The sequence below is a fragment of the Chromobacterium phragmitis genome (genome assembly GCF_003325475.1).
In the GTDB taxonomy this organism is placed as follows: domain Bacteria; phylum Pseudomonadota; class Gammaproteobacteria; order Burkholderiales; family Chromobacteriaceae; genus Chromobacterium; species Chromobacterium phragmitis.
The window spans coordinates 2,418,914-2,530,945 of sequence record NZ_CP029495.1; the positions used below are offsets into that span (position 1 = coordinate 2,418,914).

The 112,032-nt window shown below is 65.2% G+C and carries 112 protein-coding genes and 1 tRNA gene (1 of these 113 running past the window's edge); 78 read left to right on the plus strand and 35 right to left on the minus strand.

Annotation, left to right across the window (positions count from 1 at the left end; all coding sequences use genetic code 11):
* The 3 genes in view from rfbA to rfbB are tightly spaced (each overlapping or abutting the next) and all read right to left on the minus strand, a layout consistent with a single transcriptional unit that may run on beyond the window.
* On the minus strand, positions 1-622 hold the 5' portion of the coding sequence (rfbA, locus tag DK842_RS11545; RefSeq protein WP_114061572.1) for a glucose-1-phosphate thymidylyltransferase RfbA. 248 nt of this gene lie to the left of the window's left edge; only the first 622 of its 870 coding nucleotides appear in the window; the start codon lies at positions 620-622; its stop codon lies off the left edge, out of view.
* On the minus strand, positions 619-1,563 hold the full coding sequence (gene rfbD, locus DK842_RS11550) for a dTDP-4-dehydrorhamnose reductase (RefSeq protein WP_114061573.1): 945 nt from the start codon (positions 1,561-1,563) through the stop codon (positions 619-621). The genes rfbA and rfbD overlap by 4 nt, the downstream gene beginning before the upstream one ends.
* Positions 1,556-2,614, minus strand: coding sequence for a dTDP-glucose 4,6-dehydratase (rfbB, locus tag DK842_RS11555; RefSeq protein ID WP_114061574.1), 1,059 nt, complete (start codon positions 2,612-2,614; stop codon positions 1,556-1,558). The genes rfbD and rfbB overlap by 8 nt, the downstream gene beginning before the upstream one ends.
* A gap of 248 nt (positions 2,615-2,862) precedes the next feature.
* On the opposite strand from rfbB, the gene DK842_RS11560 reads away from it, so the two are divergent.
* From DK842_RS11560 to DK842_RS11585, 6 genes are all read left to right on the plus strand, one after another.
* A complete protein-coding gene (locus DK842_RS11560) occupies positions 2,863-3,609 on the plus strand; it encodes a Nif3-like dinuclear metal center hexameric protein (protein WP_114061575.1) in 747 nt (248 codons plus the stop codon).
* Between the two features lie 114 nt (positions 3,610-3,723).
* On the plus strand, positions 3,724-4,308 hold the full coding sequence (gene petA / locus DK842_RS11565) for a ubiquinol-cytochrome c reductase iron-sulfur subunit (protein ID WP_114061576.1): 585 nt from the start codon (positions 3,724-3,726) through the stop codon (positions 4,306-4,308).
* Between the two features lie 14 nt (positions 4,309-4,322).
* Entirely contained in the window at positions 4,323-5,666 is a 1,344-nt protein-coding gene (locus DK842_RS11570; RefSeq protein WP_114061577.1) for a cytochrome b, read from the plus strand.
* Positions 5,667-5,679: 13 nt separating this feature from the next.
* Positions 5,680-6,444 carry a cytochrome c1 gene (locus DK842_RS11575; protein WP_114061578.1) on the plus strand — a complete coding sequence of 255 codons (765 nt, stop codon included), beginning with the start codon at positions 5,680-5,682 and terminating at the stop codon, positions 6,442-6,444.
* A 150-nt stretch (positions 6,445-6,594) separates the two neighbouring features.
* Positions 6,595-7,197: a glutathione S-transferase N-terminal domain-containing protein gene (locus tag DK842_RS11580; RefSeq protein WP_114061579.1), complete on the plus strand. Its 603-nt coding sequence runs from the start codon at positions 6,595-6,597 to the stop codon at positions 7,195-7,197.
* A 9-nt stretch (positions 7,198-7,206) separates the two neighbouring features.
* On the plus strand, positions 7,207-7,638 hold the full coding sequence (locus tag DK842_RS11585; RefSeq protein ID WP_114061580.1) for a ClpXP protease specificity-enhancing factor: 432 nt from the start codon (positions 7,207-7,209) through the stop codon (positions 7,636-7,638).
* Positions 7,639-7,754: 116 nt separating this feature from the next.
* On the opposite strand, the gene DK842_RS11590 is transcribed toward DK842_RS11585, so the two are convergent.
* Together DK842_RS11590 and glnK are read right to left on the minus strand one after the other, a co-directional pair.
* Positions 7,755-9,065, minus strand: a complete 1,311-nt coding sequence (locus DK842_RS11590) for an ammonium transporter (RefSeq protein WP_114061581.1) — start codon at positions 9,063-9,065, stop codon at positions 7,755-7,757.
* Between the two features lie 27 nt (positions 9,066-9,092).
* A complete protein-coding gene (gene glnK / locus DK842_RS11595; protein ID WP_021478498.1) occupies positions 9,093-9,431 on the minus strand; it encodes a P-II family nitrogen regulator in 339 nt (112 codons plus the stop codon).
* Positions 9,432-9,726: 295 nt separating this feature from the next.
* Between glnK and DK842_RS11600 the strand changes: the two genes are divergently transcribed.
* The 10 genes from DK842_RS11600 to cyoE all read left to right on the plus strand — a co-directional run bounded on the left by DK842_RS11600 (position 9,727) and on the right by cyoE (position 18,764).
* Positions 9,727-10,014 (plus strand): accessory factor UbiK family protein, encoded by a 288-nt coding sequence (locus tag DK842_RS11600; RefSeq protein ID WP_114061582.1) that lies wholly within the window; start codon positions 9,727-9,729, stop codon positions 10,012-10,014.
* A 5-nt stretch (positions 10,015-10,019) separates the two neighbouring features.
* Positions 10,020-11,525 (plus strand): YifB family Mg chelatase-like AAA ATPase, encoded by a 1,506-nt coding sequence (locus tag DK842_RS11605; protein ID WP_114061583.1) that lies wholly within the window; start codon positions 10,020-10,022, stop codon positions 11,523-11,525.
* A 58-nt stretch (positions 11,526-11,583) separates the two neighbouring features.
* A complete protein-coding gene (locus DK842_RS11610; protein ID WP_114061584.1) occupies positions 11,584-12,330 on the plus strand; it encodes an SPOR domain-containing protein in 747 nt (248 codons plus the stop codon).
* Between the two features lie 29 nt (positions 12,331-12,359).
* A complete protein-coding gene (locus tag DK842_RS11615; RefSeq protein WP_114061585.1) occupies positions 12,360-12,971 on the plus strand; it encodes a thiol:disulfide interchange protein DsbA/DsbL in 612 nt (203 codons plus the stop codon).
* A gap of 148 nt (positions 12,972-13,119) precedes the next feature.
* A tRNA-Met gene (locus DK842_RS11620) sits at positions 13,120-13,196 on the plus strand.
* A gap of 707 nt (positions 13,197-13,903) precedes the next feature.
* A complete protein-coding gene (gene cyoA / locus DK842_RS11625) occupies positions 13,904-14,845 on the plus strand; it encodes a ubiquinol oxidase subunit II (RefSeq protein ID WP_114061586.1) in 942 nt (313 codons plus the stop codon).
* A 6-nt stretch (positions 14,846-14,851) separates the two neighbouring features.
* Positions 14,852-16,894, plus strand: a complete 2,043-nt coding sequence (gene cyoB, locus DK842_RS11630; protein ID WP_114061587.1) for a cytochrome o ubiquinol oxidase subunit I — start codon at positions 14,852-14,854, stop codon at positions 16,892-16,894.
* Positions 16,895-16,909: 15 nt separating this feature from the next.
* The gene (cyoC, locus tag DK842_RS11635) at positions 16,910-17,521 is read left to right on the plus strand and encodes a cytochrome o ubiquinol oxidase subunit III (RefSeq protein ID WP_114061588.1); all 612 of its coding nucleotides are present in this window, start codon (positions 16,910-16,912) and stop codon (positions 17,519-17,521) included.
* Complete coding sequence (gene cyoD / locus DK842_RS11640) at positions 17,521-17,844, plus strand: cytochrome o ubiquinol oxidase subunit IV (RefSeq protein WP_114061589.1); 324 nt, start codon at positions 17,521-17,523, stop codon at positions 17,842-17,844. The genes cyoC and cyoD overlap by 1 nt, the downstream gene beginning before the upstream one ends.
* A gap of 11 nt (positions 17,845-17,855) precedes the next feature.
* Complete coding sequence (gene cyoE / locus DK842_RS11645) at positions 17,856-18,764, plus strand: heme o synthase (RefSeq protein ID WP_114061590.1); 909 nt, start codon at positions 17,856-17,858, stop codon at positions 18,762-18,764.
* A 71-nt stretch (positions 18,765-18,835) separates the two neighbouring features.
* Here cyoE and DK842_RS11650 read toward each other — a convergent pair whose 3' ends face one another.
* The 8 genes from DK842_RS11650 to tssJ all read right to left on the minus strand — a co-directional run bounded on the left by DK842_RS11650 (position 18,836) and on the right by tssJ (position 27,779).
* Positions 18,836-19,387, minus strand: a complete 552-nt coding sequence (locus DK842_RS11650) for an ankyrin repeat domain-containing protein (protein ID WP_114061591.1) — start codon at positions 19,385-19,387, stop codon at positions 18,836-18,838.
* A gap of 183 nt (positions 19,388-19,570) precedes the next feature.
* Positions 19,571-20,926: a WD40/YVTN/BNR-like repeat-containing protein gene (locus tag DK842_RS11655; RefSeq protein WP_114061592.1), complete on the minus strand. Its 1,356-nt coding sequence runs from the start codon at positions 20,924-20,926 to the stop codon at positions 19,571-19,573.
* On the minus strand, positions 20,926-21,786 hold the full coding sequence (locus DK842_RS23010) for a hypothetical protein (RefSeq protein ID WP_145964027.1): 861 nt from the start codon (positions 21,784-21,786) through the stop codon (positions 20,926-20,928). The genes DK842_RS11655 and DK842_RS23010 overlap by 1 nt, the downstream gene beginning before the upstream one ends.
* A 138-nt stretch (positions 21,787-21,924) precedes the next feature.
* Complete coding sequence (locus DK842_RS11665; RefSeq protein WP_114061594.1) at positions 21,925-24,678, minus strand: type VI secretion system Vgr family protein; 2,754 nt, start codon at positions 24,676-24,678, stop codon at positions 21,925-21,927.
* A gap of 19 nt (positions 24,679-24,697) precedes the next feature.
* A complete protein-coding gene (gene tssE, locus DK842_RS11670) occupies positions 24,698-25,177 on the minus strand; it encodes a type VI secretion system baseplate subunit TssE (protein WP_114061595.1) in 480 nt (159 codons plus the stop codon).
* A complete protein-coding gene (gene icmH, locus DK842_RS11675; protein WP_114061596.1) occupies positions 25,174-25,875 on the minus strand; it encodes a type IVB secretion system protein IcmH/DotU in 702 nt (233 codons plus the stop codon). Before icmH ends, tssE begins: the two co-directional genes overlap by 4 nt.
* Before the next feature lie 7 nt (positions 25,876-25,882).
* The gene (gene tssK, locus DK842_RS11680; RefSeq protein ID WP_114061597.1) at positions 25,883-27,229 is read right to left on the minus strand and encodes a type VI secretion system baseplate subunit TssK; all 1,347 of its coding nucleotides are present in this window, start codon (positions 27,227-27,229) and stop codon (positions 25,883-25,885) included.
* 49 nt (positions 27,230-27,278) lie between these two features.
* Positions 27,279-27,779: a type VI secretion system lipoprotein TssJ gene (gene tssJ, locus DK842_RS11685; RefSeq protein ID WP_168191885.1), complete on the minus strand. Its 501-nt coding sequence runs from the start codon at positions 27,777-27,779 to the stop codon at positions 27,279-27,281.
* Positions 27,780-28,293: 514 nt separating this feature from the next.
* Here tssJ and DK842_RS11690 point away from each other — a divergent pair.
* From DK842_RS11690 to DK842_RS11905, 43 genes are all read left to right on the plus strand, one after another.
* Entirely contained in the window at positions 28,294-28,830 is a 537-nt protein-coding gene (locus DK842_RS11690; RefSeq protein WP_232538464.1) for a M15 family metallopeptidase, read from the plus strand.
* Positions 28,831-28,858: 28 nt separating this feature from the next.
* Complete coding sequence (tssM, locus tag DK842_RS11695; RefSeq protein ID WP_114061600.1) at positions 28,859-32,641, plus strand: type VI secretion system membrane subunit TssM; 3,783 nt, start codon at positions 28,859-28,861, stop codon at positions 32,639-32,641.
* Between the two features lie 14 nt (positions 32,642-32,655).
* Positions 32,656-33,672 carry a type VI secretion system-associated protein TagF gene (gene tagF / locus DK842_RS11700; protein ID WP_114063714.1) on the plus strand — a complete coding sequence of 339 codons (1,017 nt, stop codon included), beginning with the start codon at positions 32,656-32,658 and terminating at the stop codon, positions 33,670-33,672.
* A 40-nt stretch (positions 33,673-33,712) separates the two neighbouring features.
* Positions 33,713-34,219, plus strand: coding sequence for a type VI secretion system contractile sheath small subunit (gene tssB, locus DK842_RS11705; RefSeq protein ID WP_114061601.1), 507 nt, complete (start codon positions 33,713-33,715; stop codon positions 34,217-34,219).
* Positions 34,216-35,694, plus strand: coding sequence for a type VI secretion system contractile sheath large subunit (gene tssC, locus DK842_RS11710; protein WP_114061602.1), 1,479 nt, complete (start codon positions 34,216-34,218; stop codon positions 35,692-35,694). Before tssB ends, tssC begins: the two co-directional genes overlap by 4 nt.
* Positions 35,695-35,762: 68 nt before the next feature.
* Positions 35,763-36,260: an Hcp family type VI secretion system effector gene (locus DK842_RS11715; RefSeq protein WP_114061603.1), complete on the plus strand. Its 498-nt coding sequence runs from the start codon at positions 35,763-35,765 to the stop codon at positions 36,258-36,260.
* A gap of 73 nt (positions 36,261-36,333) precedes the next feature.
* Entirely contained in the window at positions 36,334-36,771 is a 438-nt protein-coding gene (locus DK842_RS11720) for an OmpA family protein (RefSeq protein ID WP_114061604.1), read from the plus strand.
* A 110-nt stretch (positions 36,772-36,881) separates the two neighbouring features.
* A complete protein-coding gene (locus tag DK842_RS11725) occupies positions 36,882-39,500 on the plus strand; it encodes a type VI secretion system Vgr family protein (RefSeq protein ID WP_114061605.1) in 2,619 nt (872 codons plus the stop codon).
* Positions 39,497-40,279, plus strand: coding sequence for a DUF4123 domain-containing protein (locus tag DK842_RS11730; RefSeq protein ID WP_114061606.1), 783 nt, complete (start codon positions 39,497-39,499; stop codon positions 40,277-40,279). Before DK842_RS11725 ends, DK842_RS11730 begins: the two co-directional genes overlap by 4 nt.
* Positions 40,280-40,282: 3 nt before the next feature.
* Positions 40,283-40,738, plus strand: coding sequence for a hypothetical protein (locus tag DK842_RS11735; RefSeq protein WP_114061607.1), 456 nt, complete (start codon positions 40,283-40,285; stop codon positions 40,736-40,738).
* Entirely contained in the window at positions 40,735-41,394 is a 660-nt protein-coding gene (locus DK842_RS11740) for a DUF3304 domain-containing protein (protein ID WP_114061608.1), read from the plus strand. Before DK842_RS11735 ends, DK842_RS11740 begins: the two co-directional genes overlap by 4 nt.
* A gap of 415 nt (positions 41,395-41,809) precedes the next feature.
* Complete coding sequence (locus DK842_RS11750; protein ID WP_114061610.1) at positions 41,810-42,463, plus strand: DUF3304 domain-containing protein; 654 nt, start codon at positions 41,810-41,812, stop codon at positions 42,461-42,463.
* 227 nt (positions 42,464-42,690) lie between these two features.
* A complete protein-coding gene (locus tag DK842_RS11755; RefSeq protein WP_232538465.1) occupies positions 42,691-44,475 on the plus strand; it encodes a T6SS phospholipase effector Tle1-like catalytic domain-containing protein in 1,785 nt (594 codons plus the stop codon).
* 18 nt (positions 44,476-44,493) lie between these two features.
* Positions 44,494-46,353 carry a type VI secretion system baseplate subunit TssF gene (gene tssF / locus DK842_RS11760; protein WP_114061612.1) on the plus strand — a complete coding sequence of 620 codons (1,860 nt, stop codon included), beginning with the start codon at positions 44,494-44,496 and terminating at the stop codon, positions 46,351-46,353.
* Positions 46,354-46,462: 109 nt separating this feature from the next.
* Entirely contained in the window at positions 46,463-46,723 is a 261-nt protein-coding gene (locus tag DK842_RS11765) for a hypothetical protein (RefSeq protein WP_145964028.1), read from the plus strand.
* Positions 46,716-47,744: a type VI secretion system baseplate subunit TssG gene (tssG, locus tag DK842_RS11770; RefSeq protein ID WP_114061614.1), complete on the plus strand. Its 1,029-nt coding sequence runs from the start codon at positions 46,716-46,718 to the stop codon at positions 47,742-47,744. Before DK842_RS11765 ends, tssG begins: the two co-directional genes overlap by 8 nt.
* A 16-nt stretch (positions 47,745-47,760) precedes the next feature.
* The gene (locus DK842_RS11775; RefSeq protein WP_114061615.1) at positions 47,761-48,468 is read left to right on the plus strand and encodes a hypothetical protein; all 708 of its coding nucleotides are present in this window, start codon (positions 47,761-47,763) and stop codon (positions 48,466-48,468) included.
* 38 nt (positions 48,469-48,506) lie between these two features.
* Positions 48,507-51,143, plus strand: a complete 2,637-nt coding sequence (tssH, locus tag DK842_RS11780) for a type VI secretion system ATPase TssH (protein WP_114061616.1) — start codon at positions 48,507-48,509, stop codon at positions 51,141-51,143.
* 12 nt (positions 51,144-51,155) lie between these two features.
* Positions 51,156-52,592 carry a hypothetical protein gene (locus DK842_RS11785; protein WP_114061617.1) on the plus strand — a complete coding sequence of 479 codons (1,437 nt, stop codon included), beginning with the start codon at positions 51,156-51,158 and terminating at the stop codon, positions 52,590-52,592.
* A complete protein-coding gene (locus DK842_RS11790) occupies positions 52,589-52,852 on the plus strand; it encodes a PAAR domain-containing protein (RefSeq protein WP_114061618.1) in 264 nt (87 codons plus the stop codon). The genes DK842_RS11785 and DK842_RS11790 overlap by 4 nt, the downstream gene beginning before the upstream one ends.
* Positions 52,853-52,861: 9 nt before the next feature.
* Positions 52,862-53,947 carry a type VI secretion system protein TssA gene (tssA, locus tag DK842_RS11795; protein ID WP_114061619.1) on the plus strand — a complete coding sequence of 362 codons (1,086 nt, stop codon included), beginning with the start codon at positions 52,862-52,864 and terminating at the stop codon, positions 53,945-53,947.
* An 831-nt stretch (positions 53,948-54,778) separates the two neighbouring features.
* On the plus strand, positions 54,779-55,504 hold the full coding sequence (locus DK842_RS11800; protein ID WP_114061620.1) for a (5-formylfuran-3-yl)methyl phosphate synthase: 726 nt from the start codon (positions 54,779-54,781) through the stop codon (positions 55,502-55,504).
* Positions 55,505-55,514: 10 nt separating this feature from the next.
* Positions 55,515-56,321, plus strand: coding sequence for an isopentenyl phosphate kinase family protein (locus DK842_RS11805; RefSeq protein WP_168191886.1), 807 nt, complete (start codon positions 55,515-55,517; stop codon positions 56,319-56,321).
* 4 nt (positions 56,322-56,325) lie between these two features.
* Positions 56,326-58,314, plus strand: a complete 1,989-nt coding sequence (gene asnB / locus DK842_RS11810; protein WP_114061622.1) for an asparagine synthase (glutamine-hydrolyzing) — start codon at positions 56,326-56,328, stop codon at positions 58,312-58,314.
* 14 nt (positions 58,315-58,328) lie between these two features.
* Entirely contained in the window at positions 58,329-59,498 is a 1,170-nt protein-coding gene (locus DK842_RS11815; RefSeq protein ID WP_168194873.1) for a polyprenyl synthetase family protein, read from the plus strand.
* An 11-nt stretch (positions 59,499-59,509) separates the two neighbouring features.
* Positions 59,510-60,274: an HAD-IIA family hydrolase gene (locus tag DK842_RS11820; protein ID WP_168194874.1), complete on the plus strand. Its 765-nt coding sequence runs from the start codon at positions 59,510-59,512 to the stop codon at positions 60,272-60,274.
* A 4-nt stretch (positions 60,275-60,278) separates the two neighbouring features.
* Positions 60,279-61,163, plus strand: a complete 885-nt coding sequence (locus DK842_RS11825; protein ID WP_168194875.1) for a UbiA family prenyltransferase — start codon at positions 60,279-60,281, stop codon at positions 61,161-61,163.
* Position 61,164: 1 nt separating this feature from the next.
* Positions 61,165-62,097 (plus strand): hypothetical protein, encoded by a 933-nt coding sequence (locus DK842_RS11830; protein WP_114061626.1) that lies wholly within the window; start codon positions 61,165-61,167, stop codon positions 62,095-62,097.
* Entirely contained in the window at positions 62,094-63,209 is a 1,116-nt protein-coding gene (locus DK842_RS11835; RefSeq protein WP_232538466.1) for a polyprenyl synthetase family protein, read from the plus strand. The genes DK842_RS11830 and DK842_RS11835 overlap by 4 nt, the downstream gene beginning before the upstream one ends.
* Before the next feature lie 53 nt (positions 63,210-63,262).
* Positions 63,263-64,456, plus strand: a complete 1,194-nt coding sequence (locus DK842_RS11840) for an SDR family oxidoreductase (protein WP_114061627.1) — start codon at positions 63,263-63,265, stop codon at positions 64,454-64,456.
* A gap of 29 nt (positions 64,457-64,485) precedes the next feature.
* Positions 64,486-65,508, plus strand: a complete 1,023-nt coding sequence (locus DK842_RS11845; RefSeq protein ID WP_114061628.1) for a methyltransferase domain-containing protein — start codon at positions 64,486-64,488, stop codon at positions 65,506-65,508.
* A gap of 22 nt (positions 65,509-65,530) precedes the next feature.
* On the plus strand, positions 65,531-65,869 hold the full coding sequence (locus DK842_RS11850; RefSeq protein ID WP_168194876.1) for a phosphopantetheine-binding protein: 339 nt from the start codon (positions 65,531-65,533) through the stop codon (positions 65,867-65,869).
* Between the two features lie 2 nt (positions 65,870-65,871).
* Positions 65,872-66,315, plus strand: coding sequence for a 3-hydroxyacyl-ACP dehydratase FabZ family protein (locus tag DK842_RS11855; protein WP_114061630.1), 444 nt, complete (start codon positions 65,872-65,874; stop codon positions 66,313-66,315).
* A gap of 20 nt (positions 66,316-66,335) precedes the next feature.
* Entirely contained in the window at positions 66,336-67,565 is a 1,230-nt protein-coding gene (locus DK842_RS11860) for a beta-ketoacyl-[acyl-carrier-protein] synthase family protein (protein ID WP_114061631.1), read from the plus strand.
* The gene (locus tag DK842_RS11865) at positions 67,558-68,727 is read left to right on the plus strand and encodes a beta-ketoacyl synthase N-terminal-like domain-containing protein (protein ID WP_168191891.1); all 1,170 of its coding nucleotides are present in this window, start codon (positions 67,558-67,560) and stop codon (positions 68,725-68,727) included. The genes DK842_RS11860 and DK842_RS11865 overlap by 8 nt, the downstream gene beginning before the upstream one ends.
* Before the next feature lie 68 nt (positions 68,728-68,795).
* On the plus strand, positions 68,796-69,575 hold the full coding sequence (gene fabG / locus DK842_RS11870; RefSeq protein WP_114061633.1) for a 3-oxoacyl-ACP reductase FabG: 780 nt from the start codon (positions 68,796-68,798) through the stop codon (positions 69,573-69,575).
* Positions 69,568-71,607 carry an FAD-dependent oxidoreductase gene (locus tag DK842_RS11875; protein WP_114061634.1) on the plus strand — a complete coding sequence of 680 codons (2,040 nt, stop codon included), beginning with the start codon at positions 69,568-69,570 and terminating at the stop codon, positions 71,605-71,607. The genes fabG and DK842_RS11875 overlap by 8 nt, the downstream gene beginning before the upstream one ends.
* Positions 71,604-72,659: an alcohol dehydrogenase catalytic domain-containing protein gene (locus DK842_RS11880; RefSeq protein ID WP_114061635.1), complete on the plus strand. Its 1,056-nt coding sequence runs from the start codon at positions 71,604-71,606 to the stop codon at positions 72,657-72,659. The genes DK842_RS11875 and DK842_RS11880 overlap by 4 nt, the downstream gene beginning before the upstream one ends.
* Positions 72,656-73,546 (plus strand): NAD(P)-dependent oxidoreductase, encoded by an 891-nt coding sequence (locus DK842_RS11885; RefSeq protein ID WP_114061636.1) that lies wholly within the window; start codon positions 72,656-72,658, stop codon positions 73,544-73,546. Before DK842_RS11880 ends, DK842_RS11885 begins: the two co-directional genes overlap by 4 nt.
* A 92-nt stretch (positions 73,547-73,638) precedes the next feature.
* Positions 73,639-74,388 carry an ABC transporter ATP-binding protein gene (locus tag DK842_RS11890; RefSeq protein WP_114061637.1) on the plus strand — a complete coding sequence of 250 codons (750 nt, stop codon included), beginning with the start codon at positions 73,639-73,641 and terminating at the stop codon, positions 74,386-74,388.
* On the plus strand, positions 74,385-75,677 hold the full coding sequence (locus tag DK842_RS11895) for an ABC transporter permease (RefSeq protein ID WP_114061638.1): 1,293 nt from the start codon (positions 74,385-74,387) through the stop codon (positions 75,675-75,677). Before DK842_RS11890 ends, DK842_RS11895 begins: the two co-directional genes overlap by 4 nt.
* 13 nt (positions 75,678-75,690) lie before the next feature.
* On the plus strand, positions 75,691-76,434 hold the full coding sequence (locus tag DK842_RS11900) for an outer membrane lipoprotein-sorting protein (RefSeq protein WP_232538467.1): 744 nt from the start codon (positions 75,691-75,693) through the stop codon (positions 76,432-76,434).
* A complete protein-coding gene (locus tag DK842_RS11905) occupies positions 76,406-77,521 on the plus strand; it encodes a hypothetical protein (protein WP_114061640.1) in 1,116 nt (371 codons plus the stop codon). Before DK842_RS11900 ends, DK842_RS11905 begins: the two co-directional genes overlap by 29 nt.
* Positions 77,522-77,524: 3 nt before the next feature.
* On the opposite strand, the gene DK842_RS11910 is transcribed toward DK842_RS11905, so the two are convergent.
* The 16 genes from DK842_RS11910 to DK842_RS11980 form a co-directional block, all read right to left on the minus strand.
* A complete protein-coding gene (locus DK842_RS11910; protein WP_168191892.1) occupies positions 77,525-79,369 on the minus strand; it encodes a patatin-like phospholipase family protein in 1,845 nt (614 codons plus the stop codon).
* Complete coding sequence (locus DK842_RS23440) at positions 79,366-80,265, minus strand: hypothetical protein (protein ID WP_168194877.1); 900 nt, start codon at positions 80,263-80,265, stop codon at positions 79,366-79,368. Before DK842_RS23440 ends, DK842_RS11910 begins: the two co-directional genes overlap by 4 nt.
* 58 nt (positions 80,266-80,323) lie before the next feature.
* Entirely contained in the window at positions 80,324-80,707 is a 384-nt protein-coding gene (gene sseE / locus DK842_RS11915; RefSeq protein ID WP_114061642.1) for a type III secretion system effector protein SseE, read from the minus strand.
* A 16-nt stretch (positions 80,708-80,723) separates the two neighbouring features.
* Positions 80,724-81,305, minus strand: coding sequence for a type III secretion system translocon protein SseD (gene sseD, locus DK842_RS11920; protein WP_114061643.1), 582 nt, complete (start codon positions 81,303-81,305; stop codon positions 80,724-80,726).
* An 18-nt stretch (positions 81,306-81,323) separates the two neighbouring features.
* Complete coding sequence (gene sctE / locus DK842_RS11925; protein WP_198414528.1) at positions 81,324-82,775, minus strand: type III secretion system translocon subunit SctE; 1,452 nt, start codon at positions 82,773-82,775, stop codon at positions 81,324-81,326.
* A complete protein-coding gene (locus tag DK842_RS11930; RefSeq protein WP_114061644.1) occupies positions 82,772-83,368 on the minus strand; it encodes a hypothetical protein in 597 nt (198 codons plus the stop codon). The genes sctE and DK842_RS11930 overlap by 4 nt, the downstream gene beginning before the upstream one ends.
* Positions 83,365-83,826 carry a SycD/LcrH family type III secretion system chaperone gene (locus DK842_RS11935; RefSeq protein WP_114061645.1) on the minus strand — a complete coding sequence of 154 codons (462 nt, stop codon included), beginning with the start codon at positions 83,824-83,826 and terminating at the stop codon, positions 83,365-83,367. Before DK842_RS11935 ends, DK842_RS11930 begins: the two co-directional genes overlap by 4 nt.
* A 20-nt stretch (positions 83,827-83,846) precedes the next feature.
* The gene (locus DK842_RS11940; RefSeq protein WP_114061646.1) at positions 83,847-84,644 is read right to left on the minus strand and encodes a secretion protein EspA; all 798 of its coding nucleotides are present in this window, start codon (positions 84,642-84,644) and stop codon (positions 83,847-83,849) included.
* Between the two features lie 11 nt (positions 84,645-84,655).
* Positions 84,656-85,252 carry a type III secretion system translocon protein SseB gene (sseB, locus tag DK842_RS11945; protein WP_114061647.1) on the minus strand — a complete coding sequence of 199 codons (597 nt, stop codon included), beginning with the start codon at positions 85,250-85,252 and terminating at the stop codon, positions 84,656-84,658.
* Positions 85,253-85,273: 21 nt separating this feature from the next.
* Positions 85,274-85,618: a hypothetical protein gene (locus DK842_RS11950; protein WP_114061648.1), complete on the minus strand. Its 345-nt coding sequence runs from the start codon at positions 85,616-85,618 to the stop codon at positions 85,274-85,276.
* A gap of 120 nt (positions 85,619-85,738) precedes the next feature.
* On the minus strand, positions 85,739-86,596 hold the full coding sequence (locus tag DK842_RS11955; RefSeq protein WP_114061649.1) for a hypothetical protein: 858 nt from the start codon (positions 86,594-86,596) through the stop codon (positions 85,739-85,741).
* Entirely contained in the window at positions 86,586-87,059 is a 474-nt protein-coding gene (locus DK842_RS11960) for a hypothetical protein (protein WP_114061650.1), read from the minus strand. The genes DK842_RS11955 and DK842_RS11960 overlap by 11 nt, the downstream gene beginning before the upstream one ends.
* Positions 87,053-87,427 carry a type III secretion protein gene (locus DK842_RS11965; protein ID WP_114061651.1) on the minus strand — a complete coding sequence of 125 codons (375 nt, stop codon included), beginning with the start codon at positions 87,425-87,427 and terminating at the stop codon, positions 87,053-87,055. The genes DK842_RS11960 and DK842_RS11965 overlap by 7 nt, the downstream gene beginning before the upstream one ends.
* Positions 87,421-88,737 carry a FliI/YscN family ATPase gene (locus DK842_RS11970; RefSeq protein WP_114061652.1) on the minus strand — a complete coding sequence of 439 codons (1,317 nt, stop codon included), beginning with the start codon at positions 88,735-88,737 and terminating at the stop codon, positions 87,421-87,423. Before DK842_RS11970 ends, DK842_RS11965 begins: the two co-directional genes overlap by 7 nt.
* Complete coding sequence (locus DK842_RS11975; protein WP_114061653.1) at positions 88,724-90,781, minus strand: EscV/YscV/HrcV family type III secretion system export apparatus protein; 2,058 nt, start codon at positions 90,779-90,781, stop codon at positions 88,724-88,726. The genes DK842_RS11970 and DK842_RS11975 overlap by 14 nt, the downstream gene beginning before the upstream one ends.
* Positions 90,768-91,148: a type III secretion protein gene (locus tag DK842_RS11980; protein WP_114061654.1), complete on the minus strand. Its 381-nt coding sequence runs from the start codon at positions 91,146-91,148 to the stop codon at positions 90,768-90,770. The genes DK842_RS11975 and DK842_RS11980 overlap by 14 nt, the downstream gene beginning before the upstream one ends.
* A gap of 173 nt (positions 91,149-91,321) precedes the next feature.
* On the opposite strand from DK842_RS11980, the gene sctR reads away from it, so the two are divergent.
* Genes sctR through DK842_RS12010 form a run of 6 tightly spaced genes read left to right on the plus strand, consistent with a single transcriptional unit; the run spans position 91,322 to position 97,508 of the window.
* Positions 91,322-91,969: a type III secretion system export apparatus subunit SctR gene (sctR, locus tag DK842_RS11985; protein WP_114061655.1), complete on the plus strand. Its 648-nt coding sequence runs from the start codon at positions 91,322-91,324 to the stop codon at positions 91,967-91,969.
* Positions 91,970-91,979: 10 nt separating this feature from the next.
* Positions 91,980-92,249 (plus strand): type III secretion system export apparatus subunit SctS, encoded by a 270-nt coding sequence (gene sctS / locus DK842_RS11990; protein WP_114061656.1) that lies wholly within the window; start codon positions 91,980-91,982, stop codon positions 92,247-92,249.
* Position 92,250: 1 nt separating this feature from the next.
* Positions 92,251-93,033: a type III secretion system export apparatus subunit SctT gene (sctT, locus tag DK842_RS11995; RefSeq protein ID WP_114061657.1), complete on the plus strand. Its 783-nt coding sequence runs from the start codon at positions 92,251-92,253 to the stop codon at positions 93,031-93,033.
* Complete coding sequence (locus tag DK842_RS12000; RefSeq protein ID WP_114061658.1) at positions 93,030-94,088, plus strand: EscU/YscU/HrcU family type III secretion system export apparatus switch protein; 1,059 nt, start codon at positions 93,030-93,032, stop codon at positions 94,086-94,088. The genes sctT and DK842_RS12000 overlap by 4 nt, the downstream gene beginning before the upstream one ends.
* Positions 94,081-94,716 (plus strand): lytic transglycosylase domain-containing protein, encoded by a 636-nt coding sequence (locus DK842_RS12005; protein ID WP_198414529.1) that lies wholly within the window; start codon positions 94,081-94,083, stop codon positions 94,714-94,716. The genes DK842_RS12000 and DK842_RS12005 overlap by 8 nt, the downstream gene beginning before the upstream one ends.
* An 8-nt stretch (positions 94,717-94,724) precedes the next feature.
* On the plus strand, positions 94,725-97,508 hold the full coding sequence (locus DK842_RS12010; RefSeq protein WP_114061659.1) for a two component system sensor kinase: 2,784 nt from the start codon (positions 94,725-94,727) through the stop codon (positions 97,506-97,508).
* Between the two features lie 23 nt (positions 97,509-97,531).
* Here DK842_RS12010 and DK842_RS12015 read toward each other — a convergent pair whose 3' ends face one another.
* Positions 97,532-98,179: a two component system response regulator gene (locus tag DK842_RS12015; protein WP_114061660.1), complete on the minus strand. Its 648-nt coding sequence runs from the start codon at positions 98,177-98,179 to the stop codon at positions 97,532-97,534.
* Positions 98,180-98,283: 104 nt separating this feature from the next.
* Here DK842_RS12015 and DK842_RS12020 point away from each other — a divergent pair, with 104 nt between their 5' ends.
* The 12 genes from DK842_RS12020 to DK842_RS12075 are packed head-to-tail and all read left to right on the plus strand — an operon-like array spanning position 98,284 to position 106,071.
* Positions 98,284-98,685 (plus strand): protein EsaB, encoded by a 402-nt coding sequence (locus DK842_RS12020; RefSeq protein WP_114061661.1) that lies wholly within the window; start codon positions 98,284-98,286, stop codon positions 98,683-98,685.
* On the plus strand, positions 98,682-100,151 hold the full coding sequence (locus tag DK842_RS12025) for an EscC/YscC/HrcC family type III secretion system outer membrane ring protein (RefSeq protein ID WP_114061662.1): 1,470 nt from the start codon (positions 98,682-98,684) through the stop codon (positions 100,149-100,151). The genes DK842_RS12020 and DK842_RS12025 overlap by 4 nt, the downstream gene beginning before the upstream one ends.
* Before the next feature lie 10 nt (positions 100,152-100,161).
* Positions 100,162-101,349 (plus strand): type III secretion system inner membrane ring subunit SctD, encoded by a 1,188-nt coding sequence (gene sctD, locus DK842_RS12030; protein ID WP_114061663.1) that lies wholly within the window; start codon positions 100,162-100,164, stop codon positions 101,347-101,349.
* Between the two features lie 9 nt (positions 101,350-101,358).
* Positions 101,359-101,637: an EscE/YscE/SsaE family type III secretion system needle protein co-chaperone gene (locus DK842_RS12035; RefSeq protein WP_114061664.1), complete on the plus strand. Its 279-nt coding sequence runs from the start codon at positions 101,359-101,361 to the stop codon at positions 101,635-101,637.
* 32 nt (positions 101,638-101,669) lie between these two features.
* Entirely contained in the window at positions 101,670-102,380 is a 711-nt protein-coding gene (locus DK842_RS12040) for a helix-turn-helix domain-containing protein (RefSeq protein WP_114061665.1), read from the plus strand.
* Positions 102,381-102,390: 10 nt separating this feature from the next.
* Complete coding sequence (gene sctF / locus DK842_RS12045; protein WP_114061666.1) at positions 102,391-102,606, plus strand: type III secretion system needle filament subunit SctF; 216 nt, start codon at positions 102,391-102,393, stop codon at positions 102,604-102,606.
* 3 nt (positions 102,607-102,609) lie between these two features.
* The gene (locus tag DK842_RS12050; RefSeq protein ID WP_114061667.1) at positions 102,610-102,879 is read left to right on the plus strand and encodes an EscG/YscG/SsaH family type III secretion system needle protein co-chaperone; all 270 of its coding nucleotides are present in this window, start codon (positions 102,610-102,612) and stop codon (positions 102,877-102,879) included.
* Between the two features lie 2 nt (positions 102,880-102,881).
* The gene (sctI, locus tag DK842_RS12055; protein WP_114061668.1) at positions 102,882-103,133 is read left to right on the plus strand and encodes a type III secretion system inner rod subunit SctI; all 252 of its coding nucleotides are present in this window, start codon (positions 102,882-102,884) and stop codon (positions 103,131-103,133) included.
* Positions 103,130-103,828 (plus strand): type III secretion system inner membrane ring lipoprotein SctJ, encoded by a 699-nt coding sequence (gene sctJ / locus DK842_RS12060; protein ID WP_114061669.1) that lies wholly within the window; start codon positions 103,130-103,132, stop codon positions 103,826-103,828. Before sctI ends, sctJ begins: the two co-directional genes overlap by 4 nt.
* Entirely contained in the window at positions 103,825-104,382 is a 558-nt protein-coding gene (locus DK842_RS12065; protein ID WP_145964029.1) for a type III secretion system domain-containing protein, read from the plus strand. Before sctJ ends, DK842_RS12065 begins: the two co-directional genes overlap by 4 nt.
* A gap of 8 nt (positions 104,383-104,390) precedes the next feature.
* Positions 104,391-105,044, plus strand: a complete 654-nt coding sequence (locus DK842_RS12070) for a protein EsaK (protein ID WP_145964030.1) — start codon at positions 104,391-104,393, stop codon at positions 105,042-105,044.
* A complete protein-coding gene (locus DK842_RS12075) occupies positions 105,037-106,071 on the plus strand; it encodes a TyeA family type III secretion system gatekeeper subunit (protein ID WP_168194878.1) in 1,035 nt (344 codons plus the stop codon). The genes DK842_RS12070 and DK842_RS12075 overlap by 8 nt, the downstream gene beginning before the upstream one ends.
* 60 nt (positions 106,072-106,131) lie before the next feature.
* Here DK842_RS12075 and DK842_RS12080 read toward each other — a convergent pair whose 3' ends face one another.
* From DK842_RS12080 to DK842_RS12095, 4 genes are all read right to left on the minus strand, one after another.
* Complete coding sequence (locus DK842_RS12080) at positions 106,132-106,929, minus strand: hypothetical protein (protein ID WP_114061673.1); 798 nt, start codon at positions 106,927-106,929, stop codon at positions 106,132-106,134.
* Positions 106,930-107,144: 215 nt separating this feature from the next.
* The gene (locus DK842_RS12085) at positions 107,145-107,699 is read right to left on the minus strand and encodes a hypothetical protein (protein WP_114061674.1); all 555 of its coding nucleotides are present in this window, start codon (positions 107,697-107,699) and stop codon (positions 107,145-107,147) included.
* Between the two features lie 303 nt (positions 107,700-108,002).
* Positions 108,003-108,980 carry a M14 family metallopeptidase gene (locus DK842_RS12090; protein WP_114061675.1) on the minus strand — a complete coding sequence of 326 codons (978 nt, stop codon included), beginning with the start codon at positions 108,978-108,980 and terminating at the stop codon, positions 108,003-108,005.
* The gene (locus DK842_RS12095; RefSeq protein ID WP_114061676.1) at positions 108,968-110,554 is read right to left on the minus strand and encodes an ABC transporter substrate-binding protein; all 1,587 of its coding nucleotides are present in this window, start codon (positions 110,552-110,554) and stop codon (positions 108,968-108,970) included. Before DK842_RS12095 ends, DK842_RS12090 begins: the two co-directional genes overlap by 13 nt.
* Positions 110,555-110,693: 139 nt before the next feature.
* Between DK842_RS12095 and DK842_RS12100 the strand changes: the two genes are divergently transcribed.
* The gene (locus DK842_RS12100; protein WP_114061677.1) at positions 110,694-111,305 is read left to right on the plus strand and encodes a M15 family metallopeptidase; all 612 of its coding nucleotides are present in this window, start codon (positions 110,694-110,696) and stop codon (positions 111,303-111,305) included.
* 376 nt (positions 111,306-111,681) lie between these two features.
* Here DK842_RS12100 and DK842_RS12105 read toward each other — a convergent pair whose 3' ends face one another.
* Positions 111,682-111,939, minus strand: coding sequence for a hypothetical protein (locus tag DK842_RS12105; RefSeq protein ID WP_114061678.1), 258 nt, complete (start codon positions 111,937-111,939; stop codon positions 111,682-111,684).
* Between the last annotated feature and the right edge of the window lie 93 nt (positions 111,940-112,032).

Below are 112,032 nucleotides of genomic sequence, written 5' to 3' on the forward strand. Positions count from 1 at the left end.
GCAGGTAAAGATTGTTGATGTCGGTGATTTCCAGCTCGCCGCGCGGGGAGGGGCGGATCGATTTGGCGAAGTCGATGACCTGAGCGTCATAGAAGTAAAGTCCGGTGACGGCGTAGTTGGACTTGGGCGCGGCAGGCTTCTCTTCGATAGACAGCGCGGTGCCCTGTGCATCGAATTCGACCACGCCATAGCGTTCAGGATCGCTGACGCGGTAGGCGAATACGGTCGCGCCGCTTGGTTGGCGACAGGCGTCCTGCAGCAGGTAAGAGAACTCGTGGCCATAAAAGATGTTGTCGCCCAGCACCAGGGTGGAGGGCGCGCCATTGATGAAGCGCTCGCCGATCAGAAAAGCTTGCGCCAAGCCGTCTGGATGGGCTTGCACGGCATATTGGAGATTGAGTCCCCATTGCTCGCCGCTGCCGAGCAACTGCTGGAAGCGGGGGGTATCCTGAGGAGTGGAAATGATCAGGATGTCCTGTATTCCCGCCAGCATCAACGTGCTGAGCGGGTAGTAGATCATCGGTTTGTCATAGACGGGGAGCAGCTGTTTGCTGACAGCCAGCGTGGCAGGGTAGAGGCGGGTGCCGGATCCGCCGGCCAGGATGATCCCTTTTCGTTTCATGGCTGTCCTTTTCCATCTTCAGTGTGCCGGCGCGGCATGGCGCGGGCCAGTTCCGCGAGCGCTGGGTCGACCCCGGCCTGCCAGCTCGGCAGTTCCAGATCGAAGGTCTGCTTGAGCTTGCCGCAATCCAGCCTGGAGTTGGCGGGACGCCGGGCCGGGGTCGGGTAGTCGCAGCTGGGGATGCCCTGGATGGCGTCCGGAGCGAGTTTGAGGTCGAGCCCGAGGGCTTGCGCCCGGCTTAGCAGGTAGCGCGCGTAGCCGTGCCAGCTGGTTTCGCCTTGCGCCGCCAGATGGTAGGTGCCGCAGGCGAACGCGTCCGGCGCGTCCAGATAGCGGCTAAGCAGTCGGGCGGTGCAGTCCGCGATCAGGAGGGCGGAGGTCGGCGCGCCGATCTGATCGTCCACGACGTTGAGCGAGTCGCGTTCGGCGGCCAGTCGCAGCATGGTTTTCAGGAAGTTGGCGCCGTGCGCGCCGAAGACCCAGCTGGTGCGCAATATCAGATGCCGTCCGCCGGCGGCGCGGACGTTCCGCTCGCCTTGCCATTTGCTGCGGCCGTATACGGATTGCGGGTCGGGCGCGTCGTCCTCGCGCCAGGGTTGGTTGCCTTGGCCGCTGAACACGTAATCGGTGGAGTAGTGAACCATCAACGCGTCGTGGGAGGCAGCCCATCGCGCAAGCTCGCCAGGAGCCTCGGCATTGACCTGGAACGCCAGTTCCGGCTCGCTTTCCGCCTTGTCCACTGCGGTGTAGGCGGCCGGGTTGACGATGATGTCAGGCCGGATGCGATCCAGAGCCTGGGAGAGGCGTCCTGTTTGGCTCAGGTCCAATTGCCGGCGATCTGCGGCGATCAATTGGCCGAGCGGCGCCAGCGCGGCCTGCAGGGCGTGGCCGACCTGGCCGTCTTTGCCGGTAATCAGAATGCGAGGCAGTGCTTCATCCATATTGCTTGCTCACCCAATCGCGATAACTGCCGTCCCGGACGTGGGCGGCCCACTCCGCATTGGCCAGATACCATTCGATGGTCTTGCGTATGCCGCTGTCGAATGTTTCGGCCGGCCTCCACCCAAGCTCCCGTTCCAGTTTGCCCGCGTCTATGGCATAGCGCCTGTCGTGGCCGGGCCGATCGCTTACGAAGCGGATCTGTTCGGCGTAAGAGCGGCCATCCGCTCTGGGACGCAATCCGTCCAGCAGGCTGCAGATGGTGCGGACCACTTCCAGATTGGTCTTTTCATTGCAGCCGCCGACATTGTAGGTTTCTCCCGCTCGGCCTGCTTCCAGCACCCGGCGGACCGCGCTGCAATGGTCGCTGACGAACAGCCAGTCGCGGACTTGCAGGCCGTCGCCGTAAATGGGCAGCGGCTCCCCGGCCAGCGCGTTCAGGATCACCAGCGGGATCAGCTTTTCCGGGAAATGGTAGGGACCATAGTTGTTGCTGCAGTTCGTGGTTAGCACCGGCAGGCCGTAGGTGTGATGCCAGGCGCGGACCAGATGATCCGACGAGGCTTTGGAGGCCGAGTAGGGGCTGTTGGGTTGCTGGGGGTGGCGCTCGCTGAAAGGGGCATCATCCGCAGCCAGCGAACCGTAGACTTCGTCGGTGGAAACGTGGAGAAAGCGAAAGTCCTGCTGGCGGCGCGCTTCCAGGCCTTGCCAATACCGGCGCGCGCTTTCCAGCAATTGAAAAGTGCCGATGATATTGGTCTGGATGAAGGCCATCGGGCCGTGAATGGAGCGATCCACATGGCTTTCCGCGGCGAAGTGGATTACGGCGCGTGGCTGATGTCTCGCCAAGAGTTGATCCAGCAGCGCGGAGTCTAGGATATCGCCGTGAACAAAAACATGGCCGGGATGCGCCTGCACGGATTTCAGCGTTTCCAGATTGCCGGCATAGGTGAGCGCATCGAGATTGACGAGCGTTTCATCATGCCTAGCCAGCCAGTCCAGTACGAAATTTCCGCCTATGAAGCCCGCGCCGCCGGTAACGAGAATGGTCATGGATGAATTCCTGCGCCAATAGAAGTTGAGGCCGCGCCGGCCAGGAAAATCGAGCCGCGCAGCGATTCCGCTGGTTTTTCCGCGGCGCGGAGAATACAGGCCGGAATGCGGCAGCGGCTAATCTATGATTGCATTTTATCGGCATCGCCAAGTTGGGGCAAAGTCGGGATTCTCACTGGATATGGCGAAGTATTTAACGATTTGATGGCAAAATATCTAGCATGAATGATAGTGAAGAGGTGCGCGGAATGTTGCTGAGAGATTTGCATGGCTGGCTGGATGGCTGCCTGGAGCCCTGGCGCTACAAGGACTACGCGCCCAATGGATTGCAGGTGGAAGGAAGAAGCGAAGTCCGCAAGGTGGTGACCGGCGTAACCGCGTCCCAGGCGCTGATCGACGCGGCGGCGGAGCGGGGAGCGGATGCCATCCTGGTCCATCATGGCTATTTCTGGAAAGGCGAAGACGCCAGCATCCGAGGCATGAAGAAGCGCCGCGTCGCTTCGCTGCTGCGGAACGACATCAGCCTGCTGGCTTATCATTTGCCGCTGGATGGCCATCTTGAGCTGGGCAACAACGCTCAGTTGGGCAAATTGTTGGGCTTGGCGGTGGCGGGGCAGTCCGGGGAGCAAAACCTGCTCTGGCATGGAGAGTGGAATGCGGGCGGCGATGCCGCGGCGCTCGCCGCGCATGTTTCCGACGCGCTGGGGCGAAGCGCGCAGTTGCTGGGGCGAGTCGACAAGCCGGTTAGACGCGTGGCCTGGTGCACCGGCGGCGCGCAGGGTTTTTTCTCCGACGCGATCGCGCTCGGCATTGACGTTTTCATCACCGGCGAAGCATCGGAACAGAATTACCACATGGCGATGGAAAGCGATGTCGCATTCATCGCCGCGGGTCATCATGCAACGGAACGCTTTGGCATCAAGGCACTAGGCGAGCATTTGGCGCAAGTATCCGGCATAAATGTCGAATTTATTGATGTTTTCAACCCGGTTTAAGCAAATAGCTGGCGTGTCGGCCAATTTATTTGCATAGAAGCTTCAAGTCCCTACTAGTAATCGGGTAAAATCCAGCGGTTTAGGGCTCGATTTCCACGATTGAGGATGACTGTAATGAGTGAACAGCAAGTCGATACGGGGCGCCGTCGTTTTCTGACGATCGCTTCCAGCGCTGTTGGGGGTGTTGCGGTAGTCGGCGCGGCCACGCCGTTTTTCATGAGCTTTTTCCCGTCCGAGAGGGCCAAGGCCGCCGGCGCGCCGGTAGAGGTAGACATCGGCAAGATCGAGGCCGGCCAGAAGATCAACGTCGAATGGCGCGGCAAGCCGGTATGGATTCTCAACCGCACGCCGGACCAGCTGAAGAACCTGCCCAAGAACGACCCCAGGCTGGTCGATCCCAAATCCGAAGTGGATCAGCAGCCCTCTTACTGTCAGAACGAGCATCGTTCCATCAAGCCCGAGTTCTTGGTGGCGGTCGGCATCTGCACACACTTGGGCTGTTCGCCGACCTTCCGGCCCGATCTGGCGCCCGCCGACCTGGGGCCGGACTGGCTGGGAGGCTTCTACTGCCCCTGCCATGGCTCCAAGTTCGACCTGGCCGCCCGCGTGTTCAAGGGGGTGCCGGCGCCGAAGAACCTGGAGATCCCCCCGCACAAGTATCTGTCCGCTACCCGCCTGTTGATTGGCGACGACAAATAAGCTGAGGGTGAAAAATGAGCAAAGCACAAAAGCTGCTTAACTGGGTGGACGCGCGTTTCCCGCTGACCGCCTTGTGGGAAAGCCAATGGGGCAAGTATGTCGCGCCCAAGAATTTCAACTTCTGGTACTTCTTCGGTTCGCTGGCCATGCTGGTGCTGGTGCTGCAGATCGTCACCGGCATCTTCCTGACCATGAATTACAAGCCGGACGGCACGCTTAACGCCGCAGGCATCCCGGTCGCCTTCGCCTCGGTCGAATACATCATGCGCGACGTGGCCGGCGGCTGGATCATCCGCTACATGCACTCCACCGGCGCCTCGATGTTCTTCGTCGTGGTTTACCTGCACATGTTCCGCGGCCTGATCTATGGCTCGTACAAGCAGCCGCGCGAGCTGGTCTGGGTGTTCGGCACGCTGATCTTCCTGTGCCTGATGGCCGAGGCCTTCATGGGGTATTTGCTGCCATGGGGCCAGATGTCGTTCTGGGGTGCCCAGGTGATCGTCAACCTGTTCGGCTCGATTCCCGTGATCGGCCCCGACCTGTCGCTGTGGATACGCGGCGACTTCGTAGTGTCCGACGCCACGCTGAACCGCTTCTTCGCGCTGCACGTGATCGCGGTGCCGCTGGTGCTGCTGGCGCTGGTGGCGGCCCACCTGATGGCTCTGCACGAAGTGGGCTCCAACAACCCTGACGGCGTGGAGATCAAGAAGCAGCCCAAGGACCCGAGCACCGGCCTGTACCTGGACGGCATCTACTCGCACCCGTACTACACCATCAAGGACATCCTCGGCGTCGTGGTGTTCATGGTGGTGTTCTCGGTGATCGTGTTCTTCCTGCCGGAAATGGGCGGCTACTTCCTCGAGCATCCGAACTTCGACCAGGCCGATCCGCTGAAGACCCCGCCGCACATCGCGCCGGTCTGGTACTTCACTCCGTTCTACGCGATCCTGCGCGCCGTGCCGTCTTTCGCCGGGACTCAGGTGTGGGGCGTGCTGGCAATGGGAGCCGCCGTGGTGCTGATCGCCTTCCTGCCGTGGCTGGATCGTTCGCCGATCAAGTCCATCCGCTACCGCGGTCCCAAGTTCAAGGTCGCGCTGATCCTGTTCATCGCCTCCTTCATCGGCCTGGGCATCCTGGGCGCGATGCCGCCGACCGAAGTGCGCACGCTGATCTCGCAGATCTTCTCGGTGATCTACTTCGCCTTCTTCCTGGGCATGCCGTTCTACACCAAGAACGATGTGGGCAGCGTCCCGGTTCCGGATCGGGTGACCGACACCAACGCCAAGCGTCAGATCCAGTTCGTGGCCCTGGTGGCGCTCACCGTGTTCCTGGCCGCGTTGTTCGCGATGAACGTGTAAGGGGATAAGGAAAATGAAAAACAAGATCCGTCACCTGATCGCCGCCGCGGCGCTGGCCTTGCCCTGCGCGCTGCCGGCTTTCGCCAACGAGGGCGGTCCCAAGCTCGACAAGGCGAACATCGACATCCAGGACACCGAGAGCCTGCAGCGCGGCGCGCAGATCTTCGTCAACTACTGCCTGTCCTGCCACTCGGCCAGCATGATGCGTTACAACCGGCTGGAAGACATCGGCCTGACCGAAGAGCAGATCAAGGCCAATCTGTTGCCGGAGGGCGCGAAGATCGGCGACCAGATGAACATCGCGATGAACAAGCAGGACGCCAAGGCCTGGTTCGGCGCCACGCCGCCCGATCTGTCGCTGATCGCGCGTTCCCGCGGCGCCGACTACCTGTACAGCTATCTGCGCGGTTTCTATCGTGATCCGTCTCGTCCCACCGGCTGGAACAACCTGGTGTTCGACAAGGTCGGCATGCCGCACATTTTCTGGGAATGGCAGGGCGACCAGGAGCTGAAGACGATGAAGAACGCCGAAGGCCATGAAGAGCACAAGCTGGAACTGGTGAAAGCCGGCACGCTGACCAAGCTGGAAAACGGCAAGGCCAACACCGTCGAGTTCGACCGCCGCATGCGCGACTTGACCAACTTCCTGGTCTACATCGGCGAGCCGGCGGCGGTGAAGCGCCAGCAGATCGGCTACGTGGTGGTGCTGTTCCTCGGCCTGCTGCTGTTCCCGCTGGTGTACCTGCTAAAGAAAGAGTACTGGCGCGACGTTCACTAACGCGATCGGGCAGTTGAAAAGGCGGAAGAGATTCCGCCTTTTTCTTTTTATAATCATGATGTTGTGTTGAAAGGCTGGAATATTGCCACCGGATGGTGCTAGAATGCGCGCTGCACTCATTTTTTAAGTTAGTCAAGGATTTTCTCCGCCATGATGACCCTCTACTCCGGAATCACCTGCCCGTTCAGTCAGCGCTGCCGTATCGTGCTCTTCGAGAAAGGGATGGATTTCGAAATCATCGATGTGGATATCCATAACAAGCCGGAAGACCTGGCTGTGATGAACCCGTACAACGAAGTGCCGGTTCTGGTGGAGCGCGACCTGATCCTGCATGAGTCGAACATCATCAATGAATACATCGACGAGCGTTTCCCGCACCCGCAACTGATGCCGGCCGATCCGGTGATGCGCGCTCGCGCCCGCCTGTTCCTGCATCGTTTCGAAAACGAACTGTTCATTCATGTGAAGACGCTGGAAGCCGGCGCCACAGGCAAGGAAGCGACCAAGGCCCGCGAAGCAATCCGCGACGGCCTGACCACCATCGCGCCGATCTTCTCCAAGCAAAAGTTCATGCTGGGCGACGACTTCTCGATGATAGACGTGGCCATCGCTCCGCTGATGTGGCGTCTGGAGCATTACAACATTGACCTGGGCAAGAGCGCGGCGCCGATCCTGAAGTACGCCGAGCGCATTTTCCAGCGTCAGTCCTTCATCGATTCGCTGACCCCGTCCGAAAAGGCGATGCGCAAGTAAGGAGACGCGATGAGCTCCAGCACCAAGCCGTACATGATCCGCGCGTTGCATCAGTGGTGCGGCGACAATGGCTACACCCCGTACATCGTGGTGTGGGTCAATGGCCGCACCGATGTGCCGCTCGAGTACGTGAAGAACAATGAGATCGTGCTCAATATCGCCGATACCGCAACCAAGAACCTGCGCATCGACAATGAGTGGATTTCGTTTTCCGCGCGTTTCGGCGGGGTTTCGCGCGACATCTGGGTGCCGATCGGCAACGTGATGTCCATCTTCGCCCGGGAAACCGGCGAGGGCATGGGTTTCGAGGTGGAGCCGATGAGCGAAGAGGCGGCCAGCCTGAAGCCGGTTGGCGCCGAAGAGGAAGCGCCGGAGTCCGGCGGCGACGATCCGTCGCCGAACCGCCCCAGCGGGCGGCCAAGCCTGCGTATCGTCAAGTAAACTCGTCGCATTGATCAAAACCGGCCAAAGGCCGGTTTTTTCATTCCGGAATGGCGAAAAAAAAACGGGGCCGAAGCCCCGCCAAGTCCCTTACACAACAATCTTTAGCGGGCGGTCTACTCCACACGCTCGCCGTGCAGAACCAAGTCCAGGCCCTCGCGCTCCTCGTCTTCGGCCACGCGCAGGCCCAGGGCGATATCCACCAGCTTCAGCAGGATGAAGGTGACGATGCCGCAGTAGACGATGGTGACGCCAACGCCCAACGCCTGGATGACCAGGCTGCCGTCGGCGCCGCCGATATCCTTGACCGCGAACACGCCGGTCAGCAGCGCCCCCAGGATGCCGCCGACGCCGTGCACGCCGAAAGCGTCCAGCGAGTCGTCATAGCCCATCATGTGCTTCAGGCCGGTGGCTCCCCAGAAGCAGACCACGCCGGCGGCCAAGCCTATGGCCAGCGCGCCCTTGACGTCGACGAAGCCGGCGGCCGGGGTGATGGCGACCAGGCCCGCCACCGCGCCGGAGGCGATGCCCAGCACCGACGGCTTCTTCTTGGCGATCCACTCGGCGAACATCCAGGCCAGCGCGGCCATCGCGGTGGCGACCTGGGTGGTGACCATCGCCATGCCGGCGCGGCCGTCGGCGGCGACGGCGGAGCCGGCGTTGAAGCCGAACCAGCCCACCCACAGCATCGATGCGCCCACCAGCGTCAGCACCAGGTTATGGGGAGGCATCGCCTCGCGGCCGAAGCCTACGCGCTTGCCCAGCACCAGGGCGGTCACCAAGCCGGCCACGCCGGCGTTGATGTGCACCACGGTGCCCCCGGCAAAGTCCAGCACGCCGTAATTGCCCATCCAGCCGCCCGGCGCCCACACCCAGTGGGCGACCGGCACGTAGACCAGCAACGACCACAAGGCCATGAAGACCAGCATCGCCGAGAATTTCATCCGCTCGGCGAAGGCGCCGGTGATCAGCGCCGGAGTGATGATGGCGAAGGTCATCTGGAAGGTCATGAACACCGATTCCGGAATGGTGCCGGCCAGAGGATGCACGGCCAGCTTGCCGGCATCCTTCATGTACACCATGCCGTCCAGCAGCAGGCGCGACAGATCGCCGATATAGGGGTTGCCGACGGTGAAGGCGAGACTGTAGCCGACCACCGCCCACAACACGGTCACCAGAGCGGTGATGGCGAAGCTCTGCATCAGCGTGGCCAACACGTTTTTCTTGCGGACCATGCCGCCGTAGAACAGCGCCAGGCCGGGAATGGTCATGAACAGCACCAGGGCGGTGGAGGTCAGCATCCAGGCGGTGTCGCCGGAGTTGATCACCTTGGCGGCGGCCACCGCCGGGCCGGCGGGCGCGTCGGCCAGCGCGGGCAGGGAGAGAGCGGCGAGCCCGGAAGCCATGGCAGCGAGTATCTTTTTCATTATGGTTTCCCCAGTTTCACAAAGCGGTCAGACCGCGTCGGCGCCGGTTTCGCCGGTGCGGATGCGGATCACCTGCTCCAGGTCGTAGACGAAGATCTTGCCGTCGCCGATTTTGCCGGTGCGGGCGGATTTCTCGATGGCTTCCACCACCTGGTCCAGCAGCGCGTCGTCGATGGCGATTTCCAGCTTCACCTTGGGCAGGAAGTCGACGACGTATTCGGCGCCGCGATACAACTCGGTATGGCCTTTCTGGCGGCCGAATCCCTTGACCTCGGATACGGTGACGCCCTGTACGCCGATGGCGGACAGCGCTTCGCGGACTTCATCAAGCTTGAACGGCTTGATCACTGCGGTGACGAGTTTCATGGCGGCTCCTTCTCGGACGATTGACAGATGGTTCTGCTGCGGATGGTCATGCAGGAATCGTGCCAGCCCGCGATGGGCGTTCTCTGAATTGTGATGCACTGCAAAAAATGGCGCGCTGTCCATTCAGGCACTTTCCTTGTGCATGGCGGCTGTTTATGCTGCACAACTTTGGTGCATTGCTGCGATGCGACATGTCTTTGTGCTGGCGATGGCCGCGCGGACAGGAAATGCGGGAGCGCGAAGGCGCTTTTTGCTAAACTCGGCTGGATATCCAGACACTGCGGGAGCCGCGACCATGTTGAGCCAGAAACTGTTTGAAGAGATCAGCGCCAAGATCGGCGAGACTATCGCCGCCAGCCCGGCCAAGGACATCGAAAAGAACGTGCGTGCGATGATGGCTTCCACCTTCGCCAAGATGGATCTGGTCACCCGCGAGGAATTCGACGTGCAGCAGGCGGTGCTGGCGCGCACCCGCGAGAAGCTGGCCGCGCTGGAGACGCGCCTGTCCCGCCTGGAGGCGGAGCTGTTTCCCGAGGAGACGGCCGCCAAGGTGGAAGAGCAGTCCGAACTCGGCCATTCCTGAGCGCCATGACGCTGGCGGTGGTGGCGAGCAGGGCGTTGTCCGGGCTTGACGCCCCGGAGGTGGCCGTCGAGGTCCACCTCGCCAACGGCCTGCCCGCCTTCAATATCGTCGGGCTGCCCGACACCGAGGTGAAGGAAAGCCGGGATCGAGTCCGTGCCGCCATTCTCACTTCCGGTTTCGAGTTTCCCGCCCGCAAGATCACCGTCAATCTGGCTCCGGCCGACCTGCCCAAGGATTCCGGCCGCTTCGACCTCCCCATCGCCATCGGCATCCTGCTGGCTTCCGGCCAGGTCAAGAATGACGACATCTCCCGTTACGAATTCGCCGGCGAGCTGGCGCTCAGCGGCGCAGTGCGCCCGGTGCGCGGCGCGCTGGCGATGGCCTGCCAGTGCCATGCCGCAGGGCGGGCCTTCGTGCTGCCGGTGGACAGCGCGGCGGAGGCCGCGGTCGTGGGCGGCGCCGCCGTTTACGCGGTGGCCTCTTTGCCGCAGGCCTGCGCCTTCTTGAATGGCCTGCAGCAGCTGGATCCCTTCGCGGCAAGCGCGGATTCGGCGTTGCCGAACTACCCTGATCTAGCCGATGTCAAAGGCCAGTCCCTCGCTCGTGGCGCGCTGGAAATCGCCGCCGCCGGCGGGCATAGCTTGCTGTTGATGGGGCCGCCGGGAACCGGAAAGTCCATGCTGGCTGCCAGGCTGCCGGGTTTGTTGCCCGGCTTGTCGGAGCGGGAGGCGCTGGAGAGCGCGGCGGTGCAGTCATTGGGCTCGCAGGGCTTCCAGGCGGGACGTTGGCGGGTCCGCCCCTTCAGAGCGCCGCACCATACCGCTTCCGCGGTCGCCCTGGTCGGCGGCGGCAGCGATCCCAGGCCGGGCGAGATCAGCCTGGCGCACCACGGAGTGCTGTTTCTGGACGAGCTGCCGGAGTTCGACCGCAAGGTGCTGGAAGTGCTGCGCGAACCGCTGGAAAGCGGCGTGATCCATATCTCGCGCGCCGCCAGGCAGGCGAGTTTTCCGGCGCGCTTCCAGTTGGTGGCGGCGATGAATCCCTGCCCCTGCGGTTATCACGGCCATCCTTCGGGGCGCTGCCAGTGCACGCCCGAGCAGATGGCGAGATATAGGGGTAAAATCTCCGGCCCCTTGCTGGATCGGATCGACCTGCAGGTGGAGGTGCCGGCGCTGACGGCGGAAGAGCTGCAAGGCTCGGCTCCGGGCGAGGCCAGCGAGCCGGTCCGTTCCCGGGTGTTGCGGGCGCGCGAGCGCCAGCTGTCGCGGCAAGGCATGCTGAACGCCGTTTTGCAGGGCGCCGAGCTGGATCGGCATTGCGGCGGCGATGGGCAGGCGCTGGAGGTGCTGGCCAAGGCATTGCAACAACTTGGCTTGTCGGCGCGCGCGTATCATCGGATACTGCGGGTTTCGCGCACCATAGCCGATTTGCAGGGCGTGGAAACGATAAGCCGCAACCATGTATTGCAGGCGATCCAGCTCAGGCGCGCCATGCAAGGCAGTGCCGGATAGAACTCATATAAACCCGGGCGGCGTGATCGCCGTCCGACAGACATAGCGGTAGTGGTGAATGGCTAATCGAGACCTGAAAAACTCCTCCCGGCCGTCGCGCGGGCGCGGCAACTCTTCTTCGTCGCGCGGTGGCGGCGGCATGATGGCGGGCATCATCATCGGCCTGATCGTCGGCGTGGCGGTGGCGGTGGGGTTGGCGATGTATCTGAACCGATCGCCGGTCACGTTCCAGACCAAGAACGAGCGCAAAGCAGAGACGCCGCAGCCGCCGACCGAGCTGCTGGCGCCGGGGACCCGCATTTCCGATGCCGCCTCTGCCGCCGCGCCGGCGGCGCAGCCGGCGCCGGTTCCTCCGTCCCAGCCCCAGGCCACGCTGGACTCCGGTCAGTCCGCGCCGCCGCCGGCTGACAGCCATGGAGCCAAGCCCAAGCCCGCGCCGCAGGCTCAGGCCAAGGGCGGCAAGGAAGAGCAGCGCTTCGATTTCTACAAGATACTGCCGGGCCAGGTGGACGCGGTGACGTCCGACGCCAAGTCCGGCCGGCCGGGGGAACCTTCGGCATCGGCGCCTGCCAAAAAAGTTTATCTGCAGTTGGGCGCATTCCAGAATCAGGACGAGGCCGACAATCTGAAGGCGAAGCTGGCTCTGCTGGGGGTGGAGGCCAAGATCCAGTCGGTCAATGTGCCGGACAAGGGGATGGTGCATCGCGTCCGGGTCGGTCCGCTGAGCCGTCAGGACGATGTGGACCGCCTGCGCGCGCAACTGAAACAAGACGGCATCAGCGCCAATGTGGTGAAGGCCGAATAAATCGAACCCTTATTTAACGGGAAAACAAGATGAAGAAATGGTTGCTGTTGGTAATGCTGGCGGTCAGCGGCATGGCGAATGCCGCTATCCAGTTGGGCAAGGATTACACCATGCTGAGCACGCCTCAGCCGGTCGCCGATCCCAAGAAGGTGGAAGTGATCGAGTTCTTTTCCTACCATTGCATCCATTGCTATGACGATGATCCGGCCTTCAACGCCTGGGCCAAGGCGCAGCCGGCCGACGTAAGCTTCCGCAAGGAGCAGATCGTGTGGCAGAAGTCGATGGAGGGCTTCGCGCGCATGTTCGCCACTTTCAACGCCACCGGCACTTTCGACAAGCTGCACCGCGCCGCTTTCGAAGCGCAGATCAAGCAGCGCGTGGATCTGTCCAAGCCGGACCAGTTCGCTAGCTGGATCAAGCAACAAAAGGGCGTGGACAGCGCCAAGCTGCTGCAGACCTACAACTCTTTCGGCATCAACGCCCAGGTGGCGCGCGCGAGCAAGATCACCCGCGACTACCAGATCCAGGGCACGCCGACCGTGATCGTCAACGGCAAGTACGTGGTGGTGACCGCGACGCCGGAGCGGATGATCCAGGTGATGAACGAGCTGGTGGCCAAGGCCCGCGCAGAGAAGAAGTAAAGCGGCCAGCTCATGCGAAAGGCGGCGAGAGCCGCCTTTTTTGTTGGCGAGTCGTGGATTTTGAATGGCGGAGGATGCCGCTTTGTCATTTTGATGTAAAAAGTTCTTGACGCGCTTTCGTCTTTGTCTTAATATGCAACCTCTCTGACGCGGGGTGGAGCAGTCTGGTAGCTCGTCGGGCTCATAACCCGAAGGTCGTAGGTTCGAATCCTGCCCCCGCAACCAAATACAGAAAAGCCGAATCAAAACGATTCGGCTTTTTTCGTTTCTCGGCGCGCCATCGCGTATTCGATGCAATCAGGCAGTTTTCTTTTGCACGCTGATTTTTTCAAGCAGGTTTTTATCAGGACAGAAATATTTTTTGTAACGGATTGCAATGACTTTCATGACTTGGTCATCTCAATGCCTTTGTCCTAAGTGGTTGTCTCTTCGATGGAATCCCGCGGCGATTGTCCTTGATCCCTGTCAATTGAATGGCATATTCGGTGACGGGTGGATTTTGACGAGGATCAAGACTCTTGAAATCTTGGCTGGAACTGTTTTTAATACGCCCCGCCCGCTGTCATTGCTGCGACGATTTGCCGCAGATGTCGCCGCGGCGGGCGCAGATGTTAGTGTTTGCCGAAATCCTGTCTTCCCGCGCCGCGCATGGCGTTTCACTCGGACAGTGAACTTTCTGCTGTCACCTCATCGTCCGGAAACGATTGTGGAGTCGTTTCCAGTCCCGCTGGGCAGTCGTTGCCGGCAGGGTCGATCGCGGCAAGCCCGCGAGCTCTAAATTTCTGGTTTGGCCAGGATTCGTCATGCCGGCAAGGTTGCCCCGGCACGGCGGCTATCCTGCGGGAAACTGTTTTCTTGGCGTTGGAGCGAGGCTCGCAACGCCTGTCGCGCATCCGCGCGCCAAAGGATTTTTTAACCTGAAAAGTCGTAAGATGAGAAACCATAGACCCTCCCGCCTGATGCGGGGGCTGGCGCCTGTGGTGATCGCCCTGCTGTCGGGATGCCAAGGCGGCATTCTCGATCCCAAGGGCCAGATCGCCGCGGAGCAGAAGTCCCTGATCCTGACGGCAACCGCGCTGATGCTGCTGGTGGTCATCCCGGTGATCGTGATGACCTTGGTCTTCGCCTGGAAGTACCGCGCCGGCAACAAGGAAGCCGCCTACGAGCCGAAATGGTCGCACTCGACCAAGATCGAGATCGTGGTATGGCTGATCCCCTGCATCATCATCGCCTTCCTGGCGACGCTGACCTGGAAGAGCACCCACAAGCTCGATCCTTATCGTCCGCTTGAGTCGGACAAGAAGGCGATCCAAGTGCAGGTGGTGGCGCTGAACTGGAAATGGTTATTCATCTACCCCGAGCAGCAAATCGCTTCCGTCAATGAGCTGGTATTCCCGGCCGATACGCCGGTGAGCTTCAAGATCACTTCCGACGCGGCGATGAACTCGTTCTTCATTCCGCAGCTGGGCGGCCAGATCTACGCGATGGCCGGCATGCAGACCCAGTTGCACTTGATCGCCAACGAGCCTGGCACCTACAAGGGCTTCTCCGCCAACTACAGCGGCGCGGGCTTCTCCGGCATGAAGTTCAATGCCGTCGCCACCAAGACCCCGGCCGAGTTCGACGCCTGGGTGGCCAAGGCCAAGGCTTCCGGACAAGCGTTGGACGCGCCTGCGTACCTGAAGTTGCTCAAGCCTAGCGAAAACAATGCGGTGGAATACTACGCGTCGACCACGCCGTACCTGTTCGAGGCCGTGCAGCACAAATACATGGCTGCTCGCCCGTCGCTGGCCGACAGCGACGACGCCATCAAACTGGCCAAAATGACCAAAGAATTATGCGCCGCGATCACCCCGACGGTTGTCAAGGAGTAAGCATCGATGCTGTTAGGTAAATTGACTCTGGACGCGATCCCGTTCCATGAGCCCATCATCATGGGGGCGCTGGGCGGCGCCGGCCTGATCGGGCTGATGGTGTTCGCGTTGATCACCAAGTTCGGCAAGTGGGGCTATCTCTGGAAAGAGTGGCTGACTTCGGTCGATCACAAGAAAATCGGCGTGATGTACATCATCGTCGCCATGATCATGCTGCTGCGCGGCTTCGCCGACGCGCTGATGATGCGTACCCAGCTGGCGATGGCCACCGGCGGCGCCCACGGCGTGTTCCCGCCCGAGCACTATGACCAGATCTTCACCGCCCACGGCGTGATCATGATCATCTTCATGGCGATGCCGTTCATGACCGGCTTGATGAACATCGTGGTGCCGCTGCAGATCGGCGCCCGCGACGTGGCCTTCCCCTTCCTGAACTCGCTGAGCTTCTGGCTGCTGGTGTCCGCGGTGATCCTGGTCAACCTGTCGCTGGGCGTGGGCAACTTCGCCCGCACCGGCTGGGTGGCTTATCCGCCGCTGGCCGAGCTGGGATTCAGCCCTGACGTGGGGGTGGATTACTACATCTGGGCCTTGCAGATATCAGGCATCGGGACGACGCTGACCGCGATCAACTTCCTGGTGACCGTGATCAAGATGCGCGCCCCGGGCATGAAGCTGATGGACATGCCGATCTTCACCTGGACCTGCACCTGGGCTAACGTGCTGATCGCCACTTCCTTCCCGATCCTGACCGGCGCGCTGGCCATGCTGGCGCTGGACCGCTACCTGGACTTCCACTTCTTCACCGCGGAACTGGGCGGCAACGCCATGATGTACCTGAACCTGTTCTGGGCCTGGGGCCACCCCGAGGTGTACATCCTGGTTCTGCCGGCGTTCGGCATCTTCTCGGAAGTGGTGTCCACTTTCGCCGGCAAGCGCCTGTTCGGCCACAAGTCCATGATCTACGCCAGCGGCGCGATCTCGGTGCTGGGCTTCATGGTTTGGCTGCACCACTTCTTCACGATGGGCTCCGGCGCCAACGTGAACGCGTTCTTCGGCATCGCGACGATGATCATCTCGATCCCGACCGGCGTGAAGCTGTTCAACTGGCTGTTCACCATCTACAAAGGCCGCCTGCGCTTTGAAACCCCGATCCTGTGGACTTTGGGCTTCATGGTGACCTTCTCCATCGGCGGCATGACCGGCGTGCTGTTGGCCGTGCCGGGCGCTGACTACGTGCTGCATAACAGCCTGTTCCTGATCGCCCACTTCCACAACACCATCATCGGCGGCGCCGTGTTCGGCTACCTGGCCGGCGTGTCGTTCTGGTTCCCGAAGGTGTTCGGCTTCAAGCTGAACGACAAGTTGGGCAAGGCCTCGTTCTGGTTCTGGCAGATCGGCTTCATGTTCGCCTTCATGCCGCTGTACGTGCTGGGCTTCCTGGGCATGACCCGTCGCCTGAACCACACTGACAACCCGGCCTGGGAGCCGTGGCTGTACATCGCCCTGTTCGGCGCGCTGCTGATCGCCGCCGGCATCGCCTGCCAGCTGCTGCAGATCGTGGTGAGCATCCGCGATCGCAAGAAACTGGTCGATGAAACCGGCGATCCGTGGAACGGCCACACCCTGGAGTGGTCCACTTCGTCCCCGGCCCCGTTCTACAACTTCGCCAAGCTGCCGCAGGTGCATGACATCGACGCCTTCACCGACATGAAGGAAAAGGGCATCGCCTACGCCGTGCCGAAGTCGTACGAACCGATCCACATGCCGCGCAACACCGCAGTCGGCCTGTACATCGGCGGCTTCACCACTGTGCTGGGCTTCGCGCTGATCTGGCACATCTGGTGGCTGGCGATCGTCGGCCTGGTGGGCGTCGTCGGCTGCATGCTGGCCCGCGCCTACGACAACGATCTGGACTACTACGTGCAGCCGGACGAAGTGGAGGCGATCGAGCGCGCCCGCTTCGAGAAGCTGGGCATCGACGTCGACAACTACACCGAGCGTGATCCGGCCGAGCCGAAAAAGGCTGCGCGTCCGACCACTACCGCGTAACGGGTTGAATCTGACATGACGACTTATGTAAAAGAAGCGCACGCAGCGCACGACGACCACGAGCACCACGACAGCGGTTCGCAGACCGTCCTGGGCTTCTGGTTCTACCTGATGACCGACTGCATCCTGTTCGCGACCGCGTTCGCGACCTACGCAGTCCTGTTCCGCAACGTGGCGGAAGGCGTGTCCGGCAAGGACATCTTCGATCTGCAATACGTGCTGGTGGAAACCGCGGCCCTGCTGTTGTCTTCCATCACCTACGGCTTCGCGCTGATCGCCGGCCAAAAAGGCAACAAGTCCGCCGTGCTCGGCTGGCTGGCCGTGACCTTCTTGCTGGGTGCCGCTTTCATCGGGCTGGAAATCAATGAGTTCCACCACTTGATCTCCGAGGGCCACGGTCCGCAGAAGAGCGCCTTCCTGTCTGCCTTCTTCGGCTTGGTGGGCCTGCATGGCCTGCACGTGACCGCCGGCCTGTTGTGGATGGGCGTGATGATGTTCGAAGTGGCAAAGACCGGCCTGACCGGCCGAGCCATGACCCGTCTGAACTGCCTGTCGCTGTTCTGGCACTTCCTCGACATCGTGTGGATCTGCGTATTCACCGTCGTCTACCTGAAAGGAGCCATGTGATGAGTCACGCGCATGAACATGAGAACCACGGCAGCGTGAAGAGCTATCTGGTCGGCTTCGCGCTGTCGGTGATCCTTACCGCGATCCCGTTCTGGATGGTGATGGGCGGCGCCTTCACCAAGCAGGCGACGTTGATCGGCATCCTGGCGTTGGCGGTGGTGCAGATCGTGGTGCAGCTGAAGTATTTCCTGCACCTGGAATTCCGCAGCGAGGAGGGCAAACTCAACAGCTTCTCCTTCCTGTTCACCGGCATGGTGATCGCGCTGCTGGTAGTCCTGTCGATCTGGATCATCTACACCGCCGACGCGCTGATGATGCGCTGAGCGAGGCCGATTTGAAGTTCAAGCGTTATCTTCAGGTCACCAAGCCCGGCATCATTTTCGGCAACCTGATCTCGGCCGCCGGCGGTTTCCTGCTGGCGGCGCAGGGTTCGATCGACTGGTGGCTGCTGGCGGCCACCGTCGTCGGCTTGTCGCTGGTGGTGGCCTCCGGCTGTGCGATCAACAACTGCATCGATCAGGACATCGACGCCAAGATGGCCCGTACCCAGAAACGGGTGCTGGTCACCGGCGCGATGAGCACCAAGGCCGCGTTGGCGCATGGCGTGGTGCTGGGCCTGGCGGGCTTCGCCCTGCTGTGGTTCTGCACCAACCCGCTGGCCACCGGCTGCGTGTTGTTCGGCTTCGTGATCTATGTCGGCGTGTACAGCCTGTACATGAAGCGCCACTCGGTGTACGGCACCCTGGTGGGCAGCCTGTCCGGCGCGGTGCCGCCGGTGGCCGGCTACTGCGCCGTCACCGGCCGCTTCGACATGGGCGCGGCCATCCTGCTGCTGATGTTCAGCCTGTGGCAGATGCCGCACTCGTACGCCATCGCCATCTTCCGCTTCAAGGACTACGAGGCGGCCGGCATCCCGGTGCTGCCGGTGGTGAAGGGCATTTCCGCCGCCAAGCAGCAGATCGTGCTCTACATCCTGGCCTTCGCCGCGGCGACCGTGATGTTGGTGTACGGCGGCTACGCCGGCTACGGCTACCTGGCGGTGGCGGTGGCCACCAGCCTGTGGTGGCTGAAGATGGCGCTGTCCGGCTACAAGCGCGAAACCGACGACCGCGCCTGGGCGCGGCAGGTGTTCTTCTTCTCCATCATCACCATCACCTCGCTGAGCGTGATGATGGCGGTGGATGGGCAGACGCCGCCGCACAGCCGAGTGGTGATGACCGCGGACGCGGGCCACTACCGCTAAGATCGATACCGTTCCATGCCAAACGGGGAGCAGCTTGCGCAGCTCCCCGTTTTTGTTCGGCCATCCGGAATTCAGTTTTTCTTCAAGACCGCGCGCATCGCGGCTTGCTGTTTCACCGGGAGTTTGGCTACATAGTCTGCCGGCTTATGGCCGTACTTGTCGGCATCGCTCAGGGATGCGCCGCGCTTGACCAGATAAGACGCGATCGCGGGAGTCGAGTCCAGCACGGCAGCCATCAACACCGTGATTTCGCTGGTGCGGGTGGATGCGTTGACATCGGCCCCTTTGGCGATCAAATCCTGAACGATATTCAGATCTTTGACGGCCACTGCGTAAAACAGCGGCGTGTTGCCGTCGTAGCCGTCGACATTGGGATTGGCGCCCGCCCGCAGCAGGGCTTGCACTGCGGCGCGGTTGCGGTCGCCGGTCGCGTAGACCAGCGGCGTCTTGGAAACGTCGTCGAGCGGCTGATCGATGTCGCAATGCTGTTTTTCGACATAGGCTGAGACGGCGGGCGCATTGGCATGGCGCAGCAGTTGCTGCCAGCCATCTTTGTCGCAGGCGGCCGGGGTATGCTGGCTCAGCATCGCGAGAGAGATGGCTAGGGTTGATAGGTATCGCATTCAAATGCTTTGCTTGAATTCGCCCGTGACGGATCTTCATCTGATCGAAGGGGCCACCTATGAATGCCAGCCATTCATATGGCGTGATTGGTTTCTGTGGTGGCAGACATCTGTTGTGCTATCGGCTGGCGGCGACGGCGAGCGGCCGCTGCTATCGCCAGCTTGAGTGTTCAGAGGTTGGCTTTATTTCAACTCTCTCCAGTACAAGGATTGGAGCTGATACTTCCAGATACGATTCCTTTCCCCTTCGTAATACCAAGCGTATGCCATGCCATCGCTGGTTTCATCCCAACTGCGACCTTGATCGGTACTGACCAGCGTGATCGAATCGCTCGTGGTTTGCTTAGACTCCAGGCTCTCTCCGGCAAGCACCAATTGATTTTGGGGGCCAATAAACAGCGCGCCAGGAACGACGTGCGCGTCGAACACATGGCGGTAGCTTTCTTTTCCGTCTTTCCATTGGACGTAGGCTGCCTGACGTTGCTGAGTCTCTGCGACTTTTTCAGATTGTAATTCCCCTTGCAGCGCAATCAGATTCAAGTTGCCGTCGCGGGATACCTTGATATCCATCACCGATTGCTGTGGGAGGACGATTTCCGGTTGCATCCACTTGCGGGCTAGTTCATCCAGTGATGCCGAAAGCGGAAGGCGATACAGCAGCGTGCTTTCCGTCACTTCGCCGATGCCCGGGGCCAGCTTCGCCTTGCGTACGTAGAATGCCACTCTCAATGCGCCATCGTCGGCCAGGTCATAAGCGCTGAATGTGGCTCTGCTATCTTTGACCATGGGCAATAGGCCATTGCCGCTCGGGTGGCCGGTTAATTGCTGATTCGCCCATGAGGGAAGCGCGATTTCCTGCCAATGCTCGCCGCCATCCAAGGTGCGCCAGATGCGCATGCCATCGGCAACCAAGTAGCCGCGCTTGCCATCCGCCATGAACAGCGGTTGGCCTGGCTGGGTATGCTCCGGCCACTGCAACTGTCGCCAGCTCTGTCCGCCATCTGTCGATTTCCACAGCGTATGCTGGCGTTGTCCGTAACCATCAGGCCCGTTAGGCAAGTGGTAGTTTGTCCAGTCGGTACTGACATAAATGGTCTGCCAATCTGGTGACAGCCACCATGCTCCATTTTGACCTGGCTTCTCAAAAATACGGTAGATGCCTTTATCCATGTCTCCACGGAGTAGGCGAACAGTGTGGCGATTAAGGCGCTCGGATGAGTCGTTCATCCACGGCTCAGTGACAACAGAGTTATATTTCTCCGGGTGCTTGCGCTCCTCTTCTGTCATTTTCTTGAACGTTATTTCTGGTCCGATAGGTTTGAAAACTATAACGCTCCGCCCATGGATACGCATATCGCCGCCGCCATAAGGTTTGTCATGTTCCATTAGATCGGTTTCATATGTCCACATGCTTAATATCCTGTATATTCCATAAGCGCCACCGCCGAGCAAGGCCAAACCAAAAATAGCGATCAACAACCACTTTAACAGTGAGTGCAGCAAGTTTAGTGGCATTGATAATAGATTTTTGGCAGTCATTATTTGAATACCGACATCAGGGTTTTCATTGCGCGTTCTGCTAGCTCTTTACTGCCTTTTGCCGCGCGTCCACCCCATTCTTTGCTAACCTCTACGCCGCTATCAATTGCTTGTTTCCACGTGGCACCGTCTGCCCACTCTTCAATATTCGGTTGCCCGCCAATTTTGGTAAGATCGCTGACGGGCAGGTCGGCTAATCCGGCATCTAGATATGCCGGAACATGAGTGTCGAAAGCAAATTTTTTGAAAACTGCATTGTTGATTTCCAATTTTTTTTTGGGAACATTCAGGTTGGCGGAGCGGTTAGGGTAGCGCCTGCTCGGAATATTAATATTGCTGCCAACCATGTTTTGTTTGAGCCCATCCTCCATATTTCTTTGTAAGAACTGTCTGCCATCCTGTAGCCACTTCTGCCCGTCAGGGCTTAACCTTGGCATGAGTTTTTTGCCATAGTTCGAGCAGTAGTAGTATCCATAGCTAACATAGTAGTCTGGTGGCTTATGGCCGCAACCAATGTGGCGCATCATGAAGCTTGTATGCCGTGACCAGTTGTCATCGCTACTATTGGCCACGATCAATTTGTCTCGGTTGCGTAATAGCTTGCTTGCGACGACTACATCATCCCAGGGGTCCCAGCTTGTCGCCCAGGCAGTAATGGCTTGCAACGTGCTTACGCCAGATTTTTTGACATATTCCTGGTGTAGTGGACGATAATAAAATTCGCACTGTCCAATAATGCTATCCGCTGCAGGTGGAACATAGTCATCGCAAACTCCATGCTCTATTCCCACGGGTCGTTTATCGCTGCTCGGCGTATGAATCGCTTGTTGCTTTGTTAAAACGTTTGGGTCGGTGGTCATGATTTTGGATCTTGCTGTAAAGTTTGAATATAATTTCAGCTTGGGCGCTATATGCCATTCATACTTATCTGCTGGAGCAGTCTCTCATCGACTCTATTTGGGGAGGCGAAGACGATAATTTCTGTATGAGATAGCTCATCATGGTTTTTTCTTCAGGATTTCAATTATCACACCCTCTGGCACTTGGCTTCGGCTAAGTGAGGTTTCTCCGATATCGTTAGTTATGCCTTCGAAAAGCATTTTTCCATCCGGTGTTTTGAGTCGGTAAGGTAAGTTGCTGGCAGGGATATCTAGTCCCTGCCATTGAATCTTGAACTTCTGATCGTATTGCCCTTTTTCACGAGGCAAGTCCGCGACGCTTTGGCTTAGGCTGGTGGGACCACTCAGGTTATGGCTAGCGCCCTTGACACTGATTTGGCCTGGGCAATGCACTTCGATATTGCCGCCGGCGATGCGAATATAGCCACCGCCGCAAGTCAATAGAATCTCTTCCTTGGCTGCAACGGTGATGATGTTTTTGCAGGACGTGATCGTCACATCCTTATCCGCCGTCAGCTCCATCGCGTCGCTCTGCGCCTGCACCTGCACCTTGCCCTTCGCCGCGATCAGCTTCAGCGCCACCTTGTCTTTCACCCCCGACACGAACAGGCTGATGTGCTGGCCGACGTTGTGCAGCCAGCGCCGGCCGGTCGCGTGGTTGGCGTCGCGCTGGGCGATGAGGTTGAGGTTTTGCCCGGCGCTGAGGGTTTGGCTTTGCTCGGTGAGGGCGGCGATGCCGGCCGGGCCGGACAGGATCAGCAGCGGCTGCTGGCCGGCTTGGTCTTTCGCCGTTTTGCCGTCCTTGTCGGTGTTCGATCCCGCTTCCCAGGCCTTCAGCGCGTCGGCGTGGTGTTGCAGGTGGCCGTCGCTCTTCTTGCCGGCCTTGGCGTTGTCCGAGCTGATCTCGTCGGGGCCGGTCTCCATGGCGTCGGCCAGTTGGCCGGTGGCGGTTTCGGCCAGCGCTTGCGAGAGGCTGAGGGCCGAGTCGAGCTGCGATTGCGCGTGTTCTCTGGCGAGCTGTTTGCCGCCGGCGCCGTTTTGCGCCTCGGTGGACAGCAGCAGGCCGTGGGCGGCGCGGATGGCGCCGTGGTGGTCGGTGCGCAGTTCGAAACCTTCGCCGCGCGGCTGGGCTTTGCCGTTGCTGCGCGGATGGGCGAGGTAGCCCTGGTTGAGCTGGGTTTTGCCCGGTTCGCTGGACAGCTTGGCGCGCACTTCGCCGGGGGTGTCGTCGAACAGCAGCTCGTTGTAGCCGCCGCCCTGATGTTCTTTGGATTTGATGCCGGACAGGGTCTTGTTGGCGGGCAGGCTGCCGGCGCCGCTGAAGTCGGGCGTGGGGTGGCTGCCGTTGTACAGCACGCCGGTGATCAGCGGGCGGTCGATGTCGCCTTCGATGAAGTCGACCAGCACTTCCTGGCCGATGCGCGGGATGAACTGGTGGCCCCAGCCGGCGCCGGCTGATGGCATGGCGACGCGCAGCCAGCAGGAGGATATGTCGTCGAGGCCGGCGCCGATGGCGGGGTGTTCTTCCGGCCGCTGCCAGTGGAACTGCACCTTGATGCGGCCCTGGGCATCGGTGTGGACTTCTTCGCCGGCGGGGCCGACCACGGTGGCGGTCTGCACGCCCAGGCTGGTGGGCTTGGCCGATTCGGTGCCGGCGTAGGCCGGGGTCAGCGGGATGCCGCGGCGCTGGGCCTGGATCTGGGTGCTAAATGGGGCGTCGGCGGGTTCGCCGGCCGGCAGGATGGCTTTCAGGTCGGTCGGCAGGTTGTTGCGCGCCTGGAGGCGTTGGCCGGTGACGACGAATTCGCGCTGCTCGTGGCTGTCGCCGTCGTGCGCCGGGTGGTCGTCCAGGCGGAACCATTGGCCGGCGGTGAGGCCACGGATGGAGCCGGCGCCTTCGAATTGCTTGGCCAGCCGGTCGTGCGCCTGCTGCCGCAGCCGGGCGTAGTGGCTGAGCTGCTCGGCGTCGCCGGCGTAGTAAAGACTTTGCGGGTCGTAGTCCTGCAGGCTGGATTGCAGCGCCTGGCCGCCCTGGCCCTGGTCGATCTGGCTGCTGTCGCCGGTGTGCTGGGTGGACACCGGCTGGTAGTCGAAGGTGGCCAGCGCCACGTTGCCGGGGACGATCCGGCGGCTGGCGCTCCAGTCGGTGAGGCCGTCCTCTTCTTCGGTGGCGTCGCTGCGGTGGAAGCGCACTCGCTCCACTTCGGCCGGCGGCAGGCTGTAGACGTCGTCGAACACCGCCAGCTTGACCTGGGGGCTGTCTCCGTCCAGGTGCTCGAAGCGCCAGGCATAGCCCTCTTCATGCAGCAGGCGGACGATGAAGCTGAAGTCGTCTTCGCGATATTGTAAGCAATAACTGCGGGGCTGGGCCGGCCCCACCTTGAACTCGAGGGCTTGCGCGCGGGCGAACACCGGGTTGGCCGCCTGATGCTCGTGGACGATCTGCTGGACGATGTCCGGCACCGTCATGTCCTGGAACACGCGGGAGGTGCGGCGATGGCGCAGCAGCGCGATCGGCGGCTCGATGGTCAGCTGGTACTGGGAAAAACCGCCGTCGGAGCCCAGCAGCCTGGCCTGGCTGACCACGCCGCAGCGCAGGCTCTCGCGGCCGGCGGGGTCGGCGATGCCGATGCGGGCGGATTGGCCGAGCAGGGTCTTGAGCTCGATGGCGCCGTCGGGAGACAAGCAGGTCACGACATGTCGATAGGCCTGTGACACCCCTTCCTCGCCGTCCAGGCTTTGCGGCAGCAGCTGCTCGGCGGCGACGTGCCCGCCGCCCAGCTCCAGCGTGAGCAGGCGTTGGTCCTGGTTGAAGGCGGAGGCGAAACTGGCGAGGAGGCTGGTCAAATCCATGGCGTGAGAGTCGGGCGGCTTAGCCCTGTACCTTGTAAACGTTGGAGGAGAGTTGCAACGTGGCGTCGAAGGTGACTGGCGGCCGGTGCGGATGCACCTTGAGCACGGCGTCGACGCGGAAGCGCAGATGGCGCTCCATTTCGCGGGGGGCATCCAGATTGACGCGCACGCGCGACAGCCGCGGCTCGTGCAGCTCGATCGAGCGGCGCAGTTGCTCGCGCAGCAGCTCGCGGTCGTCCGGATTGAGCAGGCTGATGCCGGATAGATCGGGAATGCCGAAGCTGAGCAGGCTGTTGCGCGCTTGAGGGAAGGGCTCCATCACCTCGTCCAGCGACATCAGCCGGGTGTTGAGCAGGGCTTCCAGGTCGCGCGCCAGCGCCTGCTTGAACTGGGATAGCTCAAACAGGCTGATCGCTTCGATATGGCTCTGGTCCGGCTCGTCGTCCAGCAGCCTGTCCAGCACCGAGGGCAGGATCTGGGCGTGGCGGGACGCGCTCATAGCCCGAATACGGATGCGGTCTGGCGCGACAGCAGCCAGCGGAAGGCGACGAAGATGCCGGCGCCGACAATGGCTAGCAGCGCGAAGTACAGCCACAGCGGCAACTCATGGCGGACAAAGGCCTGGAAGCGCTGCGGCAGTTGCCAATTGGGAGCGAAATCGGCCTTGCCGCCGCGCACCTGCTGGATTTCCTGGCCTAGTTTGTGCACCAGATAGCCCAGCTTCTCCTGGCCTTCCAGCAGGTACTTGCCTTGGAAGCCCAGTAGCAGGCAGGTGTAGAACACCTCCAGCGCCTCGATGTTTTCGGCAGGGTTGTTGCGCAGTTGCTCCAGGCGATTGAAGAAGCCTTCGCCGGCCAGGTGCTCGCCGAACAGGCGCAGCTGCAGCGGCATGCGTTCCCATTCGTCGCGCAGCGCGAAATCCGAGGACAGGATGATCTCGTCCATCAGCGCGCAGAATGCGTATTTGGCATGGCTGATGGCGTTGTTGTCCTTGTTGAAGTTGCGCGCGTTGCGCTCGAACTGGCCGAGGAAGTGGTCGACGCGGCGGTTGAACTCCACCGCGCTGCTCGGAGCGTTGCCTTCCTTCAGCAGGAACAGCAGGTAGATGCCGTCTTCCAGCATCTCGCGCATGGCCGGCGCCGCCGGAGCGGAGACGGTGATCGCGCGTTCAGGGGTTTGGGTGCTTGCTTGGTTCATGGTGTGCTCAGCGGAAGACCGCGATCAGTTCTATCGAAATATTGGCCAGGGTTTGCGGGATGTAGATGCAGACGCTGCGCGATTGCAGCATGCGGCTGTAAATCTCGCTGCCCGGCTCCAGCGCGAAGTAGTGGTTGCCCACCCGCACCGGGATGGCGGAAGGCGTCTGGGCCGAGTGCGCCAGGCTGACGCCGCGCATCGCCGAGTTGAGGATGCGCTCCACGTCGTCCGGCGCGCCGATCTTGAGCTTGAGCGGCACGTTGTCGATGACGTAGCTGGCGGGCTGGTCGCTCTGCACCGACAGGTAGAAATCCACATTCTCCAGCAAGCGGTCGCTTTCCAGGCGGCCGATGTGGAAGGAAGGGCGCGGAGAGTGCAGCGGAATCACCTTGTAGCGGGCGGACACCACGGTTTCCAGCAACTCGCGGATCTGCAGATCCAGCGGCGGGAACACCTCGTGCAGGCGGTCGTGGCGGTAGCCGGGGATGTCGGACAGCGTGTACAGCGTGGCGAAGGTCTGCAGCTCGCCGCAGAATTCCGACAGCGCCATATACAGCTCTTCCGGATGCAGCGGCTGGCATTGCGACAGGTGGCGCAGGCGCGCGAAGTTGCGGTTGACCGTGTGCAGCAGCCAGAAGGAGCTGATGTCGGCGGAGCCGAATTCCATCACGCTCTTGGCGCGCTCACGGTGGGCGCCGGCCAGCGACTGGCTCTTCACCAGCAGGATGTCCAGCAGGCGGCGCAGCATCTGCATCAGCTCGGTGGACCCCTCGATGGCCAGCAGCGGCGGCAGGAATTCTCGTCCCACGCCCCATTGGCCGGTGGCGTCCTTTTCCAGCTGGCACAGCGGGATGGAGTCGTAGCCGTCGCGGTTTTCTTCTTCCAGCATCAGCTTGACGTCCAGCTGCAGCGTGGACAAGTCGGCTGCCAGCGCCTGGGTGTACAGATCGGACACCTCGCGATGGTCGCTATGGAAACGAGTGGGGCGGGCGCTGGCATCGCCGTTGCGGGTGTTGCCGCCGTAGGGCTGCAATTGGGCCAGGCATGCGTACAGCGTGGTTTTCACGCCGGCTTGCGGCATGGCTGCGAGTTCTCGGCTCAGAGGCAAAGGGGCGTGGCTCGGCGCTTGCAGCAAGGTGCCATCGCGGAACAGCAGGGTCAGCTCGTCGACGCGCACGATGCCGCCTTTCAGCGCGGCTTCGTCCAGTGCCAGGCGTTGCACTCCCCAGGCATGGCGGTGGGTCAATTGCAGCAGGTTGGACTGGGCCTGCTCCTGGAAGAGCGCGTGCTGCTGGAAGTGTTGCGGGCGAAGGAACATGCCTTCGCCCCATAGAATTCTCTGTGCTTGAAGCATTGCTGCTGAAACCTCGGCGTGGTTGGGTCGCGACTGGTGGCGTTTCGTTTTAATTGCGGGCGGACGCGCACTCGACCGAGCCGGTCTTGGGCTGGTCGGGCAATTGCAGGGCTTCGGGTTTGATTGCTTGCAGATAGCAATCGGCGACCTTGAATTTCAGGTCCTTGCTGCGTACGCGATCGGCGCTGTAAAGCAAGCGCCAGAATTGCGGATTCGGCTGGCGGAAATATCCGATCACGCCGACGAAATTGGCGCCGTCGTCAATCGTGACATCCATTTCCTGCTTACTGCCGGGGACGAATAGTAATTCCTTGCGAGATAATACGGATGAGCCAAGCATATTCTCGATTGGTTTGCCACTGGCCAAAAGGTCAGGTGTGAGTAATTTGAATTCCTGATCAGTTTTCAACTGGTAAACTTGGACCACGACGGATAGCGGTTTCCCATGTTTGTCGCGGTTCAACATCTGGCTGGCTTCAGTGCTCAGCGTGATATTCTTCGGGCCCCAGCAGCCGCCGAGCAGCGGTAGCGCAGATGCGGCGAGAATCATGCAAGTTCTTTGCCAGTGCTTAGTGAAGTCCATATAATCCACACCCAAAATAGTGGTTCATTCTACGAAATTTGCTTGTATACAGTCGGTAAAACCCTGTCTTGTTTTGATGGGGTACTTGACTTCTTTGCAAATCAAATCAAGCATATCGCGTATTTTGCAGGTTCATCAATCGTTTGTATAAAAAATCCCAATGACGTTCTTAGTGCCGTTGATTGTCGCGGGTATCGTTCTCTTATTGTTGTGGCTGGGATGGAGGTTTTTCCTTGGCGGAGCCCGGCTGCAAGTGGAACAGGCGACAATCGTTACCCCCGAGAATCTGGCGTGCCCGCCGGTTGAAATGCCTGCTGGCGACGCGGTGTCCCCACGCCTCAATTCAGGGGTTTCAGGCGCAGTTTCTTGGTTGAAAAAACGGCCTTTGGGATTGTTGTTGCCTTTGTTGACGCTGCCCTTGGTAGCTGCGGTTGTGGCAATAACGTTGCACTTTGGCGGCTATCACCAGGATCCGCAGTTCGTGCCAGGCGAGTATGCGCACGGCAGCCAGATTCGGCAGGCGTTGCTTGAGGAAAAACTGGTGCCGCCGCCGCCGCTGCCGCCCAGCGCCTTTGTCGATGCGGTGGCGGAAAAGCCGCAACTGGCGCTGGACAAGGCGGACCGCGACTGGAGTCGGATGGACCCGGTCTTTGTCCAGGATGTGCTGAGGGTGATGGAAAGAATGAAGGCGCGCGGCTTCCCGATGGTGCTGCTGGAGGGCTACCGAAGCGCCGAGCGGCAGAACAAGCTGGCTGGCGGCAGCGTCAAGGTGACGCAAGCCAAGGGCGGCGAGAGCAAGCACCAGTATGGCCTGGCGGCCGACTTGGCGCCGGTGCGCAATGGCAAGGTGGTGATTTCCGAGCGCGATCCATGGGCGATGCAGGCCTACAACGCGCTGGGAGAGGAGGCCCAGGCTGCCGGCTTGACCTGGGGCGGCGTGTGGAGCTTCCGGGATTACGGCCACATCGAGCGCGCCGGTTCGTTGCGCGCATTGTTGGCGCAACGCAACAAAAAATGATTTCAGATCTTAAGGGAAGGTAAATTCGGTGTTACACAAAGGTTGGCTACGCAATGCCAAGGTGGCATCGGCCATCGGATTCTTGATCCTGATAGCGCTGATCTGGTGGCTGGGGCCCTGGCTTGGTTTGGCGTCGGTTGAGGCGCGCTTGGGCTGGATCGTCGCGGTGATGATCGTATGGGTTCTGGCGCTGTTGATCGGCCAGGCGCTGGCCAAGCGCGCCGGCGGCTTGCTGGAAGGCATGCTGCGCCGTCAGGCAGATGACGCGGTGATCAACGCCAGCGCCGACAAGCGGGCGGAAGTGACGCTGCTGCGTCAGCGCTTGCTCGGCGCGATCGATACGCTGAAGAAGTCCAACCTCGGCAGCGCCCGCGGCAGCGCGGCGCTGTACGAGCTGCCCTGGTACATGATCATTGGTCATCCCGCGGCCGGCAAAAGTTCCGCCATCCTGCAGTCCGGCCTGACCTTCCCGTTTAGCGACAAGAGCGGCATCCAGGGGGTCGGCGGCACGCGCAATTGCGACTGGTTCTTCTCCACCGAAGGCGTGCTGCTGGATACCGCTGGCCGCTACGCGACCGAGAGCGAGGACCGCACCGAGTGGCTGGCCTTCCTCAAGCTGCTGAAGAAGCACCGCGCCAAGGCGCCGGTCAACGGCATCATGGTGGCGATCAGCCTGCCGGAGCTGGCCCAGCACAACAGCGAGGGTTTCGTGCTGTACGCCCGCCAGGTGCGCGAGCGCATCCACGAGGTGTGCAATACTTTCGGCCTGATGGTCCCCATTTATCTGGTCTTCACTAAGCTGGACCTGCTGGGCGGCTTCGCCCAGTTCTTCCACGACGCTGGCGAGGAGGAGCGTTCCCGCGTATGGGGCGCGACCTTGTCTTCCGATCAAGGCACTGGCTTCGACGCCGGCGCCGTGGTGGCGCAGCAATTCGAGCAGCTGTACCGCGGCTTGGTGCAGATGGGCGAGGAAAAGCTGGTGGGCGCGCGCGGCGACGCGGTGAAGTCGGCCCATTTCGCCTTCCCGATCGAATTCCATGGCCTCCAGGAGGCGGTGGTCAAATTCGTCCGCATCTTGTTCGAAGAGGATCCGTACCATTCCCGCCCGTTGCTGCGCGGCTTCTATTTCACCAGCGCGTTGCAGGAAGGCGTGCCGCGCATCGTGACCGCCGGCCGTGTGCAGGGTCAGTTCGATCTATCGTCTGTGGGCATGGACAAGCATCAGGCTCCGGCATCGTACAGCTACTTCCTGCGCGGTTTGTTCCGCGAAGTGCTGTTCCCGGACCAGCACCTGATCTTCCAGCAAACCCGCCCCAGCGGCAGCCGCTGGCGGCTGGCGGGGATGGCTGCCGGCCTGGTGTCGCTGGCGGCCGTTGCCGGCTTGTGGACCTGGTCATTTGTCGGCAATCAGCAGATGGTCGCCCAGGTAAACGCCGAGCGCGTCCAGGCGCAGAAGCTCGCCGCTTCCGGCCAGCTCTATGACCGCCTGAGCGGGCTGCTGATCCTGCAGCGCCGGTTGGAGGAGTTACAGACTTACCGCCGCAACGGCGAGCCGTGGCAAATCGGGCTGGGCCTGTATCAAGGCGAGGAGCTGGAGCGGAATCTGCGCAAGGCCTATTTCGCCGGCTTGAAGGATGTGATGCTGAGTCCGGTGCAGAAGAATCTGGAAACCACGCTGGCGGCGCTGAAGCCGGGCGTGGTGCAGCCGGTCACCGTGACCGAGCCTCCGAAGCCGGAGGCCAAGCCGGAGCCGAAGCCGGTCGCCAAGCCTGCGCCCAAACCGTACAAACCACGGCCGAAACATGGGCTGCCGAATATCCAGCTGGGCGCGTTGGAACTACCGCAGCGCGCGACCACCGCCAAACTGGACGCCTCCGCGTCTGCCGCCGGAGTCGTCGCGGCGGACGGCACGCAGCCGCAGAAGTCGCAGAAGCTGGATGTCGCCTACAACGCGCTGAAAACTTATCTGATGCTGCATGACCGTCGTCGGATGGAAGAGGCGCACCTGGCTGACCAACTGCCGCGCTACTGGCGTCCATGGCTGGAAAGCCAGCGCGGCGAATACCCGGTCGGCGAAGTGATGGCTCAGGCCGAGAAACTGGTGGCATTCTACGTCAGCCAGATCAAGGAAGCGGATCTGCCGCTGATCGACAATGACGTCAAGGTCGTGACCGACGCGCGCGACGTGTTGCGCGGCTCGTTCAAGCAGTTGTCCGCCCAGGAGCGCGTGTTCAACGAGATCAAGGCGCGCGCCAATACCCGCTTCGCGCCGCTGACGGTGGCCCGCATTCTGGACAACCGCGACATGGACATCATGGCCAGCAGCCAGATGGTGGAGGGCGCCTATACCCGCGAGGCGTGGAATGCCTATGTCCGCACCGCCATCGACGAGGCCAGCAAGGGCACCATCCGCAGCGACGACTGGGTGCTGGCCTCCAGCACCCAGGACGATCTGGGCAAGGACGGCGACGTGGAGAAGAACCGCGCCGCGCTGGAGGCGCTGTACCGCGCGCAGTACATCGCCGCCTGGCACAAGTTTCTGTCCGGCGTGGTGGTCCGCGACATCACCAACCCGGCGCAGTCCGCGTCGGCGATGACCCGCCTGTCCGACAAGCAGAATTCTCCGATCAAGCTGATTCTGGCGCGGGCGGCCCTGGAAACCTCCTGGGACAATCCGTCCGAGCTGAACCGTTCGCTGGAGACCGCCAAGCGATCCGTACTCGAGAAAACCACCGAGTTCTTCAAGAGCGGCGACGCGCCGGCGGCCAAGAACGAGAAACAGTTCGGCGTGGTGGGCGCCCATTTCTCCGGCGTGGCCGCGCTGGTCAAGGGAGACAACTCGCCGATCAACGGTTACCTGGATCAGTTGGCCAAGCTGAAGGTGAAGATGGTGGCCATCACCAGCACCGACGAACCGGGCGCGCAGGCGCGCACCGTGCTGCAGTCGACGCTGAACGGCTCGGGCTCCGAGCTGGGCGACACGCTGTCCTACGTCGACAACACCTTGCTCAACGGCGCGACGCCGGACACGGTGGAAATGGTGCGCCCGATGCTGGTGCGCCCGTTGTCCCAGTCGTACAGCGCGTTGCTGGGCCCGGTGGCGCAGGATATCAACCAGGCTTGGGCCAATGAGGTGCTGCCGCAGTGGCGCCAGCTGGCCGGAAAGTATCCGTTCAGCGATTCCAGCAGCAGCGCGTCGGTGGCCGACATCAACCGCTTCGTCAAGGCCAACGAGGGCACGCTGGACAAATTCATCAACAAATACCTGACTGGCCTGGTGCAGAAGAAGGGCGACACGCTGGTGCCGCGCGCATGGGGCAATGAGGGGGTGCGTTTCAACCCGCAATTCCTCAGCGGCGTCAGCAGTCTGATGGCGCTGGCCAACACCCAGTTGCAAGACGGCGAAAATAGCCGCTTCGAACTGCAGCCGCTGCCGACGCCCGGCCTGTCCGAGATCGTGCTGAGCATAGACGGCCAGGAACTGCGCTACCGCAACGGACCGCAACAATGGCAACCGTTCAATTGGCCGGGCAGCGGCAGCGAAGGCGCGCGCATCCAGGTGGTGAATTACGCCGGCGCCAGCACCGTGGTGGGCAACCAGTCCGGCCGCATGGGCCTGATGCGCCTGTTGGCCGGCGCCAAGGTCAATGTCGATGGCGACAGCGCGGCCCAGCTGACCTGGACGCTGCCCAAGGGCAGCGGCGCGGAGGGGCAAACTGTCCGCTTCAACTTCCGCATGCTGGGCGGCGTGAATCCGCTGCAGTTGAACCGCCTGTACAAACTGACGTTGCCCGAGCGCGTGACGTTGTAATGGAGATGAACGGCATGCCGCTCAATTTCAAGCGCACCCAGGAGGTGCCGCCGCAGTACTGCATTTTCGGCAAATTGCCGCGGCGCGCGGATTTCGTGCGCGTCAACGCCACCCATCCGGCGGCGATGCAGCTGGACCAGTTGTTGGCGCAGAGCTTGCAGAAAGTGGAGTTCACAGAGGAAGCCACGCGCGGCTATCTGGCGATGCCGCCGACCTCCTTCGTGCTGCAAAGCCGGGATCAAAACTGGCTGTCGCTGGGCGTGATCCAGCCCAGCCGCGACGAGGGCGGACGCAATTATCCGCTGGTGGCGGCGTCGCTGGTGGCGATCGACCCGGCGCTGCCGCCCACAGCCATCTTGCTGCTGGCCAACGAATTGTTCTTCACCGGCTTGCGGGAGCAACTGGCCAGCGCCATCGACAACTCGGTGGAAATGCTGGCGTGCAAGCAGTTCCTGGAGGAGCAGTTGCGTTTCGGCGCCTCTTCGGTGGCGGATATCGACCTGGCGCAGCAACTGCTGGAGAAGCACTTGACCGTGACGACGGCGGACTCGCTGTCGCGCAGCCTGAGCGCGGCCGGCCGCGGCGACTTGGAGTCGGTATTGCTGGCCTTTGTGTTTCATCATCGGCTGCTGAAGAAATTCCGCGACAGTCTGCCGGTGCAGGCCTATGTGCTGCCTTTGCCGGCTGCCGAGGGCGACAACGTGCTGGCCGCGGTCACTTGGCTGGCGCTGTATCACGCCGCCACCGACAACGGCGCGGCGCTGGAGCAATGCCTGATCGTGCGGCGCCCGGAAAGCCATTATCTGGTGCTGTTGCCGGCGGGTTTGAACGAGCAGATCGCCAGCCAGTGCTGGGGCGCGCCGCTCGATCCCAAGCACGTGGTGGATGTCGACGACGTGAAGGCGCCGTGGCGCAATCACCAGTCCTATGCCGAGGCGGCCTATGTGCTGGGGCGGCAGTTGAACGATCCGGGCCTGTCTTTAGCACAGTTGCGAACCGTTCTATCCAGTCTCGCGCGCAATATCGCGTAGTTAGTTTTGAACCTTTTTGAACTTCTAGTAGAGAACAGCCATGGGTAAGGAAAGCACTCAGAAAAAACTGTCGAGGGTCCGTCCGCCGCGCGTGCAGATCACCTATGACGTCGAGATCGGCGATGCGATCGAAACCAAGGAGCTGCCGTTCGTGTTGGGCGTGCTGGGCGACTATTCCGGCCACAGCCAGAATCCGCTGCCGAAAATGAAGGAGCGCAAATTCGTCCAGGTGGACCGCGACAACTTCGACGAGGTGCTGAAGGGCATGGCGCCGCGTCTGGCGATGAAGGTCGACAACGCTTTGAAGAACGACGGCACCCAGCTGGGCGTGGAGTTGAACTTCGAAAACCTGTCCGACTTCGAGCCGCAGAACGTGGTTCGCCAGATCGACCCGCTGAACCAGCTGCTGGAAGCCCGTACCCGCTTGGCCGACCTGCGCAACAAACTGGCCGGCAACGACAAGCTGGAAGAGCTGCTGGATGAAGTGGTGCGCGATACCGAGAAGCTGCGCCAGATCGGCGGCAAGAAGGAAGGAGACGAGCAGTGAGCGCGGAATTGCAACAACAGGCGGCGCCGGCCGCGGCCGATGGCGTCAGTCTGCTCGACAGCATCATCGAGCAGAGCCGCATCGCCACCAACGATAGCGAGAAGAGCCATACCCGCGACCTGATCGGCGAATTGGTCGACCAGGTGCTGCAAGGCAGCGTCACCGTCTCGCGCGACCTGTCGGCCAGCATCGACGCCCGCATCGCCGAGATCGACCAGCTGATCTCCGATCAGCTGAATAACGTGATGCACCACGCCGAGTTCCAAAAGCTGGAAGCGTCCTGGCGCGGGCTGAACTATCTGGTGATGCAGTCCGAGACCAGCACTCAGCTGAAGATCAAGGTGTTGAACGCGTCCAAGAAGGATCTGGTCAAGGACTTCAAGGCCGCGGCCGAGTTCGACCAGAGCGCGCTGTTCAAGAAAATCTACGAGGAAGAGTACGGCACCTTCGGCGGCGCGCCTTACGCCGCGCTGGTGGGCGACTACGAATTCACCCGCCATCCGGAAGACTTCTACTTGCTGGACGAGCTGTCGCACGTGGCCGCCTCCGCCCACGCGCCGCTGATCTCGTCGGCCGATCCGGGCCTGTTCGGCCTGGAAAGCTTCTCCGACATCGGCAAGCCGCGCGATCTGGCCAAGATCTTCGACACTGTCGAATACGCGAAGTGGAAGTCCTTCCGCGAATCGGAAGATTCCCGCTACGTCGGCTTGGTGCTCCCGCACGTGCTGGGCCGCCTGCCGTACGGCCGCGACAACGTGCCGGTGGAAGCATTCGACTTCGAAGAGAACGTCGACGGCAGCAACCACGACAAATACTTGTGGACCAACGCCGCCTACGCCTACGCGGCGCGCCTGACCGACGCCTTCGCCCAATTCGGCTGGCTGGCCGCCATCCGCGGCGTGGAGGGCGGCGGCCTGGTGGAAGGCCTGCCGGCCCACACCTTCAAGACCGACGACGGCGAAGTGGCGCTGAAGTGCCCGACCGAGGTGGCGATCACCGACCGCACTGAAAAGCTGTTGTCCGATCTGGGCTTCATCTCGCTGGTGCACTGCAAGAACACCGACTACGCCGCCTTCTTCGGCGGCCAGTCGGCGCAGAAAGCCAAAACCTACAACACCGACTCGGCCAACGCCAACGCCCGGCTGTCGACGCAGCTGCCGTACATCTTCGCGGTATCCCGCATCGCGCATTACATGAAGTCCATCATGCGCGACAAGATCGGCAGCTTCGCTTCGCGCCAGAACGTGCAGGACTACCTGAACACCTGGCTGGCCCAGTATGTGCTGTTGGACGATTCCGCCAGCCAGGAAGCCAAGGCCAAGTATCCGCTGCGCGAAGCGCGCGTCGATGTGGTGGAAGTGCCGGGCAAGCCGGGCGTCTACCGCGCCGCGGCCTTCCTGCGTCCCCATTTCCAGCTCGACGAGCTGACGATTTCTTTGCGTCTGGTGGCAGAGCTGCCGCAGCCGGCGGGCTAACGCGGCGCATTGATTGCTTGGGGGAGTCCCGCCCCCATTTTTTGAACCTTGTTTAAGGAGAAGTACAGATGGCTTTTGATGCATTCCTGAAGATCGATGGCATTCCTGGCGAAAGCGGCGACGACAAGCACAAAGACTGGATCGAAATCCAATCCTTCAGCCACAAGCTGGAACAGCCGGCTCAAGCCACCGCTAGCTCCGCTGGCGGCGCTACCGCCGAACGCGTGAACCACGGCGTGTACGAAATCACCCACTTCCTGGACAAAGCCAGCCCGAAGATCTACGAAGCTTGCTGCACCGGCAAGCACATCAAAGAGATCACCATCGAGCTGTGCCGCGCAGGTGGCGACAAGGTGAAGTACATGGAAATCAAGATGGAACAAGTCCTGATCTCCAAGGTTGAGCCGCACGGTTCTGCCACCGACTCCGGCTTCCCGGCCGAAAAGGTGAGCTTTAGCTACGGCAAGATCAAGTGGACCTACACCCAGCAGAAGCGCGCCGACGGCGCCGGCGGCGGCAATGTCAGCGCCGGTTGGGACCTGACCGCTAACAAAGTTATCGCCTAATTCCAGTCATGGAATCCTGACCCGCCCGGCCCCGGGCGGGTTTTTAAGTTTTTCCAACTTGGGGAAAGTCGCTATGAAACGTTTGTTGATCGCATTGGTGGTTGCATTGTCTTGCGCCGCCTGCAAAACGGTGCCGAGCAAGGAGCAGGTGGAAGCCAGCAAGGCTGCCGCCGCCGCCGATGAGGCCAAGGCGCAGATTGCCAAACAGGCCGCCGCCAACTACGCGGCCGACGCTACCCTGGTTCCGTTCGAAAAAATGAGCGCCAAGCTCAATCCGGTAGGCGAAGCCCAGCTGGATCTGTTGCTGCCCAGGCTGAAGACGGCCAAAACCATTCTGGTTCGCGGCCACTGCTATCGCCGCGACATCGGCAACGCCAAGGCGGCCTCCCAGAGCCGCGCCGCCGCCGTGCGCGACTACCTGCTGAATGCCGGCATTCCGTCCAGCAAGATCACGGTGCGTTACGACACCGAACGTCCGCTGCATGCGGCACGTCTGGTCATCGGCAACTGATAGACGCGATGCGCCGCCGCCCCGTTGCGATTTCTCCGCCCGTTCGGGCGTGAGGGGTACGGAGCGGCATCACAGATTTCAAATGACCGTAACGGATATAGACAAGCGCCATGGACCTTAGCTCACTCCTCGCCAGCTTCGCCTCCGCCTTCAACCAGGACCAACGCCTGCTCACGCTGGAGCTGGGCGGCGGGCACGTCGCCGCCGAGCAGCTGCTGCCGCAAAGCCTGGACGGCGAGGAAGGGGTGTCACAGGCCTATCGACATGTCGTGACCTGCTTGTCTCCCGACGGCGCCATCGAGCTCAAGACCCTGCTCGGCCAATCCGCCCGCATCGGCATCGCCGACCCCGCCGGCCGCGAGAGCCTGCGCTGCGGCGTGGTCAGCCAGGCCAGGCTGCTGGGCTCCGACGGCGGTTTTTCCCAGTACCAGCTGACCATCGAGCCGCCGATCGCGCTGCTGCGCCATCGCCGCACCTCCCGCGTGTTCCAGGACATGACGGTGCCGGACATCGTCCAGCAGATCGTCCACGAGCATCAGGCGGCCAACCCGGTGTTCGCCCGCGCGCAAGCCCTCGAGTTCAAGGTGGGGCCGGCCCAGCCCCGCAGTTATTGCTTACAATATCGCGAAGACGACTTCAGCTTCATCGTCCGCCTGCTGCATGAAGAGGGCTATGCCTGGCGCTTCGAGCACCTGGACGGAGACAGCCCCCAGGTCAAGCTGGCGGTGTTCGACGACGTCTACAGCCTGCCGCCGGCCGAAGTGGAGCGAGTGCGCTTCCACCGCAGCGACGCCACCGAAGAAGAGGACGGCCTCACCGACTGGAGCGCCAGCCGCCGGATCGTCCCCGGCAACGTGGCGCTGGCCACCTTCGACTACCAGCCGGTGTCCACCCAGCACACCGGCGACAGCAGCCAGATCGACCAGGGCCAGGGCGGCCAGGCGCTGCAATCCAGCCTGCAGGACTACGACCCGCAAAGTCTTTACTACGCCGGCGACGCCGAGCAGCTCAGCCACTACGCCCGGCTGCGGCAGCAGGCGCACGACCGGCTGGCCAAGCAATTCGAAGGCGCCGGCTCCATCCGTGGCCTCACCGCCGGCCAATGGTTCCGCCTGGACGACCACCCGGCGCACGACGGCGACAGCCACGAGCAGCGCGAATTCGTCGTCACCGGCCAACGCCTCCAGGCGCGCAACAACCTGCCGACCGACCTGAAAGCCATCCTGCCGGCCGGCGAACCCGCCGACGCCCCATTTAGCACCCAGATCCAGGCCCAGCGCCGCGGCATCCCGCTGACCCCGGCCTACGCCGGCACCGAATCGGCCAAGCCCACCAGCCTGGGCGTGCAGACCGCCACCGTGGTCGGCCCCGCCGGCGAAGAAGTCCACACCGATGCCCAGGGCCGCATCAAGGTGCAGTTCCACTGGCAGCGGCCGGAAGAACACCCCGCCATCGGCGCCGGCCTCGACGACATATCCTCCTGCTGGCTGCGCGTCGCCATGCCATCAGCCGGCGCCGGCTGGGGCCACCAGTTCATCCCGCGCATCGGCCAGGAAGTGCTGGTCGACTTCATCGAAGGCGACATCGACCGCCCGCTGATCACCGGCGTGCTGTACAACGGCAGCCACCCCACGCCCGACTTCAGCGGCGCCGGCAGCCTGCCCGCCAACAAGACCCTGTCCGGCATCAAATCCAAAGAACATCAGGGCGGCGGCTACAACGAGCTGCTGTTCGACGACACCCCCGGCGAAGTGCGCGCCAAGCTGAGCTCTGAGCCCGGCAAAACCCAGCTCAACCAGGGCTACCTCGCCCATCCGCGCAGCAACGGCAAAGCCCAGCCGCGCGGCGAAGGTTTCGAACTGCGCACCGACCACCACGGCGCCATCCGCGCCGCCCACGGCCTGCTGCTGTCCACCGAGGCGCAAAACGGCGCCGGCGGCAAACAGCTCGCCAGAGAACACGCGCAATCGCAGCTCGACTCGGCCCTCAGCCTCTCGCAAGCGCTGGCCGAAACCGCCACCGGCCAACTGGCCGACGCCATGGAGACCGGCCCCGACGAGATCAGCTCGGACAACGCCAAGGCCGGCAAGAAGAGCGACGGCCACCTGCAACACCACGCCGACGCGCTGAAGGCCTGGGAAGCGGGATCGAACACCGACAAGGACGGCAAAACGGCGAAAGACCAAGCCGGCCAGCAGCCGCTGCTGATCCTGTCCGGCCCGGCCGGCATCGCCGCCCTCACCGAACAAAGCCAGACCGTCTCCGCCGGCCAGAACCTGAATCTAGTCGCCCAGCGCGACGCCAACCACACCACCGGCCGACGCTGGCTGCACAACGTCGGCCAGCACATCAGCCTGTTCGTGTCGGGGGTGAAGGACAAGGTGGCGCTGAAGCTGATCGCGGCGAAGGGGAAGGTGCAGGTGCAGGCGCAGAGCGACGCGATGGAGCTGACGGCGGATAAGGACCTCTCCATTACCTCGGTCAAACAGAAAATCCAGTTCAACGGCAAACAGGAAATCCTACTCACCAGCGGCGGAGCTTATGTGCGGATCAAGGATGGCAAGATAGAGCTGCACGCGCCGGGCACCGTCAGCTTCAAGGGAGCCAGTCATGATTGGAGCGGGGGGACGAGCATGAGCCTGCCGTTCCCGCAGTTTCCCAAGGAGGTGTGCGTAGAGTGCCTGCTGCGCAGCGCCAAAGCCGGTTCCGCATTCAGCAAGGTGCAATGATGAAGCTGATCCATTCTTTTGATGCCGAGGCGCTGGCAGCCCTGTTGCAGAAAGACGCGCCGTTCAGCGAGAGCTTGCAGCAATATTTGCTGTTGGATGGCGCGCTCAATCCTGGCTTGCTCAAACATATTCGTCGTAGCGGCATGCCATGGCTCAGCGTGTTTACCCAAAGCGATGATGGCGATGAACAGTTGATGTCCGCGTCGCCGTTATTGGTGCAGTGGGAAGAACTGCGGCACGCGCAGATACAGCGTTTGCTGATGCAGTGCGATGGCATGCCCATGGTCAGCGTGTGGCGCAGCCCGGAAAGCTTGCCCGAGTTGGCGGCGCGTTTGCTGCCGTGGTGTGTGGTGAAGGCGGATGACCAGCATTTCAACCTGCGTTTTCCCGATACCCGCCGCCTGGTAGACATCGTGGGCGTGCTGGATGATGAACAGCGCGGTCAGTTTTTCGGCCCGGCGGTCTTGTGTGTCGTTCCCACGCGTTTCGGCGCTTGGGAAACCTTGGCCATGCCGCGCGAGGCGCTGCCTCCGGCAGACAAGGCTGTATTGAATGCCGAGCAAACACTGGCATTGATTCGCGCGGGGGAGGCGGACGAAACGCTGTATCACATGCAATTCCATCGCGCGATACGGCCTGAGGTGCTGGCGGATTGCCATCCTGCTGTCGAGCAAGCCTTGTCGCAGGCCGACAAGAATGACGTGGATGCGCCGGATGAACGTTATCAATGTTGTCTGGATGCGTTGCGGGATCCCGCAGCGTTCAATTTGAGGGGATAGGGCATGTTGGGTCGAATCGGCAAGTGTTTGGCGTTGGCGTTGCTGCCGCTGTCTGCCATGGCGGATGAGTTTGTTGGGGATTATGTGCTGCAGCCCTCGGGCGAGATGCAGCAGATTTATGGAGATGACGGCAAGCCGGCGCGCTTGGTGACCGTGGAAAAGCGCGATGGCGGCTATTGGTTGAATGTTAAAGGCCTGATGGGCGGCGGAGCGCCGCAAAAGGCGGAGCTGAAAAAGGATGGCAAATATCTGGCGCAGTGGCTGGGCTGGACGCCAGATGCTGATGCGCCGGCCATCCGCTCCACCGCTCTGGTGGGCGACCGGATCGCGCTGTTCCATATCGCCAAGGGCACCGAACTGCAAAGCGCCAATGGGCGCAGCCACGTGATGCGCACCGACTACCTGCTGGCGATGCCGGGCATCGATCTGGCGCTGGAGCGGGTGCCGGCAGACCAATGAGCTTGGCGCAAGCGAGTTTTTTCCGCTGGATGGTTCCCTTGCTGGCTTGCCTGATGCTCGGCGCCTGCGCCGGCATGGGCGGCCAGCTGGGCGCGTCGATGACGGTGGTGAATTACAGCGGCAAGGGCTACGACTGGGTGGCGGTGGCCCAGCCGCAAACGCCCGAGCAAGCGGACGCGGCGGAAATGATAGGCCCATATGGCGCGGGCGGCATCATGTGCTGCGTCAATCTGCCGGCCAAGTGGCAGCCGGGCATGCAGTTGGTGGTGCAGACCAAGGATGGAACCAAGGCCAAAACGGTAGCGGAATGGTCCAAGGAGAACATCCCGCTGAAGCTGAGAACGGTGGAGGTGCCGCGTTATGAGGCCAGCGATGTCGGCACGGTATGGGTGCAATTGCTGCCGGACGACAAGGTGGCGCTGGTGGTCAGCCGTTACGATCCTTCGAATGCGAATTGGCCGGGGGCGATCAAGGGCTGGCCGAAGCCTTCTCTGGAGTACCGTCGCCAACTATGGGATCAGGAAATGAGACTTTTGACTAAAGATCTTGCTGATTTCCAAGCGCAGATTAAGAAAGATAGTGCGAATCGGCAAACATACCAAGATGCCATTGATTCTGTTCAGAATCAAATCAATAGATTGGGAGGGCGGCCGTGACGAAGCTCTGTGGCAATATACCAGTCACAAGCCATGATCCGAGCCATTATGAAGTTTTTTGATAGTTTGGATCGGGGGGTAATAAGAAAATATGAGCAGAGGGAACTTCCCCCAATAGATAACCCCAACGCCAGCTGCGATTTCAATCTGTTTTTCGGTTTTTTCTTCGATGGTACGCGTAATAACTATAACCTGTGCACCGAAAACGAGGGGTTCTCCAATGTGGCGCGCTTGTACGACACCTACCCAGGTCAGGCTGAGCCGGGGGCAAAGAAGCACTGCCTCTGGACGGGAGTGAAGATTATCCCCGCTTCTTCAACGTGCATATTCCGGACGTAGGCACGCCGTTTCCGCAAATCAATGATCGCGGAGGCCGCAGGCTAGATTTGAAAATCAGGAGAATCAGGTGGGTATCATGATGAAAAGAATGGTCTGGCTGCTGTTGTGTTGCACGGCGCTGAGCGCTTGCGCCGGCATGGGCGGCCAGTTGGGCGCGTCGATGACGGTGGTGAATTACAGCGGCAAAGGCTACGACTGGGTGGCGGTGGCGCAGCCGCAAACGCCCAAGCAGGCGGACGCGGCGGAAATGATTGGCCCATATGGCGCGGGCGGCATCATGTGCTGCGTCAATCTGCCGGCCAAGTGGCAGCCGGGCATGCAGTTGGTGGTGCAGACCAAGGACGAGACCAAGGCCAAAACGGCAGCGGAATGGTCCAAGGAGAACATTCCGCTGAAGCTGAGAACGGTGAATGTGCCGCGTTATGAGGCCAGCGATGTCGGCACGGTATGGGTGCAATTGCTGCCGGACGACAAGGTGGCGCTGGTGGTCAGCCGTTACGATCCCTCGAATGTGAATTGGCCGGGTGCGATCAAGGGCTGGCCGAAGCCTTCGATAGAGTATAGAAGGAAAATCTGGGCAGAAGATTTGAAAAGAGAAACAGAATTATTAAAAGTTATGCAGCAGGCTATACAGGATCCGAAGGTGAATGATAAGGATAGGGCTGCTATGCAAGAAACAATAAATGATATTAAGGTAAATATTGATAAGCTTGAGAGGGCATTGAAATGACATCGCTGGCAAGCTTATATGATACTTCGTGGTCGGATCCTACAAATGCCGCGAAATTTTTTGATCCAGTCAAAGATATTCCAAAGTTAAGGCAGTTCGAAAAGCGGGAACTTCCCCCAATAGGCAACCCCAACGCCAGCTGCGATTTCAATCTGTTTTTCGGTTTTTTCTTCGATGGCACGCGCAATAACTATAACCTCTGCACCGAAAACGAGGGGTTTTCCAATGTGGCGCGCTTGTACGACACCTATCCCGGCCAAGCGGTGCCGGGGGTGGTCAAGGAAGCACTGCCTTTGGACGGGAATGAAGAGTATCCGCACTTCTTCAAAGTGTATATCCCGGGCGTAGGCACGCCGTTTCCGCAAGTCAATGACAGCGGAAAGGGCATGGATGCCACCTTTGGCGCCGCTTCCGCCTTGTTTGGCCATGAGCGCATCGTCTGGGCCTTGATGCAGGCGATCAATAACCTCAACCGCTATTTCGTTGGTCAGGAATTGCTCGATAAGGGCAAGATCTTGTCGCTGAGCAAGCAGTTGGTGATCACTGGCTGGCACCTGAAGAAGGAGCGCTGGCTGACCGCGGGTGAGATCGACCAGGGCAAGCAGAGCACTTACGACACATTGCGCGAGCAACTGAAGCTGCTGCATCGGTCGATCAAGGACTTCATGCATGCGCCGGGCGAGAAACCGGCCAATATGTCCAAGGGCAAGGTGGGAAATATTCATCTGTCCGCATTCGGCTTTTCGCGCGGCGCCACCAAGGCGCGCTGCTTCAGCAACTGGATGCAGCGCCTGTGCCAGCTGGATGCGGAGCTGACCGGCCAGCCGGGACAGATGACCCTGGGCGGCTTCCCGGTGAAATTCGACTTTTTGGGCATCTTCGACACCGTGGCCTCGGTGGGCCTGGCCTCGTCCACGCTGTTGTTCGACGGCCACGCGGAATGGGCAGACGCGGAGACCTCGCTGCGGGTGCCCATGGGCATGCCCTGCGTGCATCTTGTGGCGGCGCATGAAATCCGCCGCAGCTTCCCGCTGGACTCCATTGAAATGGGCGCGGGCGCGCCCCCGGGCGGCGAGGAGATCATGTTCCCCGGCGTGCACTCGGATGTCGGCGGCGGCTACCTGCCCAAGGAGCAGGGCAGAGGAGTGGACCCGAAAGGCGCGGACATGCTGTCGCGGATTCCCCTGGCGGTGATGTATCGCAAGGCGCGGCTGGCCGGCGTGCCGTTCAAGGCGGAAAAGGCAAAGCCAGCTGCTCAATTGCGCATGCAGGTGGACCCTAAGTTGATAGCCGACTTCAACGCCTACCTCGCCGCGCTCGGCGTCGAGGCGGGCAAGCCCACGCCGGAAAAGGCGTACAAGAGCTTGCTGAAGGATTTGTATTTGCCTTACATCGCCTGGCGCTTGAGCTGGGTGTACAAGCAGGATGACGCCTCGCTGCGCGCGCATTTCGACAATCTGCAAAACGCGTCCAACGCGGACGTCAACGACTTGTTGGGCGGCAATGTCAAGTTGGCCGAGCATCTCGGGTATTACAAGAGCTGGAGCTGCGGCGAGATAGTAGAGATTGGCAAGATGAGAAGGGCTTACTACCCGCCGACGTTTGATCCCAAGGTGGTCAAAGACTGGAGCGAGTTCAAGGGCATTTGGCCGGAGCTGGAAAAGGGCGAGCAATCTTCATTGCTGAAACCCGCGGCCAGCTGTTTGTTCCAGTATTACGTGCATGACTCGTATGCCTGGTTCCGGCTAACCGGCAAGGAAGAACCGGAAATTTTGGCCATGCTGGAGAAAATGTCGCATCAGGACCCAAATAGCCTATCTGAAGAGGAAAAAGGTTGGGTCAAGTTATATGTGGACTCCGGCCGCAAGCAGATTCCCAAGGCCGTGACGGGCGGGCAGGAGCCATTCAGCGTAGGTGCCGGCTATCTGCGTTATCGCAAGGTGTATGCCGGCGCCGACAATGTTTTGCTGACCCGGCGCGGACAATCTTCATCGGATACAGCGCTGGCCTGAGAGCTGGCTTGAATAAAAATGCTTGAATCCTTACTACCGTATTACGAACGCGAACTCGGCCACCTGCGGGAGCTGTCGGGCGAGTTCGCGCGCCGCTATCCCAAGATCGCCGGCCGCTTGCAGATGGAAGGCGACCAGTGCGCCGATCCGCACACCGAGCGGCTGATCGAGGCGTTCGCGCTGCTGGCTTCGCGCATCCATAAAAAACTGGACGATGATTATCCGGAAGTGGCGGAAAGCTTCCTGGATGTGCTGTATCCGCACTATCTGCAGCCGATTCCGTCAGCCACCATCGTCCAGTTCGAGTGCGATCCGGCGCGGCCGGAGATCGCCAAGCGCTACCGCGTGGAGCGCGGCCAGCCGGTGCATGCGCCGGCGATCAACGGCGTGGTGTGCAAGTTCCGCAGCGCCTATCCGGTGGACTTGTACCCGCTGTCGCTGAACAGCGCCAAGCTGGAGCTGACCAGCGGCTCGCCCTATCTGCGCCAGCTGGCGCCGGATGCGGCGGCGCTGCTGACGATGGAGTTCCAGACCCACGGCGGCCTGGCCTTGAACAGCATAGGCCTGACTTCGCTGCGCTTCTTCCTGGACGGCGAGCCGGCGCTGATGCACCTGCTGTACGAGCTGTTGTTGTCCCAGGTGCTGCGCATCCGCGTCGGCGACGGCAGCGAGGACCCGTCGCGCAGCGCGGTGCTGCCGGCCTCGGCCATCCGCCCGGTGGGTTTCGGCCGCGACGAGGGCATGCTGGAGTACGACGAGCGCTCGTTCATGGGCTACCGGCTGCTGACCGAGTATTTCTGCTATCCGGACAAATTCCTGTTCGTCGACATCGCCGAGCTGGACAAGGCCGCGGCGCGGCTGGACGGCGGCAAGCTGGTGTTGCAATTGGTGCTGGGAGACTACCCGGACAGCGAGCGCCATCACCGCTTGTTGACCCAGCTGCAGGCGCATCATCTGAAGCTGGGCTGCGCGCCCATCGTCAACCTGTTCAACCAGCCCGGCGAGCCGATCCGCGTCAGCCATCAGAAGGCCGGCTACGCGGTGCTGGCCGACGGCCGCAAGCAGCAAGCTTACGAGGTGATCCAGATCCGCCGCGTGGTGCGGGTGGAAAAATCCGGCGAGGGCGAGAGCAGCGAGGAGGTGCCGCCGTTCTACGCGACGCGCCATGGCAGCGAGCGCCAGACGCCGCGCTTCTACTGGCATGCCAGCCGCGAGGGCTCGCCGCGCGCCGGCGACAAGGGCACCGACCTGGAGTTGCACCTGGTGGATCTGCAGTTCAACGCGGTGCGGCCGGCGGCCGAAGTGCTGAGCCTCGACCTGCTGTGCAGCAACCGCGATCTGCCGGAGCAGATTCCTTTCGGCGGCAGCCAGGCGGCGCAGCGCACCGATTTCAGCCTGCCCGGCCATTCGGTGGTGAAGCGGGTGCGGCTGCTGCGCAAGCCGGCGGCCACCCAGCGCAGTCCGCTGGGCCGCGCGGTGCAGTGGCGGCTGATCTCGCATCTGTCGCTGAATTACATGTCCATCGTCGATTCCGGCGTGGCGGCGCTGCAGGAGATGCTGGCGCTGTACAACCTCACCGGCTCGCCGGTCAATGTGCGCCAGATCCAGGGCGTGGTGGGCATCCACAGCCAGCCGGCGGTGACCCGCGTCACCGGCCGCGATTTCGCCGGCTTCGTCCGCGGCAGCGAAATCCGGCTGAAACTGGACGCCGATTATTATGTCGGCGGCAGCGTCTACTTGTTCGCCTCGGTGCTGGAGCGGTTCTTCGCGCTGTATTGCGCGCCCAACAGTTTTACCCGTTTGCGGGTGGAGACGACGCAGCAGAACCAGGAAGTGGCGGCTTGGCCGGCGCGGGCGGGCGAGGCTTTGGTGGTATGATGATGTTATTTGTTTTTTTGATGACCGATGCCTTTGGATTCGCGTGGCGAGGGAGTGACTAGTGGAGGCAATGATTCTGTGGATTGTTTTGCCCCACATGATCTATTTCATGTTGACCCTGCTGCGGGAAAAACCGAGGACAACGGGCTTGGATCGCGGCATTTACCTATGGTTGCCGATTCTTTCCATGGGCTTGGGGGTGTTGGCCTATGGCGTTGCCAGCATATCCAATGACTGGGGAATCGCCGGCGCGTACATACCGTTTTTCTTGGGATTGCTCGGTGGAGTCAGTTTGCTCAGCGGTGGCTTCTTCCTATTTCTGAGCTGGGGATTCCGTCAGTTGCGAGGAGAGGAGCACCGGAATGGTTGAGCCGACGGTTCTGAGCCAGCGGCCGCCGCGAGACCTGCAGCGCGAGCTCGCCGCCGACGCCAGCCAGTTCGGCTTCTTCCAGGCCGCGCGCATTCTCGGCCTGGGGGCCCGCAAGCGCCCGGACTCGCGGCGCGGACGGTTGCCGGAGCGGCTGCGTTTCCGCACGCTGGCGTCCTTGTCCTTCCCCGCCAGCGAGCTGACCGGCTACAAGCCGGCGGCGGAAGAGAGCGACGCCGCGGACGAGATGACCATCAGCTTCATGGGTCTCACCGGGCCGAGCGGGGCGCTGCCCACCGCGTATACCGAGCTGTTGCTGGAGCGCCGCCAGCGTCATCGCGACGACACCATGCACGCGTTTTTCGATGTGTTCAGCCATCGCGCCGCGTCGCTGTTTTTCGAAGCCTGGTGCAAGTACCGCAGCTGGATCAATGTGGAAGCCGGCGAGCGCGACGGCTTCACCCGCAACCTGCTGGATCTGGGCGGCGTGGGCCTGTCTCAACTGCGGCAGCAGATGGGGCCGGGCGCGGAGCTGGATGAGCGCATGTTCGTCTACTACGCCGGCCTGCTCAGCCAGAAGCCTTTGTCGGCGCAGTCGCTGCTGACGCTGGTGGAGGGTTTTTTCGGCGTGTCTGCCACGCTGGAGCAATTCGCCGGCCAATGGCTGCGGGTGCCGGTCGAAGAGCAGAGCCAGCTGGGCGCGGCAGGCTGCGAGCTGGGCATGTCGGCTTTCGCCGGCGATCGCATCTGGGACCGCCAGACCAAGCTCAAGCTGAGGCTGGGACCGCTGCGCCGCGCCCAGTTCGACTCGCTGCAGCCGCACGCCGCCGGCGCGCAGGCGCTGCGGGCGCTGATGAAGTACGCGCTGGGCCACGGCCTGGCCGCCGAGGTGTGCCTGGTATTGGATCGGCGCGACGTGGCGCCGGCCCAGCTGGGCTCCGCCGCGCTGAGCCTGGGGGGAGACAGCTGGATGGGCCGTCCGCCGGGCGATCCCGACGATATGCGCTACACGCTGCTGGAATGAGGAGGGGCACGAGGCCATGAGCATACTCAAGCGCTTGCTGGATCGCCGAAAATCGGCTGAATTAAGCGTGAGCCGCGGCGAAACGCCGCCGGAGCTCGCGGCCGCGGCGGATGCCCTGCAGCGCGAGGATTGGCCTCGGGCGCTTCGTCTGGCGCAGCCGCACCTGGAGGCGAAGCCGGCCGCGCTGCGCGCCGACGCCTATCGGCTGTGCGCGCTGGCCACCAGCCGACAGGCGCAGTGGTGCACGGCGTTTGCCTGCTGGCAGAAGCTGTTCGAGCTGGAGCCTTCCGCCCACAACGCCTTGCAGCTGGCCAGCGCGTCGGTGATGGCGGGGGAGGTGGAGCGGGGCAAGGCTTGGTTGATGAAGTTCGACGAGATCAACCGCGCCAGCCGCGAGTTTTCCTGCGCGGCGGCCTATGTCAATTTCATTTCCGCGCTGGCCCAGGCCGGCCACGCGCGCGAGACGCTGCCCTACCTGACCTGGCTGCGCGAGCTGTACCGCCAGCTGAAGATCACCGACGACAGTTTCCTGCATCAGCGCGGCGTGCCGTTCTTCGCGGTTTTTCTGGAGAACAGCTGGCCCCTGCTGTTGCAATGCCTGAACGAGACGCAAGTCCGGGAATGGTACGGCGCGATGCTGGCCGACCTGGACGACGATGGTTGCGCGGCGCTGCGCGGCTGGCTGGACGAGATGATGCCGGCCGCCGCCGCCAACGACGAATGATTTGACCTTACATCTTTGAATAGAACGAGTATCCGCATATGTCCGTATCGCTGAAATCCCTGATAGACCGGCTGACGCCCACCGCGCGCCAGGCCATCGAGCAGGCCGCCAGCCGCGCGCTGGCCCGCACGCACTTCGAGATCGAGATCGAGCATGTGCTGTTGTCCATGTTCGACCAGGACGACAACGCCGCGCTGGCGGCGCTGCGCGCGTTGGGCGCCGACTTGTCCCGCGTCGAGCGCGAGCTGGACGCGGCGCTGGACAACTTCCGCAGCGGCAATACCCGCAACCCGGTGCTGTCCTCATGGCTGCCCAAGTGGCTGGAGAAGGGCTGGCTGTTGGCCAGCGCCGAACACGGGCAGGACAACGTCTCCACGCTGGACCTGTTGCTGGCGCTGTGGCAGGACGATGCGCTCAAGGGCGCGCTGCAGTCCGGTTCGCCGGCCCTGGCCCGCCAGGACGCCGGCAGGCTGCAAGGCGCTTACGCGGCGCTGCGCCAGCACGGGGGGGAAACGGCCGGCGGCGACGGGCAGCCGGCGGCGGATGAAGACGAAGGCGGCCAGCCGGCCGCGCCGCAGGCCAAGCGCGGCGGCGCCGCGCTGGACAAGTACACGATAGACCTGACCGCGCAGGCCAAGGCCGGCAAGATCGACCCCATCCTGGGCCGCGATGTCGAAATCCGCCAGATGATAGACATCCTGATGCGCCGCCGGCAGAACAACCCCATCCTCACCGGCGAGCCAGGCGTGGGCAAGACCGCGGTGGTGGAAGGGCTGGCGCGCAAGATCGTGCTGGGCGAGGTGCCGCCGGTGCTGGCCGGCGTCGCGCTGCGCACGCTGGACCTGGGCCTGCTGCAGGCCGGGGCCAGCGTCAAGGGCGAATTCGAAAACCGCCTGCGCCAGGTCATCGACGAGGTCAAGGCCAGCCCGGTGCCCATCATTCTGTTCATCGATGAGGCGCACACCCTGATCGGTGCCGGCGGCGCGGCCGGCCAGAACGACGCGGCCAACCTGCTGAAGCCGGCGCTGGCGCGCGGCGAGCTGCGCACCATCGCGGCCACCACCTGGGCCGAGTACAAGAAATACTTCGAGAAAGACGCCGCGCTGGCGCGCCGTTTCCAGGTGGTGAAGGTGGAAGAGCCGGCGCCGGAAATCGCCGTGCAGATGGTGCGCGGCCTGACCGACGCGATGGCCAAGCACCACAAGGTGGAAATCCTCAACGAGGCGGTGGCGGCCGCCGTGCAGCTGTCCAGCCGCTACATCGCCGGCCGCCAGCTGCCTGACAAGGCCATCAGCGTGCTCGACACCGCCTGCGCCCGCGTCGCGCTGTCGCGCGCCGGCAAGCCGGGCCCGATCGAGGACGTGTCGGTGCTGATCGCCAACATCGACCGCGAAGTCGCCGCGCTGGAGCGCGAAGAAGGCCACGCCGACCGCATCGCCGAGCTGCAGTCGCAACGCGCGGAACTGGAACAGGACCTGGCCGCGCTGCATGCCGCCTGGGAGACGCAGCAGAAGCTGATCGAGGAGATCGACGAACTGAAGGCGGCCAAGGACGAAGCCAAGCCGGCCAAGGGCAAGAAGATCAGCCCGCTGCAGGCCAAGCGCAAGGAGCTGCGCGAGCTGCAGAAGACCCAGCCGCTGGCTTTCGAGTGCGTGGACGAGAGCGTGATCGCCGACGTGATTTCCGGCTGGACCGGCATCCCGCTGGGCCGCATGGTCAGCAACGAGCTGGCGCAGGTGCAGCGGCTGGCCACGCTGCTGGCCGAGCGCGTCATCGGCCAGGACCACGCGCTGGAGCAGATCGCCGAGCGGGTGCAGATCGCCAAGGCCAATCTGGAGGACCCGGGCAAGCCCAAGGGCGTGTTCCTGCTGGTGGGCCCGTCCGGCGTCGGCAAGACCGAGACCGCGCTGGCGCTGGCCGAAGCCTTGTACGGCGGCGAGCGCAACCTGATCACCATCAATATGTCGGAATACCAGGAAGCGCACAGCGTGTCCGGCCTGAAGGGCTCGCCGCCGGGCTATGTCGGTTACGGCGAGGGCGGCGTGCTGACCGAGGCCGTGCGCCGCAAGCCGTACTCGGTGGTACTGCTGGACGAAGTGGAAAAAGCGCATCCGGACGTGCTGGAGCTGTTTTTCCAGGTGTTCGACAAGGGTGTGCTGGAGGATAGCGAAGGCCGCGAGGTGGACTTCAAGAACACCATCATCCTGTTGACCTCCAACGCCGGCACCGAGCTGGTGATGCGCGCCTGCGAACATGGCGTGACGGTGGAAGAGGAAACCCGCGATCCGACCGCGGACGACTTGGTGGAAATCCTGCGCCCGACGTTGCAGAAAACCTTCAAGCCGGCCTTCCTCGGCCGGCTGACCATCGTGCCTTACTTCCCGATCAGCGACGACGTGCTGCGCGCCATCGTCGGCCTGAAGCTGGGCAAGATCCGCCAGCGCATCGCCGACAATCACGGCGCCCAGGTGGAGTTCCCGGAGGAGTTGGCGGAGCAGATGGCCGCGCGTTGCATGGACGTGGACAGCGGCGCCCGCAACGCCGACGCCATCCTCACCTGCACGCTGCTGGCGCAGATCTCCAACGACCTGTTGGCGCGGATGGCCAGCGGGCGTCCGGTGAAGAAGATCGCCGTCGCGCTGAAGGGCGAGCAGGTCAAGGTGAGAGTGAGTTAAGGAGCATTCGCGATGTGGAGAATGTTGGGCCTGTTCGGCGGCGTCACCATCGGCTGGTGGGCGCTGCTGTGGCTGGCGCTGCCGCAGAGCTGGCAGCGGATCAGCCCGTCGGCCATCTTGATGCTGCACCTGGGGCCGCCGATGCTGCTCAGCGTCTGCGTCAAGCTGTGGACGTATTTGAAGGAGAAGCGCGCGGCGGACGAGGCCAGGCAGCAGGAGGAGCGAGCCGAGACCGAGCGCAACGACAAGCGCGAGGCGGCGCGCGCCCAGCATGCCGCGGCTTTGCTGGAGCGCCAGCGCGCGGTGGCATGCCGCTGGCTGTGGACGGCTGCCGCGCCGGCCAAGGATGAGCCATTCTGGCTGGCAGAGATGGCTGACGGCGCGCATTGGCTGGCATTGGACAGGGTAGAGGTGGAATCCGGCGAGGCGATGGACGCGCTGTCGCCGCATCTGTCCGAGATGCTGTCCGGCCTCTACGCCGAAGCGCCGGGGGCGGCCTGGTTGCCGCTGTACTTGGAGCCGATGCGGCAGGTGCCGGGCGTGGAGCAGCTGGCGCGGGTGAAGGAGCTGAAGCTGCAAGCGGTGGCGGAGACGATGGGCGGCGACGTCCACGTCGGCGGCGATTGCCGCTTCTTGCCGGGAAGCGGGCTGCTGGCCGACCGCGTGCTGCAAGTGCTGCAGCAGGACCCGGAACTGCCGGGCCTGGTAGTGATGGCGGCCGATGCGCCGCTGGCCGAGCGGGACGATGACGACGACTGGGGCGATGTCGATCCGGAGCTGAGCCAGCGCCGTCGCTGGATAGGCGAGCCGGGAATGGCCGTGGTGGCCATGCTGTTCCTGCGCGACAGTCTGGCCGCGCCGGCGGAGCCGGAACAGGAAGCCGAGGACGCGGACCCGTACCAGCCTTACTGGGAGAAGGACTTCGCCGGCCCGGCCGCCGGCTGGGGCGTGGTGCCGCCCAGCCAGCAGGCCAGCCTGGCCCGGCTGCCGCGGCTGGCCATCCTGTCGCAGTCCAGCTCGGTGAGCCTGGCGCAGGACAAGGCGCTGCAACTGGCGCGCAGCCTGCAGCCGGTGCTGGACAACGCCTTGGTCAACGCCTCGCTGCTGGACTATCCGTTCAGCCCGGAAGAGGCCAAGCCGGAAAACAACCAGGCGTCCAGCCTGGCCTGGCTGTGCCACAACAGCGGCCAGATCGACGTCGGCGGCGTGCGGCTGGCGGCCATCGCCACCGCGCTGTCCCGCCATCAAGTGGAGCTGCATCCGATAGACGAGGCGAGCAACGTGGTGCGCGAGTGGGGCGACGCCGGCGCGGCGACGCCGATGTTGCTGGCCGCGGCGGCGGTCAGCCATTGCGCGCGCTTGCAGGCGCCTGCCGCGATTACCCATTTCCATGATGAGCTGGTGTCCCTGGCGATGGCCAGGCCGCCGGCAGAGGAGGCGACAGCATGAAGGCTGCAATCCGTTTGGGCGACCCGACCGACCACGGCGGCAAGGTGGTGAGCGCCGCCTCGTCCACCGCGCTGTTCGGCAAGCAGGTGGCTTGCGTCGGCGATGCCGTCACCTGCCCGCAGCAGGGCCACGTCAACTGCACCATCGTCGAAGGCGACGGCGGCTGGCTGGTCGGCGGCAAGGCGGTGGCGCTGGACGGCCACAAGGTCAGTTGCGGCGCCACGCTGATTTCCACGCTGCCCCAGGTCAGCAAGGGTTAGAGAAAGCATATGGATCAAAGCATTGAACAGCTGATGCAGCCGGTGAGCCCGGCCGCGCCGGCCGGGGAAGACCTAGCCTACTCCCTGGTCTTCGACCAGATTCGCGAAGCCCGCCGCAGCGACGACCCGTCGCTGGCGATGGGCGATTGGGAACAGTCGTTGAAAACGGCCGAATGGCCGCAGGTCATCCGCTTGTGCGAAGACGCGCTGACGAACAAGAGCAAGGACTTGCAGCTTCTGGCCTGGTACGCCGAGGCTCAGACCCAGGTCAACGGCGTGGCCGGCCTGGCGCGCGGTTTGGCGCTGGCGGGCGGCTGGCTGAGGAATTTCTGGGAGAACGGTTATCCGGAACTGGATCCGCATGATCTGGACGAGCGGGTGGCCAAGCTGGAGTGGATGAACCAGCAGCTGGGCAACGCCTTGCGCAACGTGCCGCTGACCAAGCCGGAGTTCGGCGGTTATAGCTGGCACCAGTGGCAGCAGTCGCGCGATGTGGAAAACCTGGGCTTGAAGGACGGCGAGGCGCGGGATGCGGCCATCGCCGAGGGCAAGCTCAGCGGCGACGCCTTCGAAAAGTCAGCCACCCAGTCCGGGCACGGTTGGTTCCAGGCCAAGGCCGAAGAGCTGGTGGCGCTGCTGACCGCCTACGAGGAACTGGACGCGCTGGTGGACCAGCGCTTCGGCTCGGCCGGACCCAGCCTGGCCGACATCCGCAACGCCATCTACGCCTGCCAGGACCTGGTGCTGCGCTACCGCCAGCAATTCGCCGTCAACCAGCCGGCAGCCGCGCCGCAGCGGCCGCCCGTCGAGGAAAGCAAGCCCGTGAGCCAAGCCATGCCCAGCCCGGTCCATACCGCTGTTCCTGCCAGCGCCTTCAACGGCCAGATCCGCAGCCGCCAGGAAGCGGTGACCGCCCTGACCGAGGTGGCGCGCTACTTCCGACACAACGAGCCGCACAGCCCGGTGGCGTTGCTGGCCGAGCGCGCCGCGCGCTGGGCCGAGATGAGCCTGGAGGAATGGCTGCAGCATGTGGTGAAGGACAGCGGCACGCTGAGCCAGTTGCAGGAGCTGCTGGACGTGCGCCAGGGCGAATAAGCGACGCCGCCCGCATGCCGCGTCTGCGGCGGAGAGCCGCGCGGGACGACGAGGTTTTGCCGCAGGCCCATACAGGACCAGCCGGCTGATGATATCGCCAGGCGACGCGAAACACGCGACCTATTCGGTCGCGTGTTTTTTTATCCGCGAGGGCATTCAGACCCATATCGATCAGCATGAGCCGGGCGCGCAAAGCGCGGTGTTTCCGCGTGGCCGGCGCAGGCCTTGAGCCGGGAAGCTTCGGCGATCTGTCCGCATCGGCATCGGGAGCGGCCGGCATTTTCGTCTTTGGGAAAGGCCCTTTGTCCTGTCGGACGGAGACGATTCGGCTCAATTTCTCTTGTATTGGCGCTTGTGGGCAGGGGAGGGGGCAAGCGTTTTGTGTCGGAGAAACGGCTTGATGAATTAAATAAACAATATATTGACGTTATATTTGGTCAATATTTTTTATATTTAATATGTTTTATTTTGCAGTCCTTTTATTGATATTAATTTATCAAGTTGAATTTTAATGGTTTTTTTGAGTTGCGGGGAGTTGTGACGAGTATGGATTTTATGATTTCAAATATTGATTATTTTCATTGCAAACAACAATTTGTATCTTTTTTGCCTCATCACATTTGTCATATTTTATTTTCCTTTTTTAATTTATGCCCATTGATGTAATTTAATGACGTTCACATTTTTATGGGCGCCGCGGCGAGACGAGGTCCCGGTAAAGCGTGGGCGATGTTGCTGAAGTCAGGTCGTTCTGTTGAAGGAAGTCAATTGGGGCGCGCCGCTGGCTGCGGACGCCGTTTTGCTCAAATCGTGAGAGTCAGGGGGCAGCGAATGAAGGTTCTGATCAGTCCTATCAGTACGGCGGAAGCGGTTGTGGCTTGGGAATGCGGCACGAACATCATCGATATCAAGAACATCAACGAGGGCTCGCTGGGGGCGAGCTTTCCCTGGATCATCCGCGAGGTGATCGCCCGCATCAACGACCCCAAGGTGGTGTTCAGCGCCACGCTGGGCGATCTGCCGCACAAGCCGGGCACCGCTTCGCTGGCGGCGCTGGGCGCGGTCAGCTGCGGCGTCAAATACGTCAAGGCCGGCCTGCACGGCTCCAAGGACGTGGCCGAGGGCGTGGAACTGATGAGCGCCGTGGTCCGCACCTGCAAGGACTTCGATCCATCCGTGACCGTGGTCACTGCCGGTTACGCCGATTACCAGCGTTTCGGCGGCCTGTCGCCGCAGCAACTGGTGGAAATCGCCGCCGCGTCCAAGTCGGACATGGTGATGGTCGATACCTACATCAAGGACGGCAAATCGCTGTTCGACGCGCTGAACGAGCAGCAACTGGCCGAGTTCGTGCAACAGGCGCACGCCAAGGGCCTGAAGGTGGCGCTGGCTGGTTCTGTGCGCGCCGAGCACCTGGACGTGCTGGCGCGCATCGGCGCAGATGTGGTCGGCGTGCGCGGCGCGGTGTGCAGCGGATACGACCGGGGCACCACCATCGATCCGATCAAGGCGGAGCAGTTCATCAAGGCCGCCAACGCCATCGCAGCAGCAGAGTGACGGCGACATCGTGAGCGGCGCTCCTCATCTCCATTCCCCCGCGGTGGTGAAATTGGGCGGAAGCCTGATCACTGTCGACGGCCCCGATGGGCCGGGGGTCAACCGCGATCTGCTGACGGCGCGCGCGCGCGAGTTGGCCGCATGCGGCCGTCCGCTGGCGCTGGTCCATGGCACCGGGGCTTACGGCAAACCGCCGGCGAGACGCTATGGCTATCTGGATGGCAGGCTGCATCGCAGCCGCGCCGAAGTGGTGGCCGAAGTGGCGCGCGATCTTGCCAGGCTGGAATTGGAGGTGGTGGAGTGCCTGGAGGCGGGCGGCCTCAAGCCATTGCGCTTGCCCGCCATCCAGCTGTTCCGCGCCAGAGAGGGAAAGGCGTCGCCGCTGAGCCTGGCGCCGGTGGCGGAGCTGCTGGCGAGAGGCTTGACCCCGGTGATAGGCGGTAATTTCGTGTTCGATTGCGACGGCTTCGCCGTGTGTTCCAGCGACATCATCGCGGTGGAGCTGGCGCTGGCGCTGGAAGCGTCCAGCCTGGTGCTGGCCACCCGCGCGCGCGGCGTCCACCGCGAGCACGGCAGCAGCGAGGCGGTGCACGGACAGTTGTCGGACAGCGATGACGAGGCGCTGCGCAAGATCGATGCCGCCGGACAGGATGTCAGCGGCGGCATGCAAGCCAAGATATCCCATGGCTTCCGCGCGGCGCGGCGCGGCATCGCCACCTATGTGGTGGACGGCCGGGTGGCCGGCAATCTGAGCGGCGCGCTGGCGGGAGCGCCGCTGCAGGGCACGCGGCTGCTGGCCGGCGGGGCGGGAGGCTAGGCGCATGTGCGGAATCGCGGGAGCGCAGCTGGGCCGCAAGGCGCACGACGGAGACCTGGCCGAGGTCCGCCGGATGATACTGCGCCAGACGCATCGCGGACCGGACAGCCTGGCGGCGCAGCGGGTCGGCCCCGCGCTGCTGGCCTCGTCCCGCTTGGCCATCGTCGGCGTCGCCAACGGCGGCCAGCCTTTCTGCAATGAAGACCGCTCCATCCACGCCGTGTTCAACGGCGAAATCTACAACCACCTCGAATTGCGCGAACAATTGTCGCGCCGCGGCCATAGCTTGTCCGGCGGCAGCGACGGCGAAGTCATTGTCCACCTGTACGAGGAGTTCGGAGCGGATTGCTTCCAATGGCTGGACGGTCAGTTCGCCATCGCGATCTTCGATTCCCGCGACGGCTCGCTGCATCTGGCGCGCGACCGGATGGGCATTTGCCCGCTGCATTGGGCGCGGCTGGGCGACGCATTGTATTTCAGTTCCGAGATCAAGGGCCTGCTGGCGGTGGCCGGCATGCCGCGCCGGGCGGAGCCACGAGCGATGCTGCAGCTTGGCTATTTCGGCGCCGTCTGCGCGCCGTTGACGCCCTTTGCCGGCATCCGCCAGTTGCCGGCCGCCCACTGGCTCAGCTTCCGCGACGGCAAGGAGGAGATTCGCCGATACTGGTCGCTGGATTTCCCCTTGGCCGGCGAGCATGCCCGGCTGAGCGAGGCGCAGGCGGCCGATGGCCTCGCGCATAGGCTGGAGCGGGCGGTGGCCAGCCATGCGCAGGGCGAATTCGAGCCCACCTGCTTTCTCAGCGGCGGCATCGATTCAGCCTTGATCGCCGCGTTATTGCAGCGCGGCAGGCAAGATCGAGTCGCCGCCTTCTGCGCCGCCTCCGAACACGGCCGCATGGATGAAGGAGACGCCGCGGCGCGGACCGCGTCGGTTCTGGGGGTGGATTTGCGGCGGGTCAGGCTGGACGAAGCGGACATCGCCGCTACGTTTCCGCGCTTGATCTGGCACGGCGAGACGCCGGTGATCTCCACCGAGGCGTCGGCGCTGATGCGGCTGGCCGGCGAGGCCGGCAAGCGCTCCAAGATCGTGTTGACCGGAGAGGGGGCGGATGAAGCCTTCGCCGGCTATCTGGCCTTCCGGCAATACCGGCGCTTCGGCGCGCTGACCGGACGAGGCCTCGCGCCGCTGCGCGCGCTGCTGCGTCCCTGGCTTGGCGGGCATTACGGCTCCGATTGCCTGCTGCCGGGAGAGGACGGACTGGACGCGCTGCGCGCGCATTTCGGCTGCGTGCCGGCTCAGGCTTACGAGTGGGAGTTCTACCGCGAGGCGCTGACGCCGTTGTTCTCCGCCGATCTGCGCGCGATGGCCGCGGCGGGCGGCTGCTGGGACGGCTTCGAGTTCGACCGCGGCGCGGTGCGCGGCCGCCATTGGCTGGACCGCTCGCTGTACGTGTCCTATCAGGTGATGCTGCCCAACTATCTGCTGGGCGCGCATGGGGACCGCATCTACGCCGCCAATTCGGTGGAGGGTCGCTACCCCTTCCTGGACCGGGAACTGGTCGAGTTCGCGGCGGCGCTGGACCCGGCGCTGAAACTGCGCGGGGGCCGGGAAAAACACATCCTGCGGGTAGCCGCCGGGCGCTGGCTGCCGGAAGAGGTCGCCTGGCGGCCCAAGACCCGGTTCGTGATGCCGTTCGGCACCCCTTTTGCCGGGCCTGGCGCGTCGCCGCTTTACGCCGAACTGCTGTCTCCGGGAAAACTGGCCGAGTATGGCTACTTCGATCCGGAGCGCGTGGGGCGGCTGTTTCAGGCCCTGGCGGCGCCGCCGCCGGGCGGGAGCAAGGCCAAGCGCTATCTGCGGCGTCTGGCCCTGGGCTTGGGCGCCACCTTCGTCGCCAGCGCACAGCTCTGGCACTACCTGTATCTGGCCGATGGCGGCGCGGCCGCCCCTGAAGAGGAGGCGCGGCAGTCCGCGCCGGTTTCCATCGCATGAGCAAGGAGTCGCTGATGAGCGCAACGGCGCAGGGGGCGCGACGCATGCCGCCCGGATTGGACAGGCTGCGGGGCCGGATTGACGCGGTCATGGCGGAGGCGATAGAGGCGCTGCGCACGCAGGGCCCGGAACATGAGCATCCCTTGATCGGGCGGGTGTACGGCTGGCTGCGGCATTACCTGGATTGCGACGGCAAACGCATGCACGGCATCGCGGTGGCGTTGTCCCATCTCGCCTGCGGCGGCGACGAGGACGCCATCCTGCCGGTGGCCGCCGCGATGCAGCTGTACCACCACCACACCTTGGTACATGACGACATCTATGACGAGGACGCCGCGCGGCGAGGCTGGCCGACGACGCACCAGGCCTTCGCCGGCTGGTTCGCCGACCGAGGGGGACGGCAAGAGGGGGACGGGCGGGTGTTTTTCGGCGGCGCGATGCGGCGCGGCGCGATCGCGGCCTTCGCCTACGGCAAGATCTGCCGCGCGCTGGCCGGCCGCCTGCTGCTGGAGAGCGGTTTCGAGCCTGCGGCGGCGCTGGATGTCGCCCGCGCGCTGGAGCGGCATGAGTTCTTCGACAACGCGGCCCAGTTGAAGGACGTGTTTCATGAGGGCGATGAGATGCCGTCGCCGCAAGCCTGCCTGGACAATGCCTGGCTGAAGACTGGCCGGCTGTTCGAATTGTGCGCCTACGCCGGCGCCCGGCTGGCCGGCGCCGACAGACGCGGGACCGAGGCGCTGGAGCGCTGGGCCGGGCAGTCGGCGCTGGCTTACCAGCTGCAGGACGATCTGGAAGATCTGAACGCAGCCAGCGAGAAGGGGCAGGGGCGGGGCGTCGCCACCGACCTGCTGCATTGCAAGCCCACTTATCTGTATGCGAGGGCCAAGGCGTTGGCCGAAGGCCGCGACCGCGAATCGCTGCTGGCCTGGCAGGCGGGACGGACCTCGGGGCTGGACCGCGGGGACATCATCGCCATTCTGGCCCGCAGCGGCGCGCTGGACGACTGTCGGAGCGAGGTTGGCCGATGCGTGGAGCGGGCGGGGGCGGCGCTGGACGAGGCCGGACCGTCGCTGCGCCCCGACTGGCTGCCGCCGCTGCGGGATTTCTCCGACTACTTCGTGTCGCCGGCCTACTGGCATCGGCCGCTGGCGGCCTCGCGTCCTGTGGCGGCGCTGCTGGCTTGAGGAGGATGAGCATGCGCCATGCGCCCTTGATCTTCGACCTGCACGGCGTGCTGCTGGGGCGGCGCGAGCCCGCCGGCCATCTGGCCGCCGGCGAGGTGTTGCGGCTGCTGAGGGCGGCCGGACATCCGGTTCGCTTCCTCACCAACTCCAGCAGCGTCGGACGGCCGCAAGTGGTGAAGCTGCTGGCTGACGCCGGCATCGCGGCGGAGGCGGAGGAAATCTACACCGCCGCGATGACGGTCGCGCATTACCTGAGGCGTTGCGGCCGGCGCAGGCGCTTGTTCGTCGTCGGTTCCGATGCGCTGCGGGCGGAGCTGGACGCGGGCTGCGGCGAGTGGCTGGAGTGGGCCAGGCCCGAAGAAGCCGACACCGTGGTGGCCAGCCGCGATCCTGGCCTCGACCAGGATACGCTGGAGCGGCTGGCGCGGTCGCGGCTGCCGCAATTGATCGCCACCTGCCGCGACCGGAGCTTTCCTGACGGCGACGCGCATCAGGCCGGACCTGGCGTGACCGTCGCCCGGGTCGAACAGGCGCTGGAGACGCGGGCGCTGGTGCTGGGCAAGCCGAACCCCTATGTGCTGTCGTCCTTGATGAGCTTGCCGGGCCACGCGTCCGACTGCGTGGTGATCGGCGACTCTTTGCAGCAGGACGTCGCGCTGGCGAGAAATGCCGGCGCGCGAGCGGTGCTGGTGGGCGACGGCGGCGGCGAAGATGGCCCGTCGCCCGACTACCGCGTCGACGCTCTCGATCAACTGCTTCACTTACTGTGCAGGTGACCGCATGAATATCCGCGCCTTGAGCCTAGGCACCGCCGGCTACTTTTTCACCAACCGCTTCCATATCGCGCTGATGCCGGTGTTCCTCACCTATTTCTGGAACCAGGCGCTGCGTTTGCCGCTGGGCTTCGATTACTACCTGATGATCGTGCTGACCACGGCCGGCGGCTACATCTACAACATCTACACCGACGCCGAGGAAGACGGCGTCAATTACAGCAGCCGCTACCGTCTGTTCGGCCATAACCGCCATACCAAGGCGGTGGTCGCCGCCTGCTTCTTCGGCGGTTTCCTGCTGTCGCTGCATGCGGGCTGGGTCTTCGTGCTGTACGGCGGCGCCGTGCATTTCCTGGGCTCGCTGTACAGCCGGCCGTTGCCGTTCAACTGGCGCGGCCGGCCGCTGCGGATCAAGGAAGTGCCATTCCTGAAGAACCTGTACGCGGGCCTGTTCTGGTCGGCGGCGCTGGTGCTGACGCCTCACCTCTATGTCGGCGCGCGGCCCGGCGAGGCCGCGTTGCAGGCCATCGCCATCAGCTTCGCGCTCAATTATTTCGTCGAGCTGATGTGGGACATCCGCGACATGCCGGGCGACGCCAAGGCCGGTTTCCGCACCGTGCCGCTCCTGGTCGGCGAGCGGGCTGCTTACTGGCTGCTGAGGCTGGTGCACCTGCTGACTTGCGCGCTGATGTATTACGGCGCGGCCTCCGGCGCCTTGACGCCTGGCTGCATGCTGTTCGCGGCGGTGCATCTGCCGGTGGGCTTGTTGTTTCTGGAATGGTACCGGCGCCAGCCGGAAAAGGACTGGGCCTCTCATCTGTACATCATGTACGGCGGCGGCCTGCTGGCGGCGGGCATGGTGTGGACGCGGTTACTGACTACGGGGAACTGATGTGACAAGCACGCGATTCAAGGCCGCCCAGCAATGCGCGACGGCCGCCCTCCTGCGCTACCTGCCCGAGCGCGAGGATATGGACTGGCTGGCCGATGTGGTGGACCGGCCACGCTTCGGCTGGGACTGGCCGGCGTTGGAGCAAGGCTTCTTCCAGCCGCTGCGCGATTGGGCGGACCTGCACGACGCCAGGCTGAAGCCGGCGCTGGCCGGCTTGCTGATCGACGCGCTGGGCGGCGACAAAAGCGAGCATCCTGCCTTGCTGGCCGCGCTGGAGTTCACCCACCTGGCATCCTTCATGCTGGATGATCTGGCCAATGGCCGCGATCTGGACGCCAGCGCCAGCGACAAGGTCTCGGTGCCGCTGCCGGTGTGGGTCACCATCGCCTACAACGCCCGCCAGCTGGCGCCGGTGCTGGTGTTGCGCCGGGCGGAGAACCTGGAGCCGGCTAGGCGGCTCAGGCTGGCGCGGCGTTATCTGTTCCAGCAAAGCCTGGGCACCGCGATGGACTTGTGGGGGGCGGAGCGCGGGCTCGAGCATGGCTCGCTGACCGACTTCATCGTTCATCTGAGCCATTACGCCGGCGCCCCAGGTTTGGGCCTGGCGGCCGCGACCGCCGCCGAGGCCGCGAAGCTCGACGGCGAGGCTGTCGAGGCGCTGCGCAAGGCCGGCATGGAGCTGGGTGTGTCGCTGCGCCTGCGCGCGATGGCAGACGGAGAGCCGCGCGCTTTGCGGCTGGATGGCCGCCAAGTGGCGGAGGCGGAAATCCGCTGGCGGCAGGAGTATGACCGCGGGGCGCTGCTGGCCAGCGCGGATCGGCTGCAGGCCTCCGCGCAGGATGCCGCCGAGCGGCTGGACCCGGCCATCGGCAGGGCGATGAACGATTTTCTGGCGGCGCTGGGCGCGCCGTCCGCAGCGGAGGCACAACGATGAGCGGCAGCGCGCAATACAGCGACGACTTTCTGGCCGACATGGCCCCGGCGCTGGCCGACCAGTACCGGCAATGGTATCCCTGGTGCCGCGAGACGGTGTTGGCCACGATAGACCGGCTGGCGAACCCGTCTTATCTTGAGGCGGCGCTGGGCGCGCGGCTGTCGGATGCCATGCTGGCGGCAGCGCGCGACGCCTGGCTCGAACCTTACCGTTCCTACCATACGCGGATGGGCAAGATGCTGCGTCCCTTTCTGGTATGCAGCGTGATGCAGGCTTTCGAGCGCGATCCGCGCCGGTCGCCGACCGTGGTGGCCATCGCCGAGATCATCCACGCGGCGTCTCTGGTGCTGGACGACGTCGCCGATGATTCCCCGCTGCGCCGAGGCGGGCCGACCGCGCATCGCCAGGTGGGCGTCCGGGTCGCCGGCGCCGGCGGCTCCGCCTGGCTGAACGCCTGCTTCCAGCTATTGGCCGAGAGCGATTGCGGATTGGAGCCGGAACAGGCTCTGCGCCTGGCCGACGAGATCGCCTGGGAGCACTGGGTGACCGGGGTGGGCACCACGATAGACACCACCTGGCCATGGATGGGCAGGCTGGACGGCACGCCGGCGCAGTACCTGCAATCGGTTGTGCACCGCTCCACCTCCTATACCTACCGCCTGCCGCTGAAGATAGGCGCGATCGCGGCAGGCGCGACGGCTGAACAAACCGCGCGTTTCGCGGCGCTGGGCGAAGAGTTGGGCATCGCCTTCCAGATCATCGACGACATACTCAACGTCCAGCCCGGCGACGACAAATGGGGCAAGGCGCTGGCCGAGGACATTACCCAGGGCAAGATCAACCTGCAGGTGTTGTTGGCGCTGGAGCGCCTGGACGCCGGTCCGCGCGCCAGGCTGATCGAGATCTTGCAAAGCCGGACCGACGACGCCGGCGCGCTGGCCGAGGCGGTGGCGCTGCTGGAGGACAGCGGCGCTTTCGACGCCGCGCGCGGCATCGCCCAGGGTTATATCGACAGCACCCAGGCCATCGTCGCCGGCATGGATTTCCTCACCCCGGTGGACAGGGAGCGCTTGTCCGCTTTCGTCGACTACGTGATCCATCGCAGCCGCTGAGCGAGGCGCGCCAGGCAGGAGGGCGGGTTCGCCATGCGCAAGAGAGATGACAAATGAATTTGACGGGTGGAAAAATAAGAGGAACCGTACTGCTGACCGGCGTGACCGGCGGCCTGGGCGCGGAGCTGCTGCCCAGGCTGCTGCGGCGGCATCCCGATTGCGAGGTGGCGGCGCTGACGCGCGGCGGCACGCCGCGGCAGGCGCAGGACAGGCTGGAAGCCGCGTTGGATTTCGCGCGGCTGGGGCCGGAGGAAAGAGCCCGGGTGTCGCTGCTCCACGGCGATGTCTCCCATCCCCGCTTCGGCTTGTCGGATGCCGATTGGCGCGCATTGGCGTCGCGCGTCGGCCGCGTGTTTCACCTGGCGGCCAGCGTGGATTTCGATCTGCCGCTGGCCGAGTCGAGAGCGGCGAACGTCGACAGCGCGCGGGAGGTGTTGGCCTTTTGCGGGGAAGCGGCCCGAGGAATGCGCGATTTCCGGCTCAACTATGTGTCCACCGCCTATGTGTCGGGCCGCCGCCGGGGAAGGCTGATGGAGGACGAACTCTATCTGGGACAAACGTTCTGCAACGGTTACGAGCAGTCCAAGTTCGAGGCCGAACAACTGGTCAGGCAGGCCGCCGCCAGGCTGCCGCTGACCATCTATCGGCCCAGCCAGATCATAGGCGAGTCGAGCGAGGGGCGGATACGCAAGTTCTTCGGCTATTACGAGTTTCTCAAACTGGCGGAGCGCGGCCGCATGCCGGTGCTGCCGGCTGACCCTCTCGCGCGCCCCGATCTGGTGCCGGCCGATTACGTTTGCGAGGCGATGCTGCATTTCGACGCCGATCCCGGCGCGGTCGGCCGCTGTTACCACCTGACCGCCGGGTTGGCGCGGAGCCTGAGCTTCGAGCGCATTTTCAGCCAGATGTACCGCGAACTCGCCGCGCGAAGGCCGGATGGCAAGGGGCCGGCCAAGCCCCGGATGTTCCGCCCGGAAGAGCTGGAATGGATGGCCTCGCCTGAGGAGTTGCGGCGCTTCCATTTGAGCCCGCTCAAGCTGTTGCTGCGCACTTACCGGGCCTATCTGGAGTCCGAGCGGGACTTCGATTGCGAGGCCACTCAAGCCAGCCTGGCGCGAGCCGGGATCGCGTTGCCGGACATCGAGTCCGCGCTGCGGCTGAGCGCCGGCTACGCGCTGGGCGCGCGCTTTGGGCAGACCGGGCGCGCGGGGGCAGCCCGAAGCGGGGCCGCGCGGCAACCGGCCTGATCACCGACATCAAGCAGGAGCAGACAACGATGAAACGCGAATTGCTGGCCATACTCCGCTGTCCCCACTGCCGCGGCGCGCTGCGGGCGGAGGGCGAAGCGGGGGGAGAAGAGGCGATCGAGGAGGGCGAGCTGTCCTGCACCGGTTGCCGCCGCCATTTTCCCGTGGTGCAGGGCGTGCCGCGGCTGGTGCTGCAGGATGGCCTGGTGGACAAGACGCGCAGCGGCTTCACCTACCAGTGGGACAAGCGCCAGCGCGGCCGCGCCGAGCGCCGCGCGGTGGTGTACGGCTACGAGATAGGCAAGTTCATGGACTGGTTCGTCGGCGAGTTCACGCTCGGCCTGTCCGCCAAGGCCGAAGGCGCCTGGCTGCTGGACGCCGGCTGCGGCAGCGGCGAGAAGGCGCGGGAGCTGGCGCGCCATTTTCCGCAGCACCAGGTGGTGGCGATAGACCAATCCAACGCCATCGCCCGCGCCGCCTGGGAAAATCGCGACCTGCCCAATCTACACTTCGTCCAGGCCAATGTCTGGTATCCGCCGTTCGCCGAGCGCAGCCTGCAGTTCGCGATGAGCATAGGCGTGCTGCACCACACGCCGGACACGCTGCGCGCTTTCCGCGCGATCGGCGCGCTGGTGGCGCCGGGAGGCGACTTCATGACCTGGTTGTATCCGCTGCCGGAGGAAGACAGCTTCTGGGCCGGCCTGTACCGGCAACGCGACAACCATTTCCTCAAGCTGGGCCACCGGTTGCCGCATTGGCTGACGATCGCGCTGTGCCACGCCTACATTGCCGCGTTCTTCCCATGGGTGTTGCGCTTCCTCAAGGCGCAGTACCGGGTGAACAGGGACCGCTTCCCCATCTACCCGGATCGGCCGTCGCTGGGCGAGCTGTACCGCAGTTCGGTGTTCCTGTCCTTCGACAACGTGATGCCGCCGCACCAGTTCCGCCACGGCCGGCCCGAAGTCAGAGGCTGGTATCGCCAGCACGGCTTCGGCGAGGTCAACGACCGCTACCCAGGTTTTTTCCATGCGATACGCGGCCATGCCGCCTGATTTCCTGAAAGAGGAGACCGCCATGAACGACGCCACCATCGAGCTTGAATCCGCCCTGGAAGACAAGTTGCGCGCTTTTCTGGTCCGCTTGCTGAAGCTGGACGAGGACCAGCCGCTGCCGGCCGACGCCGACCTGATCCAGCAGATCGGCCTGGATTCCATCGAGGCCTTCGACGCCATCGCCACGCTGCACGAACTGCTGGACGCGGTGATCCCGGAGAACTTCAACCCCAAGGTGGTCAACAGCATACGCACGCTGGCGCGCTACGTGCTGGACGCCTTCGGCGACGAGGCGGTGCGCCGTTTCGTGGCGCTGGATCTGGAGACGGTGACGGCCTTCGACGCCGAGGAGGATCTGTAGCCATGGCCGTCCGGCGGCTGTCCATGGCGGAGCTGGCAAGTTTGTTGCCTCACGCCGGCGACGCCTTCTTCCTCAGCGACGCCGAAGTGGATGGCTGGAAGGCCAGCGGCGGCGCCAGCTGGCGCGCCGACCATCCCCACCTGCGCGGGCACTTTCCGGGCGATCCCATCGTGCCAGGCATTTATCTGCTGGAAGCGGCCGCGCAGCTGGCCGGCGTGGCGATACGCTGCGGCGCGGAGGACTGGACGCCGCAGACGCTGGGCGTGCTGGCGGCGGTGCGCAAGTCCTATTTCCATCGCTTCGTCCGGCCGGGCGAGCGGGTGGACTACGCGCTGGAGGTAAGGCCGACGCCGGGCAGCGGGATGTACGCGGTGAGCGGGCTGGGCCGGGCGGGCGGAGACAAGGTGTTGACCGTGGAACTGACGATAGCCGGCGCGCGGCGTTAGCGCGGCGGGAGGGAGAAGGCATGGATGAGCGCAGAGTGGTGATCACCGGCATCGGCGTGGTGTCGCCTTACGGCGCGGGCTTGCAGCGCTTCTGGCAGGCGCTGGCTGGGGGCGAGAGCGCGAGGCGGCCGATACGCGGTTTCGACGCCTCGGTTTACCGCAGCGCGCAGGGCGGCGAGGCGCCGGCCGAGTTGCTGGCGGACGCCGGCGCGCGCGCGCGCTGCGGCGGCCCGGGCGAGGACAGCGCCTACTTCTTGGCGCTAGCCGCCGACGAGGCGCTGGCGGACGCCGGCCTGGGGCCGGTATTCGATGACGCCGAGCGCGTCGGCTGCGTGCTGGGCACGTTGTGCGCCGGCATGCGCAATATGCGCGAGTACGGCGCGGCCTACGAAGCGGGGCGGCCGTCGCCGGTGGCGGCGGAGACGATACCGGCCCATTACCAGCTGGATTTCCTGGCGCGGCGGCACAATCTGACCGGACCGTCGTCGCTGGTGTCCACCGCCTGCTCATCCACCACTGACGCGCTGGGCTACGCCTTCGACCTGATACGCGGCGGCGAGTGCGACCGCTGCCTGTCCGGCGGCGGCGACGTGCTGGCGGAGATGATACACGCGGCCTTCAACGGCCTGTATTCGATCACCGCGGGCGAGCCCAGGCCGTTCGACAGCGAGCGCGACGGCTTCTTCATCGGCGAGGGCGCCGGCCTGTTCCATCTGGAAACGCTGGAGTCGGCCCGCGCGCGCGGCGCGCGCATCCACGCAGAGATTCTGGGCTACGGCCTGTCCAATACCGGCCACCACCTGACCGCCACCTCGGAAGACGGCGCCGGCGAGGCGCTGGCGATACGCCGCGCGCTGGACGACGCCGGCCTCGGGCCGGCGGACATCGACTACATCAATTGCCACGGCACCGGCACCCGCCACAACGACGCGTCCGAGATCCGCGCGATCAACCGGGTGTTCGGCGACGCCGCCGAACGGCTTCACCTCAGCTCCAACAAGGCCTCGATCGGCCATTGCATGGGCGCGGCCGGCGCGCTGGAGGCGGCGGCGACGGTATTGGCGCTGGAAAACGGCCTGATCCCGCCGACGCTGCACACCCGAGGCGACGAGGCGGAGCTGCGCAGCCGCCTGGTCGGGGCCGAGGCCAGGCCGGCTGCGCTGCGGCGCGCGCTGTCGCAATCGTTCGGCTTCGGCGGCGCCTGCTCCTGCATCGTATTCGGCCATTACCGGGAGGATGAACATGCGTGAAGTGGCGATTACCGGCATCGGCGCGGTCGGTCCGCACGGCGTGGGACTGGATGGCATGCTCGACGGCCGCTTCGTGTTTTCCGCCTGGCCGGAGGCGGCGTCGCCGCCGCACGCCGAGTCCCTGATCGCCAGCGTCGGCGATTATCCCCGCACCCGTTATTTCAACGAGCGCGCGCTGCGGCTGATGGACAAGCCGATGATGCTGGCCAGCTTCGCCGCCGGATCGGCGCTGGAGGACGCGGGCTACGGCGATGGCGAGGCGCCGGAAGACTGCGCGACGCTGCTGGGCACCGCGCGCTCCGAGCAGACCTCGGTGCACAAGTTTTCGCTGCCGCTGCTGCAGGGGCGGCCGGAACGGATCAATCCGGCCGAGTTTCCGCTGGTGGCGCGCAACATCGCCTGCGGCCAGATGGCGATCCGCTTCGGCCTGCGCGGCCCCAGCTCGGTGCTGGCTTCGGGGCCGCTGGCTTCGCTGCAGGCGGTGGCGCGCGCCGCCGGCCTGATCCGCTCAGGGCGAGCCAAGGTCGCGCTGGCGGGCGGCGTGGAGGCGCTGTCGCGCTTCGCCTTGCGCTTCTGCCGCGATTATTACGGCGACGCAGCGCTGGCCGGCAGGCCGGCCTTCTTCGGCGACAAGGGCGGCGGCCTGATCCCGTCCGAGGGCGCGTGCATGCTGGTGTTGGAAGACGCGGAGCTCGCGGAGGCGCGCGGCGCGCGCGTCTACGCCAGGCTGGGAGGCTGGCATGCCGGCCGGCTGGGCCGGGGCGACGCGGTCCAATCGCTGCTGGACGGCTGGCGCCGCGCGGCCGACGCCGAGCCGGACCTGCTGCTGCCGGGGGCCGGCGGGGCGGGCCGCGATCACGAAAGGCTGGAGACGCGGGCCTTGCGCCGCTGGCTGGCGGAGCGCGCCGGGCAGCCGTGCAAGCTGCTGGCCGCGCGGGCGCTGGCGGGGGAGGGCGAGAGCTGGAGCGGCGCGCTGCAGGTGGCCTTGGCCGCCGCTTCGCTGGCAAGCCGGCGCGCGCCGGCCACGCCGGACGTGGCGGCGGACGCCGATCCGGCGCTGGCTCGGGCCGCCGCGGGCGGGGTTTTGCCGGCGGCGGCCGCCGCGCTGGCGCTGGGCAACGACGCCGCCGGCGCTTTCTGCGCGCTGGAGCTGCGCCGATGAGCGCGGGCTGCGTCCGTCGTCCCTTTGCCGCCCCGTCTGGCGACGCAGCGGCGGATTTGGAGAAACCCATGAGTCAGAACGCATTGCCGCTCGCGGCGCGAAAGGCGGCGCTGGTCACCGGCGCGGGGCGGGGCATAGGCCGCGCGATCGCGCAGGAGCTGGCCGGCCGCAAGCTGCCGGTCTTCGTCAACTACCGCAGCGACGAGGCGGCTGCCGAGGACGCCTGCGCGGCGATCCGGGCCGCCGGCGGCGAAGCCTATCCGTTGCGAGCGGACGTGTCCGATCGCGAGGCGGTGGCGGCGATGTTCGCCGACATCCGCCAGCGCGGCTTCTGGGTGCAGACCCTGGTCAACAACGCCGGCATCGTCCGCGACGGCCTGCTGGCGATGATGCCGGCCGACGACTGGAGGACAGTGCTGGGCAGCAATCTGGACGGCAGCTTCCACTGCGCGCGCGCCGCGTTGCAGACGATGATGAGCCGCAAGAGCGGGCAGATCGTCAACATCGCCTCGGTCGGCGGCATGCGGGCCCAGGTCGGCCAGGCAAATTACGCGGCGGCCAAGGCCGGCTTGCTGGCGCTGACCCGCGGCCTGGCGCGCGAGGTCGGCCGCTACGGCATACGCGTCAACGCGGTGGCGCCGGGCTTCATCGACACTGACATGCTGGCGGAGATGAAAGCGTCGGACAAAGGCGCGGCCATGCTGGAAGAGGCGCGCGCCAAGCAGATTCCGCTGGCGCGCTTCGGCAGGCCGGAGGAGGTGGCGCAGACCGTCGGCTTCCTGTGCTCGAGCGCGGCCAGCTACATCACCGGCCACGTGCTGGTCGTCGACGGAGGGCTGTGTGCCTGAAGCCCGGCCCTTGCTCGGCCGGCTGTTCTCGCCGATCCGGCTGAATACGCTGCGGCTGCCCAACCGGCTGCTGATGAGCTCGATGCACCTGAACCTGGACGAGTGCGGCGACGCCTGGCAAAGAATGGCGGCGTTCTACGCGCTGCGCGCGCGGGAGGGCGTCGGGCTGATCGTCAGCGCCGGCTGCGCGCCGGACGAGGCGGGCAAGACCACCCAGGGCGGCTTCGCGCTGTGCCGCGACGACGAAATAGAGCCGCACAGGATGATCACCGGCGCGGTGCATGAGGCCGGCGGCCGCATCGCGCTGCAGATTCTGCATTTCGGCCGCGAGGCCTTTCACGGCGGCATGGTGTCGTCGTCGGCTGAGCGGCTGCCGTCCAGCGTGTTCACGCCCAGGCCGCTTGGCGAGGCCGAGATCCAGGCGACCATCGCCGCCCACGCCGATTGCGCGGCCCGCGCCGTCGCCGCCGGCTACGACGCGATCGAGCTGCTGTTCGGCCAGGGTTTTCTGGTGCACCAGTTCCTGGCCCCGGCCTGCAACAAGCGCACCGACCGCTGGGGCGGCGGCTTCGACAACCGCGCGCGGCTGGCGGTGGAGATCGCCGCCGCGGTGCGCCGCCGCGTGGGTCCGGATTTCCCGCTGATCTTCCGTCTGCCCTGCATGGATCTGCTGCCGGACGGGCTGGACGCCGAGGAGTCGATGGGGCTGATCGGCAAGCTGCTGCCCTATGGCATCGACCTGCTCAACGTCAGCATAGGCTGGCACGAATCCGAGGTGCCGACGATCGCGATGGCGGTGCCGCGCGCGGCTTTCGCCGACGCCGCCCGGCTGGCGCGGCGGCGCTATCCGCAACTGAAGCTGGCGGTCAGCAACCGCGTCAACGACCCGCGCGACGGCGAGGCGCTGCTGTTGGACGGTTGCGCCGACATGATCGCGATGGCGCGGCCCTTTCTGGCCGACCCGGCATTGGCGAACAAGGCGCGGGCCAACCGCTTCGACGCGATCAACGCCTGCATCGCCTGTAATCAACGTTGCCTGGACCATGTGCTGACCGGCCAGCCGGTCAGCTGCAGCGTCAATCCGGATTGCGGGCTGTCGGTCGAAGGGCGCTATCCGCCCTTGCCGAGGTCGCTGGAGGTGGCGGTGGCCGGCGGCGGCATCAGCGGCATGGGAGCGGCCTTGTTTCTGGCCCGGCGCGGCGCGCGGGTGACGCTGTTCGAGGCTGGGGACGAGCTGGGCGGCCAGCTGCGGCTGGCCGCGCGCATTCCGCAAAAAGAGGAGTTCGCCGCCACTATCCGCCATTACCGCGGCGAGCTGCTGCGCGCCGGCGTGGCGGTGCGGCTGGGCTGCCGTTTCGACGAGCGCGCGGTCGACGCCGCGCGCTGGGACCACGTGGTGTTGGCGCAGGGCGCCGCGCCGCGCCGACCGGAAGGCGTGCCGGGGCTGGAGCTGCCGCATGTGCGGGACTACGCCGAGGTGCTGGAGCAGGGGTGCCCGGTGGCGTTTCCGGTGGTGGTGATCGGCGGCGGGGGCATCGCCTGCGATCTGGCGAAATACCTGGCGGCCAAACGCGGCGAGTTGACCCGTGGCGCGCGCGCCTACCTCGCGCGGCGTCTGCCGGCGGAGGCGCTGGCGCCGTACCTGGACGGCGGCGCGGACGACGAGGCGCCGGCGATCACGCTGCTGCAGCGCTCCGGCCGCAAGTTTGCCCACCGCGTCGGCCGCACCACGCGCTGGATACTGATGGACGCGCTGCGCCGAGATGGCGTGCGGCTGTTGGGCCGGACCGAGCTTGTCGAGATCACCGGCGACGCGGTGATCGTGCGCGAGCGCGGCGGCCCGGCGCGCAGCCTGCCGGCGCGCAGCGTGGTGATCGCCGCCGGCCAGGCGCCGCGTCTGGGTCCGGAGGATGCGCTGAGGCGGGCCGGCATTCCCTGCACCGTGCTGGGGGCGGCGGATGGCGGCCTCTCCGGCGTCAATCTGGCCGCGGCGCTGGAAGCGGCTTACCGGTTTGCGATGGAGCTGACATGAACACGATGCGGGCGGTGGTATGGGAAGGGCTGCAGCGGCTGCGGCTGGCGATGTTGCCGCGTCCGGCGTTGCGGGAGCCGGACGACGCGCTGCTCAGGGTCACCCACGCGTCCACCTGCGGCACCGATCTGCACATCTACCGCGGCGCGGTGCCGGGTTTCGAGCCGGGCACGGTGATCGGGCACGAGTTCGTTGGCGAGGTGGCGGCGGTGGGGCCTGCGGTGAAGCTTTTGCGGCCTGGACAGCGCGCGGCCTGCGCCGATTTCGTCGCTTGCGGCGCGTGCGCGCCGTGCGCGGCCGGGCGGCACGCCCAGTGCGGCGAGCGGCGGTTGTTCGGCTTTTCCGGCTTGCAGCCGCGGCTGGACGGCGGCCTGGCCGAATATGTGCGGGTGCCGCGGGCGGATGTCGCGCTGACGCCGCTGGCCGATGGCGCGGACCCGCGTTTCGGGCTGCTGTCCGGCGATGCGCTGCCGACCGCGCTGGGCGCGCTGCAGCGCTTGGTCTTGGCGCCGGGCGAGCGTCTGGCGGTGATCGGAGCTGGCCCGGTGGGCGTGTTGACCGCTTGGCTGGCGGCGCGACGCGGCGTGGAGGTTCTGCTGTTGGAAGTCAATCCCGCCCGCGCGGCGCGCGCGCGCCGTGGGGGGCTGGCGGTGGCCGAGATCGCGGCCGGGCAACCGCTGTCGGACGCGGCGCCGGGTTTGGCCGGCGCTTTCGACGCCGCGGTGGACGCGGTGGGCGGCGAGAGCGGCCTGAAGACCGCGCTGGCCGCATTGCGGCCGCGGGGGCGGCTGGTCGGCGCGGGATCGCAGGCCGGCCGTTTCGAGCTGGACTGGGGCGCGCTGATGCAGCGAGAGATTTCGCTGCAGTTCGTGATCGGCGATCCGATCGGCCTGCGCGGCGAGGTGGAGGCGGCGATGGCCGTCTGCGCGCCGGCGCTGGATCTGATGTTTTCCGACAGATTGCGCTTGGACGAGGTGCCGGATTATTTCGCCGCGCTGTACCGGCGCGAGCGTTTCAAGGCGCTGGTCTGCGTGGCGGAGGAGATGGCATGAGCAGGCGGGACGTGGGCAAGCGGCTGGCGCTGATAGGCTGCGGCGCGATGGGGACGGCGCTGGGATTGAGAATGCTGGCGCAGGGCTGGACGCTGCGGGTATATAACCGCAGTCTGGAGCGGACCCGGCCGCTGGAGGCGGTCGGCGCCAGCGCCTACCGGACACCGGCGGAGGCGGCGAGCGGCGCCGACTGGGTGGCGACGGTGGTCACAGACAGCGAAGCCCTGCGCGGGCTGTTGTTCAGCGACGGCGGCATCGCCAGCGCGCCGGCGCTCGGCCGCCGGCTGGTTGATCTGGGCACCCACCGGCCGGATCGGCTGGCTGATTTGGGCGCGGAGTCGGCCAGCCGCGGCTGGCCGTTGGTGGAGGCACCGATGACGGGAAGCGTGCACGACGCCAGCCACGGCACCCTGCATTTCCTGGTCGGCGGCGAGGAATCGGACGTCGAGTGGGCGAGCCCGCTGCTGTGGGCGCTGGGGCGCGGGGTTCACCATCTGGGCGGGCTGGGCGCGGGCAATACCGCCAAGCTGGCTCTGAACTTGCTGGTGGGGGCGATGGCCGGCGGGCTGGGAGAGGCCGTCGCCTTGCTGCGCGCGCGCGGCCTGGCGGTGGACAGCTTCCTGGACGCATTGGACGGCAGCGGGCTGGCCTCGCCCTTGTACCGGCGGCTGGGGCAGCGCTATCTGGATGGCGACCACGCGCCGCGTTTCTCGCTGGGGAATCTGGAAAAGGACTTGCGCTGGGAATGGGAGCATGCCGAGCGCAGCGGATTGAAGCCCCGTCTGGCCCCGGCACTGTGCCAGCTGCTTGAGTCGCTGCCGCAGGCGGACAAGTTGCGGGACTATTCCTGGTTGATCACCCAGTTGGCAGGCCCCGCGGCCTGTTGAGTTTAATGTCATGGATGGCTTATTTATTAAATGATATATTCATTTTAAATCATCCGTGCCGCCTTTCCTTTTCGAAAACAAGCGAGCGTTTCATGAACACAGCAGTCAAGCCATTGGCCTCCGGGGCCATTGTCGAGTTGCAGGATGTCGGCCGCACATTCTTGTTGGGCGAAACCCGGATCGAAGCCCTGCGCCACGCGACGCTGGCGGTGATGCCGGGCGATTTCCTGGCGATCTGGGGGCCGTCCGGCTCCGGCAAGTCCACCCTGCTCAACCTGCTGGGGCTGATAGACAGCCCCAGCTACGGCCGGATGCTGTTCCGCGGCGAGGACGTGGCGGGACTGGACGACAACGCCCTGTCCGACTACCGCAGCCGCGAGATCGGCTTCGTGTTCCAGAACTTCAACCTGATTCCGGTGCTGTCGGCGCTGGAGAATGTGATGTTGCCGTTGCATTGCCAGCGCGCGCCGAAAGCCGAGGCCAGGGCGCGGGCGTTGGCCTGGCTGCAGAAGGTAGGCCTGGCGGCCTTCGCCGATCATCCGCCGGAGAAGCTCAGCGGCGGCCAGCGCCAGCGGGTGGCGATCGCGCGGGCGATGGTGACCGAGCCTTCGCTGGTGATCGCCGACGAGCCGACCGCCAATCTGGACTCCCACACCAGCCGCGAAGTGATCGACCTGATGCAGGCGCTGAACCACAAGACCGGCGTCACCTTCGTGCTGTCCACCCACGATCCCAGGTTGCTGGCGCGGGTGTCGCGCCACCTTGCGCTGCGCGACGGCGAGATCGCCGAAGCCTCGTATGAGGAAAGCATGCTGAAACTCAACGCGGAGAGCCTGACATGAATCCCATCGTGATGGCGTGGCGCAATCTGCTGCGCAACCGTCGCCGCAGCCTGGTCACCCTGCTGTCCATCGCCTTCGGCATCGCCGCGCTGGCGCTGTTCGCCGGCTACACCCAGACCATCTACACCGGCCTGGCCAACCTCTCCATCCACGGCGAGATGATCGGCCACCTGACGGTCAACAAACGCGGCTGGCGCACCGAGGGCAAGCTGCATCCGGCGCGCTACCTGCTGACGCCGGCCGAGATCGCCAAGGTGGACGCCATCGTCCGCCAGCGCCTGCCGCAGGGCCACGTGCTGCCGCGGATGGGGCTGGACGGCATGATCTCCAACGGCCGCAACAGCACCATCTTCATCGCCGAAGGCATAGACCCGTCCGCGCTGCAGCTGATACTGGGCCCGCTCAGCGGCGTGCACCGCAACATCGTCGCCGACAAGCCCAACGGCGTGTCGGTCGGAGAGGCGCTGGCCGCGGTGCTGGGGCTGAAGCGCGGCGGCGAGGCCTCGCTGCTGGTGGGCACCATCCACGGCCAGGCCAACGCCGCCGACGTCGAAGTCAACGACGTGATCAATACCGGCAACACCGCCACCAACGACAAGTTCCTGCTGGCGCCGCTGCAGCTGACCCGCTCGCTGAAGGACGTCGGGGAGCAGGCCGAGTGGCTGACGGTATTGATCAACACGCCGGCCAAGGCCGGCGGCCAGCTGGACAAGGGCATGCTGGCGATGCTGACCACGCCGGCGCCGGACGAGGCGGCCACCGACGCGCTGCGCGATCAACTGCAGGCGGATTTCCGCGCCGCCGGGCTGGATCTGGAGGTGCGCACCTGGCAGGACATGTCGCTCTACTACAAGCAGGTGAAGAACATGTACGACCTGATCTTCACGCTGCTGTTGGGCATCGTGCTGGCCATTGTGGTGTTGAGCATCGCCAACGCGATGAGCATGAGCGTGCTGGAGCGCACCCGCGAGATCGGCACGCTCAGGGCGATGGGTTATCGACGCGTGCGCGTGGTGGGCCTGTTCATCGCCGAGGCCTGCCTGCAGGTGGCGCTGGGCTGCCTGCTGGGGCTGCTGCTGTTCTGGCTGACTAGCCACGCGGTCAACGGCGCCAACATCCAGTACGTGCCGCCGGGCAACAGCATCAGCGTGCCGCTGTACATCGATTTCGATCCGGCGCGCACCGTGTTCGCGATGCTGCTGCTGGGCACGCTGAGCATCGCCGCCGCCTGGCTGCCGGCGCGCAAGGCGTCGGGCCAGCAGATCACGCTGTCGCTGGCGCACAGCTGAGAAAGGGAAACGCATGAAAACGACGACGATGGCGGCCGGCCTGTTGCTGGCCGGCCTGATCGCCGCGCCGGCGGCCATGGCGGCGCCGGACGCGCAGGCGCTGCTGCGCCAGTCAGACCAGGCGCGCGGCGGCGATCTGCCCGGCTTGGCCTGGGAAGTGCGGCTGGCCAACAGCGGCAGCGCCAGCGAAGATCTGCAGCCGATGCGGCTCGAGGTGCGGGCCAACAAGACCGCCAGCCTGGCCGAGGTGCGCGAGCCCTTGAGCAATAAGGGCTCCAAGATGCTGCAGGTGGACCGCAATATGTGGCTGAGCAAACCCGGGCTGAAGAAGCCGGTGGCGATCTCGCCGCGGCTGCGGCTGTCCGGCCAGGCGGCGATAGGCGACATCGCCGCCACCAATTACGCCAAGGACTACGCGGCCAAGCTGCTGCGCGAGGAGACGCTGAACGGCGAGCCTTGCTACGTGCTGGATCTGAAGTCGGCCAACAAGCAGAGCACCTACGACCGCATCGTCTACTGGGTGTCGGAAAAGCGGATGGTCGGGGTGCAGGCGCAGTTTTACAGCCTGTCCGGCAAGCTGCTCAAGCAGGCAAGTTTCCAGTACGACAATACGGTCAAGGTGGGCGGCAAGAGCATTCCCTTCGTCAGCGCCATGCAGATCAACGACGCGCTGACCGACGCCCGCACCACGCTGAAGTACGGCGAGCTGCGGGTGAAGACTTTCGCCGATGCCGAATTCCAGGTGGACAATCTCTGAGCGCGGCGCGGCCGGTCTGGCCGCGCTGCTGCTGTGCGCCGGCGTCCACGCCGCCGAAGGCGACGGCGGCGAGGCGTGGCGGACCGACGCCAGCCTGGAGGCTTGGCTATACGGCGACGCCTACCGGCTGACATCGCCGGCGCCGCTGCCGCAAAAGCAGTACCACGCCGAGGCTAGGCTGGACCTGGCGCTCAGGCGCGACGCGCTGCGCGTGGAGCTGGCGCCCAGGCTGAACTGGCTGCGCGCCTGCCCGCCCGGCGGCGCGGATTGCCGCAGCGACGGCCAGGCCAGCCTCAACCAGGGCTATTTCAGCCTGGCCAGCGGCGGCGAGCAACTGGCGGCCGGCCGCGAGAAATTCAGCTGGGGGCCGGCCAATTTCCGTTCTCCCAGCAATCCCTTCTATTTCGACAGCGGCCGGACCAATCCGCTGGCCGACACGCCAGGCGTCGACCTGGCGCGCTGGACCCACAGCGGCGGCGGCTGGCGGCTGACCTCGGCCTATGTGTCCGATACCCGGACTTTGCCGCAGCCCAGGCAGCGCGACACGCTGCTGTTCAAGCTGGACCGGCAGGGCGACGATGCGCTGGCCAGCCTGGTGTTCAGCCAGGCGCGCGGCCAGCGCCAGGGGCCTTTTCTCGGCGCTTTCGCCCAGTACACGCCCGACGACGCCTGGCTGCTGTACGGCGAGGCGTCCGCCCAGCGGCGCGGCGCGGCGACGGCGGCGCGCTGGCTGGGCGGCGCCAGCTACACCAGCGCCGCCGGCCGGGTGTGGTCGGCCGAATACCTGTTCAACGGCGACAACGGCGCGGCCACGCTGCAAGCCGACCCGTTCGCGCTGCGAGGCCGCCATTACCTGTGGGCCAGCGCGCAGAGCAATCCGCAGGAGCTGGAGCGCTACTGGCGGCTGGAGTGGACGCGCAATCAAGACGACCGAAGCCAGGGCTGGATGCTGTACGGCGAGCGCCGTCTATCGCCGCGGCTGTCCGGCTTCGCGATGCTGGCCCTGGGCGAGGGCGGCGCCGGCCGCGAACTGGGCGGCGCCTATCGCAGCGGCGCCACCCTGGGGCTCAAGCTGTTTCTGTTCTAGCGCTCAAGCGTAGGCGTGAGGCTGGGACGAGGGGGCGCTTCGCTGCTTCGCCAGCAATTCGTACAGCTTGCGGTCGGGGCTGTCGCCCTTGGGCGGCGGCGCGTCCAGCAGCGCTTTCTTCTCGTCGGGGCCGAGGAAGTCGGCGATGTCCTGCAGGCTGGAGAAGCCCAGCGACTCAGCTTGCTGGCTCCGGGCATCCACTTGCTCCAAGGCTTCCAGCGCGGCTCCCAGCCTCGCCTCATGCTGGGTTTTGTCGCTGAACGACATGCTCACGGTGCTCAGCTTTCCGTGGAAAACCGGCAATGAATTGATGCCGGAGTTATGCACCTTGTGGTTGTCGGCGATATTGGCTTCGTGCTTGTGGCTCTGATGCGCCGATCGGCTCATCATCTTTTCCATGAAGTCTGGCTGGCCCTGCTGATAGTCGCTGTGCAGGATGCTGTAGGCTGTGCCCTGTTCGTCGAAAGTCAGCAGCAGCGTGCGGGCGCGGGCATCTGCCTGGGCGCGGTTGGGCTCGGCGTCGTGTTTTACTTCGCCGGCCGCGTCGGGGATGAAGACCTCCGCCGGCATATTGCTGCCGAAGCCGCCATCGACGAACTTGCGTTTGCCGGCGCCGTCGCCTGGATCGAGTTGCATGCTCTTGAACAGAATGGGCAGCGACATCGAGATGCGGGCGGCCTCGGCGATAGGCATGTCGGGCGAGTTCTTGGCGTTGAAATAGGCGGTGGTCTTGTTGTTCTTGTCCCAGCCGGTGACGGTCAGGTTTTTGAATTTCTCCGGCGCCAGATCGTGCAGCGTCTTGAGGTCGGAGAAGGTGACCATCTTGCCTACCCGGCTCTGGGAGAAGTCCGCGGGTTGGCGCAGATCCTGCAGGCGGTTGAGCTGATCTTTCGGTAACTGGCCCAGCTGAGCGCGGAAGGCGGGCTTGTCCCAGTTGGCGTTCAGGTGGTCGCGCACGCTGGCGGCGGTCGCGCTATCCACCGCATGCAGGGCGCTCAGCCCGGTCATCAGTCCGCCGCCCAGCTTGGCGTCGCCGTAGAGCTTGTTATGCTGGCCTGGGTATTCGTTGGTCGCCTGGAAACTTTGATACTTGTGCGCGTCCTTGAGCGGGCCGGGCATATGGAGCATGTCGAACACCTGTTGCCCCAGGCCATGATAGACCTTGGTCAGTTCCGTGGTCACGCTGGGGCGGAAAATGGTGTCTGACAATTGATATTCGAATTGCGCTGGGGTGATGCCGGCGGCCAGGCAGGACCCCATCAGCGAGCCGGCCGAGGTGCCGGAGATGTTCTTCAGCCCGGCGAACATGCCGCCCGTGCTCATGATGTCGAGCGCGGCCGGATATCCCACCCCTTTGGTGCCGCCGCCGCGCAGCACCAGATTTTCCAGTTGCGGGGCGGGGCGGATCAGGTTGTAGCCGCCGGCGGCGCGGGGGACTACTTGTGGACGTGGATCAACAGGCGGCAACAGATCCTGCCGCTTGATCATTTCCGCGTTGACGGCCAGTCGTTGCAGCGCTTGGCTAGCGAGCGTCCCCGCGTTGCCAAGCTGTTTCTGGAAGGCCTTGACGTCGTTTTTGACCGGCGAGTCGTCCAGCGTGGTTTTGACGATCAGTTCCATGCGGTCCGTCGCACATTTCTGGAATCGTGCCTGGCTGTCCGGGCTCATCGCGCTGCCGAGCTTGCTGGCTTCCTGTTGGAAATATTGCTGGAAGGATTGTCGGCACTGCTGCAGGGCGGCGCGCCCGTCCTGATGCTTGAACAAGTCTTTCAGGCTGGAGGTTTCGGTGTTGACCGGCGGTTGCCAAGCGGCGGGTTGATGGCTTTGAATCTGGTTCAGCGTGGTCATAGATAGGCTCTCCGTAGAGTGTCGGCAGGTTCCGCCGGCTGGAGGCCGAACTCGGCGTATTCCAGCGCCAGGGTGCGGAACAGTTCCCGGCAGTTGAGCGATTGGGTGTTGAGATAGAGCAGGGTGTCCAGCCATTGGCTGTCGCTCAGGCCATCCAGCGCGACGCGGCTGCCGCCGGCCAGGAAGTGGCGGTTGTCCAGGCCGACGAAGAAGGGGCGGCCGATCAGGCCGGCCTGGTTGATCTGCAGCGCGGACTGGACCACCGCCCGCCGGATCGGGCCGCATAGCCCGGCGCCGTCGTAGAGAAAGAAATCCACCTGGACGTGTCGGCTGTCCGGATGCAGGGTCACGCGGCCGGGCAAGTCGGCCAGCAGCAGGTTGAACTGGCGGCTGTCGGGGGGCAGCTTGAACACGCCGCAGGATTCCGCCAGCGCGGCGAACTGCTGTTGGGCGAGGCGGCGGTTGCCGTAGTCGGCTCGCTGGTCCGATAGCGGCGGGGCCTTGGGCGGCTTGCCTTGGGCCAGGTCGTCCAGCGTGTCCAGCAGGAAACCGGCTTGTTCGGCGATGCGGCCGGCTTCGTCCCGGGCTGTGAGCGGCCGGGCCAGACCGTGGCCCAGCTCAGGGTGCAGCGCGCCGACCAGGCCTTCGCCCAGCCGGGTGTCGAAGGTGCGGTGCAGCAGCGCCTCGGCCAGTTTTTCCTGTGCGGACTCGTCGCCGGGGCGGCAGCCCGCCGCCAGCATCAGGCTGCCGCGCTCCGGGTTGGCGGCCAGGCCCAGTTGCTGGCGGTCATTGAGCGCGGTGGTCCACAGTTCGGACTGGGCCTGTTCGCGGTTGAAGAAGCGTCGGCTGTAGCCGGCGACGGCGTGACTGATTTCGGTCAGGGAGTGATGGCTCATGATGTCGGGACGGAAAGGGGAAGAAAGCCGGCGCGACCAAGGCGTTCCGGCGCGGGGTTCAGGCGCAGCGGTAGCGCAGCCAGACTTCGTCGTCCAGCCGGATCGGGCGCGCGCCTTCGGCCAGCATCAGGTCGGCCAACCGGCGGCGGGCGCGGTCCAGCTCCGGGTCGTTGGGGGCCGCCAGGATCATCGCGTCGATGTGGCGCAGGGCCGGAACGCCGCGCGCCACTCGCCGCAGCAGGGCCAGCAGCGCCGCCACCGCCTGGCCGTCTGCGCCGGAGGAAGAGAAGTCGCACAGCAGCAATCTTTCCTTCTCCTGGCGGTAAACCAGGGTGAACTGCGAGGTGCGGACGCATTGGCCCATGATGAACTCGCTGTCGAGAAAGCCCTGGTCGACGGGCTGCAGGCCCATGCCTTGCAGAAAGCGGGTGACGTCGTTCATGTTCCGGCCCCTCCGCTTAGTTCATCCGGACGCTGCTGGCGATGCGCTCGTGCGCCTGGGTCAGCGTGGCGAGCAGGTCGCGCAGGTCGGCGGAAACCCGGAGCGCCTTCTCCAGCGTTTCATCGGCGCGCTTGTACTGCTGTTCGGCCAAGCCGTGCTGGAATTCGGACAGCGCCTGCAGTTCCTGCGCCTGTTGCGACAGGCTGTTGGCGATGCCGATGCCCACCGAGCCGGAAATGACCTCGCCGGCGCCCTGGCCCAGCTGCGACAGCGCGGCGTTGCCGCTGTAGGCGCCGGCCAGGCCGCCCAGCATGCCGACTGCGCCGCCGGCGATTTGGGCCCAGGCCTGGTCGTTCTTGGCTTCAAAATCTTTGGAAATGGCTTCCATCCGGGTATCGAACGCGGTCTTCTGCATTTCGAAGGCATTGGCTTGCTGCACCTGGTTGTACTGGCGCAGCAGGTCGCGCATTTTTCCGAACAGCTGGCCCATGCTGACCATCAGTTCGTTCAGCATGGCGATGGAGTCTTGGCCGTTGCTGGTCTCCGCGCTCAGCAACGGCGCCGTCCCGACGCCGGTCGAGGTAATGGCTTGTGTCATGTCGGTTTCCTTTCCGGATCAGGCGATGTTGGCGGCGATGCTGCTGAGCAGCGCGCCGGTCTTTAGCTGGGCGTCTGAGCCGGCGCTGAGCGCCTTGCCAGCGCCTTCCAGCAGGTGGCCGATGTCTTCGCGCGCCCGTTTTTTCAGTTTTTCGAATTCATCGAGCAGCACCTGCATGTAGCCGCTCTCGGCGATCAGCTGCTGAACGATCTTCTGCAGCTCGGCGCGCTCGCGGGAGATCTCGCCCTGCAGCACGCCGTTGGCGCCTTGCACGCCGGCGCGGGTGACGGCCTTGCCGACGTTGGCGGCGCTCATCATGCAGGCCTTGACCACCGCCTTGATGATTTCGCGCTGCACTTCCTTGACCACTTGCTTGGCCAGTTGCTGGGCGGTGATTTCCGCGCCGGATTTGATCGCCTGTTCGGCCACGGTTTTCGCCGCCTTGGTTACCATGGTTTCGATCGCTTGCTTGCTGAAGGCCTGCAGCAGCTGGCCTTGGCCGAAGAAGCGGGTCATGCCTTCGGTCAGGTTCTTGGCCACCTGGGCCGATATCTGTTCGGCCACGGTCTTGCCTATTTCGCCGGCGACTTTTTCCGCGGCTTTGCCGCCGGCCTCGCCGCCTAGCTTGACCGCCGCCTGCAGCGCCTCGCCCGAGCCTTTCTCCATCGCGGCGCCGGTAGCCTTGCCTATCGATTTGGCGGCCATCATGCCGCGGCCGACGCTGACCGCGTCCACCATCATGCCGGCGATCTCGAACGCCAATTGCACCTTGCCGGCGATGTCCGCCACTTCCTTGTAGCGTTCGGCGTTGTCCGGATCGATCTGGGCCAGCGTTTCGCACATGGCCTTGACCAGGCCGGCGCAGCCGGCCGCCAGGTCCATCGCGCCGCCGGCCACGTCGCCCACCATGATCTTGGCGACGCCGCTGATCACTTCCGCCGCGGCGACGATCCAGTCGACGATGACGGCGAAAATGCCGGCTTTTTTCGCCTTTTGCGCATCTTCGATGGATTGGTCGATCTGTTTGCGCAGGTCCTCGTTCTGACGCAGCCGCAGGTCTTCCGCGCCCTTGGCGCGGATTTCCAGCGCCATCGATTTCAGGTTGGCGGAGTCGCCCAGCGATTTGACGCCCAGCAGCGCCGCGGCCAGGCCCATGGCCTCCATCGGCGTGTTTTCCATCTGCGCCAAGGTGAGCGGCTTGCCGTCCACCTTGGGGCCGAAGGCGCTCAGGATGCGGTTCAGCGCGCCTTCGGCCAACCGCAGGGTGACTGGCTCTCGCGGGCGGGTTGGCGTGTGGACGTCGGCCAGCGGCCGGGAGGGCGGCGTTTCGCGGCCGAGCTGAGACGACATCGCGCCCAGCGCGCCGGCGCCGACCCGGCCGCGCTCGCGCTCTCGGGTTTCGGATAGATCGCCGGGCAAGGACAGATCGCCCAGCGCGCCCGTGGTCATGGGCTGCTGAATGGTGTTCATGCGAGTGACTCCTGTGGATTGACGCGTGCCTGTCGCAGGACTTCCTCTTTCAGCGTCGCGTGCTCCGGCCGCGACGCGCACCAGGCGACGACGGCATGCAGCGCGTTGGGCGCCTGCCGCTGCTGCGAGGCCAGCCGGTGGCTGCGCCGGGCGAGGTGGGCCGGGCGCGGATCCTCAAGCTTCAGCAGGCCGGCCTTGCCGAAGCAGGCGACCGCCTCGTCGTGCTCGCCCAGGCGCTGGCAGCACTGTCCCAGCCGCAGCCAGTAGTCGAATTGCCAGTGATTGAGCCGGGCCAGCAGCAGGTAATAGCATTTGGCTTCGTCGAACTCGCCGCTGTCGAACAGCTGGGCGGCGTACTGGGCCAGGGTGAGCGGCTTGCCGTCCGCCTTGGGCGCGAAGGTGCCGAGAATGCGGTTGAGGAGGCCCACCGCCAGCCGCAGGGTCACCGGCTCGCGCGCCCGCGGCGGCTGCTGCGCGATCCGCGCCGCCGGCGATTGCGGACGAGGCGGGGAGGCGAGGCTGCGCTTGCGGGGTTCCTGCGCGAACATGCTGCCGGGACGGCCCGGCATCCGGTAAGGCGTCATGCGGTTCATAGCGGCGTTTCCTGCGAAAGAAGGGCTGCCTGATGCAGGATCTCGGTTTTCAGCTCGGCGTGTTCCGGCTTGGCGGCGCACCATTTGGCGGCGGCGTCGAAGGCCTTGAGGGCCAACTCCGGCCTGTCGCTGCGCTGGTGGCTGAGGCCGGCGAGGTAGGACGGCCGCGGGTCGTCCAGCCGCAACAGTCCGGCCTGGCCGAAGCTGAACACCGCCTCGTCGTGCTCTTCCAGCCGCTGGCAGCACAGTCCCAGGGCCAGCCAGTAGTCGAACTGCCAGTGGCTGAGCCGGGCCAGCATCAAGTAAAAGCGCTTGGCCGCGGCATAGTCGCCGACATCGAACAACTGGCAGGCGTAGGCGTAGACGTAATCCAGATCGTCCGGATCCAGATCGATCAGCGCCTGCAGCGTGCCGCCTTGCTGTAAGAACGCGCGGACGGTGTCGAGATCGCTTGACATGGGCAAACCCCCCCGATGGTTTAGCGTATGTTTTGGGAAATGGACTTGTTCATCTCAGCCAGCAGACTCGACATGCTGTTGATCAGGCTGACGCAGACGTTGTACGACTGCATGGTCTTCTGGATCTGCAACTGGGCCTGGGTGACGAAGTCGGAGCAGCGGCCGGAGTCGGTCTCCAACGCGCTCTTGACCATGTCGAGCTGACCCTTGTCCAGACCCTCGGTGGCTTCGGCCAGCACATCGGCGATGTGCTGCATATGCTCGCGGCTGATGTTCTGGCCGCTCTTTTGTCCCACCTCGGGCAGGCCCCAGATGTAGTCGGCGCATTTTTGCCCGTCCACCTTGATGCCGTGCTGGTCCATGTAGCTGACCACGTCCTGCCAGCTATCCGAGCGCATGCCCTCCGGACCGGCCGCCGCGATCTTGTCGCGCAGCTTGTCCAGGAAAGGCTGGGCCGGATTGCTGTCCTTCAGGAAGTCGTCGATGGACTTGCCGTCCACCTGGATGCCCTTTTGCCGCATGTAGTCGACGACTGCGGGCGGCAATTGGCCGCGGTCGCCGGCCTCCTTTAGCCGGGAGAGGATGGCGTCCACCTGGTTGGCGGCCTGCTGGGAGTCCCGGGCGCGGTCGGCCTTGGCGCTCATCTGGTCGTACTTGCCCTGCGCAAGGTCGTTGAACAGGGTCATGAACTGGTACAGGACGGAAATGCCCTGCGACATGATGGCGTCGCCTTGGCCGGCCTTGCGGTCGACGTAGCTGTCGTAGTCCGGGTTGCAGACCAGGGGCGAGTTCGCCGCGAAACTGGTTGCGAAAGTCATGGTTCAGCGCCTTAGCGGATGTTCTGTGCGATGGATTTGTTCATTTCGGCCAGCAGGCTTTGCATGCTGTTGATCAGGCTGACGCAGACGTTGTACGACTGCATGGTCTTCTGGATCTGCAGCTGGGCCTGGGTGACGAAGTCGGAGCAGCGGCCGGAGTCGGATTCCAGCGCGCCCTTGATCACGTCGAGCTGGCCCTTGTCCAGGCCCTTGCCGTCGGGGTGGCCGATGCTGTTCAGGTAGGCGTCGATATTGCTGGAGGAATTTTCGCCGTCGTTCTGCACGGTGATGCTGATGTTGTGCTCGCGCAGGTAATCGATCACCTCTTTGGGCAGGTTGGCTGTGTCTTTGGCTTCCTTCAGCCGCGAGATGATGGAGTCCAGCTGGTTGGCGGCCTGCTGGGAGTCGCGGGAGCGGTCTGCCTTGGCGCTCATCTGGTCGTATTTGTTCTGGGCCAGATCGCAAAATAGAGTCATGAATTTGTACAGCACGGACATGCCCTGCGACATGATGGAGTCGCCCTGCCCGGCCTTGCGGTCAACGTAGCTGTCATAGTCCGGGTTGGCGGCGATGGGGTTGCTGGCGGAGAAGTTGGTGGAGAAGGTCATGATGGTTCCTTTCGAATGCGTTCAGATGAATTGACGGGCGGCCATCGGGCGCGTCCGGCGCGGCGCCTGGACGGCGTCCGCGCGGCCTGTCTGCTTCAGCGAGGCTTCCAGGTCATGGAAGCTGCCTTGCAGCTTGTCCACACACAGGTCCAGCCGTTGCTTGAGCGGAGCGAGTTCGCCCCGCATCGCGCGCTCCAGCTTGTCCAGGCGCTGGCGAGCCTTGGGGTCGCGCGGCGCGAGCCGCTGCAACTGGGCGATTTCCCGCTGCAAGGCCTCGAAGGTTTGCAGCTGCTCTCCAAGTCCGCGCTGGCGTTGCTGCAGGTCTTGCATCAGTTGCGCCAGTTGGGTGGTGGATGGCGTGGTCATCGTGGTTTCCTCCATGTGTGGAACTCAGGTTGAATCGGATGTTAGGCCCGGCTGAGAAAGGGAACTTTCGGAAAATAGAGCGTTGTTTCGGTTTTGCCGGCGTTTCGGCCGGCGGGATTCTCAGCCGGCCGCCGGGGTTTGCAGCCGCATCGCCCAACCATCGTCCAGCCGCAGCAGCGAGCCCTGCGCCAGCCTGCCCGCGCTCAGCAGCGGGAAGGCTTCCGCCGCCAGCAGCAGCGGGTGGCCGGCTTGCCAGTCGGCCAGTTGATCCGGCGCCAGGCGGGCGATGCCGGCCACCACCGGCAATAAGCCGTCCGCGCCGTCCGGCATGCCGCCCTCGTCTATCCAGGCCGCGCCGGTTTCGTCCAGCCGGACGCGGCCCAGGCAGCCTTCTCCCAGCAGCCAGAAGCGGTCAGGCTCCTCGGCCGTGCCCAGCAGCGGCAGCGCGTCGCCGGGGCCGGCCCGCCGCAGCGCGTCGGCCCGGCACCAGCCCAGCGCCAGCCGCAGCGTGTGGCAGGGCCGCTCGGCAGGCGTCAGCGCGCTCAGCACGGCCCCCAGCCAGCCGGTAGGCGCGTCGCCGACGTATAACGGCAATCGTCGTTCCCCTTCGCTCAGCGTCAGCCGCCAGCGCTCTCCGGCGGGGGCGGGCGCGGATTCCGGCCTCGCGCCGGCCAGCGGCGGCAGGCCCAGCTCCCGCTGCCAGTCGTCCAGTCCGGCCAGCGTCCAGGCGGCCAGCAGCGGACGCCAGTCGTCGGGCAGATCCCGCAGCGGCGGCGCGGCCAGCCTCGGCGCCAGCCAGTCGCGCCAGGCGGTTTCCGTAGTCCAGAGCGCGAGCGTCTGGCCGCCGCAATCGGCGCGCAGCGTCAGGCCGTCGCCGCTGGCCGCGGCGCGGTCGGCGCGCAGCGACAGCCCGCCGCGCTCCGAGCGGGCGCCGTCGCGGCTCAGCCGCAGCCGCTCGCAGGTGACGTCAGTCGGCATCTTCGATTTCCAATTCGACGGCGAGGCCCAGCGCCTGGCACAGTCCGTCGCGCAGCGAGCCGGCATGCCGCGCCAGCCTGGCGGCGCTTGCGGCGTCGGGCGGCGTCAACTTCAGGCTCAGCCTGTCGCCGCGCCAGCAGGCGAGCAGGCGCATGCCCGCCAGGGGGCCGTTGCTGGCGCGCAGCAGCAGCGCCTGTTCGACGGCGACAGGCGGGGGGGCGGCCGCGGGAGGAGGGGAAACGCCCGCGGCGGCGGTCGAAGCTCGCGGAGCGGGGCAACTGGGGAGGGGCTGCGCGGGCAGCGTCAGCGCGACCCAGCCGGGAGAGGGCGGCGGCGCGCCGGCATCCGCTTCCGTCTCCAGCAGCGCGCGGAAGAAACGCGCGTCGTCGCCGCTTGGCCTATGGCCTGTTCGCTCCCGCGAGTCGGGGCGGCGCGGCGGGGCCGCGCAGGATGGGGTCAGCATTCGGGGTTCTCCAGCAGGCAATGAAATTTTTCCTGTTCCCGCAGGTTGCGGCGCAGGCTGGCGTCCTGTTCCTGCCGCTCGGCTTCCAGCCGCAGCCGCTCGGCCGCGATGTCGGCGGCGCGGGCCTGCAGCGCCTGGTGCTCCGCCTCCAGCCGGGCCAGTTCGGCGCGCAGCTTGGCGAGTCCTGGCGGATCGAAGGCGCCGCTGGCGTCGGCATGCTCGCGCCAGCGCCGCAGCGCGTCCGCGCGGCGGCAGCGGTTGTCGTCCCGTTCGCGCGCCAGCCGGGCCATCTCCTCGTCCTGCCTTGCCAGTTCGGCGCGCAGGCCGCGCTCGCGGCGGCGCTTGATGTCCAGCAGCCGGCTCAGCATGGCAGTCCGACCGCGTCGGCCAGCATGGCCAGCGTGTCGGCGAAGGGATCGAGCGCGTCCACCTGCTGGCGCAGCAGCGCCAGCAGGGCCGGGCGGCGCCGCATCGCCTCGTCGGCGTCCGGGTCCTGGCCGGGCCGGTATTCGCCCACCCGCACCAGCAGTTCGATTTCCCGCCAAGTCGCCAGCAGCCGGCGCAGCTTGGCGGCGGCGGCGCGGTGGGGGCCCGCGCTGACCTGGTGCATCACCCGGCTGACGCTGGCCAGCACGTCGATGGCGGGATAGTGGCTGGCTTCGGCCAGCTGGCGCGACAGCACGATATGGCCGTCCAGCAGCGAGCGCACCTCCTCGGCCAGCGGGTCGGTCTTGTCTTCCATCAGCACGGTGTAGAAGGCGGTGATGCTGCCGCGCGGCGCGGGGCCGGCCCGCTCCAGCAGCCGCGGCAGCCGCGCGTACAGGCTGGGCGGGTAGCCGCCGCCGGTCAGCGGTTCGCCGGAGGCCAGGGCGATTTCGCGCACGGCGCGGGCGTAGCGGGTCAGCGAATCCACCAGCAGCAGCACGTTGAGGCCCTGATCGCGGAAGTGCTCGGCGATGGCGGTGGCGGTGGCGGCGGCTTTCAGCCGCTCCAGCGCGGGGCGGTCCGAGGTGGCGATCACAGTGACGCTGCGGGCGCGGGACTCGGGCGTCAGCACCTGTTCCAGGAATTCGCGAACTTCGCGGCCGCGCTCGCCTATCAGCGCCAGCACCACCACGTCGGCCTCGCTGCCGGCGCACAGCATGCCCAGCAGCGTGCTTTTGCCGCAGCCGGCCGGCGCGAAGATGCCCAGGCGCTGGCCGACGCCGACGGTGAGCGCGGCGTCGATGGCGCGCACGCCCATCGGCAGAACCTGGCCGATCACCTCGCGCTGCATCGGGTCGGGTGGATCGGCGTCGATCTCGCGGCGCAGCGAGCAGATGAGCTTCGGCCCGCCGTCCATCGGCCGGCCCAGCGCGTCCAGCACCCGGCCGCGCAACGCGTCGCCCAAGCCGATATCGGCGCGGCGGCCAGAGGGGCGCACCAGCATGCCGCAGCGCAGGCCCAGGGGCTCGCGGTAGGGAGACAGGTAGGCGTTGTCGCCGTCCAGACGCACCACTTCGGCCGGCGAGCCGTCGGGCAGCGCGCACATTTCGCCCAGGCCGACGCCGGGCAGGTGGGCTTGCAGCAGGGTGGCGCCGATGCCGGTGAGCCGGCCCTCCAGCGTCGCGTCGAGGCCGGCGGGCCAGCCGGGAGCTTGCAGCGCGTCCAGCGCGGCGTCGAGCTCAGGCAAGCGCATCCGGCTCTCCTATCAGTTCCACGTGGCCCAGCACCTTGAGTTCGGCCTCTTCGCCCACCTCCTGGAAGGACAGCACAGGCAGGTGGAACAGCTCGCGTTCTATCAGCTTGCGCACGAAGCGGCGGACGTCGATGGCGGTGACCAGCGCGCAGCAGGCGCTGCCGCTGCGTTCCACCGAGGCCAGGATCTGGGCGACGATGGCCTGGTTTTCTTCCGGGCTGAGCGCGGAGTAGGAGCCGGCCGAGGTCTGGCGTATCGATTCGCGCATCATTTGCTCGATGTGGCCGCCTATCACCCAGGCGCTGATCCATGGCTGGCCGCGGCGGTAGAGGCCGACGATGTGGCGCTTCAGCGCCAGCCGCGCGTATTCGGTCAACATCACCGGGTCTTTCTCGCGCGGCGCCCATTCCGCCAGCGCCTCGAAAATGGCGCGCAGGTCGCGGATGGAAATGCCTTCGGCCACCAGCCGCTGCAGCACGTCGGCCACGCGGCCGACCGGCAGCTGGCGTTGCAGCTCCTTCACCAGTTCGCTGTAGCGCTGCTCCATCTGGTCCATCAGGTAGCGGGCTTCCTGCACGCCGATCAGCTCGGCGGCGTAGCGGTCCAGCGCCAGCGACAGCGGGTGGATGATGCGTTGATGATCGCGGTGCAGCACGTGGCCCAGCGCGGCCAGGCTGGTCTCCTGCTCCGGCGCCGCCCATTGCAGCTGGTGGCCGCCGAAGGGCAGCGGGTCGCGGGCGGCGGCCTGGGGCAGCGGGCCGCCGGCGGCGTCGGCCAGCAGCAACGGACGCAGCTCCAGCGTCAGCACGGTTTCCTGGTAAAGCTGGAAGGCGAACTGCCGCGGCGGCAGCGCGGCGTCGGCCTGGATCGCGATGTCGGGCAGCGGCAGGCCCAGCCGCTCCAGCTTCTGCTGGCGCAGCTCCGCCAGCGCGCGCGGCAGCGCGCCGTCGCGGGCGAGCTCGGGATGCAGCCGCAGCAGCAGCGGGATCGCGCCGATCGCCGGGGCGGCCTCGCCGCCGTCGGCGTCGGGGCCGGCCAGCGGCGAGGCCGTCCCGGCGACGGCGCCGCCGTCCCGGGCGGCGCGGCGCGACAGCCAGAACGCGCCGCCGGCGACGCAGGCGGCCAGGCCGAGGAAGACGGCGACGGGAAAGCCCGGCAGGCAGGCGAACAGCGCTAATACCGCCGCGACGATCCACAGCGCGCGGCGCTGGCGCAGAATCTGGCCGGACAATTCGCTGGCCAGGTCCTGCCGGGTTTCGCCCGGCACGCGGGTGACGATGATGCCGGCGGCGATGGAGATCAGCAGCGCCGGGATCTGGGCGATCAGGCCGTCGCCCACCGACAGGATGGCGTAGGTGGCGGCGGCCTCGCCGGCGCTCATTTCGTGCATGAACACGCCGACCGCGATGCCGCCGAAGATATTGACCAGGATGACGATGATGGAGGCGATGGCGTCGCCCTTGACGAATTTCATCGCGCCGTCCATCGCGCCGTAAAGCTGGCTTTCCTTTTGAACCAGCAGGCGCTGCTGGCGGGCCTGGGCCGCGTCGATGATGCCGGCGCGCATGTCGCCGTCTATGCTCATCTGCTTGCCGGGCATCGCGTCCAGCGAGAAGCGGGCGCTGACTTCGGCCACGCGCTCCGCGCCCTTGGTGATGACGATGAATTGCACCACGGTGATGATGGCGAACACGATCAGGCCGACGGCCAGGCTGCCGCCGACGGCGAAGCTGCCGAAGGTGTAGACGATTTCGCCGGCATCATGCTGCAGCAGGATCAGCCGGCTGGTGCTGATGGTCAGCGCCAGCCGGTACAGGGTGGTGATCAGCAGCACGGCGGGGAAGGCGGAGAACTCCATCGGCTCGCGGATGTACACCGCCATCATCAGCAGGGTGATGGACAGGGCCAGATTCACCGCGATCAGCACGTCCACCAGCAGCGTGGGCAGCGGCACGATCATCATGAAGATGGCCAGCAGCAGCATCGCCGCCAGCACCACGTCCTGGCGGCCGGCCAGCTTTCTCAGCCAGTCATCGAGCTTCATGCCCGCCCTCCGCCGCGCGGTCCATCAACTGCAGCTGGCGCCGGCTCAGCCAGGCCCAGCGCTCGGCGCCGCTGCCGGCGGGCGCCGTGGCGGCCAGCCACAGGCAACCGCGCGCCAGCCACGCGCGCTGCGGCGCGCCGTCGCCGGCCTCGGGCAGCAGCAGCGCCAGCAGGCGCAGCAGCGACGGCAGCCGCTCCGCCTCCGGCAACGGCCGGCGCAGGCTGAGCTGGGCGCGGCCGTCCGCCAGCGCTTCCAGGCCGCAGTTGTCGCGGCCCAGGCGCAGCGTCAGCCGGGCCGAACCGGGCGCGCCTCGTCCGTCCATCAGCCGCAGCCAGTGTTCGGCTTGCCTTTGCCATTGCAGGTCCATCCCGGTCTTCCTAGTCGCAGAGATGGCTGGCATCTTGCCGCCGCGGCCGCGGCCGCCCCATCGGGCCAACACCTGAATCCCGGGCGCGGGCGGCCGCCTTTCAGGTGTTGGCCCGATGGGGGGAAAAGAGGCGGCCGCGGACAATGCCGGCCATCTCTTAGACGGAGCCTGAGATGGCGCTCGCAGATCAATCGGTGCAGTTGATCCTGACCCTGGCGGTGCTGTCCCTGATGCCGCTGCTGGTGGTGATGGGCACCTCCTTTCTCAAGCTGGCGGTGGTGTTTTCCCTGCTGCGCAACGCGCTGGGCGTGCAGCAGATTCCGCCCAACATCGCGCTGTACGGCCTGGCGCTGATCCTGACGCTGTTCATCATGGCGCCGGTGGGGCTGTCGGTGCAGGCCAGGATGGCGGCCGCGCCCGGCGATGCCCAAGCCTCGCTGCTGTCTCGGCTGTCGGACGACACCCTGGACCCGTACCGGCAATTCCTGAAGCGGCACGCCGCCCCGGCGCAGCAGCGCTTTTTCCGCGACGCCGCGCGCAAGAGCTGGCCGGAGGCGGCGCGCGACCGAGTCAGCGACGACTCCCTGCTGCTGCTGATGCCGGCTTTTGCCGTCAGCCAGCTGATCGAGGCGTTCAAGATCGGCCTGCTGTTGTTCCTGCCCTTCATCGCCATCGACCTGATCGTTTCCAACGTGTTGCTGGCGATGGGGATGATGATGGTGTCGCCGATGACGGTGTCGCTGCCGTTCAAGCTGCTGGTGTTCGTGCTGGCGGGCGGCTGGGACAAACTGCTGGGACAGCTGCTGCTGTCCTATCGCTGAGGAGGCTGCGATGGGACAGGCTCAGGTGATGCAGTTGGCCAGCGAGCTGCTGTGGCTGGTGTTGTTGTTGTCGCTGCCGGTGGTGCTGGTGGCTTCGGCGGTGGGCTTGCTGGTCAGCCTGCTGCAGGCGTTGACCCAGATCCAGGACCAGACGGTGGCCTTCCTGGTGAAGCTGGTGGCCGCCTGCGTCACGCTGGCGCTCACCCACCACTGGATGGGGCAGGCGCTGCTGCGCTACGCCGAGCGCAGCTTTTCGCTGATCTCGAAGATGGGAGGCTAGGGTGGCGGAGCTGGAGCGCTGGTGGCCGCTGCTGGGCGTAGCGCTGGCCAGGCCGCTGGGGGCGATGCTGCTGATGCCGCTGTTCGGCCCGTCCATGCTGGGGGGCACGCTGATCCGCAACACCCTGGCGCTGATGGCGGCGATGCCGGCGCTGCCCTGGTTGGCCGGCGCGGCGCTGCCCAACCCGATGCTGGCGCCCGGCGCGTATGTCTGGCTGCTGTGCGGCGAGCTGGCGATCGGGCTGCTGCTGGGTTTCTCCGCCGCGCTGCCGTTCTGGGCGGCCGACGCCGCCGGCTTCGTGCTGGACACGTTGCGCGGCGCGTCGATGGCCGGGGTGCTCAACCCCTTGCTGGGCGGCCAGTCGTCGCCGACGGGCGCGCTGCTGTCGCAGCTCTTGGCCACGTTGTTCCTGATCCTGGGCGGCTTCCACGCCTTCCTGTCCGCGCTGTACGCGTCCTATCTGCAACTGCCGCCGGGCGCGGGCTGGCAGTGGTCGTCCGGCTTCCTGCCCCTTTTGCTGCGCGAATGGCGCGAGTTGTACACGCTGGCGCTGGGCTTCGCGCTGCCGGCGGTGGTTGTGATGGTGCTGGTGGACCTGGCGCTGGGCCTGATCAACCGCTCGGTGCAGCAATTGAACGTGTTCTCGTTGTCGATGCCGATCAAGAGCGCGCTGGCGCTGTTGATGCTGATCATCGCGCTGCAGTTCAGCCTGAGCGGCGCGCTGGATCGCTTCGCCGGCTTTGACGGCGGGCTGGCGCGCCAGCTGGAGCCGGCGCGGCCGTGAGCGAGAAGACCGAACAGCCGACCGCCAAGCGCATCCGCGACGCGCGCGAGGAGGGACAGGTCGCCAAAAGCCAGGAGATCAACGCGCTGGTGCAGCTGGGCGTGCTGCTGCTGTGGCTGGCGGCCGAAGGGCCGGCGCTGTACCAGGGCTTCGGCGCCGCGCTGACGCTGGCGGCGGGCGATATCAACCTGCCGCTGGTGGACGCGCTGCAGCGCTCGCTGGAGCTGCTGGCCTGGCTGGCGCTGCGCTTCGTGGTGGGCATGGCCGGCATGGTGGCGCTGGCGCTGACGCTGACCGGCCTGCTGCAGTCGGGTTTTCTGTTCGCGCCCAAGGCGCTGCATCCGTCCGGCGAGCGCATCAATCCGCTGTCCAACATCAAGCAGATTTTCTCGATGCGCAATCTGTTCGAGTTCGCCAAGATGCTGCTCAAGGTGGGCGTGCTGGGGCTGACTTTCGCCTACCTGATCAAGCGCTACGCTTTCTCATTCGCCCACCTGCAGCAGGCGGGGCTGGCGGCGGGCTTCGCGGTGTGCGTGCAGATGGGGCAGTGGATGTGGATGATCCTGCTGGCGGCGACGGCGGTGTTCTCGGTGGCCGACTACGCGATGCAGCACCACCAGCTGCGCAAGCAGCTGATGATGTCGCGGGAGGACATCAAGCAGGAATTCAAGAACGCCGAAGGCAGCCCCGAGATCAAGCACAAGCGGCGAGAGCTGCACCGCGAAGTGCAGAGCGGCAGCCTGGCCGGCAAGGTGGCGCAGTCGTCAGTGGTGGTGCGCAACCCGCGCCACCTGGCGGTTTGCCTGCGCTACCAGGCGGGGGAGACGCCGTTGCCGCAGGTGCTGGCGCAGGGGCGCGACGCGATGGCGCTGCACATCGTGGCGCTGGCTGAGGCCCGCGGCGTGCCGGTGGTGGAGAACGTGCCTTTGGCGCGGGCGCTGGTCGCCGCCACCCAGCCCGGCGACTACATTCCGCAGCCGCTGTTCCGCGCGGTGGCGCAGCTGCTGGCCATGCTGCGGGAGCAGGCCGAGGCGGAAGGAGACGGCGATGGCTAAGCCGGCGCTGGCCTGGCTGATGTTGGCGCTGGCCTGGCCGGCCGCCGCGGAGCCGCTGCGTTGGTATCGGGTGCCGGCCGGGGCGTCGCCGCCGTCGGCCGAGGCCGCTTTGCCTGAGCCGCCGCCGCAGGAGCGCGCCGCCTTGCCCTATGCCGACTTGATCGCCGAGGCCGCGGCCGAGCACGGCCTGGACCCGTTGCTGTTGCACGCGGTGGTGTCGGTGGAGTCCGGTTACCGCGCCGACGCGCTGTCGGCCAAAGGCGCGCGCGGGCTGATGCAGGTGATGCCCGCCACCGGCTTGCGCTTCGGCAAGGCTGAGTTGTGGGAGCCACGCTACAATCTGCAAGCCGGCGCAGCCTATCTGGGCTGGCTGCTGCGCCGTTTCGGCGGGAGGCTGGAACTGGCCCTGGCCGGCTATAACGCCGGCGAGGGCGCGGTGCGGCGGCATGGCGACGCCATCCCGCCCTATGCCGAAACCCGCGCCTATGTGGTCAAAGTGCTGGACCGCTACCGGCAACTGCGCGGCGGCGGGATCGTTTTCCCCGCCGCGCCAGTCCATCCCCTTCGCCCCGCGACCGATTTCGACCGCTTGCTGCGGCTGCTGACCGGCGGTCCGCGCCGATCTTAGGAGCATCGATGAGGTTCAAGTATCGCCAGTTGTTGGTTCATCGACCGTGGAAGTCCTCGCTGCCGTTCCGGCTGTGTCTGGTGCTCTGCGCGGCCATCGTGCTGTTCTGGACGCTGAGCACCGGCCTGGTGCTTTTTTTTGAATACCGCGAGGCGCGCAGCACGCTGCTGAGGCGGGTGGAGATGCAGGCGACGACGAGGGCGGTGAAGCAGAGCGAAGAGCTGCGCGGGATCGCCCGCGAGGTGCACACCCTGCACCGGCTATGGCGGGCGCTGCCGGAAAACGCAGGCCGCGTCCCGCAGCAATACCTGGCGGCGCGCTACAGCGCCGACGTGCCCGGCCACGCCGGCCGCGAGCCGCATCTGCGGCGGGCGATGGCCTTTGTCGAAGCCTTCGGCGGCACTTGCCTGGGCAATTTGATCAACACCTTCGCCCTGCTGGACAGCGGCGTGGTGTTTTCCAGCGCCAGCCCGCAGGGGCAGTGCGGCGAGGACGATCCGATGCGGGCGCACCTGGCCGAATTGCGCAGCCACCCGGCGCGCGCCGGCATGCTGTGGGGCAAGCCTTATCAGATGCCAAACGGCGAATGGCGAATGCTGGTGGGCGAGCCGGATACTGCCAGCGGGGTAGTGATTGGAGTCACGGTGCGCTTGACGGCGTTGTTCGACGTCGGCCATCTGGACGCGCTGGACGAGGGCGTGTTCGCCATTCTGGATGACGAGGGCAAGCTGCTGACGCCATTGCCCAAGCCGCTGTCCAAGGAGCTGCTGAAACCGTTGCCCGACTGTTATGTGCCGGTGTCGCGGCGGCTGGATGACTTTCGCGCCGTCTGCTTGAGAATGGAGCTGACCGGCTGGCGGCTGATCCATCTGTATCCAGCCGGCCGGCTGACCGAGCAGGCGATGTCGGTGCTGCCGCGCTACCTGCCGATGGCGGTGCTGATCCTGGTGTTGCTGATGGGGCTGCTGTACCTGGTGTTGCAGCGCAGCCTGGGCCGGACCCTGGACTGTTTCGTCAAAACCATCAGCCCGCGCGCGGCGGTGGGTTGCCAGCAGAGGCTGTCCGAGGAGCGGGAGGATGAGCTGGGCCAGATCGCCCGCGCCTACAACCGGCTGTTGAACGCGGTGCAGGCGCAGTACGCGGAGCTGGAGGCCAAGGTGGTGGAGCGCACCCAGGCGCTGGAGGAGGCCAGGCGGCGCGCGGAGCGGGCCAACGCCGAGAAGAGCGAGCAGATCAACAGCATCAGCCACGAGATCCGCACTCCGTTGAATGGGCTGGTGGGCGCGCTGATGCTGCTCAAGCGCAGCGATTGCGACGACTCGCAGCGAGACCTGGTGGACACCTCGCTGAAATGCTCCGGCCACCTGCTGGAGATCATCAACAACTTGCTCGACTTCTCCCGCATCGAGTCCGGCCACATGGTGGTCACCGCGGCCAGCGAGGATGTGCTGATGGTGGTGGACCAGGCGATGCTGACCGTGCAGCTGCAGGCGCTGGACAAGCGGCTGACGCTGCGCACCGAGATCGCGGCCAGCTGTCCGCGGGCGCTGTGCACCGACGGCCTGCGGCTTAGGCAGATCCTGATCAATCTGCTGGGCAACGCGGTGAAGTTCACGCCGGCGGGCGAGGTGGCGTTGAAAGTGTGGAGCGAGAGGGAGCGGATCTGCTTCAGCGTGCGCGACTCCGGTCCCGGCATCGAGCCTGAAAAGCAGTGCGAAATCTTCACCGCCTTCATGCAGATAGACAGCCATGTGGCGGGCAGCGGCCTGGGCCTGCCCATCGCCCGCAGCCTGGCGCAGCTGTTGGGCGGCAATCTGTTCCTGGCGCCTTCGGATCGCGGCGCCTGTTTCCAATTGGAGTTGCCGTTGGGGGAGTCCCGGCCGGAGCCGGCGGCCGATCGCGGCCCCATCGTCGCGCCGGCGCGGCTGCACGCGCAGCTGAGCGCCTGGGGCTATCAGCCGCAGGAGGGCGAGAATCCCTGTCTGGAAGCGCAGGAGCTGGCTTATCTGCCGGCGCGGCTGCTGCAGTGGCTGGAGCCTTCGGTGCCGCTGCCGCCGACCGCCGACGAAGCCTGCATGCCTCTGTCTGCCTGGAGCCTGAACGTGCTGGTAGTGGACGACGTGGACACCAACCGGGACATCATAGGCCGCATGCTGAGGCAGATGGGGCACGACAGCTGCGGCGCCTCAGGAGGCGAGGAGGCGCTGGAGCAGGGGCGCGCGCGGGTGTTCGACCTGATCCTGATGGATATGCGCATGCCGGGCATGTCCGGCGCGGAGGCGATGAGGCGGTGGCGCGATCCGGGAATGGGCATGCTGGACCCGGATTGCCCCATCTTCGTGCTGACCGCCAATGCCCAGCCTGGCGAGCGCGAGCGCCTGTTGACCGCTGGCTTCAACGAGTATCTGACCAAGCCGGTGTCGCTGGCGACCCTGGGCAGGGCGCTGGAACTGGCGGCGGACATGCAGCTGTGCCGCGGCATGGAACTGGCGCCCAATACCGGGATGGCCAAGCCCATGCTGCTTAGCGACGCTTCGCTGCTGGAGAGGCTGGGCGCGGAGCTGCGGTATTACTACCAGAAGCTGGGCGCGGCGTTGCTTGCGCGCAACATCGCCGAATGCCTGGGCTTGCTGCACACGCTGAAGGGGCTGGCCGGACAGGCCGGGCTGGAGCAGGTCCAGCGCGAGAGCGAACGCTGGGAAAACAGCCTGCGCCACGCGGTGGCGCCGCGGCAAGAGAGCTGGATCGCGCTGGGCGTGCTGATCGAACAGTCGCTGGCCAGAATGGTTTAGCGCCGGGCCGGCGCGGAGAGGGATTACAGTTCGATCAGGCCCAGGCGGCGAGCCCAGTTGCTCAATTCGGCGCCGTTGTGCGCGTCCAGCTTGCGCATCAGGTTGAGACGATGGGTTTCCACGGTTTTCAGGCTGATGGACAGCAATTCGGCGACGTCGCGGTTGCGGTGCCCCTCCGCCACCAGTTTCAGCACCTGGCGCTCGCGGCTGGTCAGCGGAGGGGTGTCGCCGGATTGCGGCATGGGCTGCAGCGTGTCCAGCCGCAGGGCGGGATCGCAATAGCTCTTGCCCAGCGCCGCGTATTGCAGCGCGGCCAGCAGCACTTGCTGCGGGCTTTGCTTCAGCACATAGGCCAGCGCGCCGGCGTCCAGCGCGGCGCGGCCGCGCTGGGTGTCGTTGGAGGCGGTGACCACCACCACGCGCAGCGCAGGCCAGCGCCGGCGCAACTGATGCAGCACGTCGAGGCCGTCCATGCCGGGCAGGCCCAGGTCCAGGATGACCATATCCGGCTCCAGCTGGCGGCAGGCGTCGCCGACCGCCAGGCCATCGGTGACCGCGCCGACCACCTGATAGCGCGGCTGGCCGGCGAGCAGGTTGCGGATGCCGTCGATCAGCAGGGAGTGATCCTCGACGATCAGCACTCGCAATGGGTGAACGCTGACGAAACTCATTGAAGATGCTCTTTAAAATATGACGGTAACTTTACCATTTTTCTAAAGGTTCAGGTATAGACCGGAGAGGCCGGAACAAGCGGTTTTGGCAAGATCAAGGGATCATGAGCAAAGCATTTGATCCCGCGCAGACGCTGCGCTGGCTGTCGCGGCGGCTGGCTTCTCCCCAGTGGTCGCAAGGCGGCCTGGCGCTGGAGGGCGCGCTGGGCGAGCGGCCGGCGCGCGCCAGGCGCTTCGACGACGGCCCGACGCTGGCGCTGAGGCTGGAGGCGGGCGAGGACGATGCGCGGCGCGTCTGCCTGTCGCTGGCGGCCACGGAGGAAGCGCTGGACGACGCGGCTTACCTGGCCGGCGGCCGGCTGTGGCTGCTGCGGCGCTATCCCCCCTGTCTGACCGAAACCGAGCTGGAATTGCTGCTCAAGCAGCAACTGGCGCTGGCCCAGTTGCTGGAGCGCAAGCCGGAGGGCCAGGCCGCGGCGCGGCCGCTGCCGGGGAGCTACGCATGAGGCGCGCATTCTCGGTTGCGCTTTTCGCGCTGGCGATGCCCGCCTTGGCCATGCCCATCCCCTGGCGCGGCGCGCCGTTCTTTTTGTCCAGCAACGACACTTCGCTGGCCGCCGCGCTGAAGGACCTGGGCGCCAATTACGGTTTGCCGGTGGTGGTCAGTCCCAAGATAGACGCCCGCTACGCCGGCCGGCTGCGCGATGTGCCGCGCGGCAGCGCGCTGGCCGAACTGACGCGTCTCTACCAGTTGCTGCCCTATTACGACGGCCACGCGCTCTATGTCTACCGCACCCAGGAAGTGGACCAAGCGTTGCTGACGCCGGCTTATATGGACGGCGGCCAACTGGCGGCGCTGATTTCCGCCAGCGGGCTGCTGGACGGCGCCGGCTGCCGGCTGCACGGCGTGGGCGCCGCCAACGCGCTGCAGATCAGCGGCGTGCCGATCTGCCTGGCCCGGGTGAAGGAGCTGGCCAAGCAACTGGACCAGCAGCATCTGAACCAGGAGCAGAACCGGGAAACGGTGCGCCTGTTTCCGCTGCGCTACGCCAGCGCCGCGGACAACCATTACGCCTATCGCGGCCAGTCGGTGACGGTGCCCGGCGTGGTGTCGGTGCTGCGGGAGATGGCGCAGGGGCGGGCGTTGCCGCTGCCTGACAACAAGAACCCCGCGCCGGCCGATCCCGGCGGCCTGCCGATGTTTTCCGCCGACACCCGCCAGAACGCGGTGCTGGTGCGCGACCGCAACAAGAACATGGCCTTGTACGCCGACCTGATTCCCAAACTGGACAAGCAGCCGATGCTGATCGAAATCTCGGTGGCCATCATCGACGTCAATACCGCCGACATCGACGCGCTGGGCATCGACTGGTCGGCCTCGGCCCGCATCGGCGGCGGCACCGTCAGCTTCAACAGCGGGCAATTGGCCAGCGACAGTTTTTCCTCGCTGGTGGCGGACTCCGGCAACTTCATGCTGAGGCTGAGCGCGCTGGAGCAGCAAGCCAAGGCCAAGGTGGTGTCGCGGCCGTCGGTGGTGACGCTGGACAATGTCCAGGCGGTGCTGGACCGCAGCATCACTTTCTACACCAAGCTGGTCAGCGAGAAGAGCGCCTCGCTGCAAGGCCTGACCTCCGGCGCGCTGATGCGGGTGACGCCGCGGCTGATCCGCGAAAGCGGGGCCGAGCGGGTGTTGCTGACGCTGAACATTCAGGATGGACGGCAGCAGGGTTACAACCCCGAAAATTTACCGTTGGTGCAAAACGCCGAAATCGCCACCCAGGCCACGCTGAACCTGGGACAGGCGCTGCTGTTGGGCGGCTTCGTCCAGGACGAGCGCATCGAGGATGTGCGCAAGATACCGCTGTTGGGCGACCTGCCGTTGATAGGCGGCTTGTTCCGCAGCCGGACACAGAACGACCGCAGCGTGGTGCGGCTGTTCCTGATCAAGGCCGAGCCGCGCTCGCCGGCTTGAGGAGTGCGATATGGAAGCCCGTTACAAGCTCAGGCTGCTCAACGGCGCGCTGGCCGGCAGGGAGCTGCCGCTGCCGGAGGGCGCGTTCACCATCGGAACGGGAGACTGCGACCTGTTGTTGCCGCTGGACGGCGGCGCCGAGGCGGCGCTGGAGGTGTCGGAGGGCGGCGTGGCGCTGCATGGCGGCGCGCCGTGCTGGGTCGAGGGCGAGCGCCTGCCGTTCGGCCCGCTGCCGCTGGATGTGGGCCTGGATCTGGCGGGCCTGCATTGCGCGCTGGGAGCGGCCGACGCCGATCTGGAACGCATCCAGGTCGCGCCCAGGCGGCTGCGGGCGTCTGCCAGGCGCGGCGCTGGCGCCGCCGCGCTGGCGCTGGCGCTGGGCTTGGGTGGCGCGGCCTGGCTGTGGCCGTCGCCCGCGCCGCCGCCCTCGCCCAGAGAGTGGCTGCCGCAGGCGCTGCGCGAGGTGCCGGGCGTCAGCGCGCGCTGGCTGGGCGGCGACGCATTGCTGCTCTCCGGCAACTGCCGCGACAGCGCCAAGCTGGCCGCGCTGGCCGGCCGCTTGCGGGAGGCGGGCGTGAGATTGCGGCAGGAGGCGGTGTGCGACGACGAGCTGCTGCGCTCGGTGCGCGCGCTGTTGGCAGCCTACGGTTACCCGGAAGTGGAGGTGGAGTTGGCAGCCGGACGGCGGGCGCGGATAGACGGGCCGGTGAGCAACGACGAACGTTTCGCCGGCTTGGCGCGGGCGCTGGACGGTCTCGTCGGCCTGAGCGGCTGGCAGCTGTCCGACCGCGGCGCCGAGCAACTGGCGCGGCTGACGGCGCGCTTGACCGAAGCGGGCGTGCTGTCCGGCTTGAGCATCGAGCGCAACGGCCGGGGCTGGCTGCTGTCCGGCCAACTGCCGGCTGAGTATCAGTCCAGGCTGATGGAGGCGCTGGACGCGCTCAACGCCGGGCTGGAACCGGCCGCGCGGCTGCGCTTCGTCGCGGCCGCCAGCGCGGCCGACGCGCGCGCCTACCTGCCCGCTGCGCTGGCCGGCATCGGCGGCAATGCCGGGGCGCCCTATCTGATCCTGGCCAACGGCATGCGGCTGCCGCTGGGCAGCATGGCCAAGCGCGGCATGAAGGTGGTGGGCATCTCGCCGTCCGGCGCGACGTTGTCGGGCGGGCAGCGTCTGCTGTTCCTGCCATTGAACCCCTGAGGAGAGGGAATGGACCATACCCTGACCCGGCTGGAGGACGAACTGGCCGAAGACGCGGCCGGGCTGGCCCTGCGCGCCCGAACGCGGGAGCTGGAAGCGTGGGCCGCGGAGCTGGGCGGCGAATTGCGCCGGCCGCAAACCGCCGAGCGCTACGCCAGCCTGGAGCGGCAGCGCCGCGCCTGCCTGGCGGCGCTGCGGGTGCTGGACGCGGTGTGGCGGCGCGGCCACTGGGATGGCGGCCAACTCAGGTCCAGACCCGATTGGGCTGTCCGACAGTCTGGCGCATGATCCCCGCCATGGTGACACTGAAGGAGTGGGCGATGTCCCGATTGCACATCATCCTGAACCGCCAGGCCGGGTTATTGCGAATAGACGGCCAGGCCTGGCTGCAAGAGGCTTCCAGCCTGACGCTGTACGCCGGATCGTCGGCGCTGGACGTGCCGTCTTACGCCTGCGGTCCGTCGGAGCTGCAGCCTATCTGCCGCGATCTGGAGCATCTGATGTCCGGCGACGCGCCGGCGGCGGCGAGGAAGCCGGAGCCGCGCATGGTGTCTGCCGGGCCGGAGCTGCTGCTGGCGGTGTCGCAGCTGGCGCAGGCGGACTTGGGCGCGATGCTGCGCTTCGCGCTGGCTTACTGCCTGACGGTGGACAAGGCCCAATGCTCGGCCTTGCTGCGACATCTTCTGCGGCCGGACCAGGACCTGTTCGACTTCATCCACCGCCACCGGCTGCGCGCGTGGCCAGTGGAGTGCTACGCCGATGCGCTGGGCTTGCCGCCGCGCAAGTTCAATCAGCTGTTCAAGGAAAAGTTCGGCGTGCCGGCCAAGCATTGGCTGCTTACCCAGCGGCTGGAGCACGCGCGCCGGTTGCTGGAAACCACGTCGAAGAAGGTGATAGACGTGGCGATGGAGTCCGGTTTCGGCAACGCCGCGCATTTTTCCGACAGCTTTCGCCGCCATTTCCAGATGACGCCCAGCGATGCCCGCCGCGGCGCGCTGTGCGCGCGCCGGCAGCCGGCGCCCATGTTCTGAGGAGACCAGGATGAATCTAGACGCCATCGTCGCCCAGATGGGCAGCCAGGTGGACCGCGTGTCCAACGACGCCGAAACCGCCATCCAGTCCGACGTGCTCAATGATCCGCGCAGCATGCTCAACGCCCAGTTCGCGATGCAGCAGTACTCGGTGATGATCGGCTACGAGAGCGCGGTGATGAAGTCCATCAAGGACATGATGATGGGCATTATTTCGAAGATCTGAACCATGCAACCCGATCCCGCACGCGTGAGGCTGGCTCTGGAAGCGGGCTTCGCCGCAGTCAACCACGGCCTGCGCGCCGAGATGGAGGACATCCTGGCGGCACTGCCGGACTGGCTGGACGATCCGGAGCAACGGGCGCGCACCGAGGCGGTGCTGCTGTTCGGCCTGGGCCGCCGCCGCGCCGCCGCCGCCCGGTTGGCGGCGCTGCCGCCGGACGACTGCCTGCCGCTGCGCCGCCTGTTGTCACCCCATTGCCTCCACAAGGAACCTTGACCATGACCATTCCCGCCGTTACCGACATCCTGGCCGCCGTCGCGCCGCAACCCAACGTGGAGCCGCTGACGCCGGCGTCCGACGCCCGGCAGCTGTTCGAGCAATTGCTGAATGACGAAACCGCCACCACTTCGCCGTCCGAACTGTTGACGGCGCAATCAGCGCTGGGCCAGGTGACCCTGGGCGCGGAGCTGACCGCCAAGGTGGCGGGAGCCTTCAGCCAGGGGGTGAACAAGCTGGTGAACATGCAATGAAACCGCTTGGCTTGCTGCTGGTCTGCGCGCTGCTGCTGATAGGCTGCAAGAGCGAACTCTACAGCAAGCTGGACGAGGCCGAAGCCAACCAGATGCTGGCCTTGCTGATGTACAACCGCATCCCGGCGGAGAAGCGGGCGGACAAGGAGGGCGTCGGCCTGTTCGTCGACGAGGACCGCTTCGTCGACGCGGTGGAGGTGTTGCGCCAGAACGGCCTGCCCCGCCGCAAGGCGGTGGGCATGCAGGACCTGTTTCCTAGCGGCCAGCTGGTGTCCTCGCCTGAGCAGGAGGAGGCCAAGCTCAATTATCTGAAGAGCCAGCAGCTGGAGCAGATGCTGTCGCGGATGGACGGGGTGATCGTGGCCGAGGTGACGGTGGCGCAGCCACGCGCCCGCGACGGCGAGGAAGCGCCGCCGGCCTCGGCCGCGGTGTTCATCAAGCACAGCCCGGAAGTGAACCTGCCGGCGCGCGAAGCCGAAATCCGCGCGTTGGTGCGCGACGGCATTCCCAGGCTGCCCGCCGAGCGCATCAGCCTGTCGCTGCAAAGAGCCGACTACCGCTATCTGCCCGCCCAGGCGCAGCCCGCGCCTTCGCGCCTGAAAACCTGGCTGCCCTGGACCGCCGCAGGCGCCGCGCTGGCCGTCGCGGCCGCGTTGGCGCTGTTGTGGCGCCGCCGCCGCAAGGAAGCGGCGTGAGTCCGGCGCAGCGCGCGCTGGCCGAGCTGTGGTGGCGGCCGGGCGGCCGCATGGACGCCGGCTGGTGGCCGCGGCTGGAGATGGAGGCTTGGCGCGGCGATTACCAGCGCCGAAGCGCGCTGAGGCCGGCGCTGGACGGCATGCTGGCCAAGCGGCTGGGCCAAGACGGCGCGCTGCCGGCCCTGTCGGCCGAGGCCGAAGCCCTGCTGGCCGACGATGGCCGCCGCGGCGCGTTGTGCCTGAGCTTGGGCCTATGGGCGCTGGGCTGTCCCGATTATCTGTTGCTGCGCGCCTACCGCGCGCCCTTGGCCGCCCATCTGGACGCTGCGGCCCTGGCCCGATTGCCCGCGCTGTTGCCGACGCGGGCCGGCGCCGTCGCCGAATGGACGCCGGAAGCGTTGTGCGGCGAGGCGTTGCGCCATGGCGGCGCCTGGCTCGCGCGGGCGGAAGACCCGGCGGTGGCGGCCTGCCGCCTGCATTGGGCGCCGCTGGAGCGCGCGCCGCGGGCGGATTCTCCGCTGCCGGCATTGCGCAAGTTGTTGAAATGGCTATGAACAATCCCTTGAATCTTGATATACGGCGGCTGCCAGGCCGGCTGCCGGCCGGAGACGTGATCGCATCGGCCGAGCTGGATGCCAGGCTGAGGCTGGACGACACGCTGGCCGGCCTGCAGGCCGAAACGCGGGCGCTGCGAGATGCGGCGAGGGCCGAACTGGAACAGGCGCGCCGCGACGGCGAAACCTTGCGCGCGGCCTTGCGCCGCCAGGCGGAGGCGGAGTGCGAGCGATTGCGGCAGGCTGCGCGCGGCGAGGCCGTGGCCGAGGCGGTCGAGTGGCTGTGCGCAGAGCAGGCGCTGGAGCGCCGCATCGCCGACACGGTGTCCGCTCGCTGGCGGCGGCTGACCGCCAAGGCGCTGGAAGAGCTGCTGGGCAGCATCGATCAGAATGAGCTGATGCTGCGGCGCGTGGAGCGGCGGGTGGCGGAGTGGATGCCCAAGGGCGCGCTGACGTTGCTGGTGCCGCCGGAAGGGCTGGAGCGCGCGCGCCAGCATTACGCCGCATTGCCGTCGGTCCGCGTGCGCGCGGCCGCGGAGCTGGGACCGGGCCAGGCCCGGCTGGAAAACGAATTGCTGCGCATTCATCTGGATGGCCCGGCCCACCAGGCCTGGCTGTTGCGGCAACTGGCCGGCGACACGGAGCGCATCGTCCATGCTTAGACTGGATCAACTGGTGACCGGAGCCGCGGGCGGCATCGAGGACGGCATCGCCGAGCCCATGGCAGGCCAAGTGGACGGGGGCGATTCCGCCTTGGCGATGGCGCGGGCCGAATTGATGGATTTCCAGTTCAGCGCGTTGCAGGAGACCCAGGAAGAGCTCAGCTTCGCCTTGGGCGGCAGGCTGCGCGACAACCGGCGAGGCGGGCAGGCGCAGGAGAACGCGCGCGGCCGGGTGCTGGCGGCCAAACTGGTGGCCGAGCTGGGCGCGGTCGAGGCCGCCACGCTGGATGGGGTGCTGGATGGGCCGCAGGATTGGCTGCGCTCGCCGCGGATGCTGGATGCGCTGCGGCAGCGACACCCCGATCCCGGCCAGATGGCGCTGCATATCGCCGCCTGGCTGGCGCGCGGCAAGCTGGACGCCAAGCAGCGCGGCCGGCTGGAACAGGCGCTGCTGGAGTTGAGCGCCGACGAGGGGATGGCGCTGTCGTTGTTCGGCGCGCTGAATTTCGGCCCCGTCACGCCGGGTTTGCGCCAGGAATTGGCTGCCTTGTACCGGAAGGCAAGCGCTCCCCGGCAGAGGTTGTCGCAGTGGCTGCAGTCGCTGGGCGCGGGGGAGAGGCGGCGCAAACAATTGAAGACCATGCTGCAGGTGCTGGCCTTCGATTTGTCGGTCAGCGGCCAGCCTATCGTCGGCAGCCACCTGGCGGCGGTGATCGGCGATTTGAAGCAACTGCTGCGGTTGCTGGGACTGGAGGCGCACTGCGAGCAAGCCGCCGCCGGCCTGGCGTTGGAGCGAGTGGACGGCGAGACGCTGATGCGGTCGCTGGTGACGCTGCTGGAGCAGGCATGGGCGGCGGCGGACAGCGTGGGCGAGGCTTTGCCGCCGCTGCCGGACCAGCAATACCGGCTGGCGCGATCCCTGTCCCGTCTGCTGCAACTGTTGCCGGACGAATGCTTCTCCGACGATGGCCACAAGGCGCAACTGATGTCGGCCGCGCAGGAGTGGATGGATCGCCACGCCGATTAAGCGGCCGCGATCGGGGTTGCCGAGGCGACGCCAGGCGGGGGCCGCGCGCGTTCGCGGCGCCTACAGCCTCTTGGAGCCGATCAGGCGGTTGAACAGCGAGCGCGGAATCTTGCGGTGCATGCCGTGGTGGACCAGGAATTCCTTCAGCGTTTGCAAGCGGGTCTGCTCGATGCCGAATTTCTCGCACAGGTAGTTCTTGCACTTGATCACCGAGTCGGTGCTGCGCGGCGCGTTGCGCGGCCGGTATTTGTCCATGAAGGCGGCGATCTGCTTGAACTCCCAGTTGAGCAGCAGCAGGAAGCAGACTTCCTGCTCGTACTCGGTCAGCGTCACGCCTTCCAGGCTGCTGTAGGCTGAGCCTTGCTCCAGGCTGCAGCCGGCGCCGAACTCCAGCACGTAGTTGGGGATGATGTTGAGGAAGTTGCCGATTTCCACATCCTGGCCGCTGTAGATGGTGCCGAGAATCGACTGGCTGGCGTGGTGGACCAGCATGTGCTTGTTGAACACGCGGGCCTTCAGTCCGTCCGCGTATTCGTGGATGTTGAGCGTGGCGATCTTGTGCTTGGGCATGCCACTTTGCATCAGCGACAGGTCCTCGCTGACATAACTGTCGGCGAACTGGGCGGTGCCTTCGCACGGCATCTCGCAGTCCAGCCGGCCGGCGACGTCGCCGCCCTGTCTCAGGGCCACGATCTTGGCGTAGGCGTCGGTGGATATCAGATGGCGGGAGTGGATATCCTTGGCACCCAGCATCATGTCCGAACTCTGGGACAGCATTTCTATCGATTGGCGAAATCCGGCGATGAAGCTTTTATGCTCGTCGGTGAATTGCTCCGGAGCCAACATGGCGTAGGTCATGGATATTCCTTTTCTGATGCGAGTGGTCGAGCCCGTTAATCGCATGGCGGGATTCGGCCAATTTGGTGCGAAAAGCTTTTATTTTAATGGTCTTGGACTGCTGATATTTATCCACCTGTCCAGGCGGCCATGCGCGGCAGGGTTTTTCTGGATGAGCTCGCCCTGAGTCATCCTGAATATATTTCAACGTTGAATAAAAAAAGAAAAGGCCGCGCTCAGGCGGCCTGTCGCGCTTCCTGCAGAAAGCGCTGGCAATAAACGAGCTGCAGCCTGAGCCGGCATAGCGTCAGTTGGGCGTCGCTCCAGCCGCGGGGCGGACCGGCGGGCGATTTTTCCTCTGGCCGCAGTCTGGCTTCCAGCCCGGCGATGCGGCGGCGTAGAAGCGGGATGCGGGCGAGCCGCATCGGCAGCAGCAGTTTCTCCTCCGGATGCCGGCGGCCGGCCATGGCCGCCGCGCGCACCTGCCAGTAGCGCGGGTCGTACCAGAGGCCGGTGCCCAGAGGCAGGTCGCGGCAGGGAAGATGCTCGACATAGGGCAGGTACAGGTCGCCGTGCCAGATGGCGTCGTCTTCCACGATGCCGCACAGTTGCAGCAGCGTTTTCTCCTGAGGCCGCGACCAGCCGTCGGAGACGAAGACCATGGCATCCGGCAGGAGTTGGAAACCCTGATCCGCCAACATCGAGCACAGCGGCGCGCTCAGCGTGCCGCGCGCGTAAATCCTCAGTCTGTCGTCGTCTGGAGAATAGGTGGCGATCAGCGATTTATTCATATTGGGGTCCCTGGCTGTGTGCGTGAAGGAGGCAAATGAGAACGCGCCTTTTTTACCCCGGATTTTGCCTTGCGGCCGGAATGAAGATAACTCCAGATTTCTGGAGGTTTTGTAACGCATTAGCCATGAACTGGCGCGGCTAATTTACCGCGTCATTGTTTTTATACGAATGGATTCGGCCGGTATTTTGAATGTCGGAGAGAGGTGGCAAGGAAAGCGCCGTCTTGTGCAGGGGGAAAGACATAGGCGAAAAGCGCCGCGTCCTGTCCGGCGAGGCGCTTTTGACTGTCCCGCCGGAGCGGACTACCGGCGATGGGAGGGCTTGGCCAGATAGAACCATTCCTGGCCGGCCTGGGCGCGGGGATTGGGAAACACGATGCGGGCGTCGTCCGGCGCGGATACCGGACTGCCATCGGCGCGGCGGCCTATCGTTTCGCCGCGGCGGACGGAGGCGAAGCTTGTCCACTCACGGGCGAAGCTGTCGTTGTCGTCCAGCTTGTCCACCACCTCGTACAGGCTGAGCAGGGCGAGCGGCTGAGGTTGCGGATCGGGCGCATCCACCATGCCCAGGTGGGCCAGGGTATTGAGAATGGCGCGATAGGCCACCTCCGGCGCGGCGGCGTCGCCGTGGCGGCCGCATTCCAGCGTCAGCGCCCAGCCGCCCTGGCTGCGCATGTACTCGGTGGTGCCCACGCCGTAGCGGGCGTCGCCGTTCAGCGCCTGTTGGCGCGCGTCGCCGGTCGGCGCCTGCCGCCGCCGCGCCACGCCCAGCGCGTAGGTGGACAGCCAGCCGTCCACCGCGTCGGCGACGCCCAGCCGCCGCGCCAGCGCTTCCTCGCGGGCGGCGTGGGCGAACGGCTCCAGTTCGCCATCGTTGTCGGTCGGGCCGAGAAAGACGAAAGGCTGGCCGGGCGACTGAAACGAGTGCAGATCGAGCAGGACTTCATGCTCGGCCAGCAGCGGACACAGCCAGTTGGCGACATGGTCTTCGTAGTCCTGTGGCGACGTTGTCGGCGCGAGATTGCGGTTCAGATTGCGTTCTCCGCCGCGTTGCCCCAGCCGGTAGGCCAGCGGATTGGCGACCGGCACCAGGGTCAGCCGGCCGGCGGCGAGCTTGCGCGCGCCTTGCTCCAGCTCCGCCATCAGCCGGCGGATGGCGATGGCGCCGCATACCTCGTTGCCATGCACCGCGCCGGTGACGATCAGCGCCGGCCCCTCCTTCAGCGCTTGGTAGCGGTGGCTGGCGAAGGACTGCGGCCAATCCGGGTTTATTTGAGCCATACGTTCTCGAAGTCGAAAGAGCCGTTGGGGTTCATGATGAAACCCTGCACATCGGCGCGCAACGGGATGTAGATGCGGGAGTGGGCGATGGTGATCCACGGCCGCTCGCGTTTGAAGATTTCCTGCGCCTTCAGGTAGTACTGGGTTCGCTGTTTCTGGTCGGTGGTCTGGCGGCCCATCTGCAGCAGCCGTTCGAATTCGGGATTGCAGAAGCGCTGGCCGCCCTTGCTGACGGCGCAGGACAGGCTGTTCCACAGGAAGTCGTCCGGGTCGCCGGAGTTGCTGGTCAGGCCGGACATGTAGACGTCGTGCTCGCCGGCGCCGGCGCGTTTCAGGTACTCGCCCCATTCGTAGGATTGGATATTGGCCTTGACCCCGATCCTGGCCCAGTCTTGCTGGATCATTTGCGCCATCAGCTTGCCGTTGGGATTGGTGGGCCGCTGCACCGGCAACGCCCACAGATTGACGGCGAAGCCGTCCGGATAGCCGGCCTGGGCCAGCAGCGCCTTGGCTTTGGCCGGGTTGTATTCGTTGCGGGTTTTCGGATTCCAGCTCCAGGTGGACGGCGGAAAGGGGTTCACCGCCTGCGTCGCGCCGCCCTTGGGGAACAGCGCCTTGAACAGCGCGTCGCGGTTGATGGCGATGTCCAGCGCCACCCGCACCTCGCGCTTGGCGAACTGCGGCCGCTTCAGGTTGTAGGCGAGGTAGGAGATGTTGCTGGCGCCGGTGGAGGCGATCTTGATGTTCTTGTCGCCGGACAGCGCGTCGAGATCGGATTCGCGCACCGCCGCGGCCACCTGGCATTCGCCGGCCTTCAGCTTCTGGATGCGCACTTGCGGATCGGCGACGATGGCGAACACCAGGCTCTGCGTTTTCTGCGGCTTGCCCCAGTAGCGGGGATTGGCCTCGTAGCGGATGATGGAATCCTTGGCGTAGCTCTTGAAGCGGTAAGGGCCGGTGCCGATGGGCAGCAAGTTGATCTGCTGCGGCTTGCCGGCTTTCAGCAATTGCTCGGCGTATTCGGCCGACTGCATGCCGGCGAAGCCCATCGCGAAGAAGGTGAGGAAGGTGGCGTTGCGTTCCTTCAGCCGGATTTTCACGGTGTGGGCGTCGACCTTTTGCACGGTGTCGATCAGCTTGGCCAGACCGTAGCCATCCGGCCCAGTCAACGGCGTCTTGAACGCCTGGTTGAACGGCAGCTCCGGGCGTATCCAGCGGTTGACGGTGAATACCGCGTCGTCGGCGTTGAAGTCGCGGCTGGGCGAGAAGTAGCCGGTCTGGTGGAAATGAACGCCGCGGCGCAGCTTGAAGGTGTACTCCAGTCCATCCGCCGACACTGTCCAGCTCTCGGCAAGTCCCGGGCGCAGCGCCACGCCGCCGCGCTTGAATTCCGTCAGCCCCTGGAATACAGGCTTGGTGATGTTGTAAGTGGTGGCGCTGTCCCACAGCGCGGGGTCGAAGCCTTCAGGCGAGGCCTCCGCGCAGAAGACCAGCGGCTTGGCGGCGAAGGCGGGCAGGGCCGCGGCGAGCGAGGCGGACAGCAACAGAGCGAACGGCAGGCGGAATGGAGTCATGGCCTTTTCCAGTGAGGCGGCGCGCGAACGATGCGATGGCGCGCGATGTCGAAATATGCGGACAGAGTATCGCACACTCGGCGCTTGCGCCGCCGCGGCGGGCGAGGCAGGCTTGTTCCAGATCAGCGGGAGACGGACGATGAGAGCGACAATACAGCTGGAAGAACTGTCGGACCATCCGGAATATCTATCTATCGCGGGCATCGGCGGCGTGGCGCTGGACCTGCGCTACGCCGGCGCCGACAATTTCGTCGGCCGCAACCTGTACGGCGAGCAGGCGCCGGCGCTGCTGCACCGCAAAGCCGCCGAGCGGCTGGCCGCCGCCGCGCGCGAGCTGGCAAACCGGCGGCCCTGCCATCGTCTGCGGGTATTCGACGCCTTGCGCCCAGGCCGGGTGCAGAGGGTGCTGTGGGACATCGTCAAGGATACGCCGCAGCGAATTTACGTGGCCGACCCCGCGCGCGGCTCCATCCACAGCTTCGGCATGGCGGTGGACATCACGGTGGAGGATGGCGCAGGCCGGCAACTGGACATGGGCACCGGCTTCGACGATTTCACCGAGCTGGCCCAGCCGCAGCGGGAGGCGGACATGCTGGCGCAAGGGCGGCTGAGCGACGCGCAATTGGCCAATCGCCTGCTGTTGCGAGGCTGCATGGAGGCGGCCGGCTTTCGCGGCATACTCACCGAATGGTGGCATTTCGAGGCGGCCGATCGTGATTGGGTGCGCGCCCATATGCGGCTGGTCGAATAAGCGCGGCGCATTGAACCTTGGCCCTGCGGGGCAGGGGATGGGATATTTTCAAGCTTGATCAAATGCTTACCTATCGATCTGGCGGATTTCGCGTCCGCTTCGCGCCATGGGTTTACCGGTTTACCGCATGAATCTTTCCTCCGCCTTGCCGCCTATCCATCGCGCCGATTCTGAATGGGCGCTACTGATCGTAAATTCCAATGGTTTTCAATTGCTTGGCGTTGTTTTTTTGCGCTGTGGCACTATCGAATGCACCCAATGAAAAAGCCGCTTGGGATGCCAAGGCGGCTTTGTCATTCCGGATTATCATGCTTGTTGCGCAATGAAACGCGTTATCGCCCAGTGCAGTCGTTTGCCATCGGGTACCGATGCTGCGTTAGTGCAATGATGATCCCGGTTTGGGGCCTATCATCGATTCGATCCCTTCCTCTTCCACTTCTTTCAGGAAAAGATCGAATGCTTCTTGGTCGGACTCAAACTCGCCGTCGAAGATTGTGGAGTTGTTGTACTCATCCACAATTTCGAGCGTCCATCCCGTGTCAGGCAGGCGGTAGATACACACTTCTACGGTCTTGCCCTCGGAGGTGTATTTCTGTTGCAACGGGGATTCGATCAAGTCATTTTCGTCGTACATAGTCGGATCTGCTCATGGGTTAGGCATGGCTTGGATGGTAGCACTGGCATGCTTCAACGGGGGGCCTGCTTCTGGGCCGCTTGGGCGCGTGGC

Bases quoted from the DNA above. Each gene is read 5' to 3' on its own strand.
- glnK (WP_021478498.1), bottom strand. From the start codon at position 9,431: ATGAAACTCGTCACCGCAGTGATCAAGCCGTTCAAGCTTGATGAAGTC.
- DK842_RS11590 (WP_114061581.1), bottom strand. From the start codon at position 9,065: ATGAAAAAGATACTCGCTGCCATGGCTTCCGGGCTCGCCGCTCTCTCC.
- DK842_RS11910 (WP_168191892.1), bottom strand. From the start codon at position 79,369: ATGACCACGCTGAACCAGATTCAAAGCCATCAACCCGCCGCTTGGCAA.
- DK842_RS11605 (WP_114061583.1), top strand. From the start codon at position 10,020: ATGACGCTGGCGGTGGTGGCGAGCAGGGCGTTGTCCGGGCTTGACGCC.
- DK842_RS11880 (WP_114061635.1), top strand. From the start codon at position 71,604: ATGAACACGATGCGGGCGGTGGTATGGGAAGGGCTGCAGCGGCTGCGG.
- DK842_RS11610 (WP_114061584.1), top strand. From the start codon at position 11,584: ATGGCTAATCGAGACCTGAAAAACTCCTCCCGGCCGTCGCGCGGGCGC.
- tagF (WP_114063714.1), top strand. From the start codon at position 32,656: ATGCCGCTCAATTTCAAGCGCACCCAGGAGGTGCCGCCGCAGTACTGC.
- DK842_RS11570 (WP_114061577.1), top strand. From the start codon at position 4,323: ATGAGCAAAGCACAAAAGCTGCTTAACTGGGTGGACGCGCGTTTCCCG.
- DK842_RS12040 (WP_114061665.1), top strand. From the start codon at position 101,670: ATGTCCCGATTGCACATCATCCTGAACCGCCAGGCCGGGTTATTGCGA.
- DK842_RS11715 (WP_114061603.1), top strand. From the start codon at position 35,763: ATGGCTTTTGATGCATTCCTGAAGATCGATGGCATTCCTGGCGAAAGC.
- DK842_RS12105 (WP_114061678.1), bottom strand. From the start codon at position 111,939: ATGTACGACGAAAATGACTTGATCGAATCCCCGTTGCAACAGAAATAC.
- DK842_RS11845 (WP_114061628.1), top strand. From the start codon at position 64,486: ATGAAACGCGAATTGCTGGCCATACTCCGCTGTCCCCACTGCCGCGGC.
- DK842_RS11650 (WP_114061591.1), bottom strand. From the start codon at position 19,387: ATGCGATACCTATCAACCCTAGCCATCTCTCTCGCGATGCTGAGCCAG.
- DK842_RS11790 (WP_114061618.1), top strand. From the start codon at position 52,589: ATGAAGGCTGCAATCCGTTTGGGCGACCCGACCGACCACGGCGGCAAG.
- DK842_RS11930 (WP_114061644.1), bottom strand. From the start codon at position 83,368: ATGAACCGCATGACGCCTTACCGGATGCCGGGCCGTCCCGGCAGCATG.
- tssF (WP_114061612.1), top strand. From the start codon at position 44,494: ATGCTTGAATCCTTACTACCGTATTACGAACGCGAACTCGGCCACCTG.
- DK842_RS11735 (WP_114061607.1), top strand. From the start codon at position 40,283: ATGTTGGGTCGAATCGGCAAGTGTTTGGCGTTGGCGTTGCTGCCGCTG.
- petA (WP_114061576.1), top strand. From the start codon at position 3,724: ATGAGTGAACAGCAAGTCGATACGGGGCGCCGTCGTTTTCTGACGATC.
- DK842_RS11785 (WP_114061617.1), top strand. From the start codon at position 51,156: ATGTGGAGAATGTTGGGCCTGTTCGGCGGCGTCACCATCGGCTGGTGG.
- tssE (WP_114061595.1), bottom strand. From the start codon at position 25,177: ATGAGCGCGTCCCGCCACGCCCAGATCCTGCCCTCGGTGCTGGACAGG.
- DK842_RS11580 (WP_114061579.1), top strand. From the start codon at position 6,595: ATGATGACCCTCTACTCCGGAATCACCTGCCCGTTCAGTCAGCGCTGC.
- tssH (WP_114061616.1), top strand. From the start codon at position 48,507: ATGTCCGTATCGCTGAAATCCCTGATAGACCGGCTGACGCCCACCGCG.
- DK842_RS11865 (WP_168191891.1), top strand. From the start codon at position 67,558: ATGCGTGAAGTGGCGATTACCGGCATCGGCGCGGTCGGTCCGCACGGC.
- DK842_RS12075 (WP_168194878.1), top strand. From the start codon at position 105,037: ATGCTTAGACTGGATCAACTGGTGACCGGAGCCGCGGGCGGCATCGAG.
- DK842_RS11960 (WP_114061650.1), bottom strand. From the start codon at position 87,059: ATGCTGACCCCATCCTGCGCGGCCCCGCCGCGCCGCCCCGACTCGCGG.
- DK842_RS11825 (WP_168194875.1), top strand. From the start codon at position 60,279: ATGAATATCCGCGCCTTGAGCCTAGGCACCGCCGGCTACTTTTTCACC.
- DK842_RS23010 (WP_145964027.1), bottom strand. From the start codon at position 21,786: ATGACCACCGACCCAAACGTTTTAACAAAGCAACAAGCGATTCATACG.
- DK842_RS11980 (WP_114061654.1), bottom strand. From the start codon at position 91,148: ATGGACCTGCAATGGCAAAGGCAAGCCGAACACTGGCTGCGGCTGATG.
- DK842_RS11970 (WP_114061652.1), bottom strand. From the start codon at position 88,737: ATGCGCTTGCCTGAGCTCGACGCCGCGCTGGACGCGCTGCAAGCTCCC.
- DK842_RS11730 (WP_114061606.1), top strand. From the start codon at position 39,497: ATGATGAAGCTGATCCATTCTTTTGATGCCGAGGCGCTGGCAGCCCTG.
- sctE (WP_198414528.1), bottom strand. From the start codon at position 82,775: ATGAACACCATTCAGCAGCCCATGACCACGGGCGCGCTGGGCGATCTG.
- DK842_RS12080 (WP_114061673.1), bottom strand. From the start codon at position 106,929: ATGACCTACGCCATGTTGGCTCCGGAGCAATTCACCGACGAGCATAAA.
- DK842_RS11850 (WP_168194876.1), top strand. From the start codon at position 65,531: ATGAACGACGCCACCATCGAGCTTGAATCCGCCCTGGAAGACAAGTTG.
- sseD (WP_114061643.1), bottom strand. From the start codon at position 81,305: ATGACACAAGCCATTACCTCGACCGGCGTCGGGACGGCGCCGTTGCTG.
- DK842_RS11575 (WP_114061578.1), top strand. From the start codon at position 5,680: ATGAAAAACAAGATCCGTCACCTGATCGCCGCCGCGGCGCTGGCCTTG.
- DK842_RS12035 (WP_114061664.1), top strand. From the start codon at position 101,359: ATGGACCATACCCTGACCCGGCTGGAGGACGAACTGGCCGAAGACGCG.
- DK842_RS11840 (WP_114061627.1), top strand. From the start codon at position 63,263: ATGAATTTGACGGGTGGAAAAATAAGAGGAACCGTACTGCTGACCGGC.
- rfbD (WP_114061573.1), bottom strand. From the start codon at position 1,563: ATGGATGAAGCACTGCCTCGCATTCTGATTACCGGCAAAGACGGCCAG.
- DK842_RS12005 (WP_198414529.1), top strand. From the start codon at position 94,081: ATGGCTAAGCCGGCGCTGGCCTGGCTGATGTTGGCGCTGGCCTGGCCG.
- fabG (WP_114061633.1), top strand. From the start codon at position 68,796: ATGAGTCAGAACGCATTGCCGCTCGCGGCGCGAAAGGCGGCGCTGGTC.
- cyoC (WP_114061588.1), top strand. From the start codon at position 16,910: ATGACGACTTATGTAAAAGAAGCGCACGCAGCGCACGACGACCACGAG.
- rfbB (WP_114061574.1), bottom strand. From the start codon at position 2,614: ATGACCATTCTCGTTACCGGCGGCGCGGGCTTCATAGGCGGAAATTTC.
- sseE (WP_114061642.1), bottom strand. From the start codon at position 80,707: ATGAACGACGTCACCCGCTTTCTGCAAGGCATGGGCCTGCAGCCCGTC.
- sctR (WP_114061655.1), top strand. From the start codon at position 91,322: ATGGCGCTCGCAGATCAATCGGTGCAGTTGATCCTGACCCTGGCGGTG.
- DK842_RS12090 (WP_114061675.1), bottom strand. From the start codon at position 108,980: ATGGCTCAAATAAACCCGGATTGGCCGCAGTCCTTCGCCAGCCACCGC.
- asnB (WP_114061622.1), top strand. From the start codon at position 56,326: ATGTGCGGAATCGCGGGAGCGCAGCTGGGCCGCAAGGCGCACGACGGA.
- DK842_RS11740 (WP_114061608.1), top strand. From the start codon at position 40,735: ATGAGCTTGGCGCAAGCGAGTTTTTTCCGCTGGATGGTTCCCTTGCTG.
- DK842_RS11725 (WP_114061605.1), top strand. From the start codon at position 36,882: ATGGACCTTAGCTCACTCCTCGCCAGCTTCGCCTCCGCCTTCAACCAG.
- DK842_RS12025 (WP_114061662.1), top strand. From the start codon at position 98,682: ATGAGGCGCGCATTCTCGGTTGCGCTTTTCGCGCTGGCGATGCCCGCC.
- DK842_RS11750 (WP_114061610.1), top strand. From the start codon at position 41,810: ATGATGAAAAGAATGGTCTGGCTGCTGTTGTGTTGCACGGCGCTGAGC.
- DK842_RS11820 (WP_168194874.1), top strand. From the start codon at position 59,510: ATGCGCCATGCGCCCTTGATCTTCGACCTGCACGGCGTGCTGCTGGGG.
- cyoB (WP_114061587.1), top strand. From the start codon at position 14,852: ATGCTGTTAGGTAAATTGACTCTGGACGCGATCCCGTTCCATGAGCCC.
- DK842_RS12085 (WP_114061674.1), bottom strand. From the start codon at position 107,699: ATGAATAAATCGCTGATCGCCACCTATTCTCCAGACGACGACAGACTG.
- DK842_RS11895 (WP_114061638.1), top strand. From the start codon at position 74,385: ATGAATCCCATCGTGATGGCGTGGCGCAATCTGCTGCGCAACCGTCGC.
- DK842_RS11815 (WP_168194873.1), top strand. From the start codon at position 58,329: ATGAGCGCAACGGCGCAGGGGGCGCGACGCATGCCGCCCGGATTGGAC.
- sctI (WP_114061668.1), top strand. From the start codon at position 102,882: ATGACCATTCCCGCCGTTACCGACATCCTGGCCGCCGTCGCGCCGCAA.
- sctD (WP_114061663.1), top strand. From the start codon at position 100,162: ATGGAAGCCCGTTACAAGCTCAGGCTGCTCAACGGCGCGCTGGCCGGC.
- cyoA (WP_114061586.1), top strand. From the start codon at position 13,904: ATGAGAAACCATAGACCCTCCCGCCTGATGCGGGGGCTGGCGCCTGTG.
- DK842_RS11940 (WP_114061646.1), bottom strand. From the start codon at position 84,644: ATGACTTTCGCAACCAGTTTCGCGGCGAACTCGCCCCTGGTCTGCAAC.
- DK842_RS11890 (WP_114061637.1), top strand. From the start codon at position 73,639: ATGAACACAGCAGTCAAGCCATTGGCCTCCGGGGCCATTGTCGAGTTG.
- tssB (WP_114061601.1), top strand. From the start codon at position 33,713: ATGGGTAAGGAAAGCACTCAGAAAAAACTGTCGAGGGTCCGTCCGCCG.
- DK842_RS12020 (WP_114061661.1), top strand. From the start codon at position 98,284: ATGAGCAAAGCATTTGATCCCGCGCAGACGCTGCGCTGGCTGTCGCGG.
- DK842_RS11950 (WP_114061648.1), bottom strand. From the start codon at position 85,618: ATGACCACGCCATCCACCACCCAACTGGCGCAACTGATGCAAGACCTG.
- DK842_RS11665 (WP_114061594.1), bottom strand. From the start codon at position 24,678: ATGGATTTGACCAGCCTCCTCGCCAGTTTCGCCTCCGCCTTCAACCAG.
- DK842_RS11560 (WP_114061575.1), top strand. From the start codon at position 2,863: ATGTTGCTGAGAGATTTGCATGGCTGGCTGGATGGCTGCCTGGAGCCC.
- DK842_RS11835 (WP_232538466.1), top strand. From the start codon at position 62,094: ATGAGCGGCAGCGCGCAATACAGCGACGACTTTCTGGCCGACATGGCC.
- DK842_RS11885 (WP_114061636.1), top strand. From the start codon at position 72,656: ATGAGCAGGCGGGACGTGGGCAAGCGGCTGGCGCTGATAGGCTGCGGC.
- DK842_RS11720 (WP_114061604.1), top strand. From the start codon at position 36,334: ATGAAACGTTTGTTGATCGCATTGGTGGTTGCATTGTCTTGCGCCGCC.
- DK842_RS23440 (WP_168194877.1), bottom strand. From the start codon at position 80,265: ATGAGCCATCACTCCCTGACCGAAATCAGTCACGCCGTCGCCGGCTAC.
- DK842_RS12050 (WP_114061667.1), top strand. From the start codon at position 102,610: ATGCAACCCGATCCCGCACGCGTGAGGCTGGCTCTGGAAGCGGGCTTC.
- icmH (WP_114061596.1), bottom strand. From the start codon at position 25,875: ATGAACCAAGCAAGCACCCAAACCCCTGAACGCGCGATCACCGTCTCC.
- DK842_RS11900 (WP_232538467.1), top strand. From the start codon at position 75,691: ATGAAAACGACGACGATGGCGGCCGGCCTGTTGCTGGCCGGCCTGATC.
- sctS (WP_114061656.1), top strand. From the start codon at position 91,980: ATGGGACAGGCTCAGGTGATGCAGTTGGCCAGCGAGCTGCTGTGGCTG.
- DK842_RS11935 (WP_114061645.1), bottom strand. From the start codon at position 83,826: ATGTCAAGCGATCTCGACACCGTCCGCGCGTTCTTACAGCAAGGCGGC.
- DK842_RS11860 (WP_114061631.1), top strand. From the start codon at position 66,336: ATGGATGAGCGCAGAGTGGTGATCACCGGCATCGGCGTGGTGTCGCCT.
- DK842_RS11655 (WP_114061592.1), bottom strand. From the start codon at position 20,926: ATGACTGCCAAAAATCTATTATCAATGCCACTAAACTTGCTGCACTCA.
- DK842_RS12100 (WP_114061677.1), top strand. From the start codon at position 110,694: ATGAGAGCGACAATACAGCTGGAAGAACTGTCGGACCATCCGGAATAT.
- DK842_RS11955 (WP_114061649.1), bottom strand. From the start codon at position 86,596: ATGCCGACTGACGTCACCTGCGAGCGGCTGCGGCTGAGCCGCGACGGC.
- DK842_RS11855 (WP_114061630.1), top strand. From the start codon at position 65,872: ATGGCCGTCCGGCGGCTGTCCATGGCGGAGCTGGCAAGTTTGTTGCCT.
- cyoD (WP_114061589.1), top strand. From the start codon at position 17,521: ATGAGTCACGCGCATGAACATGAGAACCACGGCAGCGTGAAGAGCTAT.
- tssG (WP_114061614.1), top strand. From the start codon at position 46,716: ATGGTTGAGCCGACGGTTCTGAGCCAGCGGCCGCCGCGAGACCTGCAG.
- tssJ (WP_168191885.1), bottom strand. From the start codon at position 27,779: ATGATTCTCGCCGCATCTGCGCTACCGCTGCTCGGCGGCTGCTGGGGC.
- DK842_RS11600 (WP_114061582.1), top strand. From the start codon at position 9,727: ATGTTGAGCCAGAAACTGTTTGAAGAGATCAGCGCCAAGATCGGCGAG.
- tssA (WP_114061619.1), top strand. From the start codon at position 52,862: ATGGATCAAAGCATTGAACAGCTGATGCAGCCGGTGAGCCCGGCCGCG.
- DK842_RS11905 (WP_114061640.1), top strand. From the start codon at position 76,406: ATGCCGAATTCCAGGTGGACAATCTCTGAGCGCGGCGCGGCCGGTCTG.
- DK842_RS11965 (WP_114061651.1), bottom strand. From the start codon at position 87,427: ATGCTGAGCCGGCTGCTGGACATCAAGCGCCGCCGCGAGCGCGGCCTG.
- DK842_RS11615 (WP_114061585.1), top strand. From the start codon at position 12,360: ATGAAGAAATGGTTGCTGTTGGTAATGCTGGCGGTCAGCGGCATGGCG.
- DK842_RS12015 (WP_114061660.1), bottom strand. From the start codon at position 98,179: ATGAGTTTCGTCAGCGTTCACCCATTGCGAGTGCTGATCGTCGAGGAT.
- DK842_RS11765 (WP_145964028.1), top strand. From the start codon at position 46,463: ATGTTGACCCTGCTGCGGGAAAAACCGAGGACAACGGGCTTGGATCGC.
- tssK (WP_114061597.1), bottom strand. From the start codon at position 27,229: ATGCTTCAAGCACAGAGAATTCTATGGGGCGAAGGCATGTTCCTTCGC.
- DK842_RS11975 (WP_114061653.1), bottom strand. From the start codon at position 90,781: ATGAAGCTCGATGACTGGCTGAGAAAGCTGGCCGGCCGCCAGGACGTG.
- sseB (WP_114061647.1), bottom strand. From the start codon at position 85,252: ATGACCTTCTCCACCAACTTCTCCGCCAGCAACCCCATCGCCGCCAAC.
- DK842_RS11800 (WP_114061620.1), top strand. From the start codon at position 54,779: ATGAAGGTTCTGATCAGTCCTATCAGTACGGCGGAAGCGGTTGTGGCT.
- DK842_RS11585 (WP_114061580.1), top strand. From the start codon at position 7,207: ATGAGCTCCAGCACCAAGCCGTACATGATCCGCGCGTTGCATCAGTGG.
- DK842_RS12010 (WP_114061659.1), top strand. From the start codon at position 94,725: ATGAGGTTCAAGTATCGCCAGTTGTTGGTTCATCGACCGTGGAAGTCC.
- sctF (WP_114061666.1), top strand. From the start codon at position 102,391: ATGAATCTAGACGCCATCGTCGCCCAGATGGGCAGCCAGGTGGACCGC.
- DK842_RS12095 (WP_114061676.1), bottom strand. From the start codon at position 110,554: ATGACTCCATTCCGCCTGCCGTTCGCTCTGTTGCTGTCCGCCTCGCTC.
- DK842_RS11775 (WP_114061615.1), top strand. From the start codon at position 47,761: ATGAGCATACTCAAGCGCTTGCTGGATCGCCGAAAATCGGCTGAATTA.
- sctJ (WP_114061669.1), top strand. From the start codon at position 103,130: ATGAAACCGCTTGGCTTGCTGCTGGTCTGCGCGCTGCTGCTGATAGGC.